Below are 115343 nucleotides of genomic sequence, written 5' to 3' on the forward strand. Positions count from 1 at the left end.
ACGGCGGAGCGAGCAGGTGCTGCTTGACGCGGCTGCCGCGGTGTTCGTGATGTCCGGTGTCGACGCACCGGTCCGGGAGATCGCGGCGAGGGCCGGTGTCGGCGTCGGGACGATCTATCGCCACTTCCCGACACGTCCGGAGCTCGTGGTCGCGGTGTACCGGCACCAGGTCGAGGCGTGCGCGGATGCCGGCCGGCGATTGCTTGAGGAGAGCGCGACACCCGAGGCAGCCCTACGGGCATGGGTGGCCCTGTTCGTGGAGTTCCTGATCACCAAGCACGGGCTCGCCGGCGCGCTGCAGGGCGACAGCGCGGGGGCTGACGCCCTGCACGCGTACTTCGTCGATCGCCTCGTCCCTGTCTGTGGTGCACTCCTCGAAGCCGCCCGGGAGCCGGAGGCCGTAGGGACGGAGATCGATGCGTACAACGTCCTCAAGGGCATTGGAAACCTCTGTGTCGGCGCCGCTGGTGACCCTCGCTACGAGGCCGGCGTTCTTGTGCAGCTGCTCATCTCGGGCGTACTTGCTCGTGGAGGTCCTGCACAGTTGCCGGCGGGTGAGGCGGAGTAGGAAGGGCGTCGGCGCAGGAGCTCTCCGTCCGGGTGAGCAGCAGAAGCACATCCGCGCCGCTGCGGGCATACATCGAATCGGTCGGCTGAAAGCTCCACGGATTCTGGTACGCCTTCGGCACCCACGACGGCTACAACGTGTGGGAGGCTCCCGACAACGTGTCCATGGCGGCGGTCGCGCTGGCGATCAGCGGAGGCGGCGCACTGAGCTCGTTCGAGACGACAGTCCTCCTGACCGTCGAGGAGACGATGGAAGCGATGCGGAAAGCCGAGCAGATCACGTACCGGTCTCCCGGCACCTGACGCCCGAGCGCCCGGTCTGCAGGCCGGGCAGCCGGCATCCGACCGGGTGGACAACCCGCATTGACATCCGCTCCCACCGGGAGCACGCTGTGACCCTCGCTCGCACATGTTCGGCCCGGCCCCGGCAGGGCACCGCCGAACCTTCATCGCAGGAGCGCCCGGTCTCTCCTCCGGACACATGGTTGGAATCCGCTCACCGAGGAGGACGCGATGTCCGCAATCACTGTCAATGCCCTTGAAACCCGATCGTTCGATGATCCCGATGAGAAGCGCCGTCCGCCCAGGACGAAGGTCGACGTGGTCAGCCTCGGCAACACCACGCTGGGAAGGTTCACCTTCGAGCCCGGTTGGCGATGGTCCGAGACCGTCAAGACGGTGGTGCACACCGAGAGCTGCCAGAACAACCACCTGGGTGTCTGCACTGCCGGGACGCTCGAAGTGGAAATGGAGGACGGCACGCACACCACCATCCATGCCGGCGACGCTTATTCGATCCCCGCCGGTCATGATGCCTGGGTCGGGAACGACGAGACGTTCGTGGGGTACGAGGTCATGAGCGCGGCCGTCTATGCCAAGCCTGCCTGATCCCACACAGCGAAAGGCCCCGGTTCCCTCTGCTTCCAGGGGGACCGGGGCCTCGCTACGTGGCGGTGACGGTGGGATTTGAACCCATTATCTTAGTCTGATGGGTGCAAGCCACCGCATCGGGAAGCCCGGCAAATCAGCATTTCTGACCAATCTACTCACAGCAAGACACGTGTGCTCACAGGTACTCCTGCACCAAAATGCACCACAACAACTCGACGCTCCACGTTCAGAGTCGGCCGGCTCAGCCTTCCAATGTTCCTGCACGCGGAGCTTGGGGCAGCCTTTGGGCGTCTTGGTCATCCCACTGCGGGCATGTATGCTGAGATCAACACGATAGGCCCGCTTCTCTAAATGAGACGCGGGCCTGTTCTCTTTCTACCCCGATGTCGGGAACGCCAGGATGATAACCACGTGTCAACTCGCGACAGCACCTACGCCAAACCGTTTCTGACTGTCCCGGAGCAGCTCCGTCGGCTGCGCGAACGGGGAATGGACTGCGGCACCAGCGAGGCCTGCGCCTACGCCGTCCTGGAGCTCCATGGTTACTACCGGCTGTCGGGCTACTGGCATCTCTACCGCGACCGCCCCGCGCCTCCAGCGGCCCAGTTCGACGTCGACGGTCGCGAGATCCGCCTGGACTCGTTCGTGCCCGGGACCAGTCTCGTGCATGTCGACGCCCTATACGAGTTCGACCACGAGCTCCGTGTCCGTTTGGGAGACATGTTCAGTGTGATCGAGACGGCGCTCCGGTTTCGCATCGGCCACCGGGTCGGCAGCGTGGACGCGTTCGCCCATCGGGACCCGGAAGCATTGGGGGCGATGCGCGAGCTGGAGAGTCCCCGGATCGTTCGAGCTTGGAATGCAGTCCTCGGGCGAACCACGCCCACCCGGCACGTGCCGACATCCGCCTATGATGACTGGCTCGAGGAGTATGACCGGCACGAGAAGCGGGCGCGAGGCGACTTTGTCGCGCACTTCCGCGAGAAGTATGGTCCCCATCTGCCGATCTGGGTTGCGACGGAGGTCATGTCTTTCGGCGTCCTAAGCAACTTTTATAACCTACTGTGCCAAGCCGACCAAGAGATCCTTGCCGCGCGGTTTCAGGTCAGCACCGCCGACGGCCACGGGGACCGCGGAGCCCTGGCGAACTGGCTCAACAGCCTAAGGCACGTGCGGAACATCTGTGCGCACTATGGTCGTCTGTGGAATCGCACGTTCGATGTCCTCATTCAAGCGCCGGGGCAGACTCAAAAGGACGCAACAAGCCCTCTGTATCCGCTCGTCGACGAGGGGGTTAAGAACAAGCTCTACGGCGTGCTACTCATCATGCGCCACCTCCTCTTGGGTATCGCGCCGGGCCGGGCCGACATGGTTGACCTCGTTGACCTTGTTGATGCCCGGTCTGCGACGATCGGGTTTGACATGGGCCAGCTCGGGTTCCCGGTCGACTGGAGGACCAACCCAATTTGGGATCGGAGCTTCGTGCTCAACAACTCGCCCATGCTGGCCGCGAATCTGCTTGACCGCACCGACAGCCACACCGCCGTTGAGACACGTGCAGTGCTGACCGGTGCAGAGATGAACGAGGCAGTCCAGGTGCAGACTCCTGAGCAGGCGGAGCGGGAGAAAAGTAGAGCCCGCCACAAACTGCTCAAGACTTATCTCCGATACCGGGTGGTCATCGAGATCGAGCTCGGCGCGAGGAAGCACTACCCCGCCTTCCAGTTTCGCGACGGGAAAATCATTGACGCCCTCGCGGAGATCAACAGGACACTCACCTTAGCCTGCGGCGAGTCCCATCCTGCTTGGATCGCCGCTGCGCTCCTCGACTGGTGGCAGACGCCGCATCCAGCTTTGCCTCGCGCGGCAGACGGCTCCGAGCAATCGCCCCTCGACCTGCTGTACGTGGTATCCGAGCAGGAGTTTGAAGCGTCTGTACGCGAGGCCGATGCTATGAGCAGCTTCGTCGTACCCGAGCCCCTATGACTAGAAGCCTCACCTGAGCGCCAGTTGCAGAACGCCCGTGTTCGATGGTGCGTCCGTAGGTTGGGGATTGCCTGCCCTACCCGTGCTCAACTGCGAAAGGCCCCATTTCAGCTGATCTGCTTCACCGGTAGCGACAGAAATCTGTGTGTCTTGTAGCTGCTCCACGCGCTGCCGACTCAGGGCAACGACGACATTGTCCAAGTCGTCGGGGAACAGTGCCGCGTAAGTATCCAAGGTAACTTTTGCGGATTTATGGCCGAGCATCCTCTGGACAACCTTCACGTTGGCCCCAGCGCTAATCGAGAGCGACGCAGCCGTATGTCGAAGGTCGTGGGGTGTCACTCGTCGGAACGTCTCATCGACTGCTTGGGTCCGCCTCACGGCCCTAGCGAACCATCCCGAAACAGCATTGCCTGGGCGCAGGAAACCACCCTCGTCAGAGTTCCACAGGCGGTCTTCCTGGCCTTTGCCCCTGCGCGTAGCCGTGATCACTTCATCGAGGAAGTCGGGGTATGCCACAGTGCGTTTCTCATGGCTCTTGACGCTACCCAGAACGGCCTTGCCGTTGACCTCGGTGACTGCTTCACGAATGTTCACCCGGCGCGTTTTCGGGTCCACATTTCGCACGCGCAACGCTGTGGCCTCTCCCCATCGCAGGCCGGTGTAGGCAAGGAATAGTACAAGGTCCGGGTGCCGGGATGTGCGTGCCAACTCTTCGACTTGAGCATGCGACAGGAAAACCTCATCGGGAATCGGCTTCTTCTTGATAGAGAGGTCACGCGCCGGGTTTTTCGTGATTCTGTTATCTTCGACGGCGTGGTCCAAGATACCGGCTAGGAGGTCGCGAACGCGGGCAACGGTTGTGTGAGAACGCTTCTCGCCCAGTTCGTTCAACCATGCTTGCACGTCGCGTTTGGTGATGGCCCCGACGGCGTAGTTTCCCCACTTCGGCCTGACGTGAGTGCGCCAGGCGCTTTCGACGGAGTGGTAGCTCGATTCCGTAATCTTGGGTTTGTGCTGTTCGAGCCACTGAATGCCGAGCTCCAAGATAGTCACTTTCGCGTCGCTGCGATTGACGTACGCGCCCTTGAGTTTCGAAACTTCAACTGTTGCGAGGTGGGCCTCGGCATCGCGTTTCAGCTTGAATCCTCGGTCGTGTCCCCTGCTCCCGTCCGGTTTCGTGTACCAGACCTCGTACAGCCTGCCGCGTGTTTTGGTCTGGTACGCCTTGACGGTGCCCATGCGCTTTTTCCCCTCCCAAGGACCGATCATATGGGTGTCACATTGTGTGAGCAGTTGTGAGGCTACCGTGTTATTCTCGTCTCGAATAAACGCAAGAGGTTGGCGTCAGCCGGATTCACCACCCGGTTTCCACCTCGATCAAGGCGGCCGGAGTGGTGACTGATCCGGCCCAGCATCGGGCGTACTACCGCGCGGTGCTGAGAGATGTCCATGTCGTGAGGAACTACCGCCCTCGCGAACGGGAGTAGAGCGGTCGCTCCTTCCATAAGGACTTCTCTAGTGTCGTCACCTTCAATTGTCATCACCACTCCCTTGCTCGACTCCCTTATCCATCCAGATACTCTGGCCGAGCGCTTGGGTACCAAGCGCCGCACGGTGGATGAGTGGCGCATTACCGGCAAGGGCCCCGCCTTCATTCGAGTCGGTCGCGGTGTTCGCTATGCGCCGGAGGCCGTGGACGCCTGGCTTCTGAGCCACCAGCGCACCAGCACCTCGGAAGAACAGTGATCCGATGAGTGTCCAACTCCGTGCGCATGAACCTGCTCCCATCGACCCCGCCTGGCAGGGAAGGTCTGGCTTGGCGCTCGGTGGAGCCGAACCGACTGCCACCGATCCCGCTAATCACTCTGTTCTTGATCGCACTGTGGACTCTGTGGATTTCAGTGGCACCACCACTTCTATTCCCGCGTCCTTCAGTGCTTCCTGGCGGGGGACTGGAGCTTGCGTCCCCCGCCCCATTCCAACTGTGGAAACTGTGGATTCTGCGGATTCCGAGCCGGATTCTGCGCCGCCGGAGGTTGATCCTGGCGGCAATCCGTATGCCGAGGGCGGCAAGTGGCACTACGCCGAACAGATCAAGGGACGCATCTTTACGATCACGACGGACTGCGTCCACCCGGACACCGGCGAGGTGCTGCTGACAGTTGAGACAATCGAGAAGCGCGTGTCGAAGTCATCCGTCGAGAAGTACGCCTGGGTGTTGCACGACAAGGACTTCTTCACGGAGTCCGATCTGGAGGGGAACCCCAGGGCGGTTCTCGGCGACAAGAAGCCGGATGGCTTCCACGTCCTCGTGCAGCTGAAGAACGAGGCTTCGGTCGGGCAGGTCGCGCGCGCGTACAAGGTGCACCCCGGGTGCGTGCGCAAGAAGGAGGGCCAGGGAACATTCCTCGACTGCGTCGAGTACCTCACCCACGAGCACGAGAAGCAGCAGAAACTCGGCAAGCACCTTTATCCCGACGAGGAGATCCACGCAAACTTCGACTGGCGCATGGCTGTCGATGAGCGGGTCGCGGCCCGGAAGCAGGGCTTTCACTCGGGCTCGGCGGCCAAGAAGATGCAGATCCGTCTCGCGGTGATGCACGGCGAGATGACCTTGAAGCAGGTGCGCGAGAACGAGCCGGGTGTGTATGTACAGGACCTGGAAAAGCTCCAGAAGCTCCAGCAGGACTTCCGTCTGCACCAGCCAGCACCGAGGCACAGAACCAACTACTTCATTGGTGGGATGGAGGGCGACAACCGTAAGGGACGGACGGGAAAGACGCAGCTCGCCAAGCTCTTCGCCCGAGCGCTCTTCCGTGACCTTGACGCGGACGAGTGCTACTACGTCGCTACGGACCCCCGTGTGCCGCTCCAGAATTACAAGGGGCAGCCGGTCATCGTCTGGGATGACTACAACGCCTTCAACCTCATGGAGGCCCTCGGCGGCCGCTCCGGCGTGTGGCAGGTGTTCGATGATCACCCCAGCGCCAGCGACGTAAACATCAAGTACGGCGCAACGCGCCTGGTGCACACCGTCAACATCATTACCAAAACCACGCCCTATGCACAGTTCCTCGACGGCCTCGCCGGGGAGTACACCGACGGGAGCGGAAAGCAGCACAAGGCCGAGGATCGGAACCAGTCATGGGGCCGGTTCCCGGTGGTGTTCGAGGTGACGATCGACAGCATAGAGATGCTGCTGAACCGCGGGTTCGTGGACGCCAACGACGATTTCCTCGCCTACCAGAAGGTCGCTCGGATGCGGGCGAGCATGCGACAGGTCTGCGCCGCACTGGATTCCATCAAGGATGACGAGGAGCGGGAGGCGGCGACCTACCAGATCGGCGACGTCTTGCTCCGCCCGATGCTCGATCAGCACGCCAGGCTCCAGCCGATGGCCAGCCGGAAGGGCGCCGATGTGGTCGGCGAATTACTCTCTTCGATTGCGGTACTCGACGGCGATGAGTTGGTCGCCGCTGAGATGGCTGCCGCTCAGGCAGCCGCAGCTATCGCCCAGCAGCAGGAGATCGAGCGCTTGGAGGAGGAGAACCGGAGGTTGGTGGAATGCCAGCGGCGGGTCGCGATCTGCTCCTGTGACTCTCGATATCCGGCAGGGACCGATGCCTATCACCGTAACGACTGCGCGGTGCTCTCCGACGAAGAACGTCGGAAACGTTCCCGCGGCTTCGAGCTCACGTCGGGAGGTGGCGAATGAGCGCCGCCTCGCTGGCCCGGCGCAGCCGGGCCCTGCACCGCGCCGCGGCCCCCGGAGGGCCCCGGGAACTTCCGGAGCGGAGCAAGGAAGTGTATGGGGCAACACTTCCGTTTCTGAAGTGCGGTGCAGAGGCTCCGTTCATGGGTGCAGGGTCCCATGAACGGAGGGGCAGCGCGCTTCAGAAACTGCATCCCCGCGGGAGCGCCGCCGGAGGCGCCACTGGTGCATTTAGGAGGTGGTCGTTATGACTTGGACCGTTACGTACGACGCGTCTCCGGAGGCGAAGGTCAAGGCTGGTGGTTCGCATGCCGTGAATCGAGACAGGCACCTCGGGAGGGCTCCGGATCTTGCGGCTGGGTTCGCCTTCGGGCACCGGAACGCAAACATCGATCCGGCCAGGTCGGCGATGAACAGAACGTTCGTCAACGATGGCGCTGGCGGCTTCCGTGTCCCAGTCGTGACGAAAGACCCGCAGGGCCGCAGCAGGCCGCCGAGTGCTGAGTTCGCCGACTACCGGAGCGCGCGGCTGGCTCAGGTGAAGAAGCCGCTCCGCAAGGACGCCGTCGTGATGCGCGGCGTCATGCTTCAGCTCGACCCGACTTGGTTCGATACGCATTGTCCCGATTGGCGCACCGACGGGCTCAACGAGGTGGCGCGCCGACTCGTCGAGACCCAGCTCATCTGGGCTTGTAAGGAGTTCGGGCAGAAGAACGTAATGGGCGGGTCCCTCGACCTGGACGAGACGTCGCCGCATCTGCAGCTTTCCGTCATTCCGGTAACGGCCGATGGCCGGCTGTCGCAGAAGGATTTCTTCAAGGGGCCGGGGCACTTTCGAAAGCAGCGCAAGGAGCTGTGTGACGCGCTCGAAGCAGCGGGGTATGACCCTCAGCGCACACCCGCCGAGAGGTCGACCGAGCGAACCTCCAGTAGCGAGTACGCCCTTCTAGCGGACAAGCGTAGAGCCGCCCTCGCTATTGCCAAGCGTGACAGCGAAAAGATGTGGGAGGAGCGCCAGCAGGTCCGGGCCCAGAAGGCCGAGGCGGACTTGGTTGCCGCGTCGATCCAGGCCGACCGGCAGGACCTCGATGCACAGGTCGAAACCCTGCCCCGCCTCAAGCGCAAGGCGAAGCAGGACGCGATGGTTGAAGCTCGCGCGGAGGCGCGCCAGGAGGTCTCACAGGAGTACGTCACTGCCCGGGAGGCGGCACAGCGAGCAGAGGCGGCCGAACGGGCTCACAGGGCCGCTGAAGGTGCCCTGCTGGCTCTTCGCGAGCAGATCCAGCATGAACTGGACGGCAACCCACTGCCGCCCGCGCCGCCGAGCTACGACGCCATGCGAAGGGACATCCTCGGAGCTCAGCCGCACGTGCTCGGGGCGTTCCTCAAGAGCGTGAAGTTCAAGGACGGGTCGACGCTGGAGGGAAGGTTCGAGGCCTTCCAGCGTCGCTCTTTCGCCACCCACCAACGGCGCAACAGTGACGCCCTCGGTCGCTACAGCGGCCCCGGTTATGACCAATGGAAGAGTCGGAGTCTGGCGATGCAGAGAAAGATCGACGCAGCAAAGGTTTCCAGCCAGGTTGCCGACATGGACAGCATGGATGGAGGTACTGGATACGAGAGGTGACACCTTCGCTAGCAGCGGTGGATCGCCAGAATCACTCAGGGGTGAGGATACGACGTGGTAGGTGGCCGGGGTGGGTCAGCGATGAGCAGTTGCACCCCGGCCCCAGCGGAGGCGCGATGTTGTCAGCCGGGGACTCACAAGCAGCCCGGAACGAGAACTGCCCAATGCCACTGACCCTGACAGGACGGTGAATCTACACCGTGTGAGGAGTGCGTCGAAATGTGACAAGGGGTGGTAGGTGGAATGGACAGAGGGGTTAGGCAACCAAGTGTGTTGGTTTAGGAGCAGGCTCCGTTTGGCTTCCGAATGACTGCTCTTTCGGTGCTGCTAACCAGACCTGCAGCCGAGGCGACTTTCGCATGTCGAAACCTAAATACTGGCCGCATGGAAGGACATACAAAACCCGCAATCGGTCGGCCCTCGAAGGGCCGGAGGCACTCGTTCACCGTGAAGCTCGACCTAGAACGCGCCGCCAAGCTGACGAAGATCTTGAAAACCCTTAACACCAACGGCATCGATTACCTTGCTCCCGTCGTCGAGGCTCATCTTGACTCTATCGATCTCGATCTCCTTTGCAACCCTTCGCGAAGGCGCACGACAGCTGTAGCAGGGAACAGCACGGCCCCAATCACCCGCACGCTATGACCTGGAAGCTCGGTGAGGAGGAGAAGTTCCAGCGAGCTCAAGTACTCGCCGCGAAGGTCAATCTACTGCTGGATGCCATCGTGGACCGGTCGGGGCGACCGTACGACTATCCGGTGATTGGGGCCGGCACGAGAAAGATCGGCCACTACGTCTCCCGCACCAGATGGTCCCGGCTTAGGAACGGTCAGGACCAGGTCGTCCCGGATGAGTGCCTACGCGCCATCGCTACGGTCTTCGGTGTGAACCCTGAGTACTTGCTCGATGAGAACGCCCCGCTTCCCCCGGAAGTGGAAGCGGAGCTTCCACGAGTGCGGATCAAGAGACTCTCCGAAGTACGTGATTTCGCAGTGAAGGCACTGGCCGTGGTGGACCCTGAACGGCTCAAAGCAATAACGGAGATCCTTGACGAGGCGATCCACTCGTCAAGACCGGCTCCGGATACGAAGACAGACAGGCGATGAACAATCGGACAGTCGACCCTGCCAGCTTGAGTACCGCCGCCCCGCAAGGGCTGACGTCGGCAGATTCTGAATCGTGGACGCTATGGGCGGCAGTCAGCGTCTGCACAGTGCTTCTGGTGATTGTTGTCCTCGTAGCTACTGGTTTGGTCTCTCGCCGGCGTCGAAGGGCGCCGCGGACGGCTCCTATGAAGAAACCCAGTTCCCTACCGAAGCGGAGGAGGGACGTGGCCGCCAATTCCGAATGGTGGGCGCGCACCCAGTGGGCGCTGGAGGCCACGGTCTCGGGCAACGAGGTGATGAACGGCTACGGGCTCAAAATGCTCTCCGCCCTGGCGAGGAGTGAGGGGGCAGAATTGAAGGAGAAGGCGATGCTGGATGCAGCATGGCAAGGATCGTCTACCCGGATGCAAGATGACGCCATCGACCAACTCCTTGAGGACGCCAGGGAACTGAAGATTTTCTTAGCGCCACAGAAGGTACCGCCACGCAGCGCAGGCGTAGGGAACAACCCCGAAGCCGCCCGCAACTCGGCCAGGACTCCTCGCAAAAGGTATGGCCCGGATGGGAGGGATCAGATGCTTACTACCTTGCGACGCGAAATACTCATGGCAGGGCTAAAGCTAACCCTCGATAAACAGCTGGGGCGCGTGACCTCGCCGAAGGTGAAGCTGCTTTCCGAGCTGGACCTGCCTCCGCTTGTCAGGCAGGTCCGTGACGCCGAGGACGTCCGTGGTGATGGCAGGGGCCCAGCTTCCAAGGAGTAGGCATGCGTGCTGGTCACGGGTCCGACGAGCCGCGGGCCTCCATGCACAGGTAGGGCAGGTAGGGAGGGAAGCGGCGATGACTGACAACAGGGCTCAGTCCCAGGCGCGCAAAGACCAATTTGTTCCGGACGCTGTGTCGCGAGATCCTCGCGGCCCGTCTCAAGGTAACGCTCGATAGGCAGCTGGACCGAGAGACCTCTTCGACGGTGCAGGCGCTGGCCGGAATGAAGCTTCCGCCGACCCCCAGACGAAGGTGCGACGTCCTCGATTCCAATTAGGTAACCAGGACTGATGTGCAACACAGTAAAGCGTTGCCATGCCGTCAGTGCATCGCCAACCGCACCCACCCTCGGGTTCCCTGACACATGGTGCATCCGCCTCTGCACGGGGCTTGAAGAGCGTCAAGGCTCACGAGAGGGCAGACCTGGCCCTATCTATTCTCGGCGAGCTCAAGGGTTCTGCTGGGTGCCGAGCGAAGCAAGATGCAACTGTCCTGCCAGGGCCGCTCGAGGCGACATGACCAGCCTCTAAAGCAGAATGTCACTATCCTGTGATTTTCTGAAGTCATATGATAGATTCTTGTCATCGATGAAACAGCAGGAGGCATGGATGGATGCAGGACGACGTTGGGCGCTGGAAGCGTTTGGCACTTACGGTCCCCATATCCGCGAGCAGATCGCGGAGATGGTGAAGGAGGAGCACGAAGCTTCCTTGGATGCACAGGAGGCGTCCGGGCATCGTTCGAATGGGGTGTACGGCCAGTTCTGGCGCGGAATCCTGGAAAAGTTTGAACTGTTCGGCGATCTGCCCGGTGCCTCGCTGGTACGACCGGGGGAGGCACCGTACAAACTCCCGGTCATCAACGGCGTCGCATTGTTCCCGTGGCGCTATGCGAAGAGCCGGGAGGCGGAGCTGGCAACAACACCCTTCGGTACCTCCGATGCCCGCACGGCGATCACCACCTTGCGCCCACAGCCGGTGCAGGAAGGACTCGACCTTAATCTGCCCGACGCCGGCCTGACCGACGAGGAACGCGACCTGCTCACCACAGTCCAGGACGTGACAAAGGATTCGGTAGTCACTTCGGGTCGCCTGGCGCTTGTGGCTATCTCCAGCTCGCCTCGTGGCCTGTTCGCAGTGGAATGGGGTGAAGTGGAAGTGAACTCCGCCGGATTCGTCGAGTGGACTGGATCCCACGAAAGCCTGCTGTCGTTGGCTCCGGCCAAGCCGGTCTCGATGTCCCCGACGGGCACCTTCACTGCCGGGGACCTGCCGAGCAAGTTCCCCCAGACGAAGACCGACGAGAAGGCAGCCAGCTCGACCGATGAATGACCACGAACCAGATCTGACACTGTTCCAGGACATTGATCTGCCCTCGTTGAGCGCGATTGCGGGTGCATTCGAGCCGGCACGTCTGACTCAGGCGCGCCTCCTTGCGTGGTTGACCAAAGGGGAGTTGGCCGAGCAGGTCGGTGTCTCGTCTGCGGCAGTAGGGCAGTTCGAGGCCGGCGCGATAAAGCCGCGCCCCGAGCTCCTTTCTACGTTGGCGAGAAAGCTCCATGTCCCGATCGAGTTCTTTGCCGCTGGTCGGCCGCTGGGACGTTTGGACGCTGCCAACGCTCACTTCCGTAGTCTCCGGTCGACCCGGGCGAAGGACCGCGCCAAGGCAGCTGCTCACGCTGAACAGGTGTGGGAGCTGACCTACGCATTAGAGAAGCAGGTCCGATTCCCCAACGTCGATTTGCCCGAGGTGCCCCAGGGCGCGACGCCGGTAGAAGCCGCTCGTATCCTCCGTGAGGCCTGGGGACTACCACGCGGTCCAGTGCCGCATCTGGCTGCCACGATGGAAGCCCGCGGCATTGTGGTGTGCCTGATTCCGATGACCAATGAAGCGATTACCAGAGTCAAGGCTTATTCCACCGACGCGCTGGGGCGACCACTGGTTATCGTCACCCCCGAGCGGTTCAAGTCGGTGTATGAGTACCGGTTCACGTGCGCCCATGAGGTAGGACACCTCCTGCTTCATCCCAACCCGTTGCCAGGCGACCGACAACAAGAACGAGAAGCCGATCAGTTTGCTGCGGAATTTCTAACCCCACGAGTAGAGATCGAACCATTACTCCCCAAGACCGTGCGCATGTCAGCGCTCGATCAGCTCAGTAAGAACTGGGGGGTGTCGGTCGAATCCCTCATATACCGCATGGGCGAGCTGCGCCTAATTTCAGACGTATCCATTCGCCGCGCACACCAGCGGCTGGCCAACCTCGCGGAGTTTAGACGCGAGGAACCACTAGCCACCTACCCAGGCGAAGTCCCCACGCTGCTGAGTGAGGCGCTGGCACTGGCTGCTCAGCACGGCTTCGATCGGACCGACCTGGCACGAGAACTTTGCTGGACCGTTGGCCATGTCGCAGAGGTCCTTGGAGAGACCGATGTTCGACCAAAATTGCGGGTCGTACGATGAGAATGACCTGAGCTGGCGGATTTACAGTTCATGCTGGCGTTCAATCAAATCGTCTCTAAGTTCAGCTTGCTCCTCGGATAGCGGCGCAGTATCCGAGGAGTACGAGCAGAACAGGATTGCCGGTCCTTCAATGAGCAGAACGAAACGGGAACTTGCCTGGTGGACGTGCCAAGGGTGTGGTTTCAGCATGCAAAGCCATCTTCGTAACCGGCTCTACTGTTCCGATGACTGTTGGCTTTTATACCACTTCGCCAGGTCTTCCTACGGATGCACGATCTGCCGTGAGAGGGATCCTAACCACATCTGGTTCTGGCCGACCTCCGAGCTGCGAGCAGAAGCTGAGCGTCGTCAACTAGCCTTCGCGCAAGCCCATGAGCACTGTCGCCGGGCGAAGATCGACATCATCGGGCGGTTGACCTCGTGCTGGTGCGCCGCATGCACCCGTGCCCGTGGTGACGAATCGCGGCCGAGATCAATCGGCTCGCGCGGAAGCAGTCGTAAGACCACGCCCGAATACCGGAAGAATCGATATGAAGTGCTCGAGCGGGCCGGGTGGATGTGTGAAATCTGCAGCCTTCCCATCGACCGCAATGCGGACCCGTTTGATGATCGAGGGCCTACAGCAGATCACATCATCCCCGTCAGCGACGGCGGCACGGACGACGTTGACAATCTCCGAGCTGCCCATCGATGGTGCAACCTCAGACGAGAGTCCGCCTTCGGCTCCGACCAGGAAGTGTTTGAGGACGCGCGGACCCGATTTCTAGGCGTTGAAAGCGATAGGCAGCCTTGATGGTTCAAGACCTTCGGGCGCCTACTACTTGAGCGGCAGTCGAACGATGTGGAGCACAAGCTTGCCCTGCCCCATGACCAAGTGCGCGTAGATCCACAACATAGTGTCATTTATGTTGTGGGTATCGAAGCCCGTGACGGATCGAAGCACAACTCCTTCGTCCGTTTGCCACCCTAAGCGGCTGGTTGTAACGGCTTAGCCCCCCTACAACAGCTGACATGCGAGAGCCCCACCGGTCTATGCCCGTGGGGCTCTCGCTATTGGTGCTTCTCTCCTCTGGAATTTAGAAGACAGGCTCCAGGGCCCAGTCTGCGACGGTACGGCCGTCGAGGAAGCGCCACTCGTCGCGGCACTTCGGGCAGTCGATCACGACGTCATGCTCGCGGAATCCCGGGATGTTTTCGTGCTCTTCGACAATCCGTCCGTCGCCGCAAGGGCATAGGAAATTAAGCCGTGAGACGCTTCCACTGCCAGCTCCGTAGCCATCGGAGTCCTCCGAGTGGCGGCTGATCCTGAGCGTGCGGACTCCGGGGGACGGCGAGAGCGTGTCGAGCCACTCTCCGATCGCGGACCGCGCAGAGTTGTAGGCCTCGGGGGAGTGTTGGATCTCGCTGAGCAGAACCAGCAGCTCGTCTGCGGTATGCGCGATCCGGTGCATGCTCATCTGGATGCCCTCGGCGTAGTCCCTGGCGAAGTCCCCGACGACATTGTTCTGATCGGTCTGGGCGAGCAGCCAATTATGGAACGGAGCCGGTTCGGTGTCGCCAGTCTCCGGCCCCGTCCAGCGCTCCGGTGCAGGCTCGCCGGCAAGAACCTGTGCGATCGCCGTCCTCAGGTGTTCGTAGCCCGGCGGTCGGAAGTGGTGGGCCTGTGGTCGGGTCTGCCCGGAACGTACCGATTTGAACACATAGCTGTGCTCGTTCTCCGGGATGCCGATCAGCAAGTTCGGCTCGCCATCCTTTTCGTATTCGGCGATGGGCAGGCCTAGCGCAGCCGCAGCCCAGATGAGTCGGCCGTTGGTTACGTATTTAGCCGGCGTTCCTTTCAGGAAGGCTTCGCCGGTGTGCTTGAGCGTGTAGCTGCCAATCTCAGGGGATTCGGTGCCCGGCAGGCGAGTGAACATGCGCAGCATGTCCGTGATGAGTGCCAGCTGGACGAAGTCGTCCTCCTGGTTGAAGTTCCACTCGCTATCAGCGCCGAAACCCAATTCGCCGAGCACGAACTCGTCACCCTCCTGGGCGAGGATGTCGTGCTTGGTGAGCGTGTCGATCAGTTCTCGTGCGCTGATGCGATCGCCGAGGAAGCCCTGGGCGAGGGGGTCTTGGATCTGGTTCAGTGCGGTTGTGTAGTTGCATCCCGTGAAGTCGGCCCAGGCATGAGCATCCTGCTGCAGGGCGCGGTTTTGGGTGTGGTTGTCGGGGGTCATCTCTATCTCTGTTCTGGGGGTCCTATCCCACGCGTACCGCCCTTGTGACACGAGAGATATCTCTACCTGACAGGGGGTGAATCACTGGATCGGCAACCGTTGTCCTCAGCGTCATCGTCGCGTGGGGACTCTGACTCGGAGAGGGGCACACCAGCTTGCCCACGAGAAGCATAGCCAAAAGACACTGGCGCGTCCATGGGTTGAACTGAAAACGGTCGCGACCTCGAATCTCGGACAACGAATTAGGGCGAAGGGCGTCGTATCTGGACCATCGGCCAGCGCTGTGGCACGTACGGGAGCGCCCCGACGCGGAAGTGGTTCGACGAAGAATGCACCAAAGATGCACCACGAAGGTCCTGCAAATGCAGAAAACCCCCGGTTTCCCGGGGGTTTTCCATGGCGGTGACGGTGGGATTTGAACCCACGTTGGCTTTTACACCAAACAACATTTCGAGTGTTGCACCTTCGGCCGCTCGGACACGTCACCAACGCCACTACGTTACCGGTTCCGGCGCCCCAGACCCAAAACGGGCCGGTACGCACCTAGGGGAGCTCGATGACCTCGTTCTTGCCGGAGTCCGGCTTGGACCCCGTCACGAGGCCCTTGACCATCTTCACGGCCGAGACCACGCGGGGGGCATCCATGGACCAGTACTCGGCCGTATCCGCGTCGACGTGGATGAGGGCGACGGCGGGATCGTCGCGCCCGTTCTCGAACCACGCGGAGACCGAGGGGCCCCACAGCTCGTCGATCTTCGCCTGGTCCTTCGTGAGCGTCGCTGTCCCGGCGATCGAGACGTAGCCCTTGCCCGTGCTCGCCGAGACGTTGACCTGGGGATTCGCGCGGATCTCGTCGGCCTTGGGGGAGGGGTCCTCGGTGAAGAACCAGAGGTCGCCGTCGAAGTCCTTCGCCTGCAGGGCGAGCGGCCGGCTCACGAGCTGCCCGTCGAGGCTCACCGTGGTGAGGATCGCGATGTCGGCCTTGCCGAGGATGTCCTGTACTTCCTTCAAACCGTCCTGCTGATCTGCCACGTCTACTCCTTGTCGAAGGGTGCTGTGTCCTCTTCAGCCTACGCAGTATCAGGGGGCGCCGGAACCGGATCGCTGGGCGGCGAAGAACTCGCGCAGCAGTGCGGCGCACTCGTCCTCCCGGACCCCGGCCACCACCTCGGTCCAGTGGTTGAGGCGCCGCTCACGCAGGACGTCGAACACCGAGCCCGAGGCGCCGGCCTTCTCGTCCCATGCGCCGAACACCACGCGGGGGATGCGCGCCAGCACCGATGCCCCCGCGCACATGGCGCACGGCTCCAGCGTCACCACGAGCGTGCAGCCCTCGAGCCGCCACGCGCCGATCCGGGCCGCGGCGGCACGGATGGCCTGCACCTCGGCGTGCGCCGTCGGGTCCCCGAGTTCCTCGCGCTGGTTCCAGCCCAGCCCCAGCACGTCGCCGTCCGGTCCGACGACGACGGCGCCGATCGGCACGTCCGCACTCGTACGCGTCAGTTCGGCGGACTTCAGGGCCAGGCCCATCCACGCGTGGTGCTCGGGGTCCACGGCGGGCAGGGCGGGGGTCATGGGCACAATGGTACTTTTGAGGCATGCGCGTACTGGTAGTCGACCACCCCCTGGTAGCCCACAAACTCACGGTTCTCCGGGACAAGGACACGTCGTCGCCGGTGTTCCGGCTCCTCACCGAGGAGCTCGTCACCCTGCTGGCCTACGAGGCCACACGCGATGTCCGCGTCGAGACCGTGTCCATCGAGACACCCGTCACGAAGACGGAGGGAACGGGACTGGTGAAGCCCACGCCCCTCGTGGTCCCCATCCTCCGCGCCGGCCTCGGGATGCTCGAGGGCATGACGCGCCTCGTACCGACGGCGGAGGTCGGTTTCCTCGGCATGGCCCGCAACGAGGAGACGCTCGAGGCCATCACCTACGCCGAGCGGCTGCCGGACGACCTCACGGGCCGCCAGGTCTTCGTGCTCGATCCCATGCTCGCCACGGGCGGCACCCTCCGCGAAGCCATCAAGTTCCTCTTCGCCCGCGGCGCGGCCGACATCACCTGCATCTGCCTGCTCGCCGCGCCCGAAGGGCTCGCGACGCTGCAGGAGGAGCTCGAGGGCCGCAACGTCACCATCGTGCTGGCCTCCATCGACGAGAAGCTCAACGAGAAGTCCTACATCGTGCCGGGTCTCGGAGACGCGGGGGACCGCCTCTACGGCGTCGTCGGCTAGCGCGACGGGCGTCGTCCACGCCGGCACGAGGACACCACAACACCGTCCGCAATCGCGCGAGGGGTTGCGCCGCAGCCTCCAAGCGACTGCAATGGTGCGATGGCTACGGACAGCGGCACCACCGAAGCGAGCACCGAGGGCGGACTGAAGCGGGCCATCGGCGCGCCGCTGCTCTTCGCCTTCATCGTCGGCGACACCCTCGGGGCGGGTATCTACACCCTCGTGGGCACCATGGCGAACGATGTCGGGGGCGTGATCTGGCTGCCGCTGCTCATCGCGCTGGTCGTGGCCCTCCTCACCGCCGGGACGTACGCGGAGCTCATCACCAAGTACCCGCACGCCGGAGGTGCCGCGCGGTACGCGGACCGGGCCTTCGGCATCCCGTACCTGTCGTTCCTCGTCGGGTTCCTCATGATGGCGTCCGGCATCACCACGGCCGCGGCCCTGGCGAACGCCTTCGCCGGCGACTATCTCGCCGCCCTGATCGACGTCCCGGCCGCTCCGGCCGCCGTGGTCTTCATCATCCTGCTGACGCTGATCAACCTCCGCGGTGTGCGGGAATCACTCACCGCGAACCTCGTCGCCTCGATCATCGAGGTCACCGGCCTCGTGCTCGTGATCGTGCTCGCCGCCATCGTCCTCGGCAGCGGCAACGGGGAACCGGCCCGGCTGCTCGAGTTCGCACCCGACGTGGCACCGCTGCAGGGCGCGTTCGCGGCGTCCGTGATCGCCTTCTTCTCGTTCCTCGGCTTCGAGGCCGCCGCCAACATGGCCGAGGAGGTGCGGGACCCCTCCAAGGCCTACCCCCGCGCGCTCTTCGGGGCCATCGGCACGGCGGCCGTCGTCTATCTCCTCATCGCCCTCGGCGCGGTCATCGTCCTCCCGCCGGCGGAGCTCGCCCAGTCCACCGGGCCGCTCCTCGACGTCGTCAATGCCAGCGGCGTGGCCGTCCCGTCCTGGCTGTTCAGCCTGATCGCCCTGATCGCCATCGCCAACGGCGCCCTGCTCTTCATGGTCATGGCCAGCCGCGTGGGCTACGGCCTCGCGGAGGCCGACCTCCTCCCGCGGGCCTTCGCGCGTGTGCTGCCCAACCGCCGCACGCCATGGGTCTCGATCGTCGTCGTCGCCGCGCTGACCATCGTGCTGACCCTGTTCGGGGACCTGGCCACGCTCGCCGAGACCACCGTGCTCCTGCTCCTGCTGGTGTTCATCTCGGCCAATGTCAGCGTCCTCGTCCTCAAGAAGGACAAGGTGGAGCACGCCCACTTCTCGGCCCCCCGGATCGTGCCGATCCTGGCCATCGTCGCCAGCATCGCGCTGCTGACCCAGCAGACCGGCGTCGTCTGGCTCGGCGCCATCGCCTACATGGTGGTCGGGTCGCTGCTGTTCCTGGCAGCCCGTGCCGGGCGCAAGCGCGAGGAGCGCGTCGCGCAGTAGCGGAAGACCTGCACGAGGGGCGTCGCCTCATCGATCGCCGTACCGCCGTCTCGCATGCCGGACAAAGTTCCTTTGTTACTTGTGCGTAGCCGATTGTTACATGCAATAATTCCTTGCGTGATCACCCACTCACTCGCATCTGCAGCCGCGACCTGCTGCCCGGACGTCGTGTCCGGGAACGGGCCGCGCTGTCATCGAATGCACGCGTAACGGTTACACCCAACCTCTTCCTACGCACTTCGAGCCCAACGGCGGGCAATCCTCTTCAAACCGGCCGGGCTCATCCCGCATTCGAGCCGTGATGACGGCACACTTCACGAGGTGGTTTTCATGTCAGTAAATCCGGGCTACGTCCATATCTCCCTCCGCTCCCCGCACGGCGCCCAGGGGCGTCAGGCCATCGGCCCGTCCTTTCCGGCGCCGGGCCAGCAGGGGCCGCGCCCGCACTCGCGCCTCCAGGCGGTCCCCGGTGACGCGCAGCACCTGAGCGCTCCCGTCCCCGTCGTCGCGCCCAACGGTGTCCCCGGCCCGCAGGCGGTCACCGGCGACACGACGGCGCGCGGCTTCGTGCTGTACGTCGCGCTCGACGAGGCGACCGCCGCTGCGGCCGGGACCACGTTCTCGAAGCTCGCGCAGGACGTCCGGGCCTACGTCCGCTCGCTCGTCCCGACGGCGGAGAGCCACGCTGCCGTGGCGCTCGCCCCGGCAGACGCCCCCGGATCCGACATCGACGTCGTCCGTGCCGCCCTCGGCGATCCCACGGTCGCCCGCCGTCCCCGGCCCGACACCGCGCCCGCGGCACCGCAGGCACAGCCGGCACGTCCCACGGGCGTGCTGATCGACCTGTCGCGGCGCGAGGTGCACCTCGACGGCGACACGCTCAATCTGACCTTCAAGGAGTTCGAGCTCCTGAACTACCTCGTCGAGAACGCGACCCGCACCGTGGGCCGCGAGGAACTGCTCAGCGGGCTCTGGCGGAATGCCGACGAGGTGCCGAACGAGCGCACCATCGACGTCCACATCCGGCGCCTGCGCTCCAAGCTCGGCCGCCTGGCCAACACCGTGCGTACCGTCCGCGGGCAGGGCTACCGCTTCTACGACCACCCCGAGGTGATCGTCTGGGCCGCTCCGGAGTACTCAATCTAGCGCCGCCGGCCGCCGCCCGGAAGCCATAGACTGCGGAAATGGACCACCACCGGAAGAAGCTCCTGCTGCTGCGCCATGCGAAGGCCGAGTTCCAGGAGGGCGTGCCGGACCATGAGCGGTCCCTCAGCTCCCGGGGGCATGCGGACGCGCCGCTGGTGGGCCGCTGGATGGTGGAGCACGACGCCGTCCCCGACTTCATCCTCGTCTCCTCGGCCCTCCGGACCCGGCAGACCTGCACCTGGGTCTGCAAGGAACTCGGGGACAAGGCGCCCACGCCCAAGCTCGAGGACGATCTCTATGCGGCGCGTCCCTCGGAGATGCTCGCACTGATCAACCACGTGCCGCCGACCGTCACGAGCCTCCTCGTGATCGCGCACAACCCGGGGGTGCAGGAGCTCGCGATGCGCCTCGCGTCCGTGCGCTCGGACGAGGACGCCGTCATGGACCTCGCGACCGACTACCCGACGGCCGGGCTCACCGTCCTCTCGTACGACGGCGAGTGGGCCGAACTCGACGGGCGCGACGCCGAGGTCACCGACTTCGTGGTGCGCCGCGCGTCGACCGTGCGCTGACCGGCGCCGGTCGCGTCCCGGGTCGACCCGGAAGTCCCCTACAGCCCGTACTGCTCGAGCAGCCGCAGCCAGACCTCGCTGACCGTGGGGTAGGCGGGGACGGCATGCCACAGCCGGTCGAGGGGCACCTCGCCGACGACGGCGATGGTCGCGGCGTGCAGCAGCTCGGACACCTCCGGGCCGGCGAACGTCACCCCGACGAGCACCTTGCGGTCCTCGTCCACCACCATCTGCGCCCAGCCCGTGTAGCCGTCGGAGTGGAGCGACGAGCCGGCCACCGCGATGGGCAGCGAGGTCTCGGACGCGTTGACGCCGTCCTTCCGCGCCTGGTCCAGGGTGCGCCCCACCATCGCGATCTCCGGGTCGGTGAACACCACCTGCGGTACCGCCCCGCGATCCGCGGTCGCGGTGTACGGGCTCCAGTCCACCGCCGTGTCACCGAGCGTGCCGGACGCCCGGGCGGCGATGGCGTCCCCGGTCATACGAGCCTCGTACTTGCCCTGATGGGTGAGCTGCACCCTGCCGCCGGCGTCGCCGACGGCGTAGAGCCAGCCCCCGGCATCGGGTACGCGCCCGGTGTCGTCGGCGCGGATCTTCGTCACGTCGAGGCCGAGCTCCTCGAGACCGAGCCCGTCGGTGTGCGGGTGGCGGCCGGTGGAGACGAGCAGCCGCTCGGCGGTGACGGTCCCGCCGTCGCCGACCTCGAGCACGAAGAGGCCGTCCTCCTTGCGCACCGACGTCGTCGTGGTGTCCGTCAGGACGGTGATGCCCTCGCCACGGAGTGCATCGAGCACGAGGTCGGACGCCTCCTTCGGGTAGTTGCCGAGGATGCCGCTGCGCGCGACGACCGTGACCTCCGCCCCGAGCCTCGAGTACGCCTGGGCCAGCTCCACGCCGGCCACCCCGCCGCCGAGGACGGCGAGGCTCGCCGGGACCTCCCGGGCCGAGGTGGCCTCGCGGGTGGTCCAGTAGTCGAGGTCGGCGAGGCCCTCGACGGGCGGCACCGTCGGCGTCGATCCGGTGGCCAGGACGACGGCGTGGCCGGCGAGGTAGCGGGCCTCCGATCCGTCGTCGTGGCTGATGGTCACCTCGCGCTCGCCGGTGATCCTGGCCCAGCCGCGCTCCAGGGTGATGCCGGCGGAGGCGACCCACTCCTCCTGCGAGGAGTCGTCCCAGTCGGAGGTGAAGGAGGTGCGGCGGTCCAGGACCTGCTGCGCGTCGAGGGATCCGGTGACCGCCTCGCGGGCGCCGGCGACGCCCCGGGCGGCATTCAGGACGGTGCCCGGGCGGAGCAGCGCCTTGGACGGCATGCACGCCCAGTAGGAGCATTCACCGCCCACGAGATCGGCCTCGACGAGGACCGCGGAGAGGCCCTTCTGCACCACCCGCCCTGCCACGTTCTCGCCGACTGCACCGGCTCCGATCACGATGACGTCGATGCTTCGGGATTCACTCATATGCAGAGCCTCCCATCAGCCCTGCGGGGGAGCAACCCGACGAGAAAGGCCCCGGCCGGAGCCGGGGCCTTTCTCGTCTGTCGAACCGTGGTGCGCGCGAAGGGATTCGAACCCCCAACCTTCTGATCCGTAGTCAGATGCTCTATCCGTTGAGCTACGCACGCATCCGTAGGCGTCCAGATCGGCGAGCGATCGGGTCCTACAAGCTGGCCGTTTGGCCGTAGACAACTTTAGCGTGGAATCCGCGGGACGCCTAATCAGCGGGGACCCCCACCGAATTCCATACCGGTCTAGGTGACCTTCGTCACACGGTCGTGTTACGTAAGCGCAGGACATCGCACTCATGACGCGGATCACGCACTGCCGGCGTCGGATGTTTCGTCGTCGGGACCTGTCCCCGAAATACGCCGCCCCTAGCATCGATACACCGAGCACCCACACCGAAGGGAAGACTAATGGGCCATACTGCGCGTCAGCTTGATGAGGTCGGCACACCCCCCACACATACTGACGGCAGTCCGCTGCCGGATGCCTCCGGCGCTGCGCCGACCACTCATCCGGCCCTTCTCGCCTGGGTGCGGGAGGTGCAGGAGCTCACGCAGCCGGCCGAGGTCGTCTGGGTGGACGGGTCGGAGGAGGAGAACACGCGCCTCACCGACGCGCTCGTGGACAGCGGGACCTTCGTCCGGCTGAATCCCGAGACGTTCCCCAACTCCTTCGCGGCGTTCTCGGACCCCAAGGACGTGGCCCGGGTGGAGGAGCAGACGTTCATCTGCTCGAAGGACGAACGCGAAGCCGGCTTCACGAACAACTGGATGGACCCGGACCAGATGAAGGCCAAGCTCACCGGCCTGTTCACCGGCTCCATGCGGGGGCGCACCATGTACGTCATCCCCTTCGTGATGGGCCACCTCGACGCGGAGGACCCGAAGTTCGGCGTCGAGATCACGGACAGCGCCTACGTGGTGACGTCCATGCGGATCATGGCGACCATCGGCACCGCGGTCCTGGACCGGATGACCGAACTCGGCGCCCCGTTCGTCCCCGCGCTCCACTCCCTCGGAGCCCCTCTCGAGGAGGGTGAGGCCGACGTTCCCTGGCCGTGCAACGACGACAAGTGGATCGTGCACTTCCCGGAGGAGCGCTCCATCTGGTCCTACGGCTCCGGCTACGGCGGCAACGCCCTGCTCGGCAAGAAGTGCTACGCGCTGCGGATCGCCTCCGTGATGGCCCGCGACGAGGGCTGGCTGGCCGAGCACATGCTGATCCTCAAGCTCACCTCGCCCCAGGACAAGACCTACTACCTCTCCGCGGCGTTCCCCTCGGCCTGCGGCAAGACCAACCTTGCGCTGCTCGACCCCACGATCGAGGGCTGGAAGGTCGAGACCCTGGGCGACGACATCACCTGGATGCGCTTCGGCAAGGAGGGCGAACTGCGGGCCGTGAACCCCGAGGCGGGCCTGTTCGGGGTCGCCCCGGGCACCGGCTGGGGGACCAACCCCAACGCGATGCGCGCGATCGCGAAGGGCAACTCGGTCTTCACCAACGTGGCCCTCACCGACGACGGCGGCGTGTGGTGGGAGGGTATGACCGACGAGGTGCCCGCGCACCTGACCGACTGGCAGGGCCGGGACTGGACGCCCGACATGGACCACACGGCCGCACACCCGAACGCCCGGTTCTGCACGCCGATCGACCAGATCGACATGCTCGCCGAGGAGTTCCACCGGCCCGACGGCGTCGAACTCTCCGCCATCCTCTTCGGAGGCCGTCGCAAGACGACCGTCCCGCTCGTCACGCAGTCCCGCAACTGGGCCAACGGCATCTTCATGGGCTCCACCCTGTCCTCGGAGACCACGGCGGCCGCCGCCGGTCAGGTGGGGCGCGTGCGCCGCGACCCGATGGCCATGCTGCCGTTCATCGGGTACGACGCCGGCGACTACCTGCGCCACTGGCTCACCCTCAGCGCCGGGGCGGACCAGGCCCGGCTGCCCAAGATCTTCCTCGTCAACTGGTTCCGCCGCACGGCCTCGGGCGGTTTCGCCTGGCCGGGCTTCGGCGACAACTCGCGCGTGCTCAAGTGGGTCATCGAGCGGCTCGAGGGTACGGCCGACGCCGTCGAGACGCCCATCGGGTTCGTCCCCACGGGGGACGCACTGGACCTGACCGGGCTCGACATGACGCCCGCCGAGGTCGAGGCCGCGGTGCACGTCGACGCCCTCGAGTGGGCCGAGGAGCTCGAGGGGATCGAGCAGTGGTACGCGCGCTTCGGGGACTCGCTGCCCGAGGAACTCAAGGGCCAGCTCGAAGAACTGAAGCAGCGCTTCAGCGTCGCCTGACGCGTCGGACCCCGGTCCCCGCACAGGAGAGGCCCCTTCCCGGCGGGAAGGGGCCTCTCCTGTGCCCTGTGGACCGGGCGTGGTCCGGACGCGGTCCTAGTCGCGGATGACGGCCAGCACGCGCTGCACGAGGTCCTCGAGCGTCTGCGGATCCACGGCCTCGGCGTTGAGCCGGAGATACGGCTCGGTGTTCGACGGGCGGAGGTTGAACCACCAGTCGCCGTGCTCCGGGGTGAAGGTCAGGCCGTCGAGGTCGTCGACCACCACGCCGTCCTGCTCGAACTCCCGGCGTGCACGGGCGATGGAGGCGGGGAGGTCCTGCACCTTCGAGTTGACCTCGCCCGAGGAGAAGTAGGGCTCGTACTCGCGGCCCAGGTCGGACAGCGGGCCGTCCTGCTCGCCGAGCGCAGCCAGCACGTGCATCGCCGCGAGCATGCCCGTGTCCGCGTTCCAGAAGTCGCGGAAGTAGTAGTGCGCCGAGTGCTCGCCGCCGAACACGGCCCCCTCCTCGGCCATGACGGCCTTGATGAAGGAGTGCCCCACGCGCGTGCGCACGGGGCGGCCGCCGTCGTGCCGGATCAGTTCCGGCACCGCACGGGACGTGATGAGGTTGTGGATGATCACGGGTTCCGGCTCGCCGGCGGCCTGCGCGCGGGCGATCTCGCGGCGCGCGACCATCGCCGTGATGGCGCTCGGCGAGACCGGCTCGCCGCGCTCGTCGATGATGAAGCAGCGGTCGGCATCGCCGTCGAACGCGATCCCGATGTCCGCGCCGTGCTGCACGACGGCCGCCTGCAGGTCGAGCAGGTTCTCCGGCTCCAGCGGGTTGGCCGGGTGGTTGGGGAACGAGCCGTCGAGCTCGAAGTAGAGGGGCACGATGTCGAACGGCAGGGCGGGGAGGATCCGGTCGCCGAGGACGGCGGGCGTGGTGAGGCCGGCCATGCCGTTGCCGGCGTCCACCACGATCTTCAGGGGCCGCGACGCCGAGAGGTCCACCTGGGAGCGGAGGAACCGCGAGTACTCGTCGAGGATGTCGCGGACGCCGGTGGTGCCCTGGGTCTCGACGGCGGGGATCGCGTTCTCCGCGAGGTAGCGCTCGGCGCGTTCCTGGATGTCCTTCAGGCCGGTCTCGGAGGAGACCGGGACGGCACCGGGGCGCGTCATCTTCATGCCGTTGTACTGGGCAGGGTTGTGGCTGGCCGTGAAGGTCACGCCCGCGGCGTGCAGCGTGCCGCTGGCGTAGTACAGCTCGTCGGTGGAGATGAGGTCGAGGAAGACCACATTCGCTCCGCGTCGGGTGGCACCCTCGGCGAACGCCTTCGAGAACTCGGGGGACGAGGGGCGCATGTCGCCGCCGACGAGGATGGTCTCGCCCGCGAGCTCCAGGGAGTCCACGAAGGCCGCACCGACCGCGCGGACGGAGTCCACCGTGATGGTCTCGCCGACGATGCCGCGGACGTCGTACGCCTTGAAGGATGCTGACAGATCGAAGGTTGTAGTCACGGTGGAGAGTCTATCGGTGGGGCTGCCGGCGGTTGCACACATGGTGGAACCGCCCGCGGGGACTGGGGGAGGCGGCTGGGATACTGGGGAAATGTCGTCGACCACCACGCTCAACGAGCAAGCCACCGCCATCCTCCACACCCTCGTCGGATCACCCGACGCGCACTTCCACGAGGGGCAGTTCGAGGCCATCGAGGCGCTCGTCGAGGGTGGACGACGGGCCCTCGTCGTGCAGCGCACGGGATGGGGGAAGTCGGCGGTGTACTTCGTGGCGAGCCTGCTCCTGCGCGCCCGCGGCGCCGGCCCCACGCTGATCGTCTCGCCGCTGCTCGCGCTCATGCGGGACCAGGTGGCCGCTGCAGCCCGGGCCGGGGTGCGTGCGGAGGCGATCAACTCGGCGAACCAGACCGAGTGGCAGGACATCGAGGCGAAGCTCCAGCGGGACGAGGTGGACGTCCTGCTCGTCTCGCCCGAGCGCCTCAACAACCCGTCCTTCCGCGAGCTGTACCTGCCGGAGCTCATGCGGCGCACGGGGCTGCTCGTGATCGACGAGGCGCACTGCATCTCGGATTGGGGCCACGACTTCCGGCCCGACTACCGGCGCCTGCGGGAGCTGATCATGGGGCTGCCTCAGGGTGTCCCCGTGCTGGCCACCACGGCGACGGCGAACTCCCGTGTGGTGAAGGACGTGGAGGAGCAGCTCGGCGCGGGCGGCACGGACGTCTTCACGCTGCGCGGCGAGCTGGCGCGCAAGTCGCTGCGGCTCGGCGTGCTGCGCCTGCCGAGCCCCCGCTCCCGCCTCGCCTGGCTCCTCACCCACCTGTCCGACCTGCCGGGCAGCGGCATCATCTACGCCCTGACGGTGTCGGCGGCCGAGGACACCGCCCGGCTGCTGCGCGAGAACGGGCACGCCGTCCGTGCCTATACGGGACGCACCGATCCCGCGGACCGCGAGGCGGCGGAGGCGGCCCTGAAGAACAACGAGGTCAAGGCTCTCGTGGCCACCAGCGCGCTCGGCATGGGCTTCGACAAGCCCGACCTCGGCTTCGTGGTGCACCTCGGGGCGCCGTCCTCGCCCGTCGCCTATTACCAGCAGGTGGGGCGTGCGGGCCGCGGGACGCCGAACGCGGACGTCCTGCTGCTGCCCGGCGCCGAGGACCGCGACATCTGGGAGTACTTCGCCACCGCGTCGATGCCGTCCCAGGACGCCGCGCTGCGCGTGCTCGAGGCCCTGGAACCCGGCGTCGTCCTGTCCACGCCGGCGCTGGAGACACGGGTCAACCTGAAGCGCTCGCCCCTCGAGCTCCTCCTGAAGGTGCTCGACGTCGACGGCGCCGTCCGGAAGGTGACCGGCGGCTGGGAGAGCACCGGGACGCCGTGGACGTACGACGCCGAGCGGTACCGCCGCATCAGCGAGGCCCGCGTGGTGGAGCAGAAGTCCATGCTCGACTACGAGAACATCGCGGGCTGCCGCATGGAGTTCCTCTCCCGGTCCCTCGACGACCCGGCCGCCACCCCCTGCGGCCGCTGCGACAACTGCGCCGGCCCCTGGTACTCGGACGAGGTGGCGCACGAGGCCTCCGATTCCGCGAGCCAGGCCCTCAGCAGGGTCGGCGTGGAGCTGGAACCGCGGGGCCAGTGGCCGTCCGGGATGGACAAGCTGGGCGTGCCCCTGAAGGGGAAGCTGAAGCCCGGCGAGGTCAGCCTGCCCGGACGTGCCCTGGCGCGCCTCACCGATCTCGGCTGGGGCAACAGGCTGCGTGAGCTCATGGCGGACGCCACGCCGGATGCACCGCTGGACCCCGCGGTGATCGAGGCCGTGGTGCGCGTGCTGGTGCAGTGGGGCTGGGACGAGCGGCCGGTCGCCGTCGTCAGCGTCCCCTCCCGACGGCGGCCGGAGCTCATCGGGTCGCTCGCGCAGGCGCTCGCCCAGGTGGGCCGCATCCCCTACCTCGGGCAGCTGGCCACCCCGCACGGTTTCCCGCAGGGCGAGCCCGGGGGCAACAGCGCCTTCCGCCTGGCGTCGGTGTGGGATCACTTCGCCGTCCCCGAGGGCGGCGCCGCCTGGTTCGCCGCGAATCCCGGGCCGGTGCTGCTCGTGGACGACTTCGCCGACAGCCGCTGGACGATCACCGAGGCGGGGCGGGCGCTGCGCACGGCGGGCGCCTCGGGTGTGCTGCCGTTCGCCCTGGCGCTCAAGGCCTGACGGCCGGGCCGGCGCTTGGGGGAGGTCGGCGGGGGTTTCGGGAAGGCCAACGAGAAGAGGCCCCATTTCTGGGGCCTCTCGACGCGGAGACGGGGGGATTTGAACCCCCGGTAGGCTTTAGGCCCACACTTCATTAGCAGTGAAGCCCATTCGGCCGCTCTGGCACGTCTCCATCGGCTATCTCTAGCCTCCCAAGGTTACCCAGAAGGGGACGGCAAGAGCAAAACCGCCCCGCCCCACCGCCTCGACGTACAGTCCCCGTGCGCCGCGAGCGTCAGAGCGAGCCGGTGAGCGCCCTCCAGAGGAACTCGAAGCTCATGGCGTGCATCCTCGCGGCCTGCCGGTTGTCGGCCGCGCCGGCGTGGCCGCCCTCGAGCGCCTCGTGGAACCAGACGTCCGGGATGCCGAGGCCCTTCATCTTCGCGGCCATCTTGCGGGCCTGCACAGGGCCCACGCGGTCGTCGCTGGTCGCCGTCCAGATGAGCGTCTTCGGGTAGGTGACGTCGTCGCGCAGGAGGTGGTACGGCGAGAAGGTCTGCACGTACTCCCACTCCTCGGGCTTGTCGGGGTCGCCGTACTCGGCGATCCAGGAGTAGCCGGCGGACAGCTTCGTGTAGCGGCGCATGTCGAGCAGGGGCACGCCGCAGGAGATGGCCCCGAACAGGTCCGGGTAGGTGGTGAGCATGTTGCCCACGAGCAGGCCGCCGTTGCTGCGGCCCGTGCAGCCGAGCAGGGCAGGCTGCGTCACACCGCGCCGCACCAGGTCCTGGGCGATGGCCGCGAAGTCCTCGTACGCGCGGTGCCGGTCCGCGTGCAGGGCGGCCCGGTGCCACTGCGGTCCGTACTCGCCTCCTCCGCGGATGTTCGCCAGCACGTACACGCCGTGCCGGCCGTCCTCCGTGGCGCGCTCGAGCCAGCCACGCCCGATCACGCCGCTGTAGGCAGGCGTCATCGAGTGCTCGAAGCCGCCGTAACCGGACAGCAGTGTGGGGTTGCCGCCGTCGAGCACCAGGCCCTCCTGCGCCACCTGGAAGTAGGGCACCCGCGTCCCGTCGCTCGAGACGGCGAAGTGCTGCTCGACGGTGAAGCGGGTCTCGTCGAAGTAGGACGGGGAGGACTTGACGGCCGCGTGCTCCCCGCCGATGGTCCCCCGGTAGAGCGTGGACGGCGTGAGGAACCCGGTGGCGACGAGCCAGTAGTCGTTGCCGGTCCCCTCGTCCTCGTCGTCGACGGCGTAGGCGTCCACGGAGTGCAGCGGCGGGCACGCGTCGAGGAGGTCCGCGGACCAGCCGTTCGCCGGGTCGAGGATGCGGATCTCGGAGGACACGTCGCGCAGCAGGTTCAGGAGGAGATGGTCGCGGGTCCAGCTCCAGGACTGGAGGGACGTGGCCGGGTCGGGGGCGAAGACGGTCGCGAACGTGCGCCCGCCGGCGAGGAAGTCGTCCAGCGCGATGACGAGGAGGGACCCAGCGGCGTGCGTGCCGGCGCCGACGGCCCAGTCCGTGCGCGGACGGATGATCAGCCATTCACGGTGCAGGGAGATGCTCGCGTCCTCGGGCACCTCGAGGAGGCGCCAGTCGCCGTCCTGCCGCAGGTAGGTACGGCGCGTGTAGAAGTCGATGGTGTCGACGGCGATGTCGCGCTCGAACCCGGGGGTGGGATCGTGCACCACGAGGGCCATCATGTGGTCCTCGTCCACCTCGAAGTACGGGTCCGCCGAGGCCAGGTCGCTGCCGCGCCGCAGCGTCCGGACGGTCCGGGGGTAGGAGCTCGACGTCATCGAGCCCGGCCCGAAGTCGGTGCCGACGTGCAGGGTGTCCGGCCCGGCCCAGCCGATGCGGCTCTTCGCGGTCGGGATGTCGAAGCCGCCGGCCGCGAAGTCGAGGGTGGCGAGGCTGAACTCCCGGTAGCGCGCGGCGTCGCCGCCGTCGGGGGAGAGGACCACGAGCACCCGCTCGTGCGGGGAGCCGTCGGCGGGGCGGAGGAAGAGCGCGCCTCCCCAGACCCACTCGGTCCCCTCGGCCGCGCTCAGCGCATCGACGTCCAGCAGGGTCTCCCAGTCCGGGGTGTCCGAGACGTAGCTGTCCCAGGTGGTCCGCCGCCAGATGCCCTGCCGGTGCCCGGCGTCGCGCCAGAAGTTGTAGTAGTGGCTCCCGTGCTTGCCGACCATGGGGATGCGGTCGGTGGAATCGAGCACCTCGAGGATGCCGCGTTCCCGGGTGCCGAAGGCCGGAGTCAGGAGCGCGTCCTCGGTCAGGGCATTCTCGGCGCGGACCCACGCGAGGCCGTCCTCGTCGTAGATGTCCTCGAGCCAGAGGAAGGGGTCGTCCGTGGGCGCGGTGGTCTCCGTCGAGTGCGTCATCCATTCATCCTATGCAGCGCTCCTGCAGCGGGCCCTGCGACGGGACCGGCAGCCGGGCGTGGCGGCGGTGTTGGATACGCTGGGGGAGTGGAGAACCAGGAGGCAAGGCGCGTGGCCGTCATCGGAGGCGGACCCCGCGGCACCTCCGTGGTGGAGCGGCTGATCGCCCGTCATCGTGCCCTGGGGGCAGGTGCCCCCGACCTCGCCCTGCACGTGATCGAACCCTACGAGCCCGGCCCGGGACATGTCTGGCGGACGGACCAGTCGAGGCTGTTCCTGATGAACACGCCCTGCCTGTACCCGACGGTCGTCCCCGCCGGCCCGGCCGCAGCCGATGTCGCGGCCTCCCCCGGCGGCGTCTCCTTCGACGCCTGGCGGATGCGCGTGCAGGCCGGCCGGATCACCGGGCTGGGCGACGACGACCTCGCCGAATGCGCGCGCCTGACCTCGCGGGACTTCCCGAGCCGTGCGCTCTACGGCCGGTACCTGGCGTGGACGTTCGCGGAGGTCGTGCGGGGGGCCGCGCCCGGCGTCACCGTCGTGCACCACCGCAAGGAAGCCGTCGGGCTCCAGCGCTTCGACGCCGTCGGGCTCGAGGGCCTCGACGACTCCGGGGAGGACCGGGGTCTCGGCGACGCCGCGGACGACCACGCCCCGCTCGGCGAAGCCGGTCCCGCCGACCCGTGGCGGATCCTCCTCGACGACGGCTCACGGCTGCACGTCGACGACGTGGTCCTCGCGCTGGGGCATCTCGCGGCGACCCTCACCCCGGAGCAGGCGAGGCTGCAGGACGTCGCAGCCCGCTACGGGCTGCAGTACTGGCCGCCCGCCGTCCCCGCCGACGTGGCCTGGAACCGCCTCCCCGCGCAGAAGACGGTCCTGGTCCGCGGCCTCGGCCTCAACTTCTTCGACGCCATGATCCAGCTGACGGAGGGCCGCGGCGGGAGGTTCTCGCCCGCCGACGGTGGCCGGCTCGAGTACGCGCCCTCCGGGCGGGAGCCCCGGATCGTCGCGGCCTCCCGGCGGGGGGTGCCGTACCGGGCGAAGGCGTCCCTCGACTCCTACATCCCGCGCAGCGTCAGCCTGCGCTTCTGCACACCGGCCCGGGTCCTTGCCTTCCGGCGCTCCGGCGTCCAGCCGGGGTTCGACCACGACCTGTGGCCGCTGCTGCACCGCGACGTCCTCTGGGCGTACTACACGACGCTCTGCCGCACCACCGATCGGGTCCTCGCGGCGTCGCCCGAGGTGTTCCTCGCGGAGCTCGACGCCGCGCTCGGGACGGACGGCCCCGCCTGGGAGGCCGCTGCGGGCGACGCCGTCGCCCGCGCCGTGCCCACGGACCTCCGGCTCGACGTCGAGGCCCTCGCGCAGCCGTTCGCGCGGCGCCGCTTCGCCGACGGCGAGGAGTACGCGGCGGCCGTCCTCGCCTACCTCGACGCCGATGCCGCGGGATCGGCCGAGGGCGAGGACGACCCCCTGAAGATGGCGATCGGTGCCATGAATGCCGGGAGGTCGGTGATCAAGCAGGCGGTGGCCGACGGCGGGATCTCGGACTCGTCGTGGAACGCCGAGCTGCGCGGCTGGTTCGAGCCGCTCGTCGAGGGCCTCGCCAGCGGACCGCCGCCGGCGCGGATCGCGCAGCTCGCCGCGCTCGTGCGCGCCGGGGTGGTCCGCTTCGTGGGACCGAATCCGAGCTTCGGCTTCGACCCGGACGAGGGACTGTTCCGGGCGACCTCCCCCTGGGTCCGGGGCGATTCCTTCACGGCGCGCTACCTGGTGGAGGCGATGATGCCCGCGAACCGGGTGAGCACGAGCCTGTCCCCGCTCATGCGCACCCTGCTGGAGGACGGCACGGTCAGGCCGCGGACCCTCATGGGGGAGGACGGCGTGCCGGTCACCTCCGCCGGGCTGGACGTCACCCTGCCGCCCTACCGAGCCGTCGACGCCACCGGCAGGGCCCAGGACGACCTCTTCGTGATCGGGCTCCAGCTCGCCTCGGTCCAGTGGGGGACGGCCATCGCGGCCGAGGCCGGGGCACCGCTGGAGGCGGGCGGCAGGACCCTGCTCGACGCCGACGCGATCGCAGCAGCCCTCCTGGAGCGGGCCGGCGCCTAGGCGTGCAGCCCCGGACCGGCATCACGACGTCGATGCGGGGGACGGGAGCGTGGAGGACGCGAGAAGGGGCTGGACCGTTGACGGTCCAGCCCCTTCCGGCTATTGCTGGTGCGGTGCCCGCTGGCGGACCCCGCGGGTCACGCTAGGGCTTGCAGCCCCCGTTGGTGCCCTCGTACGCGTCCAGCCGCTGGATGAAGGCGGCCATGGCGTCGCGGGCGACCGGCGTCACCGGACGGTAGGTTCCGTCAGGCCAGCCGGTGCTGATCCCGGACTCCTTCATCCAGGCGATCTCCCGTGCGAACTGCAGGTTCACGGGGACGTCGGGGAAGGAAGCCGACGCGGGGTTCGTGAACTCCGCTGCGTCGCCGATGTTGCAGTAGTCGCCGGCGAAGCGGTTCATGAAGGCAGCCATGGCATCGCGGTTCACGGGTTCGAGGGGACGGAACGTGCCGTCACCGTAGCCCGTGGAGATCCCGGTCTCGGCGAGCCAGGACATCTCCTTGTAGAACTGGATGGCAGGGGTGATGTCCTTGAACGGTGAGACCGCCGGTGCTGTGTACTCGGGCTCGCCGGCCAGGCGGTAGAGGAATGCCGCCATGGCGTCGCGGTTGATGGAACTCAGCGGCCGGTAGGTGCCGTCCTCATAGCCCTTCGCGAGCCCACGGCCCGCGAGCCACGCGATGGCATCCTCGTGGAGGTTGCCCTCGATGTCCGAGAAGACGACGCCCGCTCCGACGCTGACCGGCAGGGTCACCGTCGTCGTGCTCGGTGCGGCCGTCAGGACGATCCGGCCCTGTCCGCTCGCGGTCGCCGGGATGGTGACGTTCACGGTGGCGCTGCCACCGGCCACCGGGACGGACCCGAGCTGTGTGACGGTGCCGTTCGCGGCCACGAAGCTCGCGGCCAGCGTGGTGTTCACCGGGCTGCCGAGCGAGGTGAGGTCCAGCTTCGACACCGTGAAGGTGACGGCGTCGCCGGCCTTCACCGTGGTCGGAGCGCCCTGCACCTGCACGCTGCGACGGTCGAACGACGGCGACAGCGGGCTGTTCGCCCTGATGTAGTCGATCCACGCGTCGCGGTCCACCAGGCCCGACTCGCGGGTGTCGGTGCCCTCACGGAAGGCCGTGAAGTTGTCACCGCCCTGGGCGAGGAAGCTGAAGGTGCCGATGCGGTACCCCTTCGCCGGGTCCAGCGGTGCACCGTCGATCGTGACCGAGGTGATCCTCGAACCCCGCGCGAGCGTGGGGTCGTAGGTGACGCTCACGTTGTCCGACAGGCCGAGGGCCAGGAACGCACGCGAACTGCCGTCGGGCTGCCACTGCTGCTCGAGCATCGCCTTGAACTGCGCACCGGTCAGGGTGGTGGTCCAGAGGTCGTTCACGAACGGCAGCACCGCGTTCGCCTCGGCGAACGTCACGACGCCGTCGGGTGCGTAGTAGAGCTCGTTGCGGAGTCCACCCGGGTTGACGACGCCGATCTGTGCCCCGCCGCGTTCGGCGGAGGAGAGGCTGGCCTTCAGCGAATCGGCGACGAGGTTGCCGAGCGTCGACTCCGAACCGCGGTCATCACGTGCAGTGCCGATGAAGGCCGACGTGATGTCCTTGGTGACTGATCCGACGGGCTGGTTGCCGATGACCGCCGCCTGCGCGAGGGCCGCGTCGACGATGCTCTTGACCTCGGCGACCCGGGGGAAGCCGGCGACGAGAGCTGCGTCGGTGTCCGTGGTCCGTGCGACGTTGCGCGCCGTGTAGGACTGGACGTCCCCGGTGGCCCGGTCGACGGTCAGGCTGATCTGGCCGACGAACTCGCCGTAGGAACCGGTCTGCAGGATGGGCCGGGTCTTCCCCTCGACGCCCGGGACGGGGGCGTCCCACGCGTACTGCTTGTGGGTGTGACCGGTGAAGATCGCATCCACGAGGGGGGTGGTCCCGGTGACGATCCTCGCGAACGCACCGCCTGCTGCGATCTCCTGCTCGAGGGTCGCCTTCTCGACGACGCCGTCCCCGGCGCCCTCGTGGTACTCGGCGACGATGACGTCGGCGAGGTCCTGGTCCTCGATCTCCTGCGCCACGCGGTTGACGGCTTCGACGGGGTCGCCGAAGTCGACGGTCGCGATCCCACCGGGGCTGACGAGTGACTCGGTCTCCTCGGTGACGACGCCGATCACGGCGACGTCGACGCCGTCGACGGTGATGATGGTGTACTCGTCGAGCGCGGGCTCGGTGGTGCCCTTGGTGTAGACGTTCGCACCCAGGTACGGGAAGTCCGCGGTGTCCGAGACGCGCCCGGTCAGGTCCGCGAGGCCCTTGTCGAACTCGTGGTTGCCCACGGCCGAGGCCTGGAGGCCCAGGGCGTCCAGGACGTCGAGGGTGGGCTTGTCCTCCTGCAGGGAGGAGGCGAACAGCGACGCACCGATGTTGTCACCGGCGGACAGGAACGCCGTCCTGTCCTCACCGGACTCGGCGCGCAGCTTCTCGACGGTCCCGGCGAAGCGCACCGTATTGGCGTCGATCCGGCCGTGGAAGTCGTTGATGTTCAGCAGGTTGAGCTCCGCGGTGGTGGCCGCGGGCGCGAGGTCGAGGCCCACGATCACGGGGTCGTGGTCGCTGGCGCGGTACTGGTCCGCCACGTAGTAGTCCGTGACGTTGTTGTTGAACCGGCTGTACTCGAGGGCTACCGACTCGACGGAGTTGATGTTCCACGTGTCCACGCCCGTCACTGCGGCATCCGCAGCCTTCGAGGCCAGGATGTGGTCGAGCGAGCCGCTCAGGCCCGAGAAGACGTACGAGAAGTCGCCCTCCTTCTCGCCCTGGTTGACGTACCCGGCCTCGTAGAGGACCTGCATGGGGTCCTCCTGCGTGTACGAGTTGAAGTCGCCGGTCAGGAAGACCTTGTCCGTCTTCGCCGTGGCCTTCATGGTGTCCGCGAAGGCCACGAGGGCCCTGGCCTGCGTGACGCGCGCGGCGTTCCAGGCGCCCTGGCCGTCGCCCGTGTCGGCGTCACCGCCGGAGCTGGGGCCGGAGCCCTTGGACTTGAAGTGGTTGACGATCGCGAGGAAGGTCTCCGCCTCGGTGCCGCCCACCGGCTTGAACGCCTGTGCGAGGGGCTTGCGGGCGTTGGAGAACGCCACCTTGTCATTGAGGATGACGGACTCGCCCACGGGCTCCGCCACGGCCTTCTTGTAGATCACGGCGGTGCGGATGAAGTCCTCGTCGGCGGGAGCCGGAACGGCCGCGGGTGAGCGGACGTAGTCCCAGGTGCCGGGAGCCTTCTCGTTGAGCGCCTCCACGAGGGTGGCCAGCGCGGCGTCACGGTCCTTGCCGAAACGCACGGAGTTCTCGACCTCCATGAGCGTCACGACGTCGGCGTCGAGGCCGTTGATGGCGGCGACGATCTTTGCCTCCTGGCGCTCGAAGTTGACCTTGTTCGCGGCGCCGCGGGAGTTGCAGCCGCCGTCGACGGTGATCGGGTTGCCCGCGCGGTCGGTGAAGTACCGGCAGCCGGTCTGGTCCTCACCGGTGGTGGGGAAGTAGTTCAGCACGTTGAACGAGGCGATCTTCAGGTTCCCGCCCACCTCCGCCGGAGCGGCGGGGCGCTCGCCGGCGAACTGCACGGGCTGGACGCCGCCCGGGTTCGCGCCGTTGAGCTCGGCGAGCGGCTGGAACTTCCAGGCGCTGTTGCGGTAGTCGAGGACCACCGGGGAGGTGAAGGTGGCGCCGTAGCCGACACGCACGGGCTGGGACTGCGTCAGGTACGGGAGTACCTTGTCGCGGTTGGCCCCGGTGAAGAAGTTGGTCGAGGCGCCGTCGTCGAGCCGGACGCTCCGGGCCGCGTTGTCCGCGGCGACCGCTGCGTTCTCCTCCGTGCCCGGGCGGGCGACGTCGGTCGGCTGGCGGAGGCGCTCGGTACCGGCGGCCAGGGTGACCTCGCCGTACTGGTTGAGCGTGTAGTTGTCGGCAACGGTGTACGCGCCGGAGGGCTGGAAGAGCATGCCCTCGACTGCCTCACGCGCCGTCTCGGTGGCGGGCAGCGCAATGGCCGAGGCCTTGGGCTCCTCGGCCGCTTCGGTGAGCTTCGTGGTGCCACCGGCGGGCACGGTGATCTGCGTCAGGCCGGCGAACTCACCGGCGGTACCGGTGACCTCCACGTAGTCGCCCACGGCGACTGAGGCGACGGTCGCGGGGGAGTAGACGAAGACGGCATCGGAGGCGGTGTGGTCGACTGCTGCCGAGCTGCCCGCGGTCTGCAGGTAGAAGCCCGCGAAGCCGCCCGTGGGGTACGCCGCGGTGACCTTGCCGCGCGTCGTCACGGCCTTGCCGGAGAGCGGCGTCGTGGGGCCCGTCCCCTGGATGTCGCGGATGGGGGTGACCGCGGCCGGTGCCGACGGAACCGTCGGGGTCGGCGTCGGAGTCGGCGTCGGTCCGGCAGGGGCCGATGCGCTGTTCGTCGGCGTCGGGTCCTGGAGCGTGAAGTCCACGCCGTTGCTGTCCGTGTCGGCGAAGGCCGTGCGGTTCGCGGACTTCGTGCTGCCGGCGCCCGGTGTCGTGGCGACCGTGCCCTCGAACGCGGTGGCGGTGCCGTAGCCGAGGGCGTCGACGACGCCGGGCGTGCCGACGATGCTGCCGGTGCGCAGGGCGCCGACGCTCGTGGTCTGGTTCGCCAGCACGAGGACGCCGCCCGGGGCGCCGGGGTTGATTCCGATCGCGAGATCAGGCGTGGGCAGAGCGGAACCCGCCGTGCCGTTGCTGCCACCCTGGATGAGGAAGTAGCCCTTGGCCGGGATGGTGCCGCTGAGGGCCGTCGGACCCGGTGTCGCGGTGGATGCCGGCCCGCGGTACTGGAGCGACCAGCCGTCCAGGCTCACGGGTGCATCGGTCGGGTTGTAGAGCTCCACGTACTTGTTGGTGAACGGCGTCCCTGCGGAACCGCCGGTCAGGAATGCCTCGTTGATGACGACGCCGTTCCCTGCGACGGACGCCGTCGCCGGTGGTGTCTCCACCGCACCGGCCGGTAGTGCGATCATCGGTGAGGCGATCAGCCCCACCGACAGCGCCGCACCGAGCGCTCCCTTCCATGACGAATTAACCATTCGTTCGAATTCTCCTTGACGATGGCCGTGAGACGGCCGTGTGTGTAGCCCGCCGACCCGTCGATGGGTGGGCGCGTTGGCATGAGCACCCTATGTGACACAGGTGACATTCCATCCCCAGGAGTAGACAACCAGAACATCGTGAACATCCGGTTACCAAAACACCGTCGGCGCCGTGAAGAATCGAAAGAGGTGGTCCGGCGGAAGGGGATCCCGCTATCTGCGGGCGTCCCGCAGTGTCCCGGTCACCGGTTCCTCGCCCTGCTCGGCGACGAAGCAGAGGATCTCGCGGTCGCCCGCCGCCTTCCAGCTCTCCTCGACCGGGTAGAAGTAGAGCAGTTCGAGGACCGATGCGTCGTACTTCAGACCCACGTACGTGGCGAACTCCCCGGCGCAGAACTCGCTCGCGGCGGTGTTGGCGGCGGGCACTCCCGGGTACTCGCCGTCGGGCATGTCGGTGCGGGCGAAGGTCTCGAAGACGTGGGGCTGATCGCACGGCAGCACGGTGATGTCGGTGACGCTCTCCGTGCCGGGGTCGTTGATGCAGTCGCCCACCTGGAGTGAGAAGGCGTCCGTCGTGGCCTCGGCCGTCACGGCGCCGTCGGCGTCGCGCTCCGGGCCGGGTGGGCCGAAGACGCTGCAGCCCGGGACGGAAGCGAGGACCCCGATCACCAGTGCGGCCGCCGTCGCCCGCAGGCGTCCCCTGCTCCTGTGCTGCCCAGTACCCATCGAGACCCCGTCATCGGCCACGGCGCCCGTGGCATGGCTGTTGCTCCTCGGGACAGTACCGGATCGCACGCTCGGGGCACCACGGCACCCGATGACGGCGGAGGCGCAAGAAAAGGGAGGCCCCGCGCTGCGGAGCCTCCCTGGGAGCGGAAGGTAAGGGATTCGAACCCTTGAGACGGGGTGACCGCCCACTGGTTTTCAAGACCAGCTCCTTCGGCCGCTCGGACAACCTTCCCCCCGCTAGTGTTTCACGAAGGGCGGGGAGCCCCAAACACCGAGGGAGTGGAGGCGGGCATGCGTGCAGTGGTGATCGAGGGTGCCGGCGGACCGGAGGTCCTCTCCGTGCAGGAGGTCCCGGAGCCCGTGCTCCGGCAGGGGGAGGTGCTCGTCGACGTCGTCGCGGCCGGCCTGAACCGCGCCGACGTCCAGCAGCGGCGCGGCCTCTACCCGCCGCCCGCGGGTGCGTCCCCGCTGCCGGGCCTCGAGGTCTCCGGCCGCATCGCCGACGCGGGCGGTTCGTCGTTCGCCGTGGGAGACCCCGTGGTCGCCCTGCTGGCCGGCGGCGGCTACGCGGAGCGGGTCGCCGTACCGGCGGGCCAGGTGGTCCCTGCTCCCGACGGCGTGGACCTCGTCGAGGCCGCGGGACTGCCGGAGACGGCCGCGACCGTGTGGTCGAACCTCGTGCTGCAGGCGGGCCTCGCCGCCGGGGACGACGTCCTGATCCACGGGGCGTCCGGCGGCATCGGCGTGATGGCCGTGCAGGTGGGCCTCGCCCTGGGCGCCGTGCCCCACGTGACGGCGGGATCCGCGGCGAAGCTGGAGATCGCCCGGTCCCTCGGCGTACGGACGCTCATCGACTACCGCGAACAGGATTTCGTCGAGGAGGTGAGGGCCGCCACGGATGGCCGCGGAGTGGACGTCGTCCTCGACGTCGTCGGCGCGAAGTACCTCGCACGGAACCTCCAGTCCCTCGCGACCGGCGGGCGTCTCGTGGTGATCGGGCTGCAGGGAGGCGCGACGGCGGAACTGGACCTCGGGGTGCTCATGGGCAAGCGGGCGAGCGTGGCCGGCACCACGCTGCGCGCCCGGCCCGTCGCCGAGAAGGCCGCCATCATGGCGGCGGTCCGCGAGAACGTGTGGCCGCTCGTCGCCACGGGAGCCGTGAAGCCCTTCGTCGGTCGGACCTTCCCGCTGGCCGACGTGGCGGCCGCCCACGCCTACTTCGATTCGGGGGAGCACACCGGGAAGGTCCTGCTGGTCATGGACTGAGCGGGGTCCGCACCTCCGCAGCGCGCTGCCGGAGGTGCAGCGCCAGCACCAGGGCGATCCCGACGAACGCGCCGATCCCGGTCTCAAGGCCCCGGTCAACGAGCAGGCCCGCCGGGTCGGTGGGGTGGGCCAGCTCCGTGGAGACGAGGGCGAGCGGCGTGACGAAGGCCTGCGCGAGCGCGTACTGCCGGAGGATGAACATCTCGGCGGCGAACTGCGCGACGGCGATCACGAGGACGAGCTGCCAGGCCGGGAGCCCCGGGAGCAGGATCAGCGCGGTCAGGACCAGCCCGGCGAACGTCCCGAGCAGACGCTGGAGGCCCCGGGTCACGCGGGCGCGGGCGGACTGACCGACCAGGGGGACCGTCGCCGCGACCATGGCCCAGTAGGTGTGGCCGATCCCCAGCAGGGTGGCCACGCTGCCTGCGAGGAGGGCCGCCACCACGTACAGGGCGGCCTCGCGTCCCAGGGCCGCGAGGTGCCGGGCGGTCGGGTGATCGGCGGGTGCCCTGCGCCAGGGCGTGCGATGGCCCGGCCAGAGGAGGCCCGCCTGTCCGAGGAGGACGGCGAACGCCACCGTCGCCGCCGCCGTCGTGAGCCCCTGCCAGAGCGGCGGTTGGGCCGGCACCGAGGCGATGGCCGCGAAGGCGAAGATATGGAACAGGGATCCGCCCGGGCGGAGGCGGAACAGGCCCGCGAGGAAGGTGCCCAGCCCCGCCACGGCGCTCGTGAGCAGGATCAGACCCCACGGGCCGACGTCGGCCCGTGCGGTGAGCGCCGCCGCGAGGATCACCGCGAGCATGAGGCCGCCACCGCGCAGCTGGGTGGCGAGCCGCGGACGGTGCGGCTCGTTCCTGCCGTAGATGCCGGCGAAGGCCCCGAACGTCGCGAACACCGCGAGATCGAGCCTGCCGAGCAGCAGGACGACGAAGAGGGGGACCCCCACGCCCACGGCGCAGCGCAGCGCGGGGTGGTGGTCGGAGGCCGAGGGGGCCATGTGCACGAGGTCACGGAGGAGTGGCACGGACTGCGGGCTTCCGGTCGGAGGATCGACGGCGCCGCTGGCATCGGGTGGCGGAATGCCACCGATCAACACTACTCCTGTCCCGGCATCACGGGTCGCCCGCGTCGAACCGTCGGCATGCTTCCGATCACCGGAGGGCTGTGCGAGGCTGGCAGGACAGCGAACCGGAAGGAGCACCACGGTGGAGAACACGCATTCCGAGGGCGGCGAGAACGGTCTGTCGCAGGCGGCGGACAGCTTCGCGGAGAACCTCGGCGACCAGGTACCCGACGGCGTCAACGAGGGTCCGACGGATCACGCCGACGAACCCGCCGACGACCGCACGCGGACGCACTCGAGCCTCAGCGAGGGCATGAACGCGAACGACGACGAGCCGCCGGCCGTGCTCGACGACGACTCGGACGGCGCTGCCCGCGGTCCCTCCTGACGCAGGCGGCCGGCCGGTGCGCGCGTCCGTTCGCCGCACCGGCGGGCGCGTTCGGCGCAACGACGGGCCCTGACCGCTTGCGGTGTGACGCAGGCCTCACTACGTTGCTACCTTCGTGTGCACCACACTTCCGCACCCGAGGAGCATCATGAGCAAGAAGCAGAACGGATCCCACCGGCACGCCGACGTGCTGGTGACGGATCCGGACCTGCCGCCGGTCGCCGTCGACCCGCAGCAGGCCGAAGCAGAAGACCGCCGGTGGACGCCGGCGAAGATCGCCCTCTGGGTGGGCATCGCACTCCTGGGCGGGATCGCCTGGACCATGCTCGCCATCGTCCGCGGCGAGACCGTCAACGCCATCTGGTTCGTCTTCGCGGCCGTCTGCACCTACCTCATCGCCTACCGGTTCTACTCGAAGTTCATCGAGCGCCACCTCCTGAAGCCCGACGACCGCCGAGCCACTCCGGCCGAGTACAAGGCCGACGGCAAGGACTATGCGACCACCGACCGCCGGGTCCTCTACGGCCACCACTTCGCCGCCATCGCCGGCGCCGGACCCCTCGTGGGCCCCGTCCTCGCGGCACAGATGGGCTACCTCCCCGGCACGCTCTGGATCATCATCGGCGTCATCTTCGCGGGCGCGGTCCAGGACTACCTCGTCATGTTCTTCTCGATGCGCCGCGGGGGCCGCTCCCTCGGCCAGATGGCGCGCGAGGAACTCGGGGTCATCGGCGGCACCGCAGCCCTCATCGCCACCCTGACCATCATGATCATCATCGTGGCCATCCTCGCGCTCGTGGTCGTGAACGCGCTCGGAGAGAGCCCCTGGGGCGTCTTCTCCGTCTCCATGACCATCCCGATCGCCCTCTTCATGGGGGTCTACCTGCGCTACCTGCGGCCGGGCAAGGTCACCGAGGTGTCCCTCATCGGCTTCGCGCTGCTGCTGCTCGCCATCGTCGGCGGCGGCTGGATCTCCGAGACGGCATGGGGCGTCGAGATCTTCACCCTCGACCGCATCACGATCGCGTGGGGCATCATCATCTACGGCTTCATCGCCGCCGTGCTGCCCGTCTGGCTCCTGCTGGCACCCCGCGACTACCTCTCCACGTTCATGAAGATCGGCACGATCGTCATGCTGGCGGTCGCGATCGTCATCACCCGGCCGGAGATCAGCGTCCCCGCCATCACGCCCTACGCGACCTCCGGCACCGGTCCCGTCGTCGCGGGCACGCTGTTCCCGTTCCTCTTCGTGACCATCGCCTGCGGTGCGCTCTCCGGGTTCCACGCCCTCATCTCCTCCGGCACCACGCCGAAGATGATCGAGAAGGAACGCCAGACCCGCTTCATCGGGTACGGCGGCATGCTCATGGAGTCCTTCGTGGCGATCATGGCGCTCGTCGCGGCCCTGTCGATCGACCGCGGGATCTACTTCGCGATGAACTCCTCCGCGGCGGCGACCGGCGGCACCATCGAGGGCGCCGTGACGTTCGTCAACGGACTCGGCCTCACCGGCGTGAACCTCACCCAGGAGGCGCTGAGCACGATGGCCTCGAACGTCGGCGAGGAATCGATCGTCTCCCGGACGGGCGGTGCTCCGACCCTCGCCGTCGGTATCGCTCAGATCATGCAGGGCGTCTTCGGCGGCGCGGGCATGATGGCGTTCTGGTACCACTTCGCCATCATGTTCGAGGCGCTCTTCATCCTCACCGCGGTCGACGCCGGCACCCGCGTGGCGCGCTTCATGCTGCAGGACAGCATCGGCAACTTCGTGCCCCGCTTCCGCGACACCTCCTGGCGGGCGGGCGCGTGGATCTGCACGGCCATCATGGTGGCCGGCTGGGGGGCGATCCTCATCATGGGCGTCACCGATCCCCTCGGCGGCATCAACACGCTCTTCCCGCTGTTCGGTATCGCCAACCAGCTGCTCGCGGCCATCGCGCTCGCGGTGTGCATGGCGATCTGCGCCAAGAAGGGGCTTTTCCGGTTCCTGTGGATCCCGGCGGTCCCGCTCGCCTTCGCGTCCGTCGTCACGATCTCGGCGTCGTTCCTGAAGATCTTCTCGCCGGTCCCGGCCATCGGCTACTGGGCCCAGCACACGGCGTTCAGGGACGCCCTGGCGGCCGGTGAGGAGAGTTTCGGCACGGCCAAGACGGTGGCCGCCATGGAAGCGGTGGTGCGCAACACCTTCATCCAGGGCACGCTGTCGATCATCTTCGTGGTGCTGTCGATCATCGTCATCCTGACGGCGATCCTCGCGACCATCCGCGCCTACCGGCACGGCGGCGGCAAGGAGAACGAGGACGTCCCGCTGGCCTCGCGCCTCTTCGCGCCGGCCGGCCTCATCGCGTCCCCGGCGGAGAAGGAGCTGGAGGCACAGTGGGCCGCCCTGGAGCCGGGCAAGCGGCCGGCGCGGACGGGGCACTGATGACCGTGCCGCAGGTGCTCTCCCACGCACGGGACACAGCCCGTGAACTGGCGTGGCTGTTCAAGGGGGTCATGGGGGAGAACGCCTACCAGGCGTACCTCGACCACCACGAGCGCTCCCACGCCGGCGGGCTCCCGATGACGGAGCGCGAGTTCTGGCGGGACAAGACCGACCGCCAGGACGCGAACCCCGAGGGACGCTGCTGCTGAGCAGGTCCAGGCACGACGAAGCCCGGCACTCCGCACGGAGTGCCGGGCTTCGTCGTGCGGGACGGTCAGCGCTTCTCCCACCGGAAGCGCTTCGCGGCGATGCTGTACGGCAGCACGATCCAGGCGAGGAGCACGACGGCGGCGCCGGCCACCGAGGCATCGAGCGCCTCCACACCCCACCCCGCCATGAGGAGGTTCTGCAGCGCGCCGCCCGGGGTGAGCCGGGAGACAAGCTCGAAGCCGTCGTCGAACGCGGTCCAGAAGAACGAGCCGATCACGACGACGAGGAACGGCAGCGTGGTGATCTGCGCGGCCGCAGCGGAGGGCGTGTAGATGCTCGTGAGCATGCCGGTGGTCGCGCACAGGGCCAGGAAGCCGAGGACCGCCCCGATGACGACCAGGGGCCGGGTCGGAGCATCCACGCCCGCGACGCCGAGGCCCACGGCGATGACCGCGAGCTGCGCCGCGACGAGCGCCACGATGGGCGTCAGCATGCCCAGCCAGATCACGGTGTCGGAGGACTCCCCGCTGCGCAGGCGCTTGAGGAACAGCTCCTGCCGCCGGGTCGCGAGCGTCGTCGTCGCGGTGAGGTAGACGCCGAGGAGGGCCACGACCATGAGGGTCAGCCCGGCCAGGACGGCGGCGCCGGACGGGCCGTTCATCTGGTCGGCGCCGATGTAGAACATGTAGGCGGCCATGGCCACGGGCATCAGCACCGCGCCGGTCAGCACCGTCTTGTTGCGGAAGATGATGCGCAGTTCCATGAGCGCGATGGCCGTGATGCGGGCGGCGGCGGACGGGGACGGGGTGTGCGCGAGGGTTGTCATGGGTCTCTCCAGGTCGGGGTGTCAGGGGTCCGGGATGGCTAGGCGGCGTCGCCGACGCTGACCCGGCGGAAGACGGCGGCCAGCGATGCCTCCGAGGCGGCCAGGCGGTCCAGCCTGATCCGGGAGGAGTCGGCCCAGGACAGGACCGTCCGGAGGTCGCGCTGCAGATCGGGCGTCGGCACGATCACCTTCGTCGTGGACGGGGTCGGCACGAAGTCCGGTGACAGGCCGAGTCCTTTGAGCTGCAGGACGTCGACGGCTGCGTCGACCTCGAAGGAGACGGTCGACGGCTCGCGCCGCAGCACCTCCGCGAGGGTGCCCTCGACGGCGATTCCGCCGTCGTGCATGATCGCCAGCCGGTCTGCGTAGCGCTCCGCCTCCTCGAGGTAGTGGGTGGTGAGGACCACCGTGGTCCCGGCATCGTTCAGTCCGCGGACGAGTTCCCAGGTCCGTTCGCGGGACTCCGGGTCGAGGCCCGTGGTCGGCTCGTCGAGGAAGAGGACATCGGGCTCGTTGGCGGTGGCGAGGAGGAGGTCCAGGCGGCGGCGCTGCCCGCCCGAGAGCATCTTGACGCGGGTCGAGGCCTTGGCGCGGAGGTCCAGCACCTCCAGGCCGGCTGTGATGACCTCCTCGCGGGTCCTGGCGCGGGGGTCTGCCGTGGACAGGCGGAGCCACAGGCGGCAGGTCTCCTCCACGGTGAGGTCGTCGGCGAAGCCTGCCTCCTGCAGCATGATGCCCAGGCGGGGCCGGATGGAGGACCGGTCGCGGTACGGGTCGCCCCCGAGCACCGAGACGGTGCCGGACGTCGCTGCGCGGTGGCCCTCGAGCGTCTCCATGGTGGTGGTCTTGCCGGCCCCGTTGGTGCCGAGCAGGGCGAAGAACTCACCGTTGCGGATGGTCAGGTCGATGCCGTGGACCGCCTCGTACGAACCGTAGGAGCAGCGCAGGCCCGCGGCGGAGACGGCGATGGTGTCCGCAGGTGCCGTGCCGTCCGAGGGGGCCGGGCGGTCCTGCGTCGCGGGCAGTGGCGGGGTGCTGGGTGAGGGAGTCATGACTCCATCCTTCCGAGCGGCGCCGAGCGCCGTCAGTGCCCGCCCGTCACCTCTTCCCGTGCCCGTCCGCACACCGGGACCATGACAAATGTCATGGTCCTACGATGGACGGCATGGTGCTCTTCAAGGCTTCCCCCCGGGACGGGGATCCCGACCGGCCCGCGGCGGCCGCCGGAACGGTCCCGGTCCCGGAGGCCGGCCGCGGCGTCCGCGCCACCTGGCGGTACAGCGTCTCGTCGATCGTGGCGTACGTCATCTTCGTCAGCGCGGTGAACGCGCTGTTCATGCTCTCCGGCGGCGACTACGGGCTGCAGCTCCTCGACGTCGTCCTCATCGCGCTCGCCGTCGTGTCCGTCGCCGCGCTGACCCGCTACTGCTGGTTCTTCCGGACCGGGCTCGGCGGCGGACTGCCGGAGCGGACGTACACGCTCTGGCTCCTGCTCCCGCCCGCCGGCCTGTGGTTCATCGGCCTTCTCCAGTCCCACACCCTCTGGGTCGCCGCCCTGCCGCTCTGGTTCGCAGCGAACGCCGTCGCCGTCGTCGTCGACCGGCGCACGCGCTGGTCGATACTGGCCATGGCGTTCGCCGCACTCGTCCTGCACGGGATGCTCGGGGTCCTCCTCGATACGCCTGCCGGCGGCCCCGCGGCCGACACCGGGGGCCTGGTCTCACTCGGCGTCTGGGCCCTGATGACGCCCCTGCTGTTCGTGGGCGGTATCTGGTGGTGGGAGATCGTGCTGCGGCTCGACGACAGCCGCCGGGCCTCCGGCGAGCTCGCGGTCGCGAAGGAGCGGCTGCGCTTCGCGGCCGACCTGCACGACATCCAGGGGCACCACCTGCAGGTCATCGCGCTCAAGACCGAGCTCGCCGGCCGCCTGCTCGACGTCGATCCCGCGGCTGCACGCGTCCAGATCGACGAGGCCCAGCAGCTCGCTCGCACCGCGCTCGAGGACACCCGCGCCCTGGTCCACGGATACCGCGCCGTGTCCCTCGCCGCCGAGGCGGCCAACGCGGCCGAAGTGCTCCGCGCCGCCGGGATCCAGGCCTCCGTGGAGGTGGACGCCGAGGGGCTGCCGTCGGAGGAGCGCACCCTCTTCGGGCGGGTCATGCGGGAGGCGACCACGAACATCCTGCGCCACAGCGAAGCCGGCTGCGTGACGTTCCGGCTCGTGCGAAGCGGCCAGGGGCACGTCCTCTCGGTGACGAACGACGGCGCCGGCGCTCCCGGGCCGCGGACGGTGGGAACCGGGATCGAGGGCCTGCGGAAGCGGTTCGAGGCCATCGGCGGCGCTGTCGATGTCCGGCTCCACGGCGGTCGCTTCGTCCTGACGGCCACCACGCCGGGAGCCCCGGACACGGCCGCGGCATCACCGGGGACAGCCTCGGACATCACGCCGGGTACCGCCGCGCCGCCCGTCGGGGCGCCCGCCTCCGCGGCCCCGGGGGAGCGACCGTGATCCGCCTGGTCCTGGCCGACGACGAGCACCTGATCCGGGGCGCCCTGGAGGCCCTGCTGGGGCTCGAACCCGACCTCGAGATCGTGGCGAGTGCCGACAACGGGACCGACGCGGTGCGGCTCGCGCAGCAGCACTCGCCCGACGTGTGCGTGCTGGACCTCGAGATGCCCCCGACCGACGGCATCTACGCCGCGGAGGAGATCCTCCGGTCGGTCGCGACACGCGTCGTGATCGTGACCCGCCATGCCCGGCCGGGCGTCCTGCGGCGCGCGCTGGCCAGCAGGGTGTCCGGCTTCGTCCCGAAGTCCACGCCCGCGGACAAGCTCGCGGACGTCATCCGGGACGTCGCGGCAGGCCGCCGGTACGTGGACCCGGACATCGCGGCGAGCGCCCTGACGGGTGAGTCCTGTCCGCTGACCGTCCGGGAGCTCGACGTCCTGCGGCACGGCCGGCAGGGCGCGAGCGTGCAGGCGATCGCGCGCGAACTGCACCTGGCGCCGGGAACCGTGCGGAACTACGTATCCTCCGCGATGGCGAAGCTCGACGCGCCGTCGCGCCACGAGGCCGCTGCCCGTGCATGGGAACAAGGCTGGATCTGACGTGCCCGCTCCCGAGCGGTTGTGGGAGCATTGCGTCATGACTGAACAGCAGCCTGCCGGCCCCGTCATTCCTCTCCCCGGCGCGCAGGACACCCAGCGGCCCGGCGGACCCGTGACGCCCGGCGGACCCGCGGTGCCCGCCCCGGACAACCGTCCCGCCAAGCTCGCGGAGCTCGTGGACGAGCCGGCGAAGGTCATGCGGATCGGCACCATGCTCAAACAGCTGCTGGAGGAGGTCCGGTCCGCCCCGCTCGACGACGCCGGCCGCAGCCGCCTCGCCTCCATCCACGAGCGCTCGGTCCGGGAGCTCGAGGACGGCCTCGCCCCCGAACTGGTCGAGGAACTGCGCCGCATCAACCTGCCGTTCGACCGCGACGCCGTGCCCACGGACGCGGAACTGCGCGTGGCGCAGGCGCAGCTCGTGGGCTGGCTCGAGGGTCTCTTCCACGGTATCCAGACAGCGCTGGCGGCCCAGCAGATGGCGAACCAGCAGCTCGCCGCCCGCCTCCAGCTCCGCGAACTCCCGCCCGGCACGGTGATCGCGCCCGGCGTGGTGGTCGGCGAGGACGGCGAGCCCCGGCGCATCCCGCCTGCACGCAGCGCCCAGGCGTCCCCCGCGGACACCCACGGGCCCGGCCAGTACCTGTAGGGCGTCCGTGGCCTTCTTCGCGGCCGCGCGGCAGGGACGGAAGGACGACGCCGAGCTGGGCACCGGGGTGTGGCGGCGTGCGCACGACCGCTTCCGCCGCGGACTCGACCGCTACCACCAGATCCTCGAGGGCATCGACGACGACGACGTCTACAACGAACTCGTCGGCATCGCCAACGATCTCAGCGAGATGCTCCCGCGCGTCCGGGAGGTCTGCGTGCGAGCCCAGGCGTCCTCGCCGAGTACGGGGCTCGACATCCCCGGGGCACTCATGCAGGTGCACCGTGCGCTGTCGCGCGCGGGCAACACGCTCGCCACCACGGCCGAGGCCGCGGCGATGGCGAGGCTCGACGGCGAGCGGTGGGGTATCGCGTCCTCCGGTCTCGACAATGTGCGTCGCCGGGCACAGCTCGTGGCGGAGGACGTCGAGGAGGCGGAGCGGGCCATGCCGGACGCCGGCCAGCGCACCGGCCGGCGCCCCGTCGGTCATCAGTAGGACAGCAGGGTGCTTCCCGGGTCGACGGCGATGTCCCACATCTCGACCTCCCGCCCGCCGCACATCCCCCGGACACCCGTCGGCACGCCGCGGATGAACGGCGTCGACCGGTTCTCGTCCACGTACGGGTAGCCGCGTTCGTTCAGGACGGTGAGGACGCGGAGGCCGCCTGCGGGATCGTCGTCGGAGACCGACCGCCGCTCGTAGGCGGTGAAGCCCTCCGGCCAGCGCAGCAGGATCGCGTGGCCGTCGAACGAGAAGAGCACGCACGCCTGCCCGTCCTCGGCATGCATGCGGAACGTGCCGAGGAGGGTTCCCGGCATGTCCTGCGGATCGTGGCCCTCCGGTGGCCGGATCCCCACGACGGCCGCGGGGTCCAGCGCCCCGGGAGGCTCGCCGCTCGTCCCGAGCAGGAGCTCCTCCTCGGGCAGGGCCCGGATGGCGTCGCGCAGCCCGTCCGGGAGGGGAGCGGGTTCACCGTCGCTCGTCGCGGCCTCCGGCGCCCTGCGGTCCACGAGGGTCAGGACGGAGCCCTCGCCCTCGATCGGCGTGAGGACGCCGTGCTCGCCGTGGTCGAGGAACATGAGCTGGTTGGGCGGGAAGAAGCTGCGGCTGTAGGTGCGCTCGAGCGTGCTCCGTCCCGTGACGTCGACCGTGAGGACCCTGCGCCTCTCATCGCCCTTCAGCAGCTGCACCACCGTGGCCCCCCGCAGGATCCGCACCTCGCCGTCGATCACGGTCGGCTGGACGTTCGCGGCGGCCACCACCACCACGACGTCCGCGAGGTCGTAGAGACGGGCCGTCTCCTCGGCGGGGCCGGTGGCCCGGCGGGGGAGGAGGGCCGTGCTCAGGGCCGCGACGATCAGGAGGAGGCAGGCGGCACCGACCACCACCTGGATCCTCCGGTTCCGGGACCCGTTGTCGTCGGACGGAGGGGGCTCGTGCTGCGCCGGTGGTGTGGGGGTGGTGGTACGGTCCTCCGCCGGCGGGGCGGTCGTCGCCGGCGCCCGGTCGGGGAGCGCACCGCGGCTGCGCCGGAGGTCCTCCTCGCGGACGGCCCGGGCCGGATCAGCGTCCGCCAGGAGCGCGGCGAGGGCGACGACGGATCCCCCCGCGGACTCCACCCGGCGGGCGCATGCGGCCTCGATGTCGCGCAGCCTCCCGGCGTCCTCGCCCGAGGCCCTCGCGGCGGCCTCGACGTCCAGCCTGTCCCAATGGTGCAGGAGGAGGAACTCGCGCTCACCGGCAGCGAGGGCGGCGAGGGCCGCCTGCAGGTCATCGGCCTCCACGCGGGGCGGGAGAGCCGGCGGGAGGTAGCGCTCGAGGGCTGCCCGGGCCGCGGCGACCAGGAGGACTGCGGCCTCTTCGGCGCCTGGAGCGCCCTGGCCGGCTTCAGCAGCCTGGCCGGCTTCGGCAGGAAGACCGGCTCGATGCGCGTCGACGGCCTCCACCGCCTCGAGCGCGGCCGCCGCGGCGAGCCGTGCGGACCAGGAACGGCGGTAGGCGTACCGGTAGGCGTCGTCATGGAGGGTGATCCGCACCGGATCGTCAGCAGCACTCATCCATACCTCCGTCATCGCAGGCTGGTCCGCGTGGCTCGGCTCCGGGGAGCGAATACCTCGCGGGCTGATAGTTGTCGGTGGAAACAGAAATAAATGAAAGGGCGCGTTGGTTCCCGCCTATATGACTACATCACCAAACCTTACGTTCAATGACGGCCTCACGATCCCCCAGCTCGGGTACGGCGTGTGGCAGGTCGAGGACAAGGTCGCCGAGGAGGTCGTGGGCAAGGCCTTCAAGGCCGGCTACCGCCACATCGACACCGCCAAGATCTACGGGAACGAAGCAGGCGTCGGCCGGGCGATCGCCTCGTCGGGCCTGAGCCCCGAGGAAATGTTCATCACGACCAAGCTGTGGAACGCCGACCAGGGCTACGAGAGCACGCTGAAGGCGTTCGACGAGTCCATGGAGCGCCTCGGCCTCGAGACGCTCGACCTCTACCTCATCCACTGGCTGCAGCCCAAGCAGGGCAAGTACGTGGACACCTGGAAGGCGTTCATCGAACTGCAGAAGCAGGGCCGCGTGAAGAGCATCGGTGTCTCGAACTTCACCATCGAGGCGCTCACCGAGATCATCGACGAGACCGGCGTGGTGCCCGTCATCAACCAAGTGGAGACCCACCCGTACCTGAACCAGGCCGAGCTGCGTGCCTTCGAGGCCGAGAAGGGCATCCTGCACGAGTCGTGGTCGCCCATCGGCTCCGGCAAGGGACTGCTCGACGACGCCGTGCTGCAGGACATCGCACAGAAGCGCAACGCGACGCCCGCCCAGGTGGTCCTCGCCTGGCACCTCGCGCTCGGCAACGTGGTCATCCCCAAGTCCGTCACCGAGTCCCGCATCATCGAGAACTGGGAGTCGCTCGACGTGAAGCTCGAGGACGAGGACATCGAGGCCATCAACGGCCTCGACAAGGGTGCAGCAGGCCGTATCGGCGCCGATCCGGCGACCTCGGACTTCGCCTAGCCCCTGCCGGCCCGTACACCGCAGTTCCTCCCGACGTCACGGGGGTTGCCTGACGGCGGGATCCCGCTGCAGCGCAACCGATGACGACAGGAGCCGCCCGGCATCGCCGGGCGGCTCCTGTCGTTCCTGCTCCTGTCGTTCCTGCCCTGGCCTCAGGCGGCCTGGGCCAGCGTGGCCTTCAGTGGATAGTCCGCCCCGTCCAGGATCAGCTGGGCGCAGCGCCCGGTCGAGGGATCCAGGACGATCGGCGCGGCGAGATTGACGGTGGTGCCCCCGGTCCCCGGGTTGGCGACGACGAACAGGTGTGCCTCCGGCACGTCGGATCCGAGTACGTCGCGCTGCGCGTCGGAGAAGCGCGGGCTGTAGTGCGGCACGTAGGTGGCGGCGTCGAGGAGGAACAGGCGCACGCTCGGCTCGTCCGCTGCGGTGAGCGTGAACAGCCCGTCCGCGCCCGGCACCTGCTCGAGGTCGAAGCGGGTGAGGGGAGCGAGGCCCGGGGGAGGGGTGACGAAGGCGGCCCTCATCGGAGGAAGTCCATCAGCGAGGGCTGCAGGACGCGGGCCGAGACGGCGAGGGCGCCCTGGTAGGCGGTCTCCTGGAGCTTGAGGTCCAGGATGATGGACGCGAGGTCGACGTCTTCCACGGCGGCGCGTTCTCCTTCGAGAGCCAGCGAGGCATCGGCGACGGTGTCCTTGGCGCCCAGCAGGCGTGCGTGGCGCGTGCCGATCTCACTGCGGTGGGCGGTGAGGTCCTGGATGCGCTGCTGCAGCGGTGCGAGGTGCACGGACACGTCCTTGCCGGCCCGCAGGTCCGCGGCGATGGTGTCCAGCAGGGCGAAGGCGGAGCCGGGACCGCTACCGAAGACGGCGGCGCCGTCGGCGTCGACACGGATGGTCTCGTGCGGGCCGACGCGGCGCTCCACGGTCCCGCCGGCCGGGAACGTGAGATCCGGAGCGACGGCGGCGGGGGCGTCGGAGTTCCCAGCGAACAGGAAGCGGCCCCCATAGGTCGCGTTGGCCTGCGACACGAGCTCGGTGCGCAGCGACTCGATGCCCAGTGCCAGCGCCTCGCGGCCGGTGGGCGGCAGGGACGAGTTGGAGCCCTGCAGCGTCAGGTCGTTCGCGGTGTCGAGGGCCCGCTTCGACATCGTCATCGCGTTGTCGAGCTGTGCCAGCCACCCTTCTCCGTCGGCGATGTTCCGGCCGTACTGCTGGTTGGCACCGATCTCGGTGCGGACGCGCAGGGCTTCGGCCGCAGCGGCCGGGTCGTCCGAGGGGCGGCGGATGGCCTTCTGGCTGGACGCCTTCTCCTGCAGGTCCGCGAGGCGGGCGAGGTTCACCTGCAGGGAGCGCTGGGCCCCGTGCAGCATGGTCTGGTTGGTGACGCGGGTGATCATGGTGCCTTCCTACCGTCCTACGATTCCCATGCGGTTGATCAGGACGTCGAGCATCTCGTCGACGGCCGTCATCACGCGCGCGGCGCCCTGGTAGGCGTGCTGGTACTCCAGCAGGTTGACCTGTTCCTCGTCCATGCTCACCGAGGTGGCGCCGAGTTGCTGCTGCATCGCTGTGGTGGCCGACACCTCCGCGAGGGCGTTGCCCTGCAGTTCGGCGCGTGCTGCGGCACCGAGATCCGTGACGAAGGCCGACCACGCGGCGTCGGGGGACCGCGTGCCGGTGCCCAGCCCGGAGATCGCGTCCGCCACCGAGCCGTCGAAGGCGCCCGCGCCGGGAGCGCCGGCCGCGAAGTCCTCGCGGCGCGTCGGCACGACGGCGAGTGAGGCTGCGGCCCGCCCCGGCTGGTACGCGAAGAACGGTCCCTTGCCCGCGTCGGCATGCAGCGCGTTCACCTGGTCGGCGAGATTCGCGGCGAAGGCGTCGTATCCGGCGGCGGCCTGCGCGAGGGCACCGCCCTCGTCGGCGGGGGCGAGGAGCGAGAGCGTCGCTGCGAGTTCGCCGCTCTCCACGCCCGCGGAGGCGCCGGGCCGGTGCGTCCATTCGACCCGGACCTCACCGGCGCCGTCGAGCTGGAGGGGGCCGGTGACCTGCAGGGCGCGTGCAGTGGTGCCCGCGACGAGCGGGTTGCCGGCCAGCAGGACGTCCGCGGTACCGTCCGGATTGTCGCGCACGGTGGCCCCGGTCAGGCCGGCGAGCGTCGCCGCCAGTGTGGTGCGGCGGTCGACGAGCTCGTTGGCCGGGGCACCCGAGGCGACACTGGAGCGGATCTGCCGGTTGAGGTCGGCGACCTGCGCGGCGGCGTCGTTCACCTCCGTGACGAGTCCGGCGGCGGAGGACCGGGTCGAAGCCCACTGCGTCTGCACCTCGCGGTAGCCCGCCGCGGTGCGTGAGGTGAGCTGCCCGGCCGCGGCGAGGAGCGCGGACGCCGGGGCGTCCTTGTCGGGCTGGTTCGACAGGCCCTGCCAGCCCGCCCAGAACTTCTGGAGGGAGTCGGAGACACCGTTGGTGCCGGGCTCCTTCAGCCCGTCCTCGAGTGCCGAGTACGCCTGGGCACGCACGGCGGTGTACCCGGCGGCACCGGCCGTGATACGGACCCGCGCCTCGAGGTGGGTGTCACCGAGGCGGGCGATGCCCTGGGCGAGCACGCCCTCACCCGCGCGGGTGCCGGTGCTGAAGAGCGTGGGCCGGACCGGCGCGGCCGCGGATGTCTCGAGCCGCTGGCGCGTGTACCCCTGGGTGGTCGCGTTGGCGATGTTCTGCCCGGTCACGTCGAGGCCCGCGCGCGCGGCGGCGAGGCCGGAGTAGGCCGTGGTGAGTCCGCTGAAGGTGCTCATTGTTCCGCTACAGATCCTTGTTGAGGAGGGTCGGTTGGCCGTGACCCTGCAGGGCGGCGCCGTCGGCGGCGTAGGTGCCCGCCCCCGTGCCGATGCCCGCGAGGGTCTCCTGGGTCGACCGGCTGGCCGCTCTCAGGAACTGCTGATTGGTATCGCGCAGCGCGGCGATCTGGGCGACCAGCGCCGTCATGGCCTGGAGATGCGAGGAGAGCAGTTCCTGCCAGGGTCCGTCGGGGGCCGCCGCTGCCAGTTCACGCAGGGTCGCGCCGTCGTCGATCCCCCAGGCGCCCGCCACCCCGGAGGCGTGCACGGCGCGGGCGAGGCCGGTCTCGCGTAGCCGTTCGAGGACCTGCTCCACCTCCCGGGTGGCGTGGTGCAGCCAGCGGGTCTTGCCGGAGGTGAGCAGCAGCTGCTCCTCCTCGAGCTTGAAGACGAGGAGTTCGAGCAGTTCACGCTCCTGCCAGAGCAGGGCGGACAGATCCTGTGTGCTCACGGTGTCCCTCCTCTCCGGCGCCACCGTCATGTGGAACCGGGAGAACTATCGGCAGCGGGTGCCCGGTCGTAAGCGGTCCTGCGGAGCCGCTGCTGGTGCGCGGTGCTACCGGGCGCCGTCGCCGGACCAGGCTGCGGTGTAGAAACGGGGCGAGTGGGAGTGCAGCAGTTCGCTGTAGGTCGCAGGGTCCAGCGCCTGCGCCGAACCGGTCGGGACGTCCGGGGAGAATGCGGACACGCCCAGTCCGGCCTCGCGGCCCTCCAGGGTCAGGCCGGCCGCTTCCAGGAGCGTGGGGAACATGTTCAGCTGGTCCACGCCGGGGCGCAGGGTGCTGGTCCCGTCGTCACCCGGGATCCGGATCCGGTTGAAGATCCTGCGCCCGGCGTGGTCGTCCAGCTGCTCGTGGAACGCGTCGCCGGCGCTCATGTGCTTGAGGTGGTCGCCCATGATCACCACGGCGGTGTCCTCGAGGTAGCCCTGCTCCTCCATGTGGTCCACGAAGCCGGCCACCTGTGTCAGGGAGCAGGCGAACACGGAGGTGACCTCGTTGGAGGTGTCCACGGGACAGTAGTCGTACACGTGCACCGGCTCGTGGGTGTCCAGGGTAAGCAGGGAGAGGTTGAACGGCCGGCCGGTCGTCTCCGCCTCGGCGTGCAGCCGGTCGATCTCGTCCCGGGCGTGGGCCATGAGGCGTTCGTCGCTCAGGCCCCAGTCGCTGCGGAAACTGCTCTCCGGCTCGCCGGCGGCCCGCCAGTCGGAGAGGTCCTTGACCTCGGTGTAGCCGTGGTTACCCAGAAAGGTGTCCTTCGCGGCGAAGGAGGCGTTGGCGCCGCCCAGGAACACGTTGGTATAGCCGTGCTCGTCGAGGACATCGCCCAGGCACGTGGTCCCGGCCAGGTAGGAGCCGGAGTCGGTCGCGGACTCGGCGGGCTCCGCGGGCCCGTCGCTGGAGCTGCTGCCGGCACCGGCCCCCGAGCCCTTCAGCGGGACGCCGCACTGCGTCGAGACCAGACCGGCCATGGTCCAGCCCCCGCCCTCGTACTGCTGGAGATCGTCCACGCCCTGCCAGCCGTCCGAGGCCTCGGTGGCCGCTTTCAGGGGGACGAACGCGTCCTTCTCGAAGAGCTGGGCGTCCGCGAGGGTCGCCTCGCCGGACTCGAGGTAGATCAGCACCAGATTGCGCTTGTCCGCGTCTCCGGTGACGGTCGGCTCCACGTAGTAGTCGGCGAGGTCGTACTCGGAGTTCGCGGCCCTGAGGTAGTCGCCCATACCCACCGCGGAGGCGAAGGCCGTGGTGCCGCCCACCACCACGGCGGCCACCAGGGCGGTGGAGACCGTGCGGAGGATCCACTGCGTGCGGCGAGGGCGCACGACGTCGTCGTCACGGCGCCGGCGACGCCGGACGTGCTGTCCCACGGCGATGCCCGCGGTGATGAGCAGGGGCACGACACCGATGCCCAGGATGCCCATCCAGACGATGGAGCCGCCCCCACCGTCGGGTTCGACGGTGACGAGGTTCAGGAGCATCTGGCCGACGGAGATCTCGCCCCAGTAGGCGCGGATGCCGATGCCGGCGATGAGCAGCGCGAGCCCCGCCCAGATGAGCACGTAGACCAGGAGACGCGCCAGGACGACGCCGAACCGTCGGGTCGCGTGCAGAATCCGGCCGGACATGACAACACCTCGCGCTCGGGATGCCTCTGTGTCCGCCGAAGACCCTGACATCCGACCCGTTCTCGGGCATGGGAACAAACTGGTACTGCCACGCTACCTGTTCACCGGCGGTTCACCCATGCGTATTGCGGTGTATACCTCGAATACTTTTCGCTGTCCGTCAGATTCTCTGTGCCACCAGGGTGTCGTCCTCCGGTACGGCCGGGGTGTGGGCGCGGATCCAGGGGGCCACGTCGGCGGCGGGCAGGGGCCGCGCGAAGTGGAAACCCTGCGCGAGATCGCACCCCAGTGCCCGCAGTTCCGCGCGGGTCGCTTCGTTGTCCACGCCCTCGGCGACCACCCGCAGGTCCAGGCTGTGTGCGAGGTCGACGATGGAGCCCACGAGCCCGTGGGCCCGGCGGTCCGTGCGCATGGCGGTGATGAAGGACCGGTCGAGTTTGAGCTCATCGGCGGGGAGATCGCGCAGGTACGCCAGGGAGCTGTACCCGGTGCCGAAGTCGTCGATCGAGATCTGGATACCTTTCGCACGGAGCCGCGCCAGGATCCTCGCAGCATCCGCCGGGTTCCGCATCAGCATGTCCTCGGTGATCTCGAGCACGAGGCATTCCGGCGGGATGTCGCGTTCTTCGAGGAGGAGGCGGATCTGCCGGGGCAGTCCCTCCTGGATGCAGGATCCGGACAGGTTCACGGCGACGCTGATCACCAGTCCCTCGGTCCGCCACCTGTCCACCTGCGCCACGGCCTCCTCGAGCACGAGCGCGGAGATCGCGGGCATCAGGCCCGCTTCTTCCGCGAGCGGCAGGAAGGACGCCGGTGGCAACTGCCCGAGAAGGGGGTGGTTCCACCGGATCAGGGCCTCGACGCTGCTCACGGCATCATCGGTCAGCCGCACCTTGGGCTGGTAGTGCACCTCGAACTGGGCCTCGGCGAGCGCCACCCGCAGTTCCTGCAGGGTCCTCAGTTTCCGCGCGCCGCCGTCGTCGTCCATGGAGCTGTAGACGTGGTGCCCGCTGCGGTCCGACTTGGCACGGAACATGGCGATGTCCGCCTTGCGCATCAGGAGGGTGACGTCGGTGCCGTTGTCCGGGGTGAGCGCGATGCCGATGCTGACGCTGACCTTCAGGGAGGCCGTACCGACCTGGATCGGCTGGTCGAGCGCGGCTTCCAGCCGTCGGGCCGCGGTGAGGGCTTCCTCCCGGGTGGCACCGTCCAGGAACAGCGCGAACTCGTCGCCACCCAGACGCGCGAAGAGGGCGCCGGCATCCACCTGCCGGGCGAAGCGCTCGCTGACCTGCACGAGGAGGGCGTCCCCGACGTCGTGTCCCAGCGCGTCGTTGACGTCCTTGAAGCGGTCGAGGTCCATGAAGAGCAGGGCGCCGACGCGGTCACCTCCCACCCGTCGGGGGAGATCGGCGACCAGCCCCCGACGGTTCGGGAGCCCTGTCAGCTCGTCCGTGGTGGCGAGGATCCGCAGCATGCGGTTCCGGAAGACGAGAGGTGCCGCGGTGAGGAGCAGGGTGAGGGCGGCGAGGATCTGGGCAAGAAGCGGGATGGGGACCTGGCAGCCGATGATCAGGACTGCGACGGCCGCTGTGGTGGACGCCATCAGCGTGGTGAGGGCGGGCAGGGCACGGTCGTGGTGGCGGGACGCCGTACCTGCTCTGGCGACGCCGTCGATCCACAGGGCGATTCCGACGACTCCCACGATCCAGCCGACGTCGATGATCGATCCGACGGCGTAGTCCTGCATGCCCAGCGCGTAGGCGACGTCGGCGGCGGAGAAGAGGATCAGTCCGGCGATGAGCAGCGGCCAGCGCGGCCCGAGATCGAGCCCACGGGAGGTCAGCAGGCCACCGACGGCGGTGATCAGCAACAGATCGAGCAGCGGGTAGACGACGGCGACGACCACTTCGAACGGCGTACCGCCGGCCGCCCCGGACCGCAGGACCGGCGCGAGGATCAGGGTCATGAGGGAGGCGGCAGCCAGAGCCCCCACGAGGCTGTCCAGCAGCACCGGCCAGGCCACGCCCTTCAGCTTCCGCAGCGTCATTGCGAGGGCGCCCAGCATGAGCGGATAGAAGACGAAGTACGCTGCATCCGCGAGCGAGACGGCGGCGAGGGACTCCTCTCCGTCCAACGCCAGGAGATAGGAGAGGTCACCGGCGGTGTAGACGGCGACCGCCGCACCGCCGAGCAGGATCTGCCACTGGGACCAGCGGGTTCGCAGCACCGCGCCGACGCACACGGCCACCGCGGCGAGCTCCGCGACGATGCCGAGCCACGCGCCGAACAGGTCGACCCGGGCCATGTCGCCGAACAGGACGGCGACGATGTACACCAGCAGTACGACGACCGTCCCGATGGCCAGGACACGGGAGGCGTCTGTACGCCCCATGGTGTCCCTGCCGGTCCTGCCGGCCTTACGGGTATCAGCACGCACCCTGCACATCCTTCCCTTCGACGATCAGGAACCTGACCATCGAGGAAAGAGCCTAGGGCGGTGGTGCGGGCGCAACCCCGGATTCGGCCTGATGCGCTCCAACCCGCAGTGAAACCTTGGGCTACCTTGCGCGTATCCAGCTCTCAGGGACGGCGTCCGGAAAAAAGTTGCATCGAGCCCTAACGATCGCCCACCCGCCTCCGATAGCTACTGGTGCCGGCCCATGGATGGGCCGGCGATAGCAGCCCTTTCACGGAGGAATACATCATGGGTTTCCAGATCAACACCAACACCGCGGCCAACACCGCATACCGCAACCTCTCCAGCACCCAGGGCGACATGTCCAAGTCGCTCGAGAAGCTGTCCAGCGGTCTCCGCATCAACCGTGCAGCCGACGACGCCGCCGGCCTCGCGATCTCCGAGGGTCTGCGCTCGCAGATCGGCGGCCTGGGAGTTGCAGCCCGCAACGCCCAGGACGGCATCAGTGTGGTCCAGACCGCTGAAGGTGCGCTGACCGAGGTCCACAGCATCCTGCAGCGCGTCCGTGACCTAGCCGTGCAGTCGGGCAACGACTCGAACAACGCGGATGCACGGACGGCAATCCAGACCGAGGTCACTGCCCTCGGCGACGAGCTCACCAGGATCGCCGCGTCGACGAACTTCAACGGCACCGATCTGCTCACTGCTGCAGCAGCCGACCTGACCTTCCAGGTCGGTGCAGGCTCGGTAGCGGCAAATGATCAGATCACGGTGAAGACTGCCGATGTCGAGGCCGTCGCCACCGCCGTCAAGGGCCTGAAATTCAGCAGTGCGGCTGAGGCACTCACCTCCATCGCCGCGCTGGATACGCAGATCAAGTCTGTCTCCACGGCGCGCTCCGAGCTCGGTGCCGTGCAGAACCGCTTCGAGTCCGCGATCAACAGCATCAACGTCTCGCAGGAGAACCTCTCCGCGGCCAAGTCCCGCATCACGGACACCGACATGGCGAAGGAGATGGCCGACTTCACGCGTTCGAACATCCTCTCGCAGGCCGGTACCGCGATGCTCGCGCAGGCCAACCAGATGAACCAGGGTGTCCTTCAGCTCCTCCGCTAAGCGGTGAGTTCGTAGGCGAAGGTGCGCGGTGGCGGGACTGATCCTGGACCGAGAGGTCCCGCCACCGTGCATTCGCCGCGAAGCATCCCCGACACATCCGCAGCTGAACCAGTAGTACATCCCGGCCCCACCCGAGAGGTAGACCCATGGCGTTCTCCATCGACGGCATCGCGAGCGGGCTGGACACCACGAACATGATCAACCAGCTCATGCAGCTGGAAGCACGCCCGCAGACGCTCCTCAGGGCGAAGGCCACCTCGACGCAGGGCTTCATCACGGCCCTGCAGCAGCTGAACACCCGCTTGAGCTCCCTGACCGAGCTCGCGACCAAGACCGCCAAGCCGCAGGCCCTCGACCTCTACAAGGCCGCCTCCACGAGCGACACCGTCACCGCCACGGCCACCTCGTCCGCCGGCGCCGGCACCCTCGACTTCACCGTGAAGCAGCTCGCCTCCTCGCAGTCCTCGGTCACGGCGACCATGACGGCCTTCTCGGCGGCAGCCTCCACCCTCACCCTGCGCGCGGCGGACGGCACCACCACCGAGGTGACGACCACCGGCACCCTCGACGACGTCGTCGCCCAGGTGAACAAGGCCGACGTCGGCATCACCGCCACGAAGGTCAGCGCCGGGACCGTCGACGGCGTGGCCCAGTACCGGCTCCAGTTCACCGCGAAGGAACCGGGCACCGAGCACGGGTTCTCCGTGTTCCGCGGCACGGCCGCCGACGTCACCGCGGGGACCGCCCCTGATCTCTTCGCCGAGGCAGGAGCTGCCACCGTCCGCGCCGCCCGGAACGCCGAGGTGGTCCTCTGGGGCGGTACGGCGGCCGAGCAGACCATCACGTCGTCGTCGAACACGTTCGCCGACATCCTCCCCGGCGTCTCCGTGACGGTCAGCAAGACCACCACCGAGCCGGTGTCCGTCACCGTCGCGCGTGACGCCGACGCCACGTCGGCGAAGGCGAAGGAACTCGTGGACGCGCTGCGCTCCGTCTTCTCCTTCGTGGACACGAACACCAAGGTCACGCCCGGTGCGACGGCCGGCGCCGCCCCCACGTCGGGCCGCTTCACCGGCGACAGCGCCGTCCGGGGCATCGCCCAGTCCGTGCTCACGGCGGCGACGGCTCCCATCAACGGCCGGTCGACGTCGGAGCTGGGCATCACGCTGACCCGGTCGGGGACCGTGGAGTTCGACGCCGAGAAGTTCGCAAAGGCACTCGCCGCCGATCCGGACCAGGTCGAGGACGCCCTCACGCAGCTGGCCGCACGCGTCGCCGACGCCGGCAAAGCGGCCTCGGACAAGTACGACGGCGAACTCACGCGCAGGATCCAGAGCCAGGAATCGACGGTCCGCACCCTCAACGACCGCGTCTCCGACTGGGATCTCCGCCTCGAGAAGCGCCGCACCACGCTCGAACGCACCTACTCGGCGCTCGAGGTCCAACTGTCACAACTCCAATCGCAGGGGGACTGGCTGTCATCCCAGCTGGCCGGCCTGCCCACCAACGGAAGCTAGCCCAGATGCTGCAGATGAACGGATACCAGGCCAAGCGCTCGCAGTACGTGCAGGACGCCGTCCTGTCGGCGACACCTGCCGGGCTGCTGACCATGCTCTACGACCGGCTGCTGCTCGACCTCGCCCGGGCCGGTGCCGCCCAGGAAGCGGGGGACTGGTCCGTGGCAAGCGAGAACCTGCTGCATGCCCAGGACATCGTCGGCGAGCTCATGTCCTCGCTCCGCACCGACGTGTGGGACGGCGCCGCCGGTCTCATGTCCCTCTACACCTACGTACGCCAGACGCTCGTCGAGGCCAACACCCGGCGGGACCGCACCAGGACCGCCGAGTGCGCCGAGATCCTGGAGCCGCTGCGCCAGGCATGGCACGAGGCGGCGAGCACGGGCCGGCCTGCCGCCGTCGCCCAGGGCCAGAGCCAGAGCCAGGATGCGCCGCGGTCCCTCGGAGTCCTCGGCGTTGGCTGACGAGACCGACGCAGCCGTCGGGGGAGTGGCAGGCCAGGACGCCGCCGTCTTGGCCTGGACCTCCGCCCTCGATGCGCTCGAGAAGGTCCTCGACACCCTCGAGGCCGCTGCCGATACCACTGCTGATTCCACTGCTGATTCCGCTGCTGATACCACCGGTGATTCCGCCGGCGCTACCGCCGAGGCGACGACAGCCGGCCCGGAGTTCCTGCGCCGCACCGCCGCCTCCGTGGACTGGACGCCGCCGCGCGTCGACGGTCCCATCCCCGCCTCGCTCGTGCCGCGCGCCCAGCGGATCCGGGAGCGCCAGCAGATCGTGCTCACCCGGCTCACCGGCGACGCCGAGACCCTGCGGCGCCACCAGGGCGCCGTCGGGTCGGTCCGGGCGGCGACGGCCGCGCCGCAGTCCGCCGTCTACCTCGACGTCACGGGCTGAAAGTTCTTCACAGAAGCACCTAACAGGTGGCCTGCTGCCATCCGATAGTCGCCGGTGAGCACGGATCGCTCACTCCCAGGCCATGGATCGGCCGCTCGGCCTTGTTGGAAGAGGTTCTGCCGTCGTGCTCGATTCCGTGTCCTCGCTCGCCATGCGCAGCGCCCTCGACGGGCTCGCCCTGCGCCAGCGCGTCACTGCGAACAACATCGCGAACGTCAACACCCCAGGCTTCCATGCCCGGCGCGTCAGCTTCGAGGACGCCCTGGCCCGCTCGGTGTCGATGGGGAACGGCAGCGCGCAGGCCACCACGGAGACGTCCCTCGAACCGACCCGGCTGAACGGCAGCAACGTCAACCTCGACACGGAGACCCTCTCGAACATCGACACCGTGCTGCGCTTCCAGTTCGCCGCCCGCGCCGTCGAGGGGCCTTTCACCAGCATCCGCACCGCCCTCAGGACGTCCTGATGACCTTCGACGCGATCGGCATCTCCGGCACCGGCCTCACCCTGCACCGCAAGTGGCTCGACGCCGTCGCTGACAACATGGCCAACGCCAACACGGTCACCTCCACAGACGGCGCCGCCTTCCAGCAGCGCTACATCACGGCGCGCGCCGACGAGAGCGGGCAGGGCGCCTATGTGGCCGGGGCCGAGTTCGGCAGCGCCGAGGGCCGCCTGGTGCACGAACCCGACCACCCCCTCGCGGACGAGGACGGCTACGTCCGCTACCCCGACATCGACATGAGTGCCCAGATGGGGCAGCTCATCATGGCGCAGCGTGGCTACCAGGCCAACGCCGCCGTCGTCGACCGTGCGAAGGCCACCTACGAGGCCGCCCTCCAGATTGGACGTTCCTGATGCCCATTCCCGCGATCGGCGCGGTCCAGCCCGCCGCCACCTCCTACCTGCCGTCCGTCGGCACGGACCCGGTGTCCGACGCCGGCGGGCAGGGCTTCGCCACGTCGCTCACGTCCGCCGTGGACAACGTGCGGTCCCTGCAGTCGACGTCCAGCGAGCTCGCCGTGCAGGCCGTCACCGGCGACCTGACCGACATCCACAACGCCACCCTCGCCTCCACGCGCGCCCAGGTGACGCTGGAGCTCGTCGCGGCCGTCCGGAACAAGGGCGTTGACGCCTTCAACGAGATCATGAGGATGCAGGCCTGATGCCCACCCCCCTGTCCGCCACGGCGACCCGCCTCGGCGACGCCGTGAAGAGCTTCACCATCGCCCAGCGCACCATCGCCATCATCGGCGTCGCCGTGCTCGTGCTCGGCGGGATCGCGCTCACGTCCTGGCTGTCCAAGCCCTCCTACACGCCCCTGTTCTCCGGGCTCAGCGGCGAGGACGCCAGCACCATCGTGGACCAGCTGCAGACCGACGGCGTGCCGTACGAGCTCACCCAGGGCGGCGGCACCATCCTCGTCCCCGAGGGCGCCGTGTACGACCAGCGGATCAAGGCGGCCTCGGCGGGCCTCCCGTCGTCGTCCACCGGGGGGTACTCGCTGCTCGACGACATGGGGGTGACCTCCTCCGAGTTCCAGCAGTCCACCACCTACAAGCGCGCCCTGGAGGGTGAGCTCGCCGCCACCGTGTCCGCGATCGAGGGCGTCAAGACCGCCACCGTGCGCCTCGCCATCCCCGAGGACACGGTGTTCGTCGCGGAGCAGGGCAAGCCCACGGCCTCGGTGTTCGTCGAGACGAGCCCGGGCACCACGCTCTCGGGCGACCAGGTGCAGGCCATCACCCACCTGACGTCCGCCTCGATCGACCGCATGGACGCCGCGGACGTCGCCGTGATCGACGCCGAGGGCCGCGTGCTCTCCGCCGTCGGCGTCGGCGCCACCGGGGGTGCCGACCAGCAGGCGTCCGACTACGAGCAGCGCATCCAGGCGTCCGTGCAGTCGATGCTGGACCGCGTGGTCGGAGCCGGCAACGCCACCGTCGCCGTGGCCGCGGACATGAAGCTCGAGAGCGCCGAGCGGGTCGAGGAGAGCTTCACGACCCCCGACAACGCGCCCGCCCTCAACGAATCCACCACCACCGAGGCCTATGAGGGGGCCGGTGGAGGGAACGCCGGCATCCTCGGACCGGACAACATCGCCGTCCCCGAAGACGGTGCGAACGGTGACGGCACCTTCAACTCGGAGACCAGCACGCGCAACAACGCCGTGAACAAGACCACCGAGTCCACCACGGTGCCGGCCGGCGGCATCAACCGCCAGACCGTCTCCGTCGCGGTGAACCAGGGCGCCACGGCCAACATGGACGCCGAGGCGCTGACGGCCCTCGTCTCCAGCGCCGCAGGGATCGACACCGAGCGCGGGGACGTGGTGACGGTCGAGGAGCTCCCCTTCAACGAGGCGGGGGCGGACGCCGCCGCGGATGCGCTCGGCGAAGCCGAGGCGGCGCAGGCGGAGCAGCAGCGCGCGGACCTCATCCGCACACTGTCGATCGTCGCGGCCATCCTCCTCGTGGCCATCGTCGCCCTCATCATCTACGCCCGCAGGTCACGCCGCCAGCGGCGCGAACCGCTCGACCTCGGCGAACTGCAGGGCGTCTACCCGGCCCTTCCCGGTCCCGGCACGCCCGCACTCGACCCGGCCGTCGCACTCATCAGTCCGCTGGAACCCGCCCCGAACACCACCACGATCGACGTCGCCGCGGTGCAGAGCGCCCTGCAGGCCGGCTCGGCGGAATCCGAGCTGGACCGCATGCGCGCCGACATCGACGCCCTCGCCACGCAGGACCCCGCGAAGACGGCCGAGTTCCTGCGCAGCATGATGGATGACAGGCAGAGCGTATGAGTGCCGTACGAGCCGTCAGCGGTACGCAGAAGGCCGCGATGGTCCTCATGCAGCTGGACCAGGACCGGGCTGCCGAGATCCTCCGCCAGCTGTCCGAGGCGGAGGCCGAGGAGATCGTCGCGGAGATCGTGCGACTGCGCCGCGTCGAGCCCGCAGCGGCCGAGGAGGCGCTCGCGGAGTTCCACGAACTGGCCACGAGCGGACGGCGCCGCACCCGCGGCGGCATGGAAGTGGCCGTGGGGCTCCTCGAGTCCTCCTTCGGCGCCGAACGCGCCGCGGGCGTCGTCGGTCGCCTGGCCTCGACGGTGGCGGGCAAGTCCTTCGAGTTCCTCGACACCGTGGAGCCCGGCCAGATCCAGACGGTGCTCGAGCACGAGCTTCCGCAGACCATCGCCCTCGTCCTGGCGCACCTGAAGCCCGAGCGCGCCTCCACGGTCCTCGCCGGGCTCGCCCCCGAGACCCGGACCGACGTCGCGCAGTGCATCGCGACGATGGGCTCCGCGACGCCGGAGGCCGTGTCCGTGGTCGCCGACACCATCAAGATCAGGGCGGGCGCCGTCGCCGCACCCGACCGGGGAGCCTCGCGGATCGGCGGTATCCAGCCCCTCGTCGACATCATCAACCGGGCGGACGTCAGCACTGAGCGTGAACTGCTCGACGGGCTCGAGAGCCGCGATCCGGCGCTCGCCGACGAGGTGCGCGCCCGCATGCTGACGTTCGCGGACATCGTCAACTTCGAGCGCCGCGACGTCCAGCAGGTGCTGCGCGGCATCGACTCCGCGGTCCTCGCGCTCGCCATGAAGGGTGCCGCCGAGGCCGTGATCACCGTGATCCGCGCGAATGTCTCCGAGCGCAACAGGGAGATCCTCGACGACGAGATCCGGGGCATGGGTCCCGTGCGGATGTCGCAGGTGGAGGAGGCCCGAGCCGAGGTGGTGCGTGCCATCCGCGACCTCGAGGCGCAGGGCACCATCACCATCATGCGCGGGGAGGAGGACGAGATTGTCGACTGACGCCCTCACCCCGATCTCCTTCCCGCGCCTCGGCCCCGGCTCCGGCAGGGCCGCCCACGACACCGCCATCGCGCAGGGGCACGCCGCCGGGTACGCCGACGGGCTGGTCCTCGCGCGCGCCGAACTCGCCGAGCACCGTGCACGGCTCGACGCCGAGCATGCCGCCGCCCGAGCCCGCGCGGACGCGCTCCTCGCGCAACAGCTCAGGGTGCTCGAGACCGCCGCGCGCGCGCTCGACGCGCGGACCGCACCGGTCCTCGACCAGGCCCGCTCCCGCATCCTCGACGCCGCCTTCTCCATCACGGAGGCCCTGCTCGGGCGTGCACTGGAGGACGCGCCGTCGTCGGCACGCGCCGCCGTCACGCGGGCGCTGACGGCAGCGGACGGCGAGGAGGTCCGTGCGGTCCGGCTGCATCCGGCCGACCTCGACCTGCTGGGACCCGACGCGGTCCCCGCGGGCGTCGCGCTCGTCGCCGATGCCGCACTGCACCGGGGCGACGCCGTCGCGGACTGCCCGAACGGCTTCATCGACGCACGCCTCGGGGCGGCGCTGGCACGCGTCCGCGCCGCACTGGCGGACGGTGCGGCATGACGCTGACCTTCGACGAGACGATCCGGGCCGCCGACACCGCAGCGGCCCCCCAGCGCGTGGGCCGCGTGGCCTCCGTCGTCGGCCTCGGCGTGGACGTGGTGGGGCTCGACTGCGCCCTCGGCGACCTCGTGACCATCGGCGACGACGCGCCCGTGGACGCCGAGGTGGTCGCCGCGTCGCTGACCGGACTGCGCTGCATGCCCTACGCCCACCTCGTGGGCATCCAGGCCGGCGCGCCCGTCCGCGCGCAGGGACGGCCGCTGCTCGTCCCGGCCGGTCCCGGGCTGCTCGGCCGTGTGCTCGACGGCGTCGGCCGGCCCATCGACGGGCGGGGGCCCCTCACCGACGTCTCCTGGGTGTCCCTCGAGAACACGCCGCCCGCGGCCCTCGAGCGCACGCGCATCACCGAACCCCTGCAGCTCGGCGTCCGGGTGATGGACACGCTCACCACCGTGGGACGCGGCCAGCGCATGGGCCTCTTCGCGGGGTCGGGTGTCGGCAAGTCCTCGCTGCTGTCGATGATCGCGCGCGGGACGGACGCCGCGGTCTCCGTGATCGCCCTCGTGGGGGAGCGGGGCCGCGAGGTCCGCGAGTTCCTCGAGGACGATCTAGGCCCCGAGGGCCTCGCGCGGTCCATCGTGGTGGTCTCCACCTCCGACGAGCCCGCGCTCCTGCGCCTGCGCGCCGCCTTCGTCGCCACCCGGATCGCCGAGTCGTTCCGCGACGGCGGGGCGGACGTCATGCTCATGATGGACTCGCTGACCCGCGTGGCGATGGCGCAGCGCGAGATCGGCCTCAGCGTCGGCGAGCCTCCCGCGACGCGCGGCTACCCGCCGTCCACCTTCGCACTCCTCGCCCAGCTCCTCGAACGGGCAGGGACCGGGGCCACCGGCTCCGTGACCGGCATGTACACCGTGCTGGTCGACGGCGACGACCACAACGAGCCGGTGGCCGACGCCGCGCGCTCCATCCTCGACGGCCACGTGGTGCTCGACCGCAAGCTGGCGGTCGCCGGGCACTTCCCGTCGATCGACCCGCTCGCGTCCATCTCCCGGGTGGCCTCCCGCGTCACCAGCCGCGACCAGGCGGGAACCGCCGCCGTCCTGCGCCGTGCCCTGGCCGCGCGGAAGGCCGCACAGGACCTGATCGACGTCGGCGCCTACTCCCGTGGCTCCAATCCGCTCGTGGACGCCGCGGTGGACCACGAGTCCGCCGTGAACGCGTTCCTGCAGCAGCGCATGGACGAGCAGACCCCGTTCGACGACGCCTGGAACCGCCTCACCCACCTCACAGCATCGATGGGAATCTCATGATGGCACGACAGTTCCCCCTCGCAGGCCTGCTCCGGCTGAAGCAGCTGCGCGAGGACGAGGCCGCAGGCAGGCTCGCCGAGGCCAACGAGCGACTGCGGGCGTCGAGGACTCGGACCCGCGGCATCGGCGAGGCCCTCGAGGGCACCGACCTCGATCCGTCGGGATCGGCGTCGCTGTACGCGGCGGCCGCGGCCCGTGCCTCGGCCCGCAGCATGCTCGCCGACCTGCACGCCCTCGAGGGCCGGCTGCAGGCCGAGCGGGAGCACGCCCAGGTCACCTATCGGGGTGCCCGGGCCGACACGAAGGGCCTCGAGAAGCTCGAGGCCCGGCACAGCGAGGGCGAGGCGAGCGCACTGCTCGGCGCCGAACAGCGGGTCCTCGACGAGATCGCAGCGGCCGGAAGGCTGCAGCGCACAGGGAAGGACCGGGCATGACCATGACCGACGCGGTGGGCCGCATCCAGCAGATCCAGTCCACCCTCACCATGCTCGCCGCGCCGGCGCGCTCCGCCGCCGGCGCCACCTCGCCCGTGGGGTCGAAGGCGGCGGGCTCCGCGGCGGCCGCCGGCCCCACTCCAGCCCCGCCCGCGACGGCCGAGCTCTTCGCCGACGCGCTCGCGGGTGTGACCGCGCCCGTCGCGCCGGACTCCCCGGCCACGGTCCCCGGCGTCGTCCCCGTTCCCGTCCCGGCCTCGGGTGACGCCGCGCGGCTCATAGAGGCGGCGCGTTCCTACGAGGGCATCCCGTACGTGTGGGGCGGGACGGACCCGGCCACGGGGCTGGACTGCTCGGGCTTCGTGCAGCGCGCCTACGCGGACATCGGTATCCAGTTGCCGCGCGTCACCTGGGACCAGATGAACGCCGGGACCCACGTCCCGTCGCTCGCCGAGGCGCAGCCCGGGGACCTTCTGTTCAGCCACGACGGCGGGCACGTGTCCATGTATCTCGGGGGAGGCAAGGCGATCGACGCCCCGCAGCCGGGGCAGACCGTCGCGGTCCGCGACATGTGGGAGACGGACGCGAACATCACCACCATCCGCCGCATCCTGCCCGCGGCCCCCGCGGGATCCGCGTCCGTGGCGCCCGCAGCCCTCCCGTCGGCGGCGTCGACGGGCACCCCGGGATCCGCCGATGCAGCGTACGCAGCGCAGGCGGCCTTCCTCGCAAGCATGGCCCGATGAGCCCCGTCCAGGGAGCTGCCGCCACGGCCGCCCCGCGTGACACCCTGCGTGGCGTCCGTCCGGCCGCCGGGAATCGGGACGGCTCCGAGACGTCGCCGCTGTCCGCGTCGCAGTCGGCATCGCTGTCCGCGTCCCGGTCGGCGTCGCAGTCGGCATCACTGTCGGCATCGTCGTTCGGCGAGGCGTACCGCCGGCATGCGGAGCGCCCCGACCAGTCCCGGAACGCCGGCGATGTGCGCTCCGGCACACCTGCAGGCTTTCGGGCGCCGACAGGCGTGCTGCGCCGTGAGGCAGCGCCCGTTCCGTCCCCGGCGATGGGGCCGGACCCGCGCCGTGGCGGCCTCCTGCAGTCCTCAGAAAGGGAGGGGGCGGCGTCGGCATCGGATCCGGCGGCTGCCCCGACACACGAGGCGTCCGCGGTCCTCCATGCGCCCTCCGATGAGGTCGCGTCGCCCCTCGGTGTCGCTGCCGGCATCGCGGTCGTAGGAACTGCCCTGACCGGGGCGGTCGAGGAAGCTGCCGGTCCTGCCGACGCCGCAGATGCAGCCGGTGCGACTGGTGCGGCAGGTCCTGCGGATGCTGCCGGTCCAGTTGGTGCAACCGGTGCGGCCGGCCCCGCGGGTGCCGCCGGTCCTGCGGGCGCCGTGCAGGCGTCCCCGATGACGGGGCCCGCCCCCTCGATGACGATGCCGGCTGCCGCAGGCGGACGAACGACCACCTCGCCCGGGACCGCGACACCCGTCGTGGAGACCTCGCCGACGCCGGCGCCCGCTGTTGCAGGAGCCCCGGTCCCGGAGACGCAGGGCATCGCTGCCGGCTCTCCCGCCGGAGCCGTGCCCGCCGCCGCGACCACCACGGTGCCGGCCGGAGGTGACGCCGGCGGAGTTCCGTCTGGCACGCCGACCCCCGCGGGTGCAGTCGCTGCCGGTGCCCAAGCCCTCGCGGCGACGGAATCCCCGCTCGCCGCCGACATTGCGGCACAGAAGCAAGCAGGAGCGACGGAAGCAGGAGGGACGCAAGCAGGACGAGCCGCCGAGCCCGGCGCGCCGGCCGCCGCCACACCGCCTGCGGTAACCACCGAGCAGGCCGGCACCCCCCAGCCTCCTGCAGCCGTCCGCGCCGACCTGCCCCTGCCGCAGCTACCGTCGGCCGTCGTCGCGCCTGCGGACACCACCGCACCCGCACGCCCTGCGGCCGCGCCGCTGCCCCAGCAGCTCGGCGGCCCTGCCTTCGCGCTCGCGCAGGCCGCGGCCGCCACCCCCGGCGGGACGAGCACCATCACCGTCACCGTCGCGCCGGAGGACCTCGGCCCCATCACCATCCGCGCCAGCCTGTCGCCGGACGGAGCGAGGATCGAGTTCTTCTCGGCCACCGACGGCGGCCGGGAGGCGCTCAGGCAGGCGCTGCCGGACCTGCGCCGGGAGGCGTCGTCGTCGGGTCTGTCCGCGTCGCTCGACCTCGGCACCGGCACCCCCGACGACCCCCGGGACGGACCGCGGGATCACGGACCACGGGATCACGGACCGCGGCACGCCCGGTCCGCCGAGGCCCGTCCGGCGCCGGCCCCGCCCACCTGGGCAGCCCGCCCGGCCCCGGGCACCTCGACCCTCGATCTCTTCGCCTGACCCCGGAAGGACAGCAATGCCCATAGATCCGGTCGCAGCCGCGACCTTCGCTCCCACCACGACACCTGCTGCCGGGACCCGGAAGCAGGCCATGGACTCCGAGGTCTTCATGTCGCTGCTCGTGAGCCAGCTGCGCAACCAGGATCCCAGCGCCCCGATGGACACCAACCAGATGATCTCCCAGACCACGCAGCTGGCCATGATGGAGAAGATCACGCAGATGACCGGCCTCAGCGAGGAGAACTTCCATCTCCAGATGCGGTCCTCGGCGGCCGCGCTCATCGGCAACGAGGTCTCCTACACCGGAGCCGACGGCATCGAGGCCCGCGGCCTTGCGACCGCCGTCTCCTACAGCGGCCCCGTCCCCACCGTCACCATCGGCGGCAGGAGCATCGCCCTCGACCTCGTGTCCGGTGTCGGTACCCTGCCGGCCCCGACCGCTCCCTGATCTCCGCCCGACCACCTCCGCTCCGCCCTCCCGAAAGGCACCACCATGCTTCGCTCGCTCTACTCCGGCATCTCGGGGCTCCGCTCCCACCAGACCATGCTCGACGTCACCGGCAACAACATCGCCAACGTCAACACCACCGGCTTCAAGGCTTCCGCCACCCAGTTCCAGGACACGCTGTCCCAGCTGACCCAGGGCGCGGGCGCACCCCAGGAAGCCCTGGGCGGCACCAACCCGGCTCAGGTGGGCCTCGGCGTGCAGGTGGCGGGCATCGTCACCAACTTCTCCCAGGGCTCGGCCCAGGCCACGGGCCGTGCCACGGACATGATGATCAACGGCGACGGCTTCTTCATCACGCGCCTCGGCGGAGAGACCCTCTACACCCGGGCGGGCGCCTTCACCCCCGACGCCGAGGGCCGCCTCGTGACCCCGGACGGCTCCCTCGTCCAGGGCTGGCCCGCCGTCAATGGCGTCGTCCAGCAGGGCGGCGCGGTCGGCGACCTGCGGATGCCCAAGGGCGCGGTCTCCCCGGGACAGGCGACGACGACGGCGCGCGTCACGGGCAACCTGCCCTCCGACGCGGCCGTCGGCACACAGATCCTGCAGGAAAGGGTGGTGTACGGCGCGGACGGCGCGGCACGCGACCTCACGCTCACCTTCACCCGCTCGGCCACGGGCTGGGCTGTCGCGGGTCAGGATGCGAACGGTGCGGCGGGCAGCACGGAACTCCTGCTGCCGAACGGCCAGGCCGCCGCGGGCTCCTCGATCACGGTGGGCGGCGTCGCCGTCGATCTCTCGTCCGTCACCGGCTTCGCCCAGCTCAGGACCGTCTCCATCTCCGAGGGCAACGGCCGCTCGGCCGGCACCCTCGAGTCCTTCACGGTCGGTGCCGACGGCACCCTGGTGGGGGCGTTCAGCAACGGCAGCCGCCAGCCGCTGGGCCGCGTGGCGCTCGCGGGCTTCGTGAACCCCACGGGCCTCGAGAAGGCGGGCGCCTCGTCCTACCGTGCGACGGCGAACTCGGGTGCCGCGGAGATCGGCGCCGCGGGCGCCAACGGCCTCGGATCACTCGATGCGGGCACGCTCGAGATGTCCAATGTGGACCTCTCGCAGGAGTTCACCAACCTGATCGTGGCGCAGCGCGGCTTCCAGGCGAACGCCCGCATCATCACGACCTCCGACGAGGTGCTGCAGGAACTCGCGAACCTGAAGCGCTAGGCGGAGGTGCCGGCCGGGAGGACCCGGCCGGCACCACCGCTCGGGGGATTCCTCCGGTGCCGGCCCGGTGGGGCTCCCTACCGGCTGGGCAGTGTGAGGATCTCTGCGCCGTCGTCGGTGATGGCGATGGTGTGCTCGGTGTGCGCCGTCCGGCAGCCCGTGGCACTGCGGAGCGTCCACCCGTCGGCGTCCGTGACCAGTGTGGCGGTGTCCACCATGACCCAGGGCTCGAGCGCCAGCAACAGTCCGGGGCGGAGCTCGTAGCCGCGGCCGGGCCGCCCGGTGTTCGGGATGTGCGGGTCCTGGTGCATCGTCGACCCGACGCCGTGACCCCCGAAGTCGGTGTTGACCGTGTAGCCCGCGTCGCGGAGCACCGAGCCGATGGCGTGGGAGAGGTCGCCGATACGGGCGCCCGGCCGGGCGGCCGCGATCCCGGCAGCGAGCGCGCGCTCGGTCGCGGCGATCATCGCGGTGCCGGCCGGGTCCGCGGATCCGCCCACGATGAAGCTGATGGCGGAGTCCGCGACCACGCCACCCAGCGAGACGGCGAGATCGAGGGACAGCAGGTCGCCGTCAGCCAGGGCGTAGTCGAACGGCAGGCCATGGAGCACGGCGTCGTTGACGGAGGTGCAGATGTAGTGCCCGAACGGACCACGTCCGAAGGAGGGCGCGTAGTCGACATAGCAGGACTGCGCGCCGGCCTCGACGATCATCTCCTTCGCCCACCGGTCGATGTCCAGCAGATTGGTGCCGATGGTGGTGCGGCCCTTGAGCGTGTGCAGGATGTCGGCCACCAGGGTGCCCGTGGCTCTGGCGCGGCCCACCTCGGCGGGGCTCAGGATCTCGATCATGCGATGCCTACTTCCGGACGGACCAATAACTATCCCGGTAATAGTATCCCAGGACTAGACTCGGCCTCATGGTCAGATTGCCCCTCACCCCCGCGGATGTCGAGCGCGGGCAGCGCCTCGGGATCCTCCTGCGCCGCGCCAGGGGGGAGCGTCCGATGCTCGAGACCGCCCTGGACGCCGGCGTGTCACCGGAGACGCTCCGGAAGATCGAATCGGGCCGTGTCGCCACCCCGGCCTTCCCGACCATCGCGGCGATCGCCGCCGTCGTCGGGCTCTCCCTCGATGACGTGTGGGCCGAGATCAACCGGCCCGGCGCCGGGACGGCCGGCTCCGCGCCCGGGACGGGTCAGCGACTGGCGTCCTGACCCGCCCGGCGGGGCGGAGCGGGCCGCGCGTGCCTTACGAAGCCGCAGCAGGTGCCGACAGTGGGTGGAAGAGGCCCCGCCGGGGCGTCCCGACCCCAGGATGTCCGATGATCGTGGTGACCCGGCTCAACGAGAGCCAGTTCGCGGTGAACCCTGACCTCATCGAGCGCATCCATGAGAATCCGGACACCACGCTCGTGATGGTCGACGGCGCCAAGTACATCGTCACCGAATCCCTCGGCGAAGTGATCGACCTGATCTCCGCCTACCGGGCGCGGATCATCTCACTCGCCCGCTTCATGGCCGGCCCTGCCGACGAGGACCCGACGGGCCCGCGTCCGCTCGGGCTCGTCCGTGATGCCGGGGACGACGCCGGGTCCTCCGACGAGACCGATGGCGGCGCTCCCGTCCCGCTCCGACCAAGGAACACGTAATGGATCCCGCAACACTCGTCGGCATTCTCCTCGCCTTCGGGGCGCTCTACGCGATGATCACCCTCGAGCACGCGAGCGTCGAGGCGCTCCTGCTCCCGGCGCCCATGATTCTCGTGTTCGGTGCCACGCTCGCCATCGGCATCGCCGGAGGCACGCTGAAGGACTTCCTGGTGGCCGTGAAGGCCGTCCCGCCCGCGATGAAGGGTAAGACGGTCCCGCCGCAGGACACGATCGACAGCGTGGTGGTCCTCGCCGAGAAGGCGCGCAGCGAGGGGCTGCTGGCGCTCGAGGAGGAGGCCAACACGGTCAAGGACCCCTTCCTCCGTGGCGCCCTGCAGAACATCGCCGACGGCACCGACGGCGAGGAGTTGCGCGAGATCCTCGAGGACGAGATCGATTCCGCGTCGCAGACGCACCGCACGGCCGCCAAGTTCTTCGCGAGTCTCGGTGGCTATGCGCCGACCGTCGGCATCATCGGGACCGTGGTGTCGCTGACGCACGTGCTCGAGAACCTCTCCAGTCCCGACAAGCTGGGGCCGATGATCGCCGCGGCCTTCGTCGCCACGCTGTGGGGCCTGCTCTCCGCGAACTTCCTCTGGCTGCCCATCGGCACCCGGATCAAGCGCCTCGGCGAGATGGAGACGGCCCGCATGACCCTCCTCATGGAGGGGGTCCTCGCGGTCCAGGCCGGCAGCCAGCCCCGCCTGCTCGGTGAGCGGCTGAAGGCCATGGTGCCGCAGCACGCCCAGGGCAAGGGCAAGGCAGGCAAGGACGGCAAGGACGGCGGGAAGGGCGCGAAGGGTTCGAAGGGCTCGGGCGAGGCGATCACCGCGCAGGGCAAGGCAGCCGCGTGAGCCGACGCCCGCACCGGAAACGGCACGGCGAGGAGCACGGCGAGGAGCACCCGGACGAGCGCTGGATGGCGTCCTACATGGACATGGTCACCGTGCTGATGTGCATGTTCATCGTCCTGTACGCCATGTCCTCGGTGGACCAGCAGAAGTTCGAGCAGCTGCGCTCCTCCCTGGCCACGGGCTTCGGTACCGTGGAGACGGCGACCGTGGACACCGCCGAGGGCACCATCGTCCCCGCCGAGCACGCCAACGACGAGGGCGAGTCCTTCGCCGGGGGAGCTGCGCTCACGGACACCGAGGCGCAGAAACAGGAGCCGGGAGCGGCCGACGTCGCCGCACCCACGCCCTCACCCTCGCCGTCGGCGGGCGGCGATGCCGCCGAGCCGGCGACGGACCGCGAGCGTGCCGCTGCGGAGGTCGAGAACCTGCGTGCGCTGCAGGAGCGGATCGACGCGGAGCTGCGCGGGCGCGACCTCGCCGACGCCGTCCGCTACGTCATCGACGAGCGCGGCCTCACCATCCGCCTCGTCGGATCGGAGACGTTCTTCCTCCCCGACAGCGCGCAGCTCACCGATCAGACGCTCCGCGTGCTAGAGGGCGTGGGGCCCGTCCTGGCGTCCATCCCCAACGAGGTGGGCGTCGAAGGGCACACCGCGCGCCTGCCCGACTCCGTACCGCGTCCGCTGGACTGGGAGCTGTCCACCGAGCGGGCCGTCAACGTGGTGCGGAACCTCATCGACACGGGCGGGGTCCCGGCACCCCGGCTCTCGGCCATCGGGTACGGCGAGTCGCGCCCCCTCGCTCCCGGGACCACCGAGGCGGAGCTCGAACTGAACCGGCGCGTGGACATCGTGGTCCACTCCGGCCAGCCGGAGGACGTGCGCGCACTGATCCCGGAGATCGCCGCCGGCTGACGCGCCCGCGGATCACTAACGCCCCGTGCCCGGCGTCCGATAGTCGATGGCGTGACGGTCCAGGAACAACTCTCCTTTGGCGTGCCCTCGGTGACGCCCCGGGCGGTGGATGTCTATGACTTCCGCCGCCCCACCACGCTCGCGCGTGAACACTCCCGCGTGCTCGAACTCGGGTTCGAGACGCTCGCCCGCCAGTGGGGCACGCAGCTGACCGCGAAGATCCGCGCCATCGCGCAGGTGACCAGCGAGCAGCTCCTCCTGCAGACGTACAACGAGTACGCGGCGTCCCTGCCACCCACGACGGCGATGGTGCTGTGCGCCGTCACCGGCCACGCGAGCAAGGCGGTCATCCAGTTCCCCGCGTCGGCGGGACTGTACTGGGTGGATTCGATGCTCGGCGGCCACGGCGCGGTTCCCCACGAGGAGCGGAAGTTCACCCAGATCGAGCAGGCGCTGATCCGGCGCCTCATGGACGACGCCCTCGAGGGGCTGCACTACTCGCTCGGGTCCGTCCTGTCCCACCAGCTGAGCATCGACTCGATCCAGTACAACGCCCAGTTCGCCCAGGCGGCCTCGACCACCGAGCTCATGATCGTCGGCGTCTTCGAGATCCGCGTGAGCGACCGCGTCAGCCGGGCGACCATCGCCATCCCCGCGCATCTCCTGCTCGCACAGCTCGGCGACGCGAACCCGACGGGCACGAGCGAGGACGCCCGAGAGCTGATCGAACAGCAGGTGACGCACGTGCCCGTCGACGTCTCCGTGCAGCTCGCCGCCCTGCCCGTCCTGCCCTCCCGCATCCTCGACCTCGCCGTCGGGGACGTGCTGAAGCTGCCGCACCCGCAGCACCGACCCTTCGAGCTCGCCGTCAGCGGACAGCGGCTCGGCGAGGCAGCCCTGGGCCAGAACGGCTCACGCCTGGCCTGTGTAGTAGTGACCACCGAGGAGAACACCGCACCATGAACACCACCACCGCCGAGCACGAGGCCGCCGCGTCCCTCGCAGCGAGACTGCCGCTTCCCGGCCCGCTCACGGCCGAGCCCTGCAACGCCGCCGAGGTGCCGTCCGCGAGTGCCTCGACCGCCGTCGTCGCCTCCTTCGTGGGTGCCTCCTCCGCCGACCTGGCCGTCGTCCTGATCGACGCGCAGCCCCTCGCCGTCGCCGCGGGCACGTCGTCACCGCTGGTCTCCCCGGCCGACGTGCTCGTACCCGCCCTCGAGGCCGCCTCCGGCTCCCTCGGGGACGGCGTGCTCGGCGTCCCGGCCGTGCAGGACGCACTGCCCCTGTTCCGCGACGCCGAGACCTCCGTCTTCCGTCTCGCCGGTCCGTCCGGCACGGTCGGCTGGTTCGCCGTGCGCCTGCGCGGTGCACGGCCCGGTGCGGCTCCGCGCCGGGCCTCGGCATCCGCCGGGGCCGCCAACCTCGGCCGCATCAGCAACGTGGAGATGGCCATGACCGTCGAGATCGGCCGGACCCGCATGTCCGTCCGCGACGTGCTGGACCTCGAGCCGGGCGCCGTCATCGAGCTCGACCGGTCCGCCGGTGCTCCCGCGGACGTCCTGCTCAACGGGCGCCTCGTCGCGCACGGCGAGGTCGTCGTCGTGGACCAGGACTACGCCGTGCGCATCACCCAGATCCTCGACGTCGCGGACGGCAGCCTCTAGTGGACGTGGTGGTCCTCGCGCTGCGCGTGCTGCTGTCCCTCGGCGTGGTCCTCGCCCTGCTCTTCGTCCTGCACCGGAAGGTCTCGAGGATCAACGGGAACCGTGCCGGGGCGGGCCTCGTGTCCGTCGTGGCCCGCCAGGGGATCGGCGCGAAGGCCTCGGTGGTCGTGCTCGACGCCGAGGGGACGCGCTTCTACCTCGGCGTCACCGAGCAGTCGGTATCGGTCCTCCACTCCTCGGCCGCCCCTCGCGCCCTGCAGGCGGTCCCCGGATCCGACCACGCCGCAGGACACCCGGCCAGCGCCGTGTCCGGGCCCGCCGAGACCTCCGACGCCCGCTTCGCGGCCTCGCTCCGGCTGGCCGGCGGAGCGGTCGACACCGTGCCGATGACCGGCACCGCGCCGATGACCGACACGTACCCGACGAGCCGCCGCGCGGTCCGGGCCACGGAGTCGGCGCGTGCCGCCGCACCGCTGCACGGCTCGATCCTCTCTCCCGCCACCTGGAAGCAGACCGCGGCCTTCCTGCGCCAGGGACGGGCGGGGTGACCCCGGCCGCACCCCTCCCGGCGCGCGGTGCGCGCCGCTCACGCACCCTCGCAGTGGCGGCCGCCTTCGTGCTGGCCGTCGTCGTCGTCCTCCTCGGGGCGGCCGCGGGGCACGCCGGCGAGCTGGACCCTGCCGTCCCGGCACCCACGGCGCCGTCCGCCCCCGCCGACCCGACGGCTCCCACACCGCCCGGGAGCGACGACGGCCTGTCGGTCGAGATCAACGGCGTGGACGGGGCTCCGAGCTCGGCGGTCCTGACGCTCATCGGCATCACCCTGCTTTCCGTGGCGCCGGCGCTGCTGCTGATGATGACGTCCTTCACCAAGATCTTCGTGGTCCTGGCGATGACCCGGAACGCCCTCTCCCTGCCGTCCATCCCACCCAACCAGGTGCTCGCCGGGCTGGCCCTGTTCCTGTCGCTGTTCATCATGGCGCCGGTCCTGACCGAGATCAACGACCTCGCCGTGCAGCCCTACCTCGACGGAGCGACCACCTTCTCGCAGGCACTCGCCGACGGCGCCGGGCCGCTGCAGACCTTCATGACGGCCCACACCCGCGAGGAGGACCTCGCGCTCATGACACGGGCGGCCGGGCAGCCGAACCCGCAGGACGCCGCGAGCGTGCCGCTGACCACGCTCATCCCGGCGTTCATGATCTCCGAACTCCGGGCCGCGTTCATCATCGGGTTCGTGATCTTCGTGCCGTTCCTCGTGATCGACCTCGTGGTGTCGGCCGCGCTGATGTCCATGGGCATGATGATGCTCCCGCCGGTCATGATCTCGCTGCCCTTCAAGATCCTGCTGTTCGTCCTCGTGGACGGGTGGGGACTGATCATCACCTCGCTCATCAACAGCTACCAGGGCGGTTGACGTGGACACCAACGCCGTCCTCGACATCGGCCTCGCAGGCATCTGGGCCGCCGCGAAACTCTCCGCACCCGTCCTGCTGACGGCCCTCGTGGTGGGATTCGCGATCTCGCTGCTGCAGTCCATCACCCAGATCCAGGAGGTCACGCTCTCCTTCGTGCCGAAGGCCGCCGCCGTGTGCATCGCCCTGCTGGTCTGCGGCCACTGGATGATCGCGGAGATGATCTCGTTCACCCACGAGATGTTCGAGCGCATCCCGGGCCTGCTCGGGGGCGGCTGACATGGACATCGAGCTGGACCAGGCCCGCATCGAGTCGATGATACTCGCCGGCGTGCGGATCGTCGCGTTCCTCGTGATCGCCCCGCCCTTCTCCTACCGCGGTATCCCGGCGCGCATCAAGGCGATGCTCGCCGTCGGGCTCGCCCTCGCTGTGTCCCCGCGGGTCGCCGAGGGCTATGCCACCGGCGGCACGGGGCAGTACGTGGGTGCGCTCGTCCTCGAACTCGTGATCGGCGCGGCCCTGGGGTTCCTCGTGCTCGTGATCTTCTCCGCCATCCAGTCCGCCGGCGCCCTGATCGACCTGTTCGGCGGCTTCTCGCTGGCGCAGGGCTTCGACCCGCAGTCCATGGTCAACGGGGCCCAGTTCGCGCGCCTGTTCCAGCTCACCGCCCTGACACTGCTCTTCACCTCCGACGGCTACCAGCTCATCATCGGCGGCCTGATGCGGACGTTCGACGCCCTGCCGCTGGGCGGTGCGCTCGACCTCGCCGAACCCGCCGAAGCGCTCACCGGCGCCGTCACCGGGCTCTTCCTCGCCTCCGTCCAGATCGCCGGCCCGCTCATCGTGGTCCTCTTCCTGGCCGACGTCGGCCTCGGGCTCCTGACGCGGGTCGCCCCGGCCCTGAACGCCTTCGCGCTCGGCTTCCCGCTCAAGATCTTCATCACGCTCAGCCTCGGCGGCGTGGTGTTCGTGGCCCTGCCCCGCGTCGTCGCGACCCTCGCCGACGAGGCCGCGACCGCCCTGATGGGGGTGGGCTGACCATGGCGGAGGATTCCGGCGAGCGGACCGAGCAGGCCACCGACAAGCGGATGAAGGACGTCCGCTCCAAGGGCCAGCTCAGCAAGTCCGAGGACTTCACGGCCTGGATCGGCGTCGGGGCCGCGGCGCTCATGCTGCCGTCCCTCATCGCACGATCCTCGGACGTCGCCACGGAGCAGCTCGTCCGCGTCGCCGACACCATCGCGAACCCCGACCCGGCGGCGGCCCTCGACGCCCTCGCCGACGGCGGTGCCTCCCTCGCCACCATCCTGGGGCCGTTCCTCGGCGTGCTGCTCGTGGCCGTCCTCGGCACGGCAGCACTGCAGGGCGGCATCCACGTGAAGAAGTTCTCGGGCAGGTTCGAGCAGTTCAACGTGGTCACGGGACTCAAGCGGATCCTCGGCGGCCAGGCCCTGTGGCAGGGGGCGAAGGCGCTCCTGAAGACCGGGGTGGTCGCGCTCGTGCTCGTCGTCGTCGTGCAGAACCTCATGCCGGCGCTCATGGCGGCCGGAGGGCTGTCCGTCGCCTCGCTCCTCTCCACCGCCGGAGAAGGGACGGCCGCGCTGCTGCAGGCCGCCGTCGTCGCGGGCCTCGCCCTCGCGGCGCTCGATGTCCTCGTGGTGATGCGCCGCAACCGCAAGAAGACACGCATGACCAAGAAGGAGGTCAAGGACGAGAACAAGAACTCCGACGGCGACCCCCTCATCAAGTCGCAGCGGCGCTCCCGCCAGCTCGCCATGAGCCGCAACCGCATGATCGCCGCCGTCGGCGGGGCCGACGTCGTGCTCGTCAACCCGACGCACGTCGCGGTGGCCCTCAAATACGAACCCGGCCGGTCGGCGCCGCGCGTCGTCGCGAAGGGTGCCGGCGTGATCGCCGCGAGGATCCGCGAGGAGGCCGAGAAGAAGCACGTGCCGATGGTCTCGGACATCCCGCTCGCACGCGCCCTGTATGCGGCGTGCGACCTCGGCCAGGAGATCCCGTTCGAGAACTACGACCAGGTGGCCCGCATCCTGGCATTCGTCATGTCCCTGAGGACCAGGGGAGCCGCCCGCGGCGTCCACACCCTGCCCGCCCGACCCGCAGCCGCCGGAGGCCTCCGATAATGCGTTCTTCCCTGCCCAAGTTCCTGGTACCCGTCGGGGTCGTCGGCATCATCCTGCTCCTCGTGGTGCCGGTGCCGTCGGTGCTGCTGGACGTGCTGATCATCGTGAACATCCTGCTGGCGCTCGTGATCCTGCTGAACACCATGTTCGTGCGCAAGCCCCTGGACTTCTCCGTGTTCCCGTCCCTGCTGCTCGTCGCGACGCTGTTCCGCCTCGGCCTCAACGTCGCCTCCACCCGGCTGGTGCTCGGCGACGGCTACGCGGGCGAGGTCATCGCCGCCTTCGGGCACGTCGCCGTCGGCGGGTCGATCATCATCGGCGCCGTCGTCTTCCTGATCCTCGTCGTCATCCAGTTCGTCGTGGTCACCAAGGGTGCCGAGCGCGTCGCCGAGGTGGGGGCCCGCTTCACGCTGGACGCCATGCCGGGCAAGCAGATGGCCATCGACGCCGACCTCAACGCCGGGCTGATCACCGACACGCAGGCCCGCGAGCGCCGGGCGGAGGTCTCCGCGGAGGCCGACTTCTACGGTGCCATGGACGGCGCGTCGAAGTTCGTGAAGGGCGACGCCATCGCCGGCATCATCATCATCATCATCAATATCGTCGGTGGCATCGCGATCGGCATGCTGCAGGACGGCCTGCCCATCTCCGAGGCCCTCACCACGTACGGGCTGCTCACCATCGGCGACGGCCTCGTCACCCAGATCCCGGCTCTGCTCATGGCGGTGTCCACCGGCATGATCGTGACCCGCTCCAACGCCGACGCGGACATGGGTTCGATGGCGGCGCAGCAGCTCGGCCAGTCGCAGAACGCCCTGCGCATCGCGGGAGCGGCGGCGATCGTCATGGCCCTCATCCCCGGCATGCCGAAGCTGCCGTTCGTGGTGGTGGGGGCGGGCCTGATCGTGATCGCACAGCGGCTCAGGAAGTCGGACGCCGACGCCCGGACGGCGGCCGCCGCGCTCGAGGCCGAAGCCGCCGCACCCTCGGCCGACAGCACCGACGACCTGCTCGAGCAGATGCGCGTCCACGCCCTCGAGGTGCTGCTCGCCCCGGACCTCGTGGACGTCGTCACGGGCGCCCCCGACGACCTGCTCGGACGCGTCCGCGCACTCCGCCGGAAGATCGCCCTCGAACTCGGTGTCGTGGTCCCTCCCGTCCGCACACGGGACAGCATCGACCTGCCGCCGGCCACCTACGTCATCAGGATCGCCGGCGTCGAGGCCGGGCGGGGCGAGGCGCCGCGCGGCAAGGTCCTCGCCCTCGGCGACCACCTCGCCCACCTGCCCGGCACAGCGGTCGTCGAACCCGTGTTCGGGCTCGCGGGCAAGTGGGTGCCGTCCGAGCTCCGCCACAACGCCGAGCTCTCCGGCGCCACGGTCATCGACCGCGTGTCGGTGCTGGTGACCCACCTCTCCGCGGTCATCACGGCGAACGCCGCCCGCCTCCTGACCCGCGAGGACGTCCGCGTCCTGACCGACGGCGTCCGGCAGGTGAACCCGTCCGCCGTCGAGGAACTGGTGCCCGGTCTGCTGTCGCTGGCCGAGGTGCAGCGCGTACTGCAGGGACTGCTGTCGGAGCAGGTGCCGATCAACGACCTCGCGCGCATCTACGAGGCACTGACGCTGAAGGCGAAGTCGTCGTCGGACCCGGAGGGCCTCGTCGAGGCCGCCCGGCTGGCACTCGGGCCCGCCGTGACGCAGCCGTACCTCGACGGCCCCCTGCTGCGCGTCATCATGATCGACCCGCTGCTCGAACAGTCCATGCTCGAGGGCCTCCGCCCGTCCGACCAGGGCACGCAGATCCTCCTCGACCCCGCCCGGACCGAGGCCGTCCTCGCCTCCATCCGCTCCACGGCGGCCGACCTCGAGGCCTCCGGGCAGGCCGCGGTCCTCGTCTGCGCACCGGCGCTGCGGCCCGCGCTGAAACGGCTCGTCGGCCCGCAGGCGGCAGCACTGCCCGTGCTGTCCTACCAGGAGGTCACCAGCGCGAACGTGGCCATCGAGACCGTAGGAGTGGTCCGTGGTACCGCAGCTGTTTCATCTTGAGGGTTCCTCCCTCGGGGAGCTGAAGACGCGGGCCGCCACCCTGTACGGGCCGCACGCGCTCATCGTCTCCGCGGAACTGGTGACCGTCGGCGGGATCCGGGGCGTCTTCGCGCGCAAGCACTACGAGATCGTCGTGGAAGTACCGCAGCAGGACGGCGCCCCGGCCGGCGGGCGTCCACGCGGACGGCGCAGCGCCGCGGCGCAGCCCTCCGGTATCGGCGCACTCCTGGAACAGGCCGAACTCGACGAGGCGCGGCTCACCGGAACCGGCCGTGCGGGCACCGGCAGCCGTTCCGGGCGGCAGGAGGAACCGGCGGCCGCCGTCTCCACCGACTCGGGCCTCTTCGCCGCGCTCATGGACAACCTGACCTTCGCGACCGACCCGGTGCCGTCCCCCGGCGGCCCGACGCCGGCACCGGCCGCTGCGGACGACCGTGCCCGATCCGCGGAGGACGACCGTGCCCGTCCCGTGGCGCGCCCCTCCCGGCCGGCGGCCGGGATCGATGCGGGGGCGGGCATGATCGGCGGTCCGGGCAGCGCCGGGGCCGATGACGCGTCCGCCGTCGTCCCGCACCTCGACGCGGTACCGGGCGACCCCGCACAGCTGCCCGATCTGGGCGGACACACCGTCAGCCGGTCCGCCGCGCGGCTACCCGTCCCCGCCGTCCTCCAGGCCCCGGGCGATCTCGTGACCGTCATCGGGTCGCCCGCCGCGAGCTGGGAGGTCGTCCAGGCGATGGCGACGGCCTTCGGCGGGGGAGCCCCCGCCGCGGTCGCGCTCGCGGGGGAGGCCACGGGCTGGCTGCGGCCGGACGCCCGCAGGATCGGGGACCACCTCGACGCGAACGCCGCCCGTGCCGCAGGCGTGGACGGCGGACACCCGGTGTTCCTCGCCCTGTGGTCCGGGGACCCCGTGGAGGATGCCCGCCTGCTGCTCGCCCTGCGCCCGGACCAGGTGTGGCTCGCGGTCGATGCCGGGCGCAAGGAGGCCGACACCGCCGCGTGGGCCGGGGCGCTGCGCAGGAGCATGGAGCGTGCCGGGCTCGAGCCGGCTGGCCTCGCCGTCGTCGGGCAGAGCGCGACGTCGACGCCCGACACCGTCCTCGCCCTGGGACTGCCCGTGGGCTGGCAGGACGGGCCGACGGGACGCATCCGGCCGGGCGGCGGTCGCCGACGGGCCCGGCCGGCCGGGATAGAGTGACACGATGCTTGTTCTAACGCGAAAGGTCGGGGAGCAGATCCTGATCGGCGACGACATCGTCATCACGGTGCTCGATTCCCGCGGTGAGGGCATCCGCATCGGCATCGACGCGCCCCGGGGCGTGAAGATCCAGCGCGAGGAGGTCCTGCGCGCCGTCACGGAGGCGAACCTCGCCGCCGCGGCCGCCGATGCCGCGGGTGCCGACGCCCTGAAGGCACTGCTGCAGTCGGGCGCCGTGGTCATCACCGACGAAGGCCCGAAGGGCCCGCCCGGCGCCTAACAGACTCCCCGGGCAGTGGCGAGGACCGCGCTCCGCCATTTTGCCGTTGCCGCCGGAAATCCACGGACCTAGCCTGACACCACCTGTTCACACCGACACGGAGGTACTCATGGCTACTGGCGAAACCGGATTCGACGACGTCTCGTTCGACCTCATCTCCCTGCAGTACCACTCGCTGAAGGCCGGGCACGACTACGGGCAGTACGTGCGCGACGCCCGCAACGCGGGCCGCGACGACATCGCGGACTTCTTCGAGCAGGTCATGGCCCAGGATTCCGAGCGGGCCGCGAGATGCCACGCGTTCCTGGGTGAACTGACCGGGTCCTCGGAGTCCGGCCCGGCGATGGGCTGATCCGGCGCGCTCACCGGACGCGGAGCTGTGGCGGGTGCGCGTCCCGCGGACCCGCCACAGCTCCGCCGACAGCTCCGGACGGGCCCGGACCGGTCCGGACATGGAAGAACCCCGGCGGCGTACCGTCCGGGGTTCCGATGGAGCCTCCTGCCAGAGTCGAACTGGCGACCTTCTCATTACGAGTGAGACGCTCTACCGACTGAGCTAAGGAGGCAATGCTTCCCGGTTCCGGGCTGTACCCGGGGCCGATCCACAAGCCACAACTTTATAGGAGGGTCCGCCCCGCGGTCAAAATGGTGGATCCCGGCGCGAATTCGGCTCCGGTTCACCCCGGCGCCGCCTCCCGTACGCACCCCCGTCAGCCGCGTCCGGAACACTGAGGGCACCCGTGACCCGCATCGGGGCGGTTCCGGCAGCACAAGGGGGACGCCGCGTGGCGCACGACCGCACATTCTCGCTCGCCGTGATCGACATGGCGGGGACCACCGTCGACGAGGGCGCCCTGCAGGAGGAGGCCTTCTCGCGGGCCCTGGCCTCGCACGGCGTGCACGAGGGCACGGGTGCCTTCGACGACATGACCGCGTACGCGCGCCGGACGATGGGCACCTCCAAGGAACTCGTCTTCCGGCATCTCTTCGACGACGCCGCCACCGCCGTGGGCGTGAACCGGACCTTCGAGACGGCATACGACACCCTCCTTGCCCGGCACGGCGTCCGGCCCATCCCGGGCGCCGAGGACGCCATCCTGGCGCTGCGTGGCCTGGGCCTGAAGATCTGCCTCGCCACCGGCTTCGGGCGGCACACGCAGAACATGATCCTGGAGTCCCTCGGCTGGATGGGCCTGGCCGACCTCAGCCTCTGCCCCTCGGACGCGGGCCGCGGCCGCCCCTACCCGGACATCATCCTCACCGCGGTCCTCGCCCTCGACATCGAGGACGTCCGTTCGGTCCTCGTGGCGGGGGACACGACATCGGACGTCGTCGCGGGGCAGAGGGCCGGCGCGGGTGCGGTCATCGGGGTCCTGACGGGTGCGCACTCGGAGGCCGAACTGCGGCTCGCCGGGGCCGACGTCGTCCTGCCGTCCATGTGCCACCTGCCGCAGTGGCTCCCGTCAGGGATCGACAGCACTCAGCAGCGCGTGCCGTCCGCCGGGACCGTGCCGTCGATGAAGTAGGAGTCGACGAGGTCGAGGACGCAGTCGTTGGACCGCCCGTAGGCGGTGTGCCCCTCGCCCTGCCAGGTGACGTGCACGCCGGACTCCAGTTGCCCGGCGAGGGCGGTGGACCACTCGTAGGGCGTGGCGGGATCGCCCGTGGTGCCGATCACGACGATCGGATCCGCCCCGGCGGCCTGCAGGGGAGCCGGCCCGAGGACGGGCGGGTACTTCCACGGCGCGCACGTGATGCCGCCGTAGGCGAGGAACCGTCCGAAGGTCGGTGACGCGGCGACGAGTTCCTGCTCGTCGGCGCGCATCTGCGCGGGATCGCTCGTCATCGGGTAGTCGAGGCATGTCACGGCGAGGAAGGCCGCCGTCGAGTTGGACGCGTAGGTGCCGTCCGGCCGGCGCTCGGCGCCGAGGTCCGCGAGGTACAGCATGCTGGTCGGGTCGCCGGCGAGGGCCGCGGTGACCGCCTGGGTGAGGGTGGGCCAGTTGCCGTTGTCGTAGAGCGGCAGGATGAAGCCCTGGACGAAGGTGGAGATCGGCACGAGGCGGCCGTCCTCCGCGGTGAGCGGCTGACGCTCGACGGCGGCGAACAGGTCCTGGATCTGGCGGACGCCATCGTCCACGCTCCCGGTGTACGGGCAGTCCGCCCCCTGCTGGCAGGCGGCGACGTACGCGCGGACCGCCCGTTCGAAGCCGCCCGCCTGCCCGAGCGTGATGTTCTCGTTGCTGAGCGAGGGGTCGACCGCGCCGTCGAGCACGAGGCGTCCCACCCGCTCGGGGAACAGGTCCGCGTACGTCGCCCCCAGCTGGGTCCCGTAGGAGAAACCGAGGAAGTTGAGCTTCGGGTCGCTGACGAGCGCGCGCAGGATGTCCATGTCGCGTGCCGCCGACTCGGTGTCCACGAACCCGAGCAGTTCGCCCGTGCGCTCGGCGCAGAGATCCGCGTACTCCTGGGCGTCGGCGGTCATCAGCGCCAGGATCTCCTCCTCGGGAGCGCCGGGCGGGTAGCTCTCCTGCCGGGCCTCGTCCTGCTCGGCGTCGGTGTAGCACTCGACCGCGCTGGACCGGTTGACCCCACGGGGGTCGAACCCGACGATGTCGTAGTCCTCGCGCAGCCGCTCGCTCGTGACGTAGTCGAGGGAATCCTTCACGATGTTCACGCCGGATCCTCCGGGACCGCCCGGGTTCACGAGGACGGTGCCCTGCGCCTCGCCGGTGGCGTCGGACCGGATGGCGGACAGCTCGATGCTGCTGCGGCCGGGGTCGCTGTAGTCCAGCGGCACCTCGATCGTGGCGCACGAGAACGACTCCTCGCAGTCCTCCCACCGCACCTCCTGCGTGTAGAAGCCGCGGAGATCACCGGCCACCTCGCCGATGGCCGCCGGATCGGCGGTCTCCACACCGGTCACCGGGGCGTCCGCCCCGTCGGGGGAGAACAGGGTGCACCCGGACAGGCCGAGCACCACGGCGGCGGACGCGGCGAAGACGCCCAGGGGGCGACGGCGCGGGGCCGTACCGGGGGAGAGCGGTCCAGGGGTCATCGGTCGAGGTCCTTCCGGGACAGCAGGCTGACGGTCATCGCTTCGATCGCGAGGAGGGGGGACACATTGGTGCTGACGAGCCGCGTCCGGACCTCGTTGATCGCCTCGAGGCGCAGCAGGGTGTCCTCGGCGCTCTCACGGCGGGCGAACTCCTCGAGCTCCGGGCGCAGCGGCTCGTTCACGAGCGGCTGCCCCGTGGAGACCTGCAGCATCAGGACGTCACGGTAGAAGGAGATGAGGTCGGTCAGCGCGCGGTCGAAGTAGTCGTTCTTGGAGCGCTTCGCACGGCGGGTCTGGTCCTCCTCGAGGCGCCTGATCTGCGCCCGCAGGGACGGCGGCAGGGTGCCCGTCTCGGGGGCGCCGAGGGTGGCCAGGAGGGCGGCGCGCTCCTCGGCGTCGCGCTGCTCGAAGGAGCTCTGCGCCTCCGCCTCGGCGAGCTTCACGAGGTCGGCGGCGGCGCGCATGGCCCCGGCCACGGAGCGCAGGGTCAGCGGGAGCCGGACGATCTGGTTGCGGCGCTCCCGGGCGCCGTCGTCGGTCGCGAGGCGCTTCGCCACGCCGATGTGGCTCTGCGCGGCGCGCGCGGCCGCCTCCGCCGTCGCAGGGTCGATGCCGTCCCGTGCCACGAGCAGGTCGGCGACGTCCTGGACGGGCGGGAGCCGGAGGCCCACGGACCGGCAGCGCGAACGGATGGTCACGAGGACGTCACCCGGGCTGGGCGCGCAGAGCAGCCAGATGGTGCGCGGCGGGGGTTCCTCAATGGCCTTGAGCAGCACGTTGGTGCTGCGTTCCTGCATGCGGTCGGCGTCCTCGACGACGATGATGCGCCACCGGCCCGTGGACGGCTTGTCCTGCGCCTTGCGGACGAGCTCGCGGGCCTCGTCGATGCTGATGGTCACCTTCTCGGTGGTGACGTTGGTGAGGTCGGCGTGGGTCCCGGCGAGGACGGTGCGGCAGGCCTTGCACGTCCCGCAGCCGCGCTCGGTCAGGGCCTCCCGCTCGCAGAGCAGAGCAGCGGCGAACGCCCGGGCGGCGTTGGAGCGCCCGGAGCCGGGCGGGCCGGTGAAGAGCCAGGCGTGCGTGGGGGCGCCGGACTCGGCGGCACGGCGCAGCTGCTCCACCACCTGCTCCTGGCCGCGCAGCTCGGCCCATACGCCGGTGGCGGGCAGGCTGTGCGTGACGGCACTCATGCGGGCACCCGCGCGAGGGCCTCCAGGATGGCCCCGTGCAGCTCCTCCGGCGTGCCTGACGCGCCCAGTACCAGGTATCGTTCCGGCGCCTGGCGTGCGAGGTCCAGGAAGGCCGCCCGGATGTCCGCGTGGAAGCCGTCGGGTTCGGACTCGAGGCGGTCCTCGGGTACCGGGCCCGCGGTGCGCCGACTCCGGCCCTCCGCGGGCTCCACGTCGAGCAGGACGGTGAGATCGGGGCGGAGGCCCTCGGTGGCCCAGAGGTTCACGTCGAGGACGGCCTGCGCACCGAGTCCGCGGCCGGCGCCCTGGTAGGCGACGGAGGAGTCGATGTAGCGGTCGCACACCACGACGTCGCCGCGCCGCAGGGCGGGCAGGATCACCTGCTGCACGTGGGCCGCCCGGGAGGCGGCGAACAGGAGGGCCTCGGTGCGCGCATCGATCTCGCCGTGGCCGTGCTCGAGGACGAGCGAGCGGAGCGTCTCCCCGATCGGGGTGCCGCCCGGCTCCCGCGTGCGGACCGCCCGGCGGCCGGAGGCCTCGAGGGCCCGGCAGAGCATGGCCGCCTGGGTGGACTTGCCGGCGCCGTCGCCGCCCTCGAGGGCGACGAAGAGCCCGGGGAGTCCGTGCGGGAGGGGAAAGGTCACGGACTCAGCCTACCGAGTGGCGGCGACCTTGTGTCCGGGTAACACTTGCGGGCGCGATCGGCCGCCGGGCTAGGCTCGGAGGATGGCATCCGAGCGGTCCGACCTCGCCCCCGACACCCTCACCGTCGCCGCGGGGCGTCCTTCCCGCGAGCACGACGCACCCGTCAACGCGCCGATCGTCCTCACGACGACCTACCACGAGACGCGCGCGCCCCGGCCGGGCGACCGCATCTACGCCCGTGGTTCGAACCCCACGTGGGACCCCTTCGAGGATGCGCTCGGCGCCCTCGAGGGGGCGGACCTCCCGGCGCTCGTCTTCGCCTCGGGCCTCGGCGCCGCCGCCGCCGCGCTCTCGCTCGTGCCGTCGGGCGGAGCGGTCCTCATGCCGCGCCACGCCTACGCCGGCTCGCTCAGCCTCGCCGCCGACCTCGCCGCCCAGGGCCGCTTCGAACTGCACGTCGTCGATGTCGCGGACACCGACGCCGTCCTCGCCGAACTCGCCGGCCTCGCTGCGCGGTTCGACGCCGGGCACCTCATGCTGTGGCTCGAGAGCCCCACCAACCCGATGCTCGAGGTCGCCGAGCTGGCCGTCCTGACCGACGCCGCCCACGCGGCGGGCGCCGTCGTCGTCGCCGACAACACCTTCAACACGCCCATCGTGCACCGCCCGCTGGAGGCCGGCGTCGACGTCGTCCTGCACTCCGTCACCAAGTGGCTGGCAGGTCACTCCGACGTGGTCCTCGGGGCGCTCGTGACGTCCGACGCCGTACGGCGCGAGCGCCTCCTGGCACACCGGACGCTGCACGGCGCGATCGCGGGACCGTTTGAGGTGTGGCTCGCCCTGCGGGGACTGCGCACCCTCGCCCTGCGCATGGAACGGAGCCAGGGCACGGCGCTGGCGCTCGCGCACCGCCTCGCCGAGCATCCCGCCGTGCGCCGCGTGCGGTACCCGGGCCTGCCCTCGGACCCCGGCCACGAGCGCGCGGCCGCCCAGTTCACCGGCTTCGGCGGGATCGTCAGCATCGAACTCGACGACGTCGCCACGGCGGACGCGCTCGTCGCCGCCGTCCGGCTGTGGCTCCCCGCCACCTCCCTCGGGGGCGTCGAATCGCTCGTGGAGCGGCGTCGGCGCCAGCCCGCCGAACCGCAGACGGTGCCCGAGGCACTCGTCCGCCTGTCCGTCGGCATCGAGAACCCCGAGGACCTCTGGGCGGACCTCGACCAGGCGCTCCACCGGGCGACCGGCCATGGGGCCTCGCCGGTGCCCGCTGCGTCCCGTGCATCCCGGGAGGCGGGCCAGCTAAGCTGAACGCGTGTACCTCGTCCTCCTGATCCAGCAATACCTGTACCTCGCGCTCGGCTTCGTGGCCCTGGGGATCGAGGTGTGGGCCCTCACCGACTGCGTGCGACGCCCCGGGACGGCCTTCGAGGCCGCCTTCAAGCGGACCAAGGGGTTCTGGCTGGCCCTCACGGCCGGTGCCGTCGTCGTCGGCCTGCTGTCCACGCTGAGCAGCCGGGGCGGCTTCAACCTCTTCCAGCTCGTTGCCATCATCGCGGCGTGCGTCTACCTCGCCGACGTGAAGCCGGCCGTCAGCCAGACCTCGGGTCGCGGCGGCAGCAGCGGTCCCTACGGCCCCTGGTAGCCGCCGTTCGTCGGGCCCGGCCGCACGGCCTCCCAGGCGACGGTGACCTCGCCGAGCCGCCACCGGGACGGACCGTCCAGCAAGGGCCACCCGTCCGCCTTCAGGGCGGCGCACGCCGCCGTCCAGCGCTGCCGGTTGCCGAACGAGGCGAGTGCCGCGGCGTCGAGCCAGGCCTTGTCCAGCGCGCGGAGATACGCGTGGACGCGCTCACCGGGCACGTTCCGGTGGATCAGCGCCTTGGGCAGCCGCTCCGCCACGTCGGAGGGCAGCGCGAACGCACCGAAGCGCAGCGACACACTCAGTGAGACCGGTCCGTCGCTGTCGAGCGTGGCCCAGGTGGCACGGCGCCCGATCTCGTCGCACGTGCCGTCGATGAACACGCCGCCGGGGGCCAGCCGGCGGCGCACCTCGTCCCAGTAGGCGGCGTACTCGTCCTCGTCGTACTGCCGCAGCACGTTGAAGGCGCGCACGACCACCGGCCGCCGGCCGTCCAGCGGCAGCTCGAAGCCGCCCTGCCGGAAGTCGAGGCCGGGGCGGGCGAGCGGTGCCGCGGCGGCCACCCGAGCGGGGTCGATCTCGATGCCGACCACCTCGACGTCGGGGCGCACGGACCGCAGGCGTGTGAACAGCTCGACGGCGGTGACCGGGGCAGCCCCGTAGCCGAGGTCCACGACGAGCGGGTCCGCGGCGCGGCGGAGGCGGTGGCCCTGGGGCCCCACGAGCCAGCGGTCCATCCGGCGCAGGCGGTTCGGGGCGGTGGTGCCGCGGGTGATGGTCCCGAGAGGTTTCGGGGGACGTCGACGCGGAGGCACCCATCAAGGGTAGGGCACCCCGGACGCGCCGCTCGGCACGGCCGCGGACGCCCGTCCCGCAGCCATCGTCATACGTCGCCCGCGCATGACCTCCGGCAGTGCCATACGGCAGACTGGGACCATGACCTACACACTGATCCTGCTGCGCCATGGGCAGAGCGAATGGAACGAGAAGAACCTCTTCACCGGCTGGGTGGACGTCGCCCTCACGGAGAAGGGCCGCGAGGAAGCCACCCGCGGCGGACACCTGCTGACCGAGGCCGGCATCCTTCCCGACATCGTCTACACGTCCCGGCAGAAGCGCGCCATCATCACCGCGAATCTCGCACTCGAGGCCGCCGACCGCAGCTGGATCGACGTCAAGCGCAACTGGCGGCTCAACGAGCGCCACTACGGCGCGCTGCAGGGCAAGGACAAGGCCCAGACCCTCGCGGAGTTCGGCGAGGAGCAGTTCATGGAATGGCGCCGGTCCTACGACACCCCGCCGCCGCCGCTCGACGACGCCAGCGAGTTCTCGCAGGCCGGCGACCCGCGCTATGCGGACCTCGGCGACGCCGTCCCCCGCACCGAATGCCTGAAGGACGTCCTCGACCGCTTCCTGCCGTACTGGGAGTCCGACATCACGGTGGACATCAAGGCCGGCAGGACCGTCCTGATCGCCGCCCACGGCAACTCGCTGCGCGCCCTCGTGAAGCACCTCGACGGCATCAGCGACAGGGACATCGCCTCGCTGAACATCCCCACGGGCATCCCGCTCGTCTACGAGCTGGATGAGGACCTCAAGCCCGTGAAGGCAGGCGGCACCTACCTCGACGCCGATGCCGCGGCCGCTGCCATCGAGGCGGTCGCGAACCAGGGCAAGCACTAGCTGCCACGGCAGGAACAGGAACGACGGCGGACCCCGAGGGGCCGCCGTCGTTCCTGTTCTACGGGGTGCGGGTCAGTTCAGCGGCGCGCTGGGCTGCCATTCGCCGGTGACGAGGTAGGTGACCTTCCTGGCCACGGAGACCCCGTGATCGGCGAAACGCTCGTAGTAGCGGCTCGCGAGGGTCACGTCGACGGTCGTCGGCGCGGTCTCGTTCCAGTCCTCGGAGGCGACGGTCCTGAAGACGCCCGCGTGCAGTTCGTTGACGCGCGCGTTGGCCGCGTTGATCTCGTTGCTCAGGTCCAGGTTGCGCGTCTCCAGCAGCTCGGTGACCTTCGCCGCGATCTGCACGTCGAGTGCGGCGAGTTCGTCGAAGGTGGGCCGGATGCTCTCTGGGATGACGTTCGCGGGGAACCGCAGGCGTGCGAGCTGCGCCACGTGCCGGGCGAGGTCCCCCATGCGCTCCAGCGACGCGCTCATCCGCAGCGCGCCGACGATCATGCGGAGGTCGGATGCCACGGGCCCCTGCAGGGCGAGGATGTCGATCGCGCGCTCATCGAGGGAGTTCTGGAGGAAGTCGATCCGCGCGTCGGCGGCGATGACCTCCTGCGCGAGCTCGGTGTCGGCCCCCTGGAAGGCGCTGTTGGCCTTCTGGATCGCTTCGGAGACGAGCTGCGAGATCTCGATCAGCTCCTCCCCGATCTGATGGAGCTCGGCCTGGAATACCTTACGCACGGAGGCGTCCTTCCCACTTCGTCTGGTCCAACGGTGCACTTCCGGTCGAGCCTTCCAGCCCACGGTGAACTGATGCTCCGCTTTGTGTGAACGTTAGTTGAACCACCGGTCCATTGCCACCGGATGGCAGGGGACCGGGAAACCGCAGCGCATAAGCTATGACCGTGGACCCCCTTCTCCTGACGCTCGTGGCCGGGCTGGTCGGCCTGGCCCTCGGTGTGAGCGGCATGGCGGCGTTCCGCGCCAGCGAGGCCCAGCGGGTCCGGCTCCTCTACGAGGACGAGCCGTCGCTGCCCGACGGCGCCGCCGAGGTCCTGTCCATCATCGGCCGTGCGTACGTGATCGTGGACGCGATCGACGGCGTCGTCCGGGCCAGTCCGGCCGCCTACGCGTTCGGGCTGGTACGCGGTCACACCGTGGTGCACTCCGAACTCCTCGACCTGACGGCCCGCGTCCGGCGCGACGGCGTGATCGAGCAGCAGCAGCTCGAGCTCCCCCGGGGGCCGTTCGGCCAAGGCACGATCGTGGTGCAGGTCCGGGTGGCGGCCCTGGGCGCCGAGTACATCCTGATCCTCGCGGACGACCGCACGGAGATCACCCGCAGCGAGGAGATCCGCAACGACTTCGTGGCGAACGTCTCGCACGAGCTGAAGACGCCGGTGGGTGCCATCTCCCTCCTCGCCGAGGCCATAGACGATGCCGCCGAGGACGAGGTGGCGGTCCGCCGCTTCGCGCAGCGCATGCACAAGGAGTCCGGGCGCCTGTCGGCACTCGTGCAGGACATCATCGAGCTCTCCCGCCTGCAGGGCGCCGACGTCGTGCGCCGCGGCAAGGCCGTGGACGTGAACTCGGTCATCGCGGAGGCCGTGGACCGCAACAAGCTCCCCGCGGAGAGCAAGCAGATCGACATCGTCGTCGGCGGTTCCGCTCCCACGCCGGTGTACGGTGACCGCGACCTCCTCATGACGGCCTTCCGCAACCTCATCGACAACGCCATCCGCTACTCGCCCGAGGGCACGCGGGTGGGAGTGGGCGTGCGGTCGCGGGACGGCCTCGTGCAGGTGTCGGTCACCGACCAGGGCTCGGGCATCACGCCCGAGGAGCAGGAGCGCATCTTCGAGCGGTTCTACCGCATCGACGCCGCCCGTTCACGCCAGACCGGCGGCACGGGCCTCGGCCTCAGCATCGTCAAGCACGTGGTCTCGAACCACGGCGGCGAGGTGACGGTGTGGTCGCAGGCCGGGCAGGGCAGCACGTTCACGGTCCGCCTGCCGGAGATGGAGGGGACGTCGGAGGACGACGCCCCGTCCGCCGCGGACGGAGCGACGACGCAGGGCGCCGACAGGAAGTCGGCGAGGAAGGGCAGCACCGCTGTCCATGAGCAGGGAGTCAAGGCTTGAGCCGAATCATGATCGTCGAGGACGAGGAATCGTTCAGCGACCCGCTGTCCTACCTCCTCGGCAAGGAGGGCTTCGAGGTGTCCGTCGTGGACAACGGCCTCGACGCCATCACCGAGTTCGACCGCTCGGGCGCGGACCTCGTGCTGCTGGACCTCCAGCTGCCCGGGCTCTCCGGCACCGAGGTGTGCCGCCAACTGCGCCAGCGCTCCAGCGTGCCGGTCATCATGCTGACGGCGAAGGACGCGGAGATCGACAAGGTGGTGGGCCTCGAGCTCGGCGCCGACGACTACGTGACCAAGCCGTACTCGTCCCGTGAACTCGTGGCACGCGTGCGTGCGGTGCTCCGGCGCCAGGGCGAGCCCGAGGAACTCATCGCCAACACCATCCAGGCCGGGCCGGTCCGGATGGACATCGAACGCCACGTGGTGAGCGTCGACGGCGAGCAGGTGGCCCTGCCGCTCAAGGAGTTCGAGCTGCTCGAGATGCTGCTCCGGAACTCGGGCAGGGTCCTGACGCGCGGCCAGCTGATCGACCGCGTGTGGGGATCGGACTACGTGGGGGACACCAAGACCCTCGACGTCCACGTGAAGCGGCTCCGCAGCAAGGTGGAGCCCGACCCCTCGAACCCGCGCTACCTCATCACCGTGCGCGGCCTCGGCTACAAGTACGAGCCCTAGCGGCACCCGGCCCGGACACGGAACTGCCCGCCTCCGATCCCGGGGCGGGCAGTTCGCGTGCGTGGGGGAGGCGGGGCTACTCGCCCTCCGCCTCCTCGGTCGCGGCGGGCTCGCTCGGCCGCGGCGTGTAGCCGCCGGGGACGTACTCGCGGTACTCCTCGAGGGTCCCGTCGAGGACCGGCACCTCGAAGACGGCCTGCTCGCCCTCGACGTCGAACTCGACGTCGATGAGGGAGCCCGGGATGTCCTCGAGCCCCTCGAGCGTGCCGTCGTCCGAGGACTCCTCCTCGAACCTGAACTGGCCCTGACCGTCGATGGTCACCTCGGTCGCGGCGCCGCCGGCCTGGATGGAGAGTGTCACGGGGTCGTCGCTCGTGTTGAACACGGTGCCGATCAGCCGTCCGGCCGTCTCGTCGTCGCGACCGACGATCAGGATGTTGCGCAGGAGCACCGGCCCGAGATCCTTCACGATGCCGTCGGACGCCGCGTACGGCGTCGTCGTCGACTGATCCGTGGTGAAGCTGCAGCCGGAGACGCCCAGCGTCAGCAGTACGGCGCCTGCAGCAACGGCCTGCTGCACTCGGTTCTTCGGTGCACTATTCACAGCACAAACTCCTGGGGTTCAACAGGTGGGACCGGTGGGTGATCCGGAGCGGACGTACTCAACAGACTATCGGCAACGCCGTCGAATCGTGGTGTCGGTTTACCTGATGCGCAGTGGTCCGGATCACTAAAACCCCCTGCCGTCAAGGGGCGAATCATAGTTCTTTGTGCTTGTTCCGGCCGCCTGACCTGCGAAAACGCGGCATCGGCGTGTCGTTACCGTGATAAACTGGTTCCCGGGAAAGGGGAAAGTCCACATGGTTTTTGAGGTCGGCGAAACAGTTGTTTACCCTCACCACGGCGCAGCGAAGATCGAGGAGATCAAGATGCGCGTCATCAAGGGCGAAGAGAAGATGTATCTCAAGCTCAAGGTGGCACAGGGTGATCTGACGATAGAAGTACCAGCAGAGAACGTTGACCTCGTAGGGGTTCGCGACGTGGTGGGCAAGGAGGGCCTCGAGCATGTGTTCGACGTCCTGCGGGCCGAATTCACGGAAGAGCCCACCAACTGGTCGCGCCGCTACAAGGCGAACCTCGAGAAGCTCGCCTCCGGCGATGTCATCAAGGTCGCCGAGGTAGTACGTGACCTGTGGCGCCGCGACCACGACCGCGGCCTGTCCGCCGGCGAGAAGAGGATGCTCGCGAAAGCGCGCCAGATCCTCATCTCCGAGCTGGCACTCGCGGAGAAGACCGACGAAGAGAAGGCTGCAAGCGTTCTCGACGACGTCCTCGCCTCCTAGGAGACGACGGCGGAGCGGAAGAGGGACCTTCGGGTCCCTCTTCTGCGTTGTCCTGGCATAGGGTGACGGGATGTCCGAGAAGCAGCAGGTCGTCCCCACGGTCGGTGTCGTGGTGGTCGCCGCAGGATCCGGGCAGCGGCTGGGCCTGGGCATCCCCAAGGCCCGCGTCCTGTGCGCCGGGCGCACCCTCCTCGAACACTCCCTCGACGCCGTGATCGCGGCGGGTATCGCGAGCCATGTCGTCGTGGTCCTCCCGCAGGACGACGCCGTGCTCTCCTCGGTGGTCGCCGCCGCGGGCCGTTCCGGCGGAGCGGCCGTCACCGCGGTGCCCGGTGGCTCGACCCGGACGGATTCGGTCCGGGCCGGTCTCGATGCGCTGCCGGCGTCGATCGCCGTCGTCCTCGTCCACGACGCCGCGCGGGCCCTCACGCCACCGGACGTGTTCCGGCGCGTCGCCGCGGCGGTCGCGGCCGGCGCGCCCGCGGTCATCCCCGTGCTGCCGGTCGTCGACACGGTGAAGGTGGTGGACGGCGACGTGGTCACCGCGACCCCGGATCGCGGCGGCCTCCGTGCCGTGCAGACACCCCAGGGCTTCGACGCCGTGACCCTCCGCGCCGCGCACGCCGCCGTCGGTGCGGCCGGTCCGACGGTCACGGACGACGCCATGTTGATGGAGGCGCACGGTGCCACGGTGCGCGTGGTCGACGGCGACGCCCTCGCCTTCAAGGTCACCACGCCGCTGGACCTCGTCATCGCCGAGGCGGTCCTCGCCCGGGTGCCCGTCGACGCCACCTCCCTCCCGCACGTCGCGGGCTGACCGATATCCACCAGCAGCAGGAGCAGCCGTGTACCTGAGCGAGCACACCCACCTTCCCCGCACGGGCATCGGCGTCGACGTCCACGCCTACGCCCCCGCCGATGCGCCCGCCCCGCTGTGGCTCGCGGGTCTGCTGTGGGAGGGGGAACGGGGCCTGTCCGGGCACTCCGACGGCGACGCCGTCGCCCACGCAGCGGCCGACGCCCTCTTCTCCGCCGCCGGTGTCGGCGACCTCGGCACCCACTTCGGCACGGACCGCCCCGAATACGCCGGCGCCTCCGGGCACACCCTGCTCGCCGCGGCCGCCGCGATCGTCCGCGAGGCCGGGTTCGACATCGGCAACATCGCCGTGCAGCTCATCGGGAACCGGCCGAAGTTCGCGCCGCGCCGGGCGGAGGCGGAGGCGGTCCTCTCCGACGCCGCACAGGCACCCGTCAGCATCTCGGCGACCACCACGGACGGGCTGGGCCTGACCGGCAGGGGAGAGGGCGTCGCGGCCATCGCGACCGCCGTCCTCGTACGCTCCCGCTGACGCACAATCCCCGCGACGCCGCAGGGACGTGCGGTGCCGCCGGGTAATCTGGACCGGTGAGCCTGCGATTCTATGACACCGCCCGCGCCGAGGTGCGCCCCTTCGAACCCCTCGAACCGGGCAGGGCGAGTCTCTACTACTGCGGTGCCACGGTGCAGGGCATGCCCCATGTGGGCCACGTCCGCTCGGCGATCGCGTTCGATCAGCTCACGCGGTGGCTCGAGGCGCGGGACCTCCGCGTCACGGTGGTGCGGAACGTCACCGACATCGACGACAAGATCCTGGCCAAGTCGCAGGACTCCTTCCGCGACGGTGCCGGCGCCGAGGACCCGTCGGTGGTGCCCGAGGAGCAGTGGTGGGCCCTCGCCTACCGGTTCGAGCGCGCGTTCGACGACGCCTACACGGCGCTCGGTGTGCGCCCTCCGACCTACGAGCCGCGCGCCACCGGGCACATCCCCGAGATGCACGCGCTCATCCAGCGGCTCATCGACCGCGGCCATGCCTACCCGGCGCCGGACGGCTCGGGCGACGTCTACTTCGACGTGCGGTCCTGGCCCGCCTACGGCAGCCTCACCCGGCAGGACATCGACGACATGCAGGCCGCGCCCGACGCCGACCCGCGCGGCAAGCGCGACCCCCGCGACTTCGCCCTGTGGAAGGGCTCGAAGGACACCGACCCCGCGAGCGCGTCCTGGTCGAGCCCGTGGGGGACGGGGCGGCCCGGCTGGCACCTCGAGTGCTCCAGCATGGTCACGAAGTACCTCGGCACGGAGTTCGACATCCACGGCGGGGGCCTCGACCTGCGCTTCCCGCACCACGAGAACGAGATGGCCCAGTCGCAGGCCGCGGGCCACGCGTTCGCCCGGTTCTGGATGCACAACGGCATGGTCACCTACGGCGGCGAGAAGATGTCGAAGTCGATCGGCAACACCGTCAGCCCGCAGGAGATGATCGACGCCGCCGGGCCCCGCGTGGTGCGCTACTACCTCGGCCAGGCCCACTACCGGTCGGTGCTCGACTACCGCGAGACGTCCCTGCAGGAGGCGGCGTCGGCGGTGGCGCGCATCGACGGTTTCATCGCCAAGGCCTCCGTGCGTGTCGGCGCCCCGGCCCGGCGCCCCGTCCGTGCCGCCGACCTCCCCGAGGGCTTCGCGGCCGCCATGGACGACGACCTCAACGTCCCCCAGGCACTCGCGGTCCTCCATACCACGGTGCGCAGCGGCAACACGGCGCTGGCGGCGGGCGACGACGACGCCGTCCGGGCGGACCTCGCCGCGGTCGCCGCGATGACCGCCGTCCTCGGACTGGACGACGCGGGGACCGCCACGTCCGGCACCGTTGCCGACGCCGCGGCCACGAGGGCCCTCGATGCACTGGTCGGTGCGCGGATCGCCGAACGGACCGCTGCCCGGTCCGACCGCGACTGGGCCCGGGCGGACGCCATCAGGGACGCGCTGGCCGCCGCCGGGATCGTCCTCGAGGACGCGGCCGACGGCGTCCGCTGGTCCCTCGCCAAGGGCTGACCGGCCCGGTGCACGTGCCCTCGCGGCCCGTACGGGCGGCCCGGCGGGAGCACGTGCGGGCCCACCTGCCCGGCTCCGCGTAAACTGGAGGCGATTCTTCCTCTATATAAAGGTGTTCTTCCATGGCCAGTCACGGACGTCCAGGCGCGGTTCGCAAAACGAAAAAGGGCCCCACCATCGGCACCGGCGGCCACGGACGCAAGTCGCTCGAGGGGAAGGGCCCCACGCCGAAGGCGGAGGACCGCCCCTACCACAAGGCGTACAAGAGCAAGGAGCTCGCGGAGCGTGCGGCAGCGAAGCGGGAGGGCGGCAAGGGCGCCGGCACCGGCCGCACCCGCGGGAAGGCCGCCGAGGAGGTCGTCACCGGCCGCAACTCCGTGGTGGAGGCGCTCCGCGCCGGCATCCCGGCGAAGGCCCTCCACGTCGCCATCCGCATCGAGATGGACGACCGCGTGCGGGAGTCCCTGAAGATGGCCGCCGAACGCGGCATCCCCGTGATGGAGACCGGCAAGCCCGAACTCGACCGCATGACGGACGGCGCGGTGCACCAGGGGCTCATGCTGCAGATCCCGCCGTACGAGTACGCGGACGCACTGGACCTCGCGGACGAGACCATCGAGCGGTTCCGGCGCGGGCACATCGGCAACGCCCCGCTCTTCGTGGCACTGGACGGCATCACCGACCCCCGCAACCTGGGAGCGATCATCCGCTCCGCCTCGGCGTTCAGCAGCCACGGCGTCATCGTGCCCGAGCGCCGCTCGGTGGGCGTGACGGCGTCGGCGTGGAAAACCAGTGCCGGAGCCGCCGTGCGCGTGCCCGTGGCCCGGGTCGGCAACCTCAACGCGGCGCTGAAGGCCTTCAAGCAGAAGGGCATCTTCGTCCTCGGGCTCGACGGCGACGGCGACGTGTCGCTGCCGGAACTGTCCCTCGGCCGTGATCCCATCTGCATCGTCGTCGGCTCGGAGGGCAAGGGCCTCTCCCGGCTCGTCCGCGAGAACTGCGACCAGATCGTGTCCATCCCCATCGATTCCGCCATGGAGTCGCTGAACGCGTCGATGGCGGTGGGAATCACGCTCTACGAGGTGTCCCGCCAGCGCTCCGCCTGATCCCGCACATGACGAACCCCGCACCCCTGACGCGCGCCTCCCGCGAGTTCCCGCTCGGACTCCACCCCGCCCGGGGGGCGTGGGGTGCGGACGCGCACGCCAATGCGGCGGTCTGGGCGCCGGGCATCGCCTCCATGGACGTGCACTGGCGCCGGGCGGACGGCACGTGGACGTCGGAGACCCTGGTGGGGCTCGACGGCGGCGTCCACCACGGCCTGGTGGGCCCGGTCCCACCCGGCGCCCTCTACGCGTTCTGGCCCACGGGCAAGGACCTGCCGGGCGCCGTGGGCGAGGCGCAGCTGCTTCTCGACCCGTACGCGCGGGCCATCGAGACGATCCCTCTCGACCCCGGGCCGGCGGAGACACCGTCGCGTTCCTACTACTCCGTGTTCCTCGAGCACACCTTCGACTGGGGCACGAGCGAACGGCCCCTGACGCCGTGGCGTGACACCGTGGTGTACGAGGCGCACGTGAAGGGCCTCACGAAGCTCCACCCCGACGTGCCCGAGCGCCTCCGGGGGACCTACGCGGGCCTCGCCCACCCGGTCATGATCGCCCACCTGCGCGACCTCGGGGTGACGGCCGTGCAGCTGCTCCCCGTGCACTCCCACATCGACGAACCGCATCTCGAGCCCCTGGGCCTCGGCAACTACTGGGGCTACAACACGCTCGGCTTCTTCGCGGCCCACACGGACTACGCCACCGTGGAAGCGCGGGCCGCGGGACCGACTGCCGTCCTCGACGAGTTCAAGGGCATGGTCCGGGCGCTCCACGAGGCGGGCCTCGAGGTGATCCTCGACGTCGTCTACAACCACACCGCCGAAGGAGAACAGCACCGCCCGGCACTGTGCTGGCGCGGGCTCGGGGATGCCGACTACTACCGCCACGACACCACCGGGCGGTACGTCGACACCACCGGGTGCGGCAACACGCTCGATTTCTCCCAGCCCCGCGTCGTCGAGTTCGCGCTCGACTCGCTGCGCTACTGGGTGGAGGAGTTCAAGATCGACGGCTTCCGGTTCGACCTCGCCGTGAGCCTCGGCCGCGACGAGCACAACGCGTTCACGCAGCGACACCCCTTCCTCGTGGCCGTTCGGGCCTCCGAAGCACTGCGCGGTACCAAGCTCATCGCCGAGCCCTGGGACCTCGGGCCGGACGGCTGGCGGACCGGGCAGTTCCCCGTCGGCTGGGCGGACTGGAACGACGGCTTCCGCGACACGGTGCGGGACTTCTGGCTGCACGACATCGCCGCGATCGCCCACGGAGGGACGGGCTCCTCGCCGGGACGCCTGGCCGGATCCCTCGCCGGGTCCGCGGAGCTGTTCGCGGCCTCGGGCCGCAGCGCGCTGGCCTCGATCAACCTGGTGACCGCCCACGACGGCTTCACGCTCGCCGACCTCACCGCCTACGAGCGCAAGCACAACGAGGCCAACGGCGAGGAGAACCGCGACGGCCACAACGACAACCGCAGCTACAACCACGGCGCCGAGGGGCGTACGGAGGACGAGGGCATCCTGGCCCGCCGCGAGCGGAGCGCACGCAACATCATGGCGTCGCTGCTCATCTCGCTGGGCGTGCCGATGCTGATGGCCGGCGACGAGCTGGGGCGTACGCAGCACGGCAACAACAATGCCTACTGCCAGGACAACGAGCTCACCTGGGTGCACTGGCCCGACGACGCGGCGTCGCGCCGCATGCTCGAGGCCACGCGCACGCTGCTGTCCATCCGGAGGGATTTCCTGGCGCGGCAGCCCTCCACGTTCCCCTCACGCGCCGACCAGTCGACCCTGCTGTGGTTCAGCACGGCCGGGCTGCCCATGACCGCGCAGGAATGGAACGACCCGCGGACGCGGACCGTGCAGCTCCTCCTCGGCTCGACGGGCGGCACCATCAACGGACTCGTGGTGATCAACGGCTCGCTCGAGGACACCCGTATCCACCTGCCCTCTGCATGGATCCTGCAGGGACAGGGCGTCGAGGGGGAGCAGCCGCGCTGGTTCACCCCCACCTTCGATTCCGCGGCAGGCGGTCCTGTCGACGGGACGCTGCGCCTGCGCTCGGGCGACGGCGACACGGTGGCAGCGGACTCGGTGCGCATCTACCGCTGCTGAGGCGGTGCCGGCGGATCAGGGAGACCCTTCCGCCGGGAAGGACGAGCCCGGGAACGACGAGGCCGGTAACGACGAAGCCCGGGACCGATCAGGTCCCGGGCTTCGTCGTGCGGTGGTGCAGCCGATCAGGCGTTGACGATGAGTCCCAGCTCGGCCTTCGTCGCCAGCGTCGCGTGCTTCGGGAGCACCCGCACCGTGTAGCCGAAGGACCCGGAGTGGTCGATCCGCACGCCGCCCGTGAAGAGGTAGCGTCCGCTGCCCAGGTTCTCGGCGACGGCCAGGTCGTCGACCGTGACGTCGCTCAGCTCATCGCTCTCGAGGGCGCGCCCGTAGGCGACCTCCACGGCCACGTCGTCGGGGTCGAGGCCCCCGAGGGAGATGTACGCGTTGACCGTCAGGGAGTCGCCGATCTGCGGGTTCTCGGACACGCCGGTCGAATCGACGTGTTCCACCTGCACCGCAGGCCAGCTGCCCTGCACGCGGGAGCGCCAGGCTGCGGTCCTCTTCGCGAGCGCGAAGGAGTCGGCGGCGGCCTCCTGGCCGGAGCGCCAGGCCGGTCGGTAGAGCTTCTCCACGTAGTCCTGCAGCATCCGCTCGGCGGACACGGCCGGGCCCAGCGTCGCCATGGTGTGCTTGATCATCGCGATCCACTGGTGCGGGACGCCGTCGCGCGAGGGCTCGGACGGCCCGGCTGCACCCGCACCCTCGGCGGGGACCAGCGAGTAGAAGCGCGGGCCCACCTGGGTCTCGAGGAGGTCGTACAGGGCCGCGGCCTCGATGTCGTCGCGCTCGTCGGCGGAGGCGCCGTTGTTGGCGGTCGGGATCGCCCAGCCGTTGTCGCCGTCGTACATCTCGTCCCACCAGCCGTCGAGGACGGAGAGGTTGAGGCCGCCGTTGATCGCGGCCTTCATGCCGGAGGTCCCGCAGGCCTCGAGCGGACGCAGCGGGTTGTTCAGCCATACGTCGCAGCCCGGGAAGAGCGTGCGGGCCATGGCGATGTCGTAGTTGGGCAGGAAGACGATGCGGTGGCGGACCTCGGGATCGTCCGTGAACCGGACCAGGTCCTGGATCATGCGCTTGCCCTGCTCGTCGGCGGGGTGGGACTTACCGGCGATGACCAGCTGGATGGGGTGCTCCGGGTGCAGCAGCAGCGCCTTGAGGCGGGCGGGGTTGCGCAGCATCAGCGTGAGGCGCTTGTACGTCGGGACACGGCGCGCGAAGCCGATCGTCAGGACGTCGGGATCGAGCACCGAGTCGGTCCACGCGAGTTCGGCGTCGGCCGCGCCGCGCTTCTTCCACGAGGAGCGCAGGCGCTGGCGCACGTCGTCCACGAGGTTCGAGCGGAGGCTGCGGCGCAGTGCCCAGATGTCGGTGTCCGGGACGTCGTAGACCTTGGCCCACTGGGGGTCGAGGACGGACTCGGCGCCGAAGTGCTCGAGGGCGAAGTCCGCGATCTGCGGGTCCACCCAGCTCGGCACGTGCACGCCGTTGGTCACGGACGTGATGGGCACCTCGCGGGCGTCGAACCCCGGCCAGAGCCCGGAGAACATGCCGCGGGAGACCTCGCCGTGCAGCTTCGCCACGCCGTTGGCGCGCTGCGCGAGGCGCAGGCCCATGACGGCCATGTTGAACTTCGTCGGGTCGCCGTCTGCATAGTTCTCGGCACCGAGGGCCAGGACGCGGTCGGTGGGCACGGCGGGCGCGAGGCCGGCGTGGAAGAAGTGCTCGATCTGGGAGCGCTCGAAGCGGTCGATGCCGGCGGGCACCGGGGTGTGGGTGGTGAACACCGTGGACGCGCGTCCAGCGGTGAGCGCCTCCTCCCAGCTCATCGGCGATTCGTTGGACGGGTCCATGAGTTCGCGGATGCGCTCGATGCCGAGGAAGCCGGCGTGGCCCTCGTTGGTGTGGAAGACCTCGGGGGCCGGGGTCCCGGTGAGGCGCTGGAAGATGCGCAGGGCCTTGACCCCGCCCATCCCGAGGAGCAGTTCCTGCTGGAGGCGCTGGTCCCCGCCGCCACCGTAGAGGCGGTCGGTGACGTTGCGTGCCGCGTCGTCGTTCTCGGCGACGTTCGAGTCGAGGAGCAGGAGGGGCACGCGGCCGACGTCGGCACGCCAGATGTGCGCCGACAGCTGCCGGCCGTTGGGCAGGGGCAGCACCACCATCGCGGCGGAGCCGTCCTCCTCGCGGAGCAGGGTCAGCGGCAGTCCGTCGGGGTCGAGGACCGGGTAGGTCTCCTGCTGCCAGGCGTCCCGGGACAGGGACTGCTTGAAGTAGCCGGCCTGGTAGAGCAGGCCCACGCCGATCAGGGGGACACCGAGATCGGAGGCGGACTTGAGGTGGTCGCCGGCGAGGATGCCGAGGCCGCCGGAGTACTGCGGGAGGACGGCGCTGATGCCGTACTCGGGGGAGAAGTAGGCGATGCTGCGGGGTGTGTCCTCGCCGAGGCCCTGGTACCAGCGCGGTTCCGTCAGGTAGCTCTCGAGGTCGGCGCCGAGTTCGTGGATGCGCTGCACCAGTTTCTCGTCGGCGGCGAGCTGCTGCAGCTTCTCGCGTGTCACGGAGCCCAGGAAGGACACGGGATCGTGGCCGCTCTCCTCCCAGGCGGCGCGGTCGATGTCCTCGAACAGGCGCGAGGTCGGCAGATGCCAGGACCAGCGCAGATTGCTTGCGAGCTTGCCCAGCGGGGCGATGTTCTCGGGGAGGACGGTTCGGACGGTAAATCTGCGGATGGCCTTCACCCCGGTTAGGCTAGCGCACTTGCCCGGTGCAGGGGAGACGGGTGCGTAAACGCTTGCGTAATACAGGAGCGGCCTTGACGTTACGCCAAGCCCCCTTAGCATTTCGGCCCATTACTCGCTAACGTCGTGGGGGTGAGCACTCCTACCGAGCAGAACCGAAATGCCCCGTATCCCGAGGGACTGCGCTTCGGCCGCATCCCGATCACGGCGGTCAGTCCCGTCGTCGAGGATGGACGCTTCCCCGCCAAGGGGATCCCGGGCTCGGACATCGCCGTGGGGGCGACCGTCTTCCGCGAGGGCCACGACCAGCTCGGCGTCTCGGCCGTGCTCTACGATCCCCGTGGCAAGGAGGTGCAGCGAGTCCGCATGACGCCGGTGGGATCCGGACTCGACCGCTGGGCCGGCACGCTGACGCCGAGGGCCAAGGGGCTGCACACCTTCACCATCGAGGGCTGGTCCGATGTCTACGGCACGTGGGAACACGACGCCACCATCAAGATCGCCGCAGGGGTCGACGTCGAGCTCATGCTCGCGGAAGGGGCCGCCCTCTTCACGCGGGCCGCAGGGGAGCGGACCGGCCGCGACGCCGCACTGTTCCGCCGCGCCGCCGACGTCCTGGCGGACACGGAACAGAGCGTCGAGGCGCGCCTCGCCGCAGGGCTCTCACCCGAGATCCACGAGGCCATCGCACGCCAGCCCATCCGCTCGCTCGTGACCGCCTCGCAGGCGTACCCCATCAACGTGGAGCGTGAACTGGCCGGCCGCGCCGCCTGGTACGAGTTCTTCCCCCGCTCCGAGGGCGCCACCTACAACCCCGAGACGGCGGAGTGGACCTCGGGGAACTTCCGCGAGGCAGCCAAGCGGCTCGACGCCGTGGCGGCCATGAACTTCGACGTCGTGTACCTGCCGCCCATCCACCCGATCGGCCGCACGCACCGCAAGGGACCGAACAACACGCTGACGGCCGGCCCCGCCGACCCCGGCTCGCCCTGGGCCATCGGCTCTGCCGACGGCGGCCACGACGCCATCCACCCGGACCTCGGCACCTTCGAGGACTTCGACGCCTTCGTCGCCCGGGCCCGCGAGCTGGACCTCGAGGTGGCCCTCGACCTCGCCCTGCAGGCCGCGCCGGACCACCCCTGGGTCCAGACGCACCCCGAGTGGTTCACCACGCGCGTGGACGGGTCGATCGCGTACGCGGAGAACCCGCCGAAGAAGTACCAGGACATCTACCCCATCAACTTCGACAACGACCCGAAGGGGCTCTCGAAGGAGATCCTGCGGATCGTCCTCCTGTGGATCCAGCACGGCGTGAAGATCTTCCGGGTGGACAATCCGCACACCAAGCCGGTGCAGTTCTGGGAGTGGCTGATCGCCCGCGTGAACAGGAAGCACCCGGACGTCATCTTCCTCGCGGAGGCGTTCACCCGCCCGCCGATGATGCACGCCCTCGGCCGCGCCGGGTTCCAGCAGTCCTACTCCTACTTCACGTGGCGGAACACCAAGACGGAGCTGGAGGAGTACTTCACCGAGATCAGCTCGGTCTCGCCGGCCTACTTCCGGCCGAACTTCTTCGTGAACACGCCCGACATCCTCACCGAGTACCTCCAGTACGGCGGGCCGGCGGCGTTCAAGATCCGTGCCGTGCTCGCGTCCATGGCGAGCCCCCTGTGGGGCGTCTACTCCGGGTACGAGCTGTTCGAGCACGTGGCCCGCCCGGGTGCGGAGGAGTACATCGACAACGAGAAGTTCCAGTACCGTCCCCGGGACTACGCCGCAGCAGAGGCGGAGGGGCGCTCGCTGGCACCCTTCATCACGCGGCTCAACGCGATCCGCCGCGCGCACCCCGCGCTCGGCGACCTCGAGAACCTCACCGTCCACAGCAGCACCGATCCCTCCACCGTGGTCTTCGCCAAGCACAAGCAGACGGCCGAGGGCAAGGACACCATCATCGTCGTCGTCAACGTCGACCCGCATAGTACGCGCGAGAGCACCGTGTCGCTGGATCTTGCGAAGCTCGGCCTCGATGCCGCGGACCTCGACGGGAACGGTACATTCCTCGTGGACGACCTCGTCACGGGCCAGACCTTCACATGGGGCGAGCACAACTACGTGCGGCTCGACCCCTACGTGGAACCCGCCCACATTCTCTCAATCAGGAGGCAGCACTAGTGCCCAACCCCTTCCAGCTCAACGCACCTGGACTGGCCCACGACCCCCACTGGTTCCGCAAGGCGGTCTTCTACGAGGCGCTGGTCCGTGGGTTCGCCGATGCGAACGGGGACGGCTCCGGTGACCTCTCGGGGCTCATCGAGAAGATGGACTACCTCCAGTGGCTCGGCGTCGACTGCCTGTGGCTGCCCCCGTTCTTCAAGTCACCCCTGCGCGACGGCGGGTACGACATCTCCGACTACTACGACGTCCTCGACGAGTTCGGTTCCCTGGGCGACTTCAAGCGGCTCGTGGCCGAGGCCCATGCGCGCGGCGTCCGGGTCATCATCGACCTGCCCATGAACCACACCTCGGACCAGCACCACTGGTTCCAGGAGTCACGGCGGGACCCCGAGGGCCCGTACGGCGACTTCTACGTCTGGAGCGACACGGACGAGAAGTACGAGGACGCGCGCATCATCTTCGTGGACACGGAGGAGTCGAACTGGACGTTCGACCCGGTCCGCCGCCAGTTCTTCTGGCACCGCTTCTTCAGCCACCAGCCGGATCTCAACTTCGAGAACCCCAAGGTGCAGGAAGCCATCTTCGACGTCGTGCGGTTCTGGCTGGACCAGGGCATCGACGGCTTCCGGGCGGACGCCATCCCCTACCTCTTCGAGGAGGAGGGCACCAACTGCGAGAACCTGCCGGAGACCCACGGGTTCCTCAGGCGCCTCCGCGCGATGGTGGACGAGAACTACCCGGGCCGCGTCATCATCGCCGAGGCGAACCAGATGCCCGACGAAGTGGTGGAGTACTTCGGCACCGAGGACGAGCCCGAGTGCCACATGTGCTTCCACTTCCCGATCATGCCGCGGCTCTTCTACGCGCTGCGTGACCAGAAGGCCGCCCCCATCATCGAGACGATGGCCGAGACCCCCGACATCCCCGCGGGCGCCCAGTGGGGCACGTTCCTGCGCAACCACGACGAGCTGACGCTCGAGATGGTCACGAACGAGGAGCGGGAGGCGATGCTCGGGTGGTACGCGCCCGATCCCCGCATGCGCGCGAACGTCGGTATCCGCCGTCGGCTGTCCCCGCTGCTCGACAACTCCCGCGCCGAGGTGGAGCTGATCCACGCGCTCCTGCTGTCGCTGCCCGGCAGCCCGTTCCTCTACTACGGGGACGAGATCGGCATGGGCGACAACATCTGGCTCGAGGACCGCGACGCGTCGCGGACCCCGATGCAGTGGAACCCGGACCGCAACGCGGGCTTCTCGCCCGTGGATCCCGGCAAGCTGTACCTGCCGGTCGTGCAGTCGCTGGTCTACCACTACAACCACGTCAACGTGGAGGCGCAGATGGCGACCTCCAGTTCGCTGCTGCACTGGATCCGGCAGATGCTCGCGGTCCGCAAGGCCCACCCGGCCTTCGGACTGGGCGTCTACCGGAACGTCCCGGTGGAGTCGGAGCACGTCCTGGCCTTCCTCCGCGAGGTCGAGCACGGCAACACCGAGGGCGAGCCCGCGGAATCGGTGCTCTGCATCTTCAACCTGTCGCAGCACCCCGTCGCGGCGAAGATGCGCCTTCCCGAGTTCGCAGGCCGTGGCCTGCGTGATCTGTTCGGCGGCGCCATCTTCCCGGCGTTCGAGGAGGACGGAGAGATCACGCTCACCCTCGGCAGCCACGACTTCTTCTGGCTGCGTGTCCGCTCGGCCAGCTCCAACACCTCGTCCCCCCACACCGAGGCGATGCCCGTCATCTCCATCCCGGAGGCGGTCAGGTAATGGCGGCCCACACACCCTACGTCCCGGAGATCCTCACCGGATGGCTGCCGTCGCAGCGGTGGTTCCCCGTCAAGGGGGAGTCTGTGGACCTGACGGTGGTCGGCGGGACGGTCCTCGAGGACCCGACCGGCGAGGCCGGGTTCGAGGTGCACTTCCTGGCCGTCACCTCGGGGACGCGCACCGACGTCGTCAGCGTGCCGATCAGCTATCGCGCGGCACCCCTCGACGGCGCCGCGGCCGGCCTCATCGGCCAGGTGGACCACCCGGAGCTCGGCGCGCGGTGGGCCTACGACGCCACCCATGACGCCGACTTCGTGCGCCTCTGGGTCGACTTCACCCTCAGCGGCGGCAGGACGCCCGACGGCCGTCTCGTCGGTGAGGTCGTCAAGGCGCCCGCCCATCAGGAGCCGGGCGTGGCCCAGCCGGTCAAGGTCCTGCAGGGCGAGCAGTCCAACACCTCCGTCGTGCACGGATCCGGTCCCGGCTCGATGATCGTGAAGTTCTTCCGGGTGCTCGCCGCCGGCGAGAGCCCCGACGTGCAGATCAGCGCCGAGCTCACGGCCGGCGGCTCCACCGACACCCCCGACACCTTCGGCTGGGTGACGGGCACCTGGCAGGCGACCGACGCCGAGCCCGGCCACCACGTCACGGGCCATGTCAGCGTGCTGAGGGACTTCGTCGAAGGGAGCACCGACGCCTGGCGTACCGCTTCCTCCGCCGCGTCCACCGCCACCGACTTCACCGCGGAGGCCCAGGGCCTCGGCCGTGCGGTGGCACGCATCCACCGGCAGCTCGACGGCGCCTTCGGCAGCCGCACGGCCACCGAGGCCGAGGAGCGTAAGTTCAAGGAGGCCCTCGCGCAGCGCATCCGCTGGGCGTGGGAGGAGGCGGGCGACGTCGTCGGCGACCTCGGCGCCGAGGTCGACCGCATCATCCACGAGATCGAGGACCTCGAGGACATCCCGCCCCTGCAGCGGATCCACGCCGACCTCCACCTCGGACAGGTGCTGCAGGCCCCCGACGGCACGTGGCTCGTCATCGACTTCGAGGGGGAGCCGCTCAGGCCCACCGCCGAACGCAGCGTCCCCGACGTGACCGTCCGCGACGTCGTCGGGATGGTCCGCTCGCTCGAGTACGCGGCGGCGTCCCGAGGGGCCGCCCCGCTCGGCTCGCCCGACGCCACAGCGACCGAACAGTGGTCCGACGCCGCCCGCGAGGCCTTCCTCGAGGGGTACGCGGAGGAGCTCGGCGCGCCCGTGGACACCTCCGGACCGCTCTTCCGTGCCCTCTGGCTGGACAAGGCCCTGTACGAAGTCGTCTACGAGATCCGCAACAGGCCCGACTGGGTCGAGATGCCTGCACGGGATGTGCGCCGCGCTCTGGGTGCGTCGTCCGGTGCGGACGCAACGAAAGCAGCTGACATGAATCCTCCGAAGAACGCCGACCGCGACCAGGGTGCCGGGCAGACGAACATCGTCGCCAAGGCCGCCAAGACCGTCGCCGAGACGGCGAAGGCCGCCACGGACAAGGCGAGGAGCGCCGTCGCCGACGTCGCGGAGAAGGCCCGCGACGCCGGGTCCGGCCAGACCGGGACGGCGCCCGCCACCACCGCAGCCGACCCCACGCCCGTGGCCGTCGACCAGTCCGTCCTCCACCAGGTGTCGGAGGGCGTGTACTACCAGCCCCACGCCGTGCTGGGTGCCCACCTCGGTGACGACGACGTCGTCACCATCCGCACGCTGCGCCGCCTCGCACGGTCCGTCGTCGTGGTCACCGGATCCGGCCGCACGGAACTCCGGCACGAGCACAACGGCATCTGGGTCGGCGCCGTCAGGGCGGACAACCCCGGGCACGTCCCCGACTACCGGCTCGAGGTGACGTACGAGGGTGATCCGATCACCGTCGACGACCCCTACCGGTTCCTGCCGACACTCGGCGAGATCGACATGCACCTCATCGGCGAGGGCCGGCACGAGACCCTGTGGACTGCGCTCGGTGCACACGTCCGCCACTACTCGTCGGTCCTCGGCGACATCGAGGGTGTGTCCTTCGCAGTGTGGGCGCCGAACGCCCGCGCCGTGCAGGTCATGGGCGACTTCAACGGCTGGGACGGCAGCGTCAACGCCATGCGCGCCCTCGGCAGCTCGGGTATCTGGGAGATCTTCATCCCCGACGCCGGTGCGGGAACGTGCTACAAGTTCCACATCCTCGGCAGCGACGGCCAGTGGCGCGAGAAGGCCGACCCCATGGCACGCGGTACCGAGATCCCGCCGCTCACCGGCTCGAAGGTCGTCGAGTCGACCTACGTGTTCGGGGACGACGAGTGGATGCAGGCCCGCGCCGCCGGCGACCCCCACAACGGCCCCATGAGCGTGTACGAGGTGCACCTCGGTTCGTGGCGGCAGGGGCTGAGCTACCGGGAACTCGCCGAGCAGCTCGTGGAGTACGTCTCCTGGCAGGGTTTCACGCACGTCGAGCTCATGCCCGTCGCCGAGCACCCGTTCGGCGGCTCGTGGGGCTACCAGGTCACGTCCTACTTCGCGCCGACGTCGCGGTTCGGCTCGCCCGACGACTTCAAGTACCTGATCGACCGGCTGCACCAGGCCGGGATCGGCGTCATCATGGACTGGGTCCCGGCCCACTTCCCGAAGGACGCCTGGGCCCTGGCCAAGTTCGACGGCGGCACGCTGTACGAGCACGGGGACCCGTTCCTCGGGGAGCACCAGGACTGGGGCACCCTGATCTTCGACTTCGGCCGCCGCGAGGTGCGCAACTTCCTCGTCGCGAACGCGCTGTACTGGCTCGAGGAGTTCCACATCGACGGACTGCGCGTCGACGCCGTCGCCTCGATGCTCTATCTGGACTACTCCCGGCAGGAGGGGCAGTGGCGTCCGAACAAGTTCGGCGGCCGCGAGAACCTCGAGGCCATCTCCTTCCTGCAGGAGGTCAACGCCACCGCCTACAAGCGGGCCCCCGGCATCGTCATGGTCGCCGAGGAGTCGACGGCGTTCGACGGCGTCACCCGGCCCACGAGCAGCGGCGGCCTCGGGTTCGGCATCAAGTGGAACATGGGCTGGATGCACGACACCCTCCAGTACATCTCCGAGGACCCCATCAACCGGGTGCATCACCACGGCAAGGCCACCTTCTCGATGGTCTACGCCTACACCGAGAACTTCATGCTGCCCATCAGCCATGACGAGGTGGTCCACGGCAAGGGATCGCTCCTGCGCAAGATGCCGGGCGACCGGTGGCAGCAGCTCGCCAACGTCCGGGCCTACCTCGCCTTCCAGTGGGCGCACCCCGGCAAGCAGCTCATCTTCATGGGGTCGGAGTTCGCGCAGGAAGCGGAGTGGGCCGAGCACCACAGCCTCGACTGGTGGCTGACCGAGACGCCCTCGCACCAGGGCGTCCAGCACCTGGTCCGTTCCCTCAACTCGATCTACCGGGACACCCCCGCGCTCTACGTAAGGGACAACGAGCCCGCCGGCTTCCAGTGGATCGACGAGAACGACGGCGAGCACAACACGCTGTCCTTCATCCGCTGGGACCACCAGGGCAACCCGCTGGTGTGCATCGCGAACTTCGCGGGCGGACCGCACGAAGGCTTCCGCGTGGGGCTGCCCTGGGCAGGGGAGTGGACGGAGGTCCTCAACACCGACTCCGCCGAGTTCGGCGGATCGGGTGTGGGCAACGCCAGCCCCATCACCGCGAAGGAAGGCGCCCACAACGGGCAGCCCGCCTATGGCGATGTCCGCGTGCCGCCTCTCGGGGTGCTCTACCTGAAGCCCGCCACCTCCTGACCCGTCAGGCAGGAGGCCCCCGGCCCGAACGCCGGCCGGCACCACAGCGGCGGACCCCGGAAGCGGGGTCCGCCGCTGTTTTGCATCCGCGGGCGGGCGATGCTACTGTTTATATCCGCGCTGATGAAGATATCCGATCGGCCGACAACCACAGAACCGAGAAGTCCTTCCTACCCGTATGGGTCGGAGTGAGGGATCGGGGAAGCGGGAACCGGCCGATTTGGAGAACGGAAGCAGCAAGGGTAAGCTTGTGAAGTTGCTTCGGAGCGAGGACATGACGGTTTGGTTGTGTTTGGTGCCGGTAGCTCCTGTTGTTTGAGAACTCAATAGTGTGCCAAGTTTGTTGATACCGATTGTTTTTTGATTGGTTGAATTTGCTGGTTGCCGCACCCCGTGTGGTGGCTGGTTTTTTTGGCTGGTTTCGAATTTTGTGCAGCATGGTTCCCCGTTTTCCCGGGGTTCGGTGTTGTGTCTGTGAATCATTTACGGAGAGTTTGATCCTGGCTCAGGATGAACGCTGGCGGCGTGCTTAACACATGCAAGTCGAACGATGAAGCCAGCTTGCTGGTGGATTAGTGGCGAACGGGTGAGTAACACGTGAGTAACCTGCCCTTGACTCTGGGATAAGCCTGGGAAACCGGGTCTAATACTGGATACGACCTTCCCACGCATGTGGTGTTGGTGGAAAGCTTTTGTGGTTTTGGATGGACTCGCGGCCTATCAGCTTGTTGGTGGGGTAATGGCCTACCAAGGCGACGACGGGTAGCCGGCCTGAGAGGGTGACCGGCCACACTGGGACTGAGACACGGCCCAGACTCCTACGGGAGGCAGCAGTGGGGAATATTGCACAATGGGCGCAAGCCTGATGCAGCGACGCCGCGTGAGGGATGAAGGCCTTCGGGTTGTAAACCTCTTTCAGTAGGGAAGAAGCTGATCTTTTGGGTTGGTGACGGTACCTGCAGAAGAAGCGGCTAAACTACGTGCCAGCAGCCGCGGTAATACGTAGGGCGCAAGCGTTATCCGGAATTATTGGGCGTAAAGAGCTCGTAGGCGGTTTGTCGCGTCTGCCGTGAAAGTCCGGGGCTTAACCCCGGATCTGCGGTGGGTACGGGCAGACTAGAGTGCAGTAGGGGAGACTGGAATTCCTGGTGTAGCGGTGAAATGCGCAGATATCAGGAGGAACACCGATGGCGAAGGCAGGTCTCTGGGCTGTAACTGACGCTGAGGAGCGAAAGCATGGGGAGCGAACAGGATTAGATACCCTGGTAGTCCATGCCGTAAACGTTGGGCACTAGGTGTGGGGGACATTCCACGTTTTCCGCGCCGTAGCTAACGCATTAAGTGCCCCGCCTGGGGAGTACGGCCGCAAGGCTAAAACTCAAAGGAATTGACGGGGGCCCGCACAAGCGGCGGAGCATGCGGATTAATTCGATGCAACGCGAAGAACCTTACCAAGGCTTGACATGAACCGGAATGATGCAGAGATGTGTCAGCCACTTGTGGCCGGTTTACAGGTGGTGCATGGTTGTCGTCAGCTCGTGTCGTGAGATGTTGGGTTAAGTCCCGCAACGAGCGCAACCCTCGTTCCATGTTGCCAGCGGGTTATGCCGGGGACTCATGGGAGACTGCCGGGGTCAACTCGGAGGA

At 69.4% G+C, this 115343-nt stretch carries 99 protein-coding genes, 5 tRNA genes, 1 rRNA gene and 2 pseudogenes (1 of these 107 running past the window's edge); 75 read left to right on the forward strand and 32 right to left on the reverse strand.

The features are described 5' to 3' along the window. Nucleotides 1-16: 16 nt before the first annotated feature. The 4 genes and pseudogenes from V6S67_RS01900 to V6S67_RS01915 all read left to right on the forward strand — a co-directional run bounded on the left by V6S67_RS01900 (nucleotide 17) and on the right by V6S67_RS01915 (nucleotide 3444). Nucleotides 17-568 carry a TetR/AcrR family transcriptional regulator gene (locus tag V6S67_RS01900; protein ID WP_334208633.1) on the forward strand — a complete coding sequence of 184 codons (552 nt, stop codon included), beginning with the start codon at nucleotides 17-19 and terminating at the stop codon, nucleotides 566-568. A 101-nt stretch (nucleotides 569-669) separates the two neighbouring features. Next, nucleotides 670-870 (forward strand): annotated as a pseudogene (locus tag V6S67_RS01905) (GYD domain-containing protein); the annotation flags it as partial. Between the two features lie 210 nt (nucleotides 871-1080). Beyond that, nucleotides 1081-1455 carry a cupin domain-containing protein gene (locus V6S67_RS01910; protein WP_334208634.1) on the forward strand — a complete coding sequence of 125 codons (375 nt, stop codon included), beginning with the start codon at nucleotides 1081-1083 and terminating at the stop codon, nucleotides 1453-1455. A 414-nt stretch (nucleotides 1456-1869) separates the two neighbouring features. Beyond that, complete coding sequence (locus V6S67_RS01915) at nucleotides 1870-3444, forward strand: Abi family protein (RefSeq protein ID WP_334208635.1); 1575 nt, start codon at nucleotides 1870-1872, stop codon at nucleotides 3442-3444. 9 nt (nucleotides 3445-3453) lie between these two features. Here the strand turns inward: V6S67_RS01915 and V6S67_RS01920 are convergent, their stop codons facing one another. After that, nucleotides 3454-4686 (reverse strand): tyrosine-type recombinase/integrase, encoded by a 1233-nt coding sequence (locus V6S67_RS01920; RefSeq protein WP_334208636.1) that lies wholly within the window; start codon nucleotides 4684-4686, stop codon nucleotides 3454-3456. 279 nt (nucleotides 4687-4965) lie between these two features. Between V6S67_RS01920 and V6S67_RS01925 the strand changes: the two genes are divergently transcribed. The 8 genes from V6S67_RS01925 (at nucleotide 4966) to V6S67_RS19925 (ending at nucleotide 13913) form a co-directional block, all read left to right on the forward strand. Further along, entirely contained in the window at nucleotides 4966-5193 is a 228-nt protein-coding gene (locus V6S67_RS01925; protein WP_334208637.1) for a helix-turn-helix transcriptional regulator, read from the forward strand. A 247-nt stretch (nucleotides 5194-5440) separates the two neighbouring features. Beyond that, a complete protein-coding gene (locus V6S67_RS01930; RefSeq protein WP_334208638.1) occupies nucleotides 5441-7162 on the forward strand; it encodes a hypothetical protein in 1722 nt (573 codons plus the stop codon). Nucleotides 7163-7568: 406 nt separating this feature from the next. Beyond that, on the forward strand, nucleotides 7569-8786 hold the full coding sequence (locus V6S67_RS01935; RefSeq protein ID WP_334208639.1) for a plasmid recombination protein: 1218 nt from the start codon (nucleotides 7569-7571) through the stop codon (nucleotides 8784-8786). A 641-nt stretch (nucleotides 8787-9427) separates the two neighbouring features. Next, a complete protein-coding gene (locus V6S67_RS01940; RefSeq protein WP_334208640.1) occupies nucleotides 9428-9892 on the forward strand; it encodes a hypothetical protein in 465 nt (154 codons plus the stop codon). A 224-nt stretch (nucleotides 9893-10116) separates the two neighbouring features. Further along, the gene (locus V6S67_RS01945) at nucleotides 10117-10656 is read left to right on the forward strand and encodes a hypothetical protein (protein WP_334208641.1); all 540 of its coding nucleotides are present in this window, start codon (nucleotides 10117-10119) and stop codon (nucleotides 10654-10656) included. Nucleotides 10657-11244: 588 nt separating this feature from the next. After that, on the forward strand, nucleotides 11245-11988 hold the full coding sequence (locus tag V6S67_RS01950; RefSeq protein WP_334208642.1) for a hypothetical protein: 744 nt from the start codon (nucleotides 11245-11247) through the stop codon (nucleotides 11986-11988). Continuing rightward, nucleotides 11981-13120, forward strand: a complete 1140-nt coding sequence (locus tag V6S67_RS01955) for an XRE family transcriptional regulator (protein WP_334208643.1) — start codon at nucleotides 11981-11983, stop codon at nucleotides 13118-13120. The genes V6S67_RS01950 and V6S67_RS01955 overlap by 8 nt, the downstream gene beginning before the upstream one ends. 556 nt (nucleotides 13121-13676) lie before the next feature. Further along, a complete protein-coding gene (locus V6S67_RS19925) occupies nucleotides 13677-13913 on the forward strand; it encodes an HNH endonuclease (protein ID WP_442884843.1) in 237 nt (78 codons plus the stop codon). 283 nt (nucleotides 13914-14196) lie between these two features. On the opposite strand, the gene V6S67_RS01960 is transcribed toward V6S67_RS19925, so the two are convergent. The 4 genes from V6S67_RS01960 to tadA form a co-directional block, all read right to left on the reverse strand. Then, entirely contained in the window at nucleotides 14197-15339 is a 1143-nt protein-coding gene (locus tag V6S67_RS01960) for a hypothetical protein (RefSeq protein WP_334208644.1), read from the reverse strand. Between the two features lie 397 nt (nucleotides 15340-15736). After that, nucleotides 15737-15826 (reverse strand) — tRNA-Ser (locus V6S67_RS01965). Nucleotides 15827-15882: 56 nt separating this feature from the next. After that, on the reverse strand, nucleotides 15883-16371 hold the full coding sequence (locus V6S67_RS01970; protein WP_334208645.1) for a pyridoxamine 5'-phosphate oxidase family protein: 489 nt from the start codon (nucleotides 16369-16371) through the stop codon (nucleotides 15883-15885). A gap of 48 nt (nucleotides 16372-16419) precedes the next feature. Then, nucleotides 16420-16914, reverse strand: coding sequence for a tRNA adenosine(34) deaminase TadA (gene tadA, locus V6S67_RS01975; RefSeq protein WP_334208646.1), 495 nt, complete (start codon nucleotides 16912-16914; stop codon nucleotides 16420-16422). Nucleotides 16915-16937: 23 nt separating this feature from the next. On the opposite strand from tadA, the gene upp reads away from it, so the two are divergent. The 4 genes from upp (at nucleotide 16938) to V6S67_RS01995 (ending at nucleotide 20728) form a co-directional block, all read left to right on the forward strand. Further along, nucleotides 16938-17573 (forward strand): uracil phosphoribosyltransferase, encoded by a 636-nt coding sequence (upp, locus tag V6S67_RS01980; protein ID WP_334208647.1) that lies wholly within the window; start codon nucleotides 16938-16940, stop codon nucleotides 17571-17573. A 99-nt stretch (nucleotides 17574-17672) separates the two neighbouring features. Next, entirely contained in the window at nucleotides 17673-19010 is a 1338-nt protein-coding gene (locus V6S67_RS01985) for an APC family permease (RefSeq protein ID WP_334208648.1), read from the forward strand. Nucleotides 19011-19340: 330 nt separating this feature from the next. Next, nucleotides 19341-20156 (forward strand): winged helix-turn-helix domain-containing protein, encoded by an 816-nt coding sequence (locus V6S67_RS01990; RefSeq protein WP_334208649.1) that lies wholly within the window; start codon nucleotides 19341-19343, stop codon nucleotides 20154-20156. A 38-nt stretch (nucleotides 20157-20194) separates the two neighbouring features. Then, nucleotides 20195-20728, forward strand: coding sequence for a SixA phosphatase family protein (locus V6S67_RS01995; RefSeq protein WP_334208650.1), 534 nt, complete (start codon nucleotides 20195-20197; stop codon nucleotides 20726-20728). 38 nt (nucleotides 20729-20766) lie between these two features. On the opposite strand, the gene V6S67_RS02000 is transcribed toward V6S67_RS01995, so the two are convergent. Together V6S67_RS02000 and V6S67_RS02005 are read right to left on the reverse strand one after the other, a co-directional pair. Beyond that, on the reverse strand, nucleotides 20767-22185 hold the full coding sequence (locus tag V6S67_RS02000) for a dihydrolipoyl dehydrogenase family protein (protein WP_334208651.1): 1419 nt from the start codon (nucleotides 22183-22185) through the stop codon (nucleotides 20767-20769). A gap of 88 nt (nucleotides 22186-22273) precedes the next feature. Beyond that, a tRNA-Arg gene (locus V6S67_RS02005) sits at nucleotides 22274-22349 on the reverse strand. Nucleotides 22350-22640: 291 nt separating this feature from the next. On the opposite strand from V6S67_RS02005, the gene V6S67_RS02010 reads away from it, so the two are divergent. Next, complete coding sequence (locus tag V6S67_RS02010) at nucleotides 22641-24524, forward strand: phosphoenolpyruvate carboxykinase (GTP) (RefSeq protein ID WP_442884680.1); 1884 nt, start codon at nucleotides 22641-22643, stop codon at nucleotides 24522-24524. A gap of 96 nt (nucleotides 24525-24620) precedes the next feature. Here the strand turns inward: V6S67_RS02010 and V6S67_RS02015 are convergent, their stop codons facing one another. Beyond that, the gene (locus V6S67_RS02015; protein ID WP_334208652.1) at nucleotides 24621-26069 is read right to left on the reverse strand and encodes a phosphomannomutase/phosphoglucomutase; all 1449 of its coding nucleotides are present in this window, start codon (nucleotides 26067-26069) and stop codon (nucleotides 24621-24623) included. 49 nt (nucleotides 26070-26118) lie between these two features. Between V6S67_RS02015 and V6S67_RS02020 the strand changes: the two genes are divergently transcribed. After that, a complete protein-coding gene (locus tag V6S67_RS02020) occupies nucleotides 26119-28233 on the forward strand; it encodes a RecQ family ATP-dependent DNA helicase (RefSeq protein ID WP_334208653.1) in 2115 nt (704 codons plus the stop codon). Between the two features lie 84 nt (nucleotides 28234-28317). On the opposite strand, the gene V6S67_RS02025 is transcribed toward V6S67_RS02020, so the two are convergent. Together V6S67_RS02025 and V6S67_RS02030 are read right to left on the reverse strand one after the other, a co-directional pair. Then, nucleotides 28318-28405, reverse strand: a tRNA-Ser gene (locus tag V6S67_RS02025). 102 nt (nucleotides 28406-28507) lie between these two features. Then, nucleotides 28508-30717: pseudogene (locus tag V6S67_RS02030) on the reverse strand (prolyl oligopeptidase family serine peptidase). Between V6S67_RS02030 and V6S67_RS02035 the strand changes: the two are divergent. After that, complete coding sequence (locus V6S67_RS02035) at nucleotides 30707-32710, forward strand: FAD/NAD(P)-binding protein (protein WP_334208654.1); 2004 nt, start codon at nucleotides 30707-30709, stop codon at nucleotides 32708-32710. The pseudogene V6S67_RS02030 and the gene V6S67_RS02035 sit on opposite strands and share 11 nt — an antisense overlap. A gap of 142 nt (nucleotides 32711-32852) precedes the next feature. Here the strand turns inward: V6S67_RS02035 and V6S67_RS02040 are convergent, their stop codons facing one another. From V6S67_RS02040 to V6S67_RS02050, 3 genes are all read right to left on the reverse strand, one after another. Next, nucleotides 32853-37799, reverse strand: a complete 4947-nt coding sequence (locus tag V6S67_RS02040; RefSeq protein ID WP_334208655.1) for an ExeM/NucH family extracellular endonuclease — start codon at nucleotides 37797-37799, stop codon at nucleotides 32853-32855. Between the two features lie 216 nt (nucleotides 37800-38015). Beyond that, nucleotides 38016-38528: a septum formation family protein gene (locus V6S67_RS02045; RefSeq protein ID WP_334208656.1), complete on the reverse strand. Its 513-nt coding sequence runs from the start codon at nucleotides 38526-38528 to the stop codon at nucleotides 38016-38018. 147 nt (nucleotides 38529-38675) lie between these two features. Then, nucleotides 38676-38763: transfer RNA gene (locus V6S67_RS02050), tRNA-Ser, on the reverse strand. 59 nt (nucleotides 38764-38822) lie between these two features. On the opposite strand from V6S67_RS02050, the gene V6S67_RS02055 reads away from it, so the two are divergent. Continuing rightward, nucleotides 38823-39797 (forward strand): NAD(P)H-quinone oxidoreductase, encoded by a 975-nt coding sequence (locus tag V6S67_RS02055; protein ID WP_334208657.1) that lies wholly within the window; start codon nucleotides 38823-38825, stop codon nucleotides 39795-39797. Here the strand turns inward: V6S67_RS02055 and V6S67_RS02060 are convergent. Further along, complete coding sequence (locus V6S67_RS02060; RefSeq protein ID WP_334208658.1) at nucleotides 39787-40821, reverse strand: FUSC family protein; 1035 nt, start codon at nucleotides 40819-40821, stop codon at nucleotides 39787-39789. The genes V6S67_RS02055 and V6S67_RS02060 overlap by 11 nt on opposite strands. Before the next feature lie 181 nt (nucleotides 40822-41002). On the opposite strand from V6S67_RS02060, the gene V6S67_RS02065 reads away from it, so the two are divergent. From V6S67_RS02065 to V6S67_RS02075, 3 genes are all read left to right on the forward strand, one after another. Then, the gene (locus V6S67_RS02065; RefSeq protein ID WP_334208659.1) at nucleotides 41003-41248 is read left to right on the forward strand and encodes a hypothetical protein; all 246 of its coding nucleotides are present in this window, start codon (nucleotides 41003-41005) and stop codon (nucleotides 41246-41248) included. A 148-nt stretch (nucleotides 41249-41396) separates the two neighbouring features. Then, nucleotides 41397-43673, forward strand: coding sequence for a carbon starvation CstA family protein (locus V6S67_RS02070; RefSeq protein ID WP_334208660.1), 2277 nt, complete (start codon nucleotides 41397-41399; stop codon nucleotides 43671-43673). Continuing rightward, entirely contained in the window at nucleotides 43673-43882 is a 210-nt protein-coding gene (locus V6S67_RS02075; RefSeq protein ID WP_334208661.1) for a YbdD/YjiX family protein, read from the forward strand. Before V6S67_RS02070 ends, V6S67_RS02075 begins: the two co-directional genes overlap by 1 nt. 65 nt (nucleotides 43883-43947) lie before the next feature. Here the strand turns inward: V6S67_RS02075 and V6S67_RS02080 are convergent, their stop codons facing one another. Continuing rightward, nucleotides 43948-44709, reverse strand: coding sequence for a hypothetical protein (locus V6S67_RS02080; RefSeq protein ID WP_334208662.1), 762 nt, complete (start codon nucleotides 44707-44709; stop codon nucleotides 43948-43950). A 38-nt stretch (nucleotides 44710-44747) separates the two neighbouring features. After that, on the reverse strand, nucleotides 44748-45761 hold the full coding sequence (locus V6S67_RS02085) for an ABC transporter ATP-binding protein (RefSeq protein ID WP_334208663.1): 1014 nt from the start codon (nucleotides 45759-45761) through the stop codon (nucleotides 44748-44750). Nucleotides 45762-45874: 113 nt separating this feature from the next. Here V6S67_RS02085 and V6S67_RS02090 point away from each other — a divergent pair, with 113 nt between their 5' ends. The 4 genes from V6S67_RS02090 to V6S67_RS02105 are packed head-to-tail and all read left to right on the forward strand — an operon-like array spanning nucleotide 45875 to nucleotide 48962. Beyond that, a complete protein-coding gene (locus V6S67_RS02090; RefSeq protein ID WP_334208664.1) occupies nucleotides 45875-47218 on the forward strand; it encodes a sensor histidine kinase in 1344 nt (447 codons plus the stop codon). After that, the gene (locus V6S67_RS02095; RefSeq protein ID WP_334208665.1) at nucleotides 47215-47817 is read left to right on the forward strand and encodes a response regulator transcription factor; all 603 of its coding nucleotides are present in this window, start codon (nucleotides 47215-47217) and stop codon (nucleotides 47815-47817) included. The genes V6S67_RS02090 and V6S67_RS02095 overlap by 4 nt, the downstream gene beginning before the upstream one ends. A gap of 37 nt (nucleotides 47818-47854) precedes the next feature. Further along, a complete protein-coding gene (locus tag V6S67_RS02100) occupies nucleotides 47855-48466 on the forward strand; it encodes a bacterial proteasome activator family protein (protein ID WP_334208666.1) in 612 nt (203 codons plus the stop codon). Nucleotides 48467-48473: 7 nt separating this feature from the next. Beyond that, entirely contained in the window at nucleotides 48474-48962 is a 489-nt protein-coding gene (locus V6S67_RS02105; RefSeq protein ID WP_334208667.1) for a hypothetical protein, read from the forward strand. On the opposite strand, the gene V6S67_RS02110 is transcribed toward V6S67_RS02105, so the two are convergent. Further along, nucleotides 48956-50524, reverse strand: a complete 1569-nt coding sequence (locus V6S67_RS02110) for a hypothetical protein (RefSeq protein ID WP_334208668.1) — start codon at nucleotides 50522-50524, stop codon at nucleotides 48956-48958. The two genes, V6S67_RS02105 and V6S67_RS02110, sit on opposite strands and share 7 nt — an antisense overlap. A 121-nt stretch (nucleotides 50525-50645) precedes the next feature. Here V6S67_RS02110 and V6S67_RS02115 point away from each other — a divergent pair, with 121 nt between their 5' ends. After that, entirely contained in the window at nucleotides 50646-51485 is an 840-nt protein-coding gene (locus V6S67_RS02115) for an aldo/keto reductase (RefSeq protein WP_334208669.1), read from the forward strand. A 152-nt stretch (nucleotides 51486-51637) separates the two neighbouring features. On the opposite strand, the gene V6S67_RS02120 is transcribed toward V6S67_RS02115, so the two are convergent. The 6 genes from V6S67_RS02120 to V6S67_RS02145 form a co-directional block, all read right to left on the reverse strand. Further along, entirely contained in the window at nucleotides 51638-52009 is a 372-nt protein-coding gene (locus tag V6S67_RS02120; protein ID WP_334208670.1) for a flagellar assembly protein FliW, read from the reverse strand. Continuing rightward, nucleotides 52006-52881: a flagellar hook-associated protein FlgL gene (gene flgL, locus V6S67_RS02125; RefSeq protein ID WP_334208671.1), complete on the reverse strand. Its 876-nt coding sequence runs from the start codon at nucleotides 52879-52881 to the stop codon at nucleotides 52006-52008. The genes V6S67_RS02120 and flgL overlap by 4 nt, the downstream gene beginning before the upstream one ends. A gap of 9 nt (nucleotides 52882-52890) precedes the next feature. Further along, a complete protein-coding gene (flgK, locus tag V6S67_RS02130; protein WP_334208672.1) occupies nucleotides 52891-54276 on the reverse strand; it encodes a flagellar hook-associated protein FlgK in 1386 nt (461 codons plus the stop codon). Nucleotides 54277-54283: 7 nt separating this feature from the next. After that, nucleotides 54284-54769: a flagellar protein FlgN gene (locus V6S67_RS02135; protein ID WP_334208673.1), complete on the reverse strand. Its 486-nt coding sequence runs from the start codon at nucleotides 54767-54769 to the stop codon at nucleotides 54284-54286. Nucleotides 54770-54874: 105 nt separating this feature from the next. Next, nucleotides 54875-56443, reverse strand: coding sequence for a sulfatase-like hydrolase/transferase (locus V6S67_RS02140; protein ID WP_334208674.1), 1569 nt, complete (start codon nucleotides 56441-56443; stop codon nucleotides 54875-54877). Nucleotides 56444-56603: 160 nt separating this feature from the next. Then, nucleotides 56604-58883 carry a putative bifunctional diguanylate cyclase/phosphodiesterase gene (locus tag V6S67_RS02145; protein WP_334208675.1) on the reverse strand — a complete coding sequence of 760 codons (2280 nt, stop codon included), beginning with the start codon at nucleotides 58881-58883 and terminating at the stop codon, nucleotides 56604-56606. Between the two features lie 267 nt (nucleotides 58884-59150). Here V6S67_RS02145 and V6S67_RS02150 point away from each other — a divergent pair, with 267 nt between their 5' ends. The 16 genes from V6S67_RS02150 to V6S67_RS02225 all read left to right on the forward strand — a co-directional run bounded on the left by V6S67_RS02150 (nucleotide 59151) and on the right by V6S67_RS02225 (nucleotide 72590). Further along, on the forward strand, nucleotides 59151-59978 hold the full coding sequence (locus V6S67_RS02150; protein WP_334208676.1) for a flagellin N-terminal helical domain-containing protein: 828 nt from the start codon (nucleotides 59151-59153) through the stop codon (nucleotides 59976-59978). 146 nt (nucleotides 59979-60124) lie between these two features. Next, nucleotides 60125-61495 carry a flagellar filament capping protein FliD gene (fliD, locus tag V6S67_RS02155; protein ID WP_334208677.1) on the forward strand — a complete coding sequence of 457 codons (1371 nt, stop codon included), beginning with the start codon at nucleotides 60125-60127 and terminating at the stop codon, nucleotides 61493-61495. A gap of 5 nt (nucleotides 61496-61500) precedes the next feature. Then, nucleotides 61501-61959, forward strand: coding sequence for a flagellar export chaperone FliS (gene fliS, locus V6S67_RS02160; protein WP_334208678.1), 459 nt, complete (start codon nucleotides 61501-61503; stop codon nucleotides 61957-61959). Continuing rightward, entirely contained in the window at nucleotides 61952-62395 is a 444-nt protein-coding gene (locus V6S67_RS02165) for a hypothetical protein (protein ID WP_334208679.1), read from the forward strand. The genes fliS and V6S67_RS02165 overlap by 8 nt, the downstream gene beginning before the upstream one ends. A 124-nt stretch (nucleotides 62396-62519) precedes the next feature. Further along, on the forward strand, nucleotides 62520-62861 hold the full coding sequence (locus V6S67_RS02170) for a flagellar basal body rod protein FlgB (RefSeq protein ID WP_334208680.1): 342 nt from the start codon (nucleotides 62520-62522) through the stop codon (nucleotides 62859-62861). Next, complete coding sequence (locus V6S67_RS02175) at nucleotides 62861-63253, forward strand: flagellar basal body rod protein FlgC (protein WP_334208681.1); 393 nt, start codon at nucleotides 62861-62863, stop codon at nucleotides 63251-63253. The genes V6S67_RS02170 and V6S67_RS02175 overlap by 1 nt, the downstream gene beginning before the upstream one ends. After that, nucleotides 63253-63561: a flagellar hook-basal body complex protein FliE gene (gene fliE, locus V6S67_RS02180; protein ID WP_334208682.1), complete on the forward strand. Its 309-nt coding sequence runs from the start codon at nucleotides 63253-63255 to the stop codon at nucleotides 63559-63561. Before V6S67_RS02175 ends, fliE begins: the two co-directional genes overlap by 1 nt. Continuing rightward, nucleotides 63561-65201, forward strand: coding sequence for a flagellar basal-body MS-ring/collar protein FliF (gene fliF / locus V6S67_RS02185; protein ID WP_334208683.1), 1641 nt, complete (start codon nucleotides 63561-63563; stop codon nucleotides 65199-65201). The genes fliE and fliF overlap by 1 nt, the downstream gene beginning before the upstream one ends. Beyond that, nucleotides 65198-66214 (forward strand): flagellar motor switch protein FliG, encoded by a 1017-nt coding sequence (gene fliG, locus V6S67_RS02190; protein ID WP_334208684.1) that lies wholly within the window; start codon nucleotides 65198-65200, stop codon nucleotides 66212-66214. Before fliF ends, fliG begins: the two co-directional genes overlap by 4 nt. Further along, on the forward strand, nucleotides 66204-66806 hold the full coding sequence (locus V6S67_RS02195) for a FliH/SctL family protein (RefSeq protein WP_334208685.1): 603 nt from the start codon (nucleotides 66204-66206) through the stop codon (nucleotides 66804-66806). Before fliG ends, V6S67_RS02195 begins: the two co-directional genes overlap by 11 nt. Then, on the forward strand, nucleotides 66803-68119 hold the full coding sequence (locus V6S67_RS02200; protein ID WP_334208686.1) for a FliI/YscN family ATPase: 1317 nt from the start codon (nucleotides 66803-66805) through the stop codon (nucleotides 68117-68119). The genes V6S67_RS02195 and V6S67_RS02200 overlap by 4 nt, the downstream gene beginning before the upstream one ends. Then, on the forward strand, nucleotides 68116-68553 hold the full coding sequence (locus tag V6S67_RS02205; RefSeq protein ID WP_334208687.1) for a flagellar FliJ family protein: 438 nt from the start codon (nucleotides 68116-68118) through the stop codon (nucleotides 68551-68553). Before V6S67_RS02200 ends, V6S67_RS02205 begins: the two co-directional genes overlap by 4 nt. Further along, nucleotides 68550-69299 carry a C40 family peptidase gene (locus V6S67_RS02210; protein WP_334208688.1) on the forward strand — a complete coding sequence of 250 codons (750 nt, stop codon included), beginning with the start codon at nucleotides 68550-68552 and terminating at the stop codon, nucleotides 69297-69299. Before V6S67_RS02205 ends, V6S67_RS02210 begins: the two co-directional genes overlap by 4 nt. Then, nucleotides 69296-70924, forward strand: coding sequence for a flagellar hook-length control protein FliK (locus V6S67_RS02215; protein WP_334208689.1), 1629 nt, complete (start codon nucleotides 69296-69298; stop codon nucleotides 70922-70924). The genes V6S67_RS02210 and V6S67_RS02215 overlap by 4 nt, the downstream gene beginning before the upstream one ends. 16 nt (nucleotides 70925-70940) lie before the next feature. Continuing rightward, nucleotides 70941-71372, forward strand: coding sequence for a flagellar hook assembly protein FlgD (locus tag V6S67_RS02220; RefSeq protein ID WP_334208690.1), 432 nt, complete (start codon nucleotides 70941-70943; stop codon nucleotides 71370-71372). A 45-nt stretch (nucleotides 71373-71417) separates the two neighbouring features. Then, nucleotides 71418-72590, forward strand: a complete 1173-nt coding sequence (locus V6S67_RS02225; protein ID WP_334208691.1) for a flagellar hook protein FlgE — start codon at nucleotides 71418-71420, stop codon at nucleotides 72588-72590. Between the two features lie 77 nt (nucleotides 72591-72667). Here the strand turns inward: V6S67_RS02225 and map are convergent, their stop codons facing one another. Continuing rightward, on the reverse strand, nucleotides 72668-73441 hold the full coding sequence (gene map / locus V6S67_RS02230) for a type I methionyl aminopeptidase (protein ID WP_334208692.1): 774 nt from the start codon (nucleotides 73439-73441) through the stop codon (nucleotides 72668-72670). A 68-nt stretch (nucleotides 73442-73509) separates the two neighbouring features. Between map and V6S67_RS02235 the strand changes: the two genes are divergently transcribed. The 15 genes from V6S67_RS02235 to V6S67_RS02305 all read left to right on the forward strand — a co-directional run bounded on the left by V6S67_RS02235 (nucleotide 73510) and on the right by V6S67_RS02305 (nucleotide 85113). Beyond that, on the forward strand, nucleotides 73510-73806 hold the full coding sequence (locus V6S67_RS02235; protein WP_334208693.1) for a helix-turn-helix transcriptional regulator: 297 nt from the start codon (nucleotides 73510-73512) through the stop codon (nucleotides 73804-73806). Nucleotides 73807-73913: 107 nt separating this feature from the next. After that, complete coding sequence (locus V6S67_RS02240; RefSeq protein ID WP_334208694.1) at nucleotides 73914-74240, forward strand: flagellar FlbD family protein; 327 nt, start codon at nucleotides 73914-73916, stop codon at nucleotides 74238-74240. Continuing rightward, nucleotides 74240-75094 carry a motility protein A gene (locus V6S67_RS02245; RefSeq protein WP_334208695.1) on the forward strand — a complete coding sequence of 285 codons (855 nt, stop codon included), beginning with the start codon at nucleotides 74240-74242 and terminating at the stop codon, nucleotides 75092-75094. The genes V6S67_RS02240 and V6S67_RS02245 overlap by 1 nt, the downstream gene beginning before the upstream one ends. Beyond that, on the forward strand, nucleotides 75091-76008 hold the full coding sequence (locus V6S67_RS02250; protein ID WP_334208696.1) for a flagellar motor protein MotB: 918 nt from the start codon (nucleotides 75091-75093) through the stop codon (nucleotides 76006-76008). The genes V6S67_RS02245 and V6S67_RS02250 overlap by 4 nt, the downstream gene beginning before the upstream one ends. A gap of 51 nt (nucleotides 76009-76059) precedes the next feature. Beyond that, nucleotides 76060-76971 carry a flagellar motor switch protein FliM gene (locus tag V6S67_RS02255; protein ID WP_334208697.1) on the forward strand — a complete coding sequence of 304 codons (912 nt, stop codon included), beginning with the start codon at nucleotides 76060-76062 and terminating at the stop codon, nucleotides 76969-76971. Then, nucleotides 76968-77672, forward strand: coding sequence for a flagellar motor switch protein FliN (gene fliN, locus V6S67_RS02260; protein WP_334208698.1), 705 nt, complete (start codon nucleotides 76968-76970; stop codon nucleotides 77670-77672). Before V6S67_RS02255 ends, fliN begins: the two co-directional genes overlap by 4 nt. Beyond that, nucleotides 77672-78220 carry a FliO/MopB family protein gene (locus V6S67_RS02265; RefSeq protein WP_334208699.1) on the forward strand — a complete coding sequence of 183 codons (549 nt, stop codon included), beginning with the start codon at nucleotides 77672-77674 and terminating at the stop codon, nucleotides 78218-78220. The genes fliN and V6S67_RS02265 overlap by 1 nt, the downstream gene beginning before the upstream one ends. Then, nucleotides 78217-79089, forward strand: coding sequence for a flagellar type III secretion system pore protein FliP (fliP, locus tag V6S67_RS02270; protein ID WP_334208700.1), 873 nt, complete (start codon nucleotides 78217-78219; stop codon nucleotides 79087-79089). The genes V6S67_RS02265 and fliP overlap by 4 nt, the downstream gene beginning before the upstream one ends. A 1-nt stretch (nucleotide 79090) precedes the next feature. Continuing rightward, complete coding sequence (gene fliQ, locus V6S67_RS02275) at nucleotides 79091-79366, forward strand: flagellar biosynthesis protein FliQ (RefSeq protein ID WP_334208701.1); 276 nt, start codon at nucleotides 79091-79093, stop codon at nucleotides 79364-79366. Nucleotide 79367: 1 nt separating this feature from the next. Continuing rightward, a complete protein-coding gene (locus tag V6S67_RS02280; protein WP_334208702.1) occupies nucleotides 79368-80126 on the forward strand; it encodes a flagellar biosynthetic protein FliR in 759 nt (252 codons plus the stop codon). 2 nt (nucleotides 80127-80128) lie between these two features. Next, nucleotides 80129-81232 (forward strand): EscU/YscU/HrcU family type III secretion system export apparatus switch protein, encoded by a 1104-nt coding sequence (locus V6S67_RS02285; protein WP_334208703.1) that lies wholly within the window; start codon nucleotides 80129-80131, stop codon nucleotides 81230-81232. After that, entirely contained in the window at nucleotides 81232-83280 is a 2049-nt protein-coding gene (locus tag V6S67_RS02290) for a flagellar biosynthesis protein FlhA (RefSeq protein ID WP_334208704.1), read from the forward strand. Before V6S67_RS02285 ends, V6S67_RS02290 begins: the two co-directional genes overlap by 1 nt. Next, nucleotides 83255-84481: a hypothetical protein gene (locus tag V6S67_RS02295; RefSeq protein ID WP_334208705.1), complete on the forward strand. Its 1227-nt coding sequence runs from the start codon at nucleotides 83255-83257 to the stop codon at nucleotides 84479-84481. The genes V6S67_RS02290 and V6S67_RS02295 overlap by 26 nt, the downstream gene beginning before the upstream one ends. A 4-nt stretch (nucleotides 84482-84485) precedes the next feature. Further along, on the forward strand, nucleotides 84486-84761 hold the full coding sequence (csrA, locus tag V6S67_RS02300; protein ID WP_334208706.1) for a carbon storage regulator CsrA: 276 nt from the start codon (nucleotides 84486-84488) through the stop codon (nucleotides 84759-84761). 109 nt (nucleotides 84762-84870) lie between these two features. Then, nucleotides 84871-85113: an acyl carrier protein gene (locus tag V6S67_RS02305; RefSeq protein ID WP_334208707.1), complete on the forward strand. Its 243-nt coding sequence runs from the start codon at nucleotides 84871-84873 to the stop codon at nucleotides 85111-85113. 138 nt (nucleotides 85114-85251) lie between these two features. Here the strand turns inward: V6S67_RS02305 and V6S67_RS02310 are convergent. Next, nucleotides 85252-85327, reverse strand: a tRNA-Thr gene (locus V6S67_RS02310). A 219-nt stretch (nucleotides 85328-85546) separates the two neighbouring features. On the opposite strand from V6S67_RS02310, the gene V6S67_RS02315 reads away from it, so the two are divergent. After that, nucleotides 85547-86287: an HAD family hydrolase gene (locus V6S67_RS02315; protein WP_334208708.1), complete on the forward strand. Its 741-nt coding sequence runs from the start codon at nucleotides 85547-85549 to the stop codon at nucleotides 86285-86287. On the opposite strand, the gene V6S67_RS02320 is transcribed toward V6S67_RS02315, so the two are convergent. The 3 genes from V6S67_RS02320 to tmk are packed head-to-tail and all read right to left on the reverse strand — an operon-like array spanning nucleotide 86242 to nucleotide 89653. Continuing rightward, on the reverse strand, nucleotides 86242-87819 hold the full coding sequence (locus V6S67_RS02320) for an alpha/beta hydrolase (protein ID WP_334208709.1): 1578 nt from the start codon (nucleotides 87817-87819) through the stop codon (nucleotides 86242-86244). The genes V6S67_RS02315 and V6S67_RS02320 overlap by 46 nt on opposite strands. Beyond that, the gene (locus V6S67_RS02325; protein ID WP_334208710.1) at nucleotides 87816-89009 is read right to left on the reverse strand and encodes a DNA polymerase III subunit delta'; all 1194 of its coding nucleotides are present in this window, start codon (nucleotides 89007-89009) and stop codon (nucleotides 87816-87818) included. Before V6S67_RS02325 ends, V6S67_RS02320 begins: the two co-directional genes overlap by 4 nt. Further along, nucleotides 89006-89653: a dTMP kinase gene (gene tmk, locus V6S67_RS02330; protein WP_334208711.1), complete on the reverse strand. Its 648-nt coding sequence runs from the start codon at nucleotides 89651-89653 to the stop codon at nucleotides 89006-89008. The genes V6S67_RS02325 and tmk overlap by 4 nt, the downstream gene beginning before the upstream one ends. 82 nt (nucleotides 89654-89735) lie before the next feature. On the opposite strand from tmk, the gene V6S67_RS02335 reads away from it, so the two are divergent. Then, the gene (locus V6S67_RS02335; protein ID WP_334208712.1) at nucleotides 89736-90962 is read left to right on the forward strand and encodes a trans-sulfuration enzyme family protein; all 1227 of its coding nucleotides are present in this window, start codon (nucleotides 89736-89738) and stop codon (nucleotides 90960-90962) included. A 4-nt stretch (nucleotides 90963-90966) separates the two neighbouring features. Then, complete coding sequence (locus V6S67_RS02340) at nucleotides 90967-91296, forward strand: DUF2516 family protein (protein WP_334208713.1); 330 nt, start codon at nucleotides 90967-90969, stop codon at nucleotides 91294-91296. Here V6S67_RS02340 and V6S67_RS02345 read toward each other — a convergent pair. Further along, nucleotides 91281-92030: a class I SAM-dependent methyltransferase gene (locus V6S67_RS02345; RefSeq protein WP_334211500.1), complete on the reverse strand. Its 750-nt coding sequence runs from the start codon at nucleotides 92028-92030 to the stop codon at nucleotides 91281-91283. The genes V6S67_RS02340 and V6S67_RS02345 overlap by 16 nt on opposite strands. A gap of 199 nt (nucleotides 92031-92229) precedes the next feature. On the opposite strand from V6S67_RS02345, the gene V6S67_RS02350 reads away from it, so the two are divergent. Beyond that, the gene (locus V6S67_RS02350; protein WP_334208714.1) at nucleotides 92230-92976 is read left to right on the forward strand and encodes a phosphoglyceromutase; all 747 of its coding nucleotides are present in this window, start codon (nucleotides 92230-92232) and stop codon (nucleotides 92974-92976) included. Nucleotides 92977-93048: 72 nt separating this feature from the next. On the opposite strand, the gene phoU is transcribed toward V6S67_RS02350, so the two are convergent. Next, nucleotides 93049-93708, reverse strand: a complete 660-nt coding sequence (gene phoU, locus V6S67_RS02355) for a phosphate signaling complex protein PhoU (protein WP_334208715.1) — start codon at nucleotides 93706-93708, stop codon at nucleotides 93049-93051. Between the two features lie 158 nt (nucleotides 93709-93866). On the opposite strand from phoU, the gene V6S67_RS02360 reads away from it, so the two are divergent. Further along, nucleotides 93867-95108 (forward strand): sensor histidine kinase, encoded by a 1242-nt coding sequence (locus V6S67_RS02360; RefSeq protein ID WP_442884681.1) that lies wholly within the window; start codon nucleotides 93867-93869, stop codon nucleotides 95106-95108. Continuing rightward, nucleotides 95105-95785 (forward strand): response regulator transcription factor, encoded by a 681-nt coding sequence (locus V6S67_RS02365; protein ID WP_334208717.1) that lies wholly within the window; start codon nucleotides 95105-95107, stop codon nucleotides 95783-95785. Before V6S67_RS02360 ends, V6S67_RS02365 begins: the two co-directional genes overlap by 4 nt. A 76-nt stretch (nucleotides 95786-95861) precedes the next feature. Here the strand turns inward: V6S67_RS02365 and V6S67_RS02370 are convergent, their stop codons facing one another. Beyond that, a complete protein-coding gene (locus tag V6S67_RS02370; protein ID WP_334208718.1) occupies nucleotides 95862-96365 on the reverse strand; it encodes a hypothetical protein in 504 nt (167 codons plus the stop codon). 280 nt (nucleotides 96366-96645) lie between these two features. Between V6S67_RS02370 and V6S67_RS02375 the strand changes: the two genes are divergently transcribed. From V6S67_RS02375 to glgX, 6 genes are all read left to right on the forward strand, one after another. Beyond that, a complete protein-coding gene (locus tag V6S67_RS02375) occupies nucleotides 96646-97128 on the forward strand; it encodes a CarD family transcriptional regulator (RefSeq protein WP_104049001.1) in 483 nt (160 codons plus the stop codon). 70 nt (nucleotides 97129-97198) lie between these two features. Further along, nucleotides 97199-97945 (forward strand): 2-C-methyl-D-erythritol 4-phosphate cytidylyltransferase, encoded by a 747-nt coding sequence (gene ispD, locus V6S67_RS02380; RefSeq protein ID WP_334208719.1) that lies wholly within the window; start codon nucleotides 97199-97201, stop codon nucleotides 97943-97945. A gap of 28 nt (nucleotides 97946-97973) precedes the next feature. Next, nucleotides 97974-98477: a 2-C-methyl-D-erythritol 2,4-cyclodiphosphate synthase gene (ispF, locus tag V6S67_RS02385; protein WP_334208720.1), complete on the forward strand. Its 504-nt coding sequence runs from the start codon at nucleotides 97974-97976 to the stop codon at nucleotides 98475-98477. A 56-nt stretch (nucleotides 98478-98533) separates the two neighbouring features. Beyond that, entirely contained in the window at nucleotides 98534-100000 is a 1467-nt protein-coding gene (gene cysS / locus V6S67_RS02390; protein WP_334208721.1) for a cysteine--tRNA ligase, read from the forward strand. Nucleotides 100001-100122: 122 nt separating this feature from the next. Further along, complete coding sequence (gene rlmB / locus V6S67_RS02395) at nucleotides 100123-101106, forward strand: 23S rRNA (guanosine(2251)-2'-O)-methyltransferase RlmB (protein ID WP_334208722.1); 984 nt, start codon at nucleotides 100123-100125, stop codon at nucleotides 101104-101106. A gap of 8 nt (nucleotides 101107-101114) precedes the next feature. Further along, entirely contained in the window at nucleotides 101115-103217 is a 2103-nt protein-coding gene (gene glgX, locus V6S67_RS02400; protein WP_334208723.1) for a glycogen debranching protein GlgX, read from the forward strand. A 125-nt stretch (nucleotides 103218-103342) separates the two neighbouring features. Here the strand turns inward: glgX and glgP are convergent, their stop codons facing one another. After that, on the reverse strand, nucleotides 103343-105955 hold the full coding sequence (gene glgP, locus V6S67_RS02405; protein WP_334208724.1) for an alpha-glucan family phosphorylase: 2613 nt from the start codon (nucleotides 105953-105955) through the stop codon (nucleotides 103343-103345). A 132-nt stretch (nucleotides 105956-106087) separates the two neighbouring features. On the opposite strand from glgP, the gene V6S67_RS02410 reads away from it, so the two are divergent. From V6S67_RS02410 to V6S67_RS02425, 4 genes are all read left to right on the forward strand, one after another. After that, nucleotides 106088-108127, forward strand: coding sequence for an alpha-1,4-glucan--maltose-1-phosphate maltosyltransferase (locus V6S67_RS02410; RefSeq protein WP_334208725.1), 2040 nt, complete (start codon nucleotides 106088-106090; stop codon nucleotides 108125-108127). Then, nucleotides 108127-109893: a maltose alpha-D-glucosyltransferase gene (gene treS / locus V6S67_RS02415; protein WP_334208726.1), complete on the forward strand. Its 1767-nt coding sequence runs from the start codon at nucleotides 108127-108129 to the stop codon at nucleotides 109891-109893. Before V6S67_RS02410 ends, treS begins: the two co-directional genes overlap by 1 nt. After that, nucleotides 109893-113696 carry a 1,4-alpha-glucan branching protein GlgB gene (glgB, locus tag V6S67_RS02420; RefSeq protein WP_334208727.1) on the forward strand — a complete coding sequence of 1268 codons (3804 nt, stop codon included), beginning with the start codon at nucleotides 109893-109895 and terminating at the stop codon, nucleotides 113694-113696. The genes treS and glgB overlap by 1 nt, the downstream gene beginning before the upstream one ends. 482 nt (nucleotides 113697-114178) lie before the next feature. Continuing rightward, nucleotides 114179-115343: ribosomal RNA gene (locus V6S67_RS02425) — 16S ribosomal RNA — on the forward strand; it runs 367 nt beyond the window's last position.

The sequence above is a fragment of the Arthrobacter sp. Soc17.1.1.1 genome (genome assembly GCF_036867195.1).
Taxonomy (GTDB): domain Bacteria; phylum Actinomycetota; class Actinomycetes; order Actinomycetales; family Micrococcaceae; genus Arthrobacter_D.

Coding starts and splice junctions, on each gene's coding strand:
- V6S67_RS02090 (WP_334208664.1), top strand. CDS start 45,875: ATGGTGCTCTTCAAGGCTTCCCCCCGGGACGGGGATCCCGACCGGCCC.
- V6S67_RS02020 (WP_334208653.1), top strand. CDS start 26,119: ATGTCGTCGACCACCACGCTCAACGAGCAAGCCACCGCCATCCTCCAC.
- glgX (WP_334208723.1), top strand. CDS start 101,115: ATGACGAACCCCGCACCCCTGACGCGCGCCTCCCGCGAGTTCCCGCTC.
- V6S67_RS02350 (WP_334208714.1), top strand. CDS start 92,230: ATGACCTACACACTGATCCTGCTGCGCCATGGGCAGAGCGAATGGAAC.
- V6S67_RS02055 (WP_334208657.1), top strand. CDS start 38,823: ATGCGTGCAGTGGTGATCGAGGGTGCCGGCGGACCGGAGGTCCTCTCC.
- V6S67_RS02225 (WP_334208691.1), top strand. CDS start 71,418: ATGCTTCGCTCGCTCTACTCCGGCATCTCGGGGCTCCGCTCCCACCAG.
- V6S67_RS02220 (WP_334208690.1), top strand. CDS start 70,941: ATGCCCATAGATCCGGTCGCAGCCGCGACCTTCGCTCCCACCACGACA.
- V6S67_RS02210 (WP_334208688.1), top strand. CDS start 68,550: ATGACCATGACCGACGCGGTGGGCCGCATCCAGCAGATCCAGTCCACC.
- V6S67_RS02040 (WP_334208655.1), bottom strand. CDS start 37,799: ATGGTTAATTCGTCATGGAAGGGAGCGCTCGGTGCGGCGCTGTCGGTG.
- fliE (WP_334208682.1), top strand. CDS start 63,253: ATGCCCATTCCCGCGATCGGCGCGGTCCAGCCCGCCGCCACCTCCTAC.
- V6S67_RS02175 (WP_334208681.1), top strand. CDS start 62,861: ATGACCTTCGACGCGATCGGCATCTCCGGCACCGGCCTCACCCTGCAC.
- V6S67_RS02360 (WP_442884681.1), top strand. CDS start 93,867: ATGACCGTGGACCCCCTTCTCCTGACGCTCGTGGCCGGGCTGGTCGGC.
- V6S67_RS02100 (WP_334208666.1), top strand. CDS start 47,855: ATGACTGAACAGCAGCCTGCCGGCCCCGTCATTCCTCTCCCCGGCGCG.
- V6S67_RS01920 (WP_334208636.1), bottom strand. CDS start 4,686: ATGGGCACCGTCAAGGCGTACCAGACCAAAACACGCGGCAGGCTGTAC.
- ispD (WP_334208719.1), top strand. CDS start 97,199: ATGTCCGAGAAGCAGCAGGTCGTCCCCACGGTCGGTGTCGTGGTGGTC.
- V6S67_RS01955 (WP_334208643.1), top strand. CDS start 11,981: ATGAATGACCACGAACCAGATCTGACACTGTTCCAGGACATTGATCTG.
- V6S67_RS02375 (WP_104049001.1), top strand. CDS start 96,646: ATGGTTTTTGAGGTCGGCGAAACAGTTGTTTACCCTCACCACGGCGCA.
- V6S67_RS02320 (WP_334208709.1), bottom strand. CDS start 87,819: ATGACCCCTGGACCGCTCTCCCCCGGTACGGCCCCGCGCCGTCGCCCC.
- V6S67_RS01950 (WP_334208642.1), top strand. CDS start 11,245: ATGAAACAGCAGGAGGCATGGATGGATGCAGGACGACGTTGGGCGCTG.
- fliF (WP_334208683.1), top strand. CDS start 63,561: ATGCCCACCCCCCTGTCCGCCACGGCGACCCGCCTCGGCGACGCCGTG.
- V6S67_RS02290 (WP_334208704.1), top strand. CDS start 81,232: ATGCGTTCTTCCCTGCCCAAGTTCCTGGTACCCGTCGGGGTCGTCGGC.
- V6S67_RS02335 (WP_334208712.1), top strand. CDS start 89,736: ATGGCATCCGAGCGGTCCGACCTCGCCCCCGACACCCTCACCGTCGCC.
- V6S67_RS02110 (WP_334208668.1), bottom strand. CDS start 50,524: ATGAGTGCTGCTGACGATCCGGTGCGGATCACCCTCCATGACGACGCC.
- V6S67_RS02280 (WP_334208702.1), top strand. CDS start 79,368: ATGGACATCGAGCTGGACCAGGCCCGCATCGAGTCGATGATACTCGCC.
- V6S67_RS02215 (WP_334208689.1), top strand. CDS start 69,296: ATGAGCCCCGTCCAGGGAGCTGCCGCCACGGCCGCCCCGCGTGACACC.
- V6S67_RS01910 (WP_334208634.1), top strand. CDS start 1,081: ATGTCCGCAATCACTGTCAATGCCCTTGAAACCCGATCGTTCGATGAT.
- V6S67_RS02015 (WP_334208652.1), bottom strand. CDS start 26,069: ATGTGTGCAACCGCCGGCAGCCCCACCGATAGACTCTCCACCGTGACT.
- V6S67_RS02345 (WP_334211500.1), bottom strand. CDS start 92,030: ATGGACCGCTGGCTCGTGGGGCCCCAGGGCCACCGCCTCCGCCGCGCC.
- fliG (WP_334208684.1), top strand. CDS start 65,198: ATGAGTGCCGTACGAGCCGTCAGCGGTACGCAGAAGGCCGCGATGGTC.
- V6S67_RS02085 (WP_334208663.1), bottom strand. CDS start 45,761: ATGACTCCCTCACCCAGCACCCCGCCACTGCCCGCGACGCAGGACCGC.
- fliD (WP_334208677.1), top strand. CDS start 60,125: ATGGCGTTCTCCATCGACGGCATCGCGAGCGGGCTGGACACCACGAAC.
- V6S67_RS02075 (WP_334208661.1), top strand. CDS start 43,673: ATGACCGTGCCGCAGGTGCTCTCCCACGCACGGGACACAGCCCGTGAA.
- V6S67_RS02000 (WP_334208651.1), bottom strand. CDS start 22,185: ATGAGTGAATCCCGAAGCATCGACGTCATCGTGATCGGAGCCGGTGCA.
- fliS (WP_334208678.1), top strand. CDS start 61,501: ATGCTGCAGATGAACGGATACCAGGCCAAGCGCTCGCAGTACGTGCAG.
- V6S67_RS02120 (WP_334208670.1), bottom strand. CDS start 52,009: ATGAGGGCCGCCTTCGTCACCCCTCCCCCGGGCCTCGCTCCCCTCACC.
- V6S67_RS01990 (WP_334208649.1), top strand. CDS start 19,341: ATGTCAGTAAATCCGGGCTACGTCCATATCTCCCTCCGCTCCCCGCAC.
- V6S67_RS02325 (WP_334208710.1), bottom strand. CDS start 89,009: ATGAGTGCCGTCACGCACAGCCTGCCCGCCACCGGCGTATGGGCCGAG.
- V6S67_RS02205 (WP_334208687.1), top strand. CDS start 68,116: ATGATGGCACGACAGTTCCCCCTCGCAGGCCTGCTCCGGCTGAAGCAG.
- V6S67_RS19925 (WP_442884843.1), top strand. CDS start 13,677: ATGTGTGAAATCTGCAGCCTTCCCATCGACCGCAATGCGGACCCGTTT.
- V6S67_RS02140 (WP_334208674.1), bottom strand. CDS start 56,443: ATGTCCGGCCGGATTCTGCACGCGACCCGACGGTTCGGCGTCGTCCTG.
- V6S67_RS02305 (WP_334208707.1), top strand. CDS start 84,871: ATGGCTACTGGCGAAACCGGATTCGACGACGTCTCGTTCGACCTCATC.
- V6S67_RS01985 (WP_334208648.1), top strand. CDS start 17,673: ATGGCTACGGACAGCGGCACCACCGAAGCGAGCACCGAGGGCGGACTG.
- V6S67_RS02240 (WP_334208694.1), top strand. CDS start 73,914: ATGATCGTGGTGACCCGGCTCAACGAGAGCCAGTTCGCGGTGAACCCT.
- fliN (WP_334208698.1), top strand. CDS start 76,968: ATGAACACCACCACCGCCGAGCACGAGGCCGCCGCGTCCCTCGCAGCG.
- csrA (WP_334208706.1), top strand. CDS start 84,486: ATGCTTGTTCTAACGCGAAAGGTCGGGGAGCAGATCCTGATCGGCGAC.
- V6S67_RS02010 (WP_442884680.1), top strand. CDS start 22,641: ATGGGCCATACTGCGCGTCAGCTTGATGAGGTCGGCACACCCCCCACA.
- map (WP_334208692.1), bottom strand. CDS start 73,441: ATGATCGAGATCCTGAGCCCCGCCGAGGTGGGCCGCGCCAGAGCCACG.
- V6S67_RS02080 (WP_334208662.1), bottom strand. CDS start 44,709: ATGACAACCCTCGCGCACACCCCGTCCCCGTCCGCCGCCGCCCGCATC.
- V6S67_RS01940 (WP_334208640.1), top strand. CDS start 9,428: ATGACCTGGAAGCTCGGTGAGGAGGAGAAGTTCCAGCGAGCTCAAGTA.
- V6S67_RS02200 (WP_334208686.1), top strand. CDS start 66,803: ATGACGCTGACCTTCGACGAGACGATCCGGGCCGCCGACACCGCAGCG.
- V6S67_RS02150 (WP_334208676.1), top strand. CDS start 59,151: ATGGGTTTCCAGATCAACACCAACACCGCGGCCAACACCGCATACCGC.
- glgB (WP_334208727.1), top strand. CDS start 109,893: ATGGCGGCCCACACACCCTACGTCCCGGAGATCCTCACCGGATGGCTG.
- V6S67_RS01995 (WP_334208650.1), top strand. CDS start 20,195: ATGGACCACCACCGGAAGAAGCTCCTGCTGCTGCGCCATGCGAAGGCC.
- tadA (WP_334208646.1), bottom strand. CDS start 16,914: ATGACCCCCGCCCTGCCCGCCGTGGACCCCGAGCACCACGCGTGGATG.
- V6S67_RS02285 (WP_334208703.1), top strand. CDS start 80,129: ATGGCGGAGGATTCCGGCGAGCGGACCGAGCAGGCCACCGACAAGCGG.
- rlmB (WP_334208722.1), top strand. CDS start 100,123: ATGGCCAGTCACGGACGTCCAGGCGCGGTTCGCAAAACGAAAAAGGGC.
- flgL (WP_334208671.1), bottom strand. CDS start 52,881: ATGATCACCCGCGTCACCAACCAGACCATGCTGCACGGGGCCCAGCGC.
- V6S67_RS02115 (WP_334208669.1), top strand. CDS start 50,646: ATGACTACATCACCAAACCTTACGTTCAATGACGGCCTCACGATCCCC.
- V6S67_RS01935 (WP_334208639.1), top strand. CDS start 7,569: ATGAACAGAACGTTCGTCAACGATGGCGCTGGCGGCTTCCGTGTCCCA.
- V6S67_RS02070 (WP_334208660.1), top strand. CDS start 41,397: ATGAGCAAGAAGCAGAACGGATCCCACCGGCACGCCGACGTGCTGGTG.
- upp (WP_334208647.1), top strand. CDS start 16,938: ATGCGCGTACTGGTAGTCGACCACCCCCTGGTAGCCCACAAACTCACG.
- flgK (WP_334208672.1), bottom strand. CDS start 54,276: ATGAGCACCTTCAGCGGACTCACCACGGCCTACTCCGGCCTCGCCGCC.
- V6S67_RS02245 (WP_334208695.1), top strand. CDS start 74,240: ATGGATCCCGCAACACTCGTCGGCATTCTCCTCGCCTTCGGGGCGCTC.
- V6S67_RS02235 (WP_334208693.1), top strand. CDS start 73,510: ATGGTCAGATTGCCCCTCACCCCCGCGGATGTCGAGCGCGGGCAGCGC.
- V6S67_RS01960 (WP_334208644.1), bottom strand. CDS start 15,339: ATGACCCCCGACAACCACACCCAAAACCGCGCCCTGCAGCAGGATGCT.
- V6S67_RS02045 (WP_334208656.1), bottom strand. CDS start 38,528: ATGGGTACTGGGCAGCACAGGAGCAGGGGACGCCTGCGGGCGACGGCG.